We start from the raw sequence: 95,725 nt of genomic DNA on the forward strand, positions 1-95,725 counted from the left end.
GGTGATCATGGGCGCCAAGGGCAAGTGGATCCGCGGTGACGTCTCCTGGACCACCCTGAACTACCTGAACTTCCGGCGCGAGTGCAACCCGGCGCATGTGGAGTGGATGCAGGAGTTCCTGGCCAGCCATTCCGCCGCTGCCGGCCGGACGTACAACCCCTCCGGCTTCTGGCTCGGCCTGAACTCCTACGCCGGCAAGAACCTGTGGAGCCTGCTGGCAGACGCCCGCAAGATCGGCCTCACCTTGGTGCACTCGCGCGGCACTGAACCTGTGCGGCTCGCCGAAGCCCCTGCCGCCGTCGGCCTTAACCTGGGCCGCTACGGCTCCCCCGGCACCGGACCCTCCGCCGCCGGGGCAGGTTCCCAAGGCACAACAGCTGCCGACGGCGGGCTGGAACTGGCGCCCGCCATCACCGTGGAGGGGACTGAGGTTGATCCGGCGTCCGTGGGCACCATCGGCCGGCCCGCCCACGGGATCTTCTTCACCGCCGGAGAAGCGTCGTTGCCCGGCGTGCCCGACCCCGACGGGATCATCACCCTTGCACCGCTGGAAAGCGGCCTGAGCGAGGAGCTGCTCGCGTTCGTGACGGCCGGCAGCACCCTGCACATTCCGGCCAAGGACGAATCGCGCTTCCTGACCGGCTTCTATCCGAAGCTGAAGCAGACTGCCCGGGTCACTGCCAGGGACGAATCCGTCGAGCTGCCGGCGCTCGCAGTCCCCACCCTGTCCCTGCTGGCAAACTACGGCGCGGACCACCGCGTGCGGCTGCACTGGGAGTGGCACTACAAGAGCGGAAACCTCGTCACGGCCCAGCCCCTCTGGCGCCACCCCGGCGACCACGGCTACCGCGACGACACCGCCGAGGCCCGCATCCTGGAAGGCATCGGCCAGCCGTGGGACATGGTGCCGGCGCTGGGCGAGTCCGCCACCGGCGGCTGGGGCACCCCCCGGCTCGCGGCCTCCGCCGAACTGACGGGCCTGGACACCCTGGCCTTCACCGAGGAGGTCCTGCCGCGCCTGCGCGAAGCCCCGGACGTCGAGGTGGACACCGTGGGCGACATCGCCGACTACCGCGAGGCCGAGGAAGCTCCGGTGGTGTCCATCTCCACCAAGGCCACCGAGCAGCGCGACTGGTTCGACCTTGGCATCCAGATCTCGCTGGAAGGCCAGCCGGTGTCCTTCGCCGCGGTGTTCTCCGCCCTGGCCGCCGGACAGACCAAGATGCTGCTGCCCAGCGGCGCCTACTTCTCCCTGGACCTGCCCGAGCTGCACCAGCTTCGCGCGCTCATCGAGGAAGCCCGCTCGCTGCAGGACAACAAGGATGCGCCGCTGCAGATCAGCCGCTTCCAGGCCGGCCTGTGGGATGAACTGGCCCAGCTGGGTGTCGTGGACGAACAGGCGGCCGCGTGGCGGTCCGCGGTGGGGGGCCTGCTCGAAGGCGGCATGGACGGCCTCCCGCTCCCCGCCACCCTCAACGCGGAGCTGCGCCCGTACCAGCTGGAAGGCTTCAACTGGCTCACCTTCCTGTACCGGCACAGCCTGGGCGGCATCCTCGCGGATGACATGGGCCTCGGCAAGACCGTGCAGGCGCTGGCCCTGATGTGCGCCGCCAAGGAGCTGGCGCTGGCGGCGGCAGACACTCCAGCGCCCGACGCCGGCGCTCGCCCCAGCGGTGACAGCATCACCGGCGCCATCGCTTCAGCAGGCCAGTCCGACGCCGGTGCTTCCTTTTTGGTGGTTGCCCCCACCAGCGTGGTGGGCAACTGGGCCGCGGAGGCGGCGCGCTTTGCGCCCGGCCTGAAGGTGCATGCCGTCAGCGAGACGTTCGGAAAGAGCGGGCAGGACGCCGCGGAGGTCCTGGCCGGGGCGGACATCGTGATCACGTCCTACGCCCTGTTCCGGATCGATTACGAGTCCTATGCCTCCCGCACGTGGTCCGGCCTGGTGCTGGACGAGGCTCAGTTCGTGAAGAACCACCAGTCCAAGGCGTACCAGTGCGCCCGCAAACTGCCGGCGGCGTTCAAGCTGGCCATCACGGGCACGCCCCTGGAAAACAATCTCATGGAGTTCTGGGCCCTGACATCGATTGTTGCGCCGGGGCTCTTTTCCAGCCCCAAGCGCTTCGCGGAGTACTACCAGAAGCCGGTGGAAAAGAACGGTGACAAGGCGCAGCTGGACAAGCTCCGCCGCCGGGTCCGCCCGCTCATGATGCGCCGCACCAAGGACCAGGTGATCAAGGACCTGCCGCCCAAGCAGGAGCAGATCCTGGAAGTGGTGCTCAACCCGCGCCACCAGAAGGTGTACCAGACCCACCTGCAGCGCGAGCGGCAGAAGATCCTGGGGCTGATCGAGGACGTGAACAAGAACCGGTTCACCATCTTCCAGTCGCTGACCCTGCTGCGCCAGCTCAGCCTGGACGCCTCGCTGATCGACCCGTCGCTCTCGGGCGTGCGCTCCAGCAAGCTGGACGTGCTGTTCGAGCAGCTGGAGGACCTGGTGGCGGAAGGCCACCGCGCCCTCATTTTCAGCCAGTTCACCGGCTTCCTGGGCAAGGTGCGGGAGCGGCTGGACGAGGAAAAGATCGAGTATTGCTACCTCGACGGCAGCACCCGCAACCGCGCGGACGTGGTCAGCGAGTTCAAGAATGGCAGCGCTCCGGTGTTCCTGATTTCGCTGAAGGCCGGCGGGTTCGGGCTCAACCTCACGGAGGCGGACTATGTGTTCCTGCTGGACCCCTGGTGGAACCCGGCCTCGGAGGCGCAGGCCGTGGACCGTACCCACCGGATCGGGCAGGCCCGGAACGTGATGGTCTACCGGCTCGTGGCGAAGGACACCATCGAGGAAAAGGTCATGGCCCTGAAGGCCCGTAAGTCGCAGCTGTTTTCCGATGTCATGGAAGGCGACGCCCTTGCCGGCGGAGCGATCACTGCAGAAGACCTGGCCGGGCTGTTCAAGGAGTAGCGGCGAAGGCGGGGCTTTGTGCCCTACGTCCGCTTCGGGTAGGCGCCGTAACCTGAAACCGGCAGAGCGGCCGGGGCGCCTGCCGGCTTCATGGAGGCGAATAGTGAAATCGGCAAACGCAAGCATCATTACCGGCGTCATCCTGATAGCGGTCGGTGTGCTGTTGCTGCTGGACCTCCTCGACGTGATCGAGAGCGCGGCCTATGTGCCGATAGTGATCTTCGCCGCTGTTGGGGCTGTATTCGTGTCGCTCTTCATTCGCGGCCGGGAGTTCTGGTGGGCGGCGATCCCCGGATCGGTGTTCCTGGGCCTGGCCGCGGTTGTCGCCGCCACCCAGCTCACCGGCGGCGGCGCCGGAGCGGCCTTCCTGTTCCTGTTCATGGCAGCCGGATTTGCTGCGGTCTTCCTTCGCCAGCCGGACAACTGGTGGGCCGTTATCCCGGGCGGAGTGATGTTCACGCTGGCACTCGTCGTGGCACTCCCGCCGCAGGTGCAGGGCGTGCCCACCGCCGCCGTCCTGTTCCTGGGCCTGGCTGCCACCTTTGGCGTGCTGTCCCTCGTTCCGGTCCCGGCGGCCGGTCAGGCCGGGCGGATGAAGTGGCCGTTGATTCCCGCCGCCGTCCTTGCAGTGCTTGGGGTGATCTTCGCGCTGCAGTCCACGGTGCTGCTCCTCGCCGCGGACTTCGTGGTGGTTGCCGTCATGATCCTGGCGGGCACTGCCTTGCTGGTCTACGCCTTCCGGGCACGCCATGGCGGACAGGACAAGGCACACGGTTAACACCGGCCCGGGCATGACAAAGGGCCAGTCCTCGGAACTATAAGCCAGCTGCTGCTGGCACCGGTCCGGAGGTTGGCCCCCTGCCTGACTCGTGATCCGGATGGCATGCACCCGGACTTCCTGGGAATCCCTACACGCGCTGCGGAGAGCCCAGCTCCACCGGATCCTCATCCGTAAGGTATGCGAGCTCGGAGTGTGCTGCGAGGTCGATGCCGCGCATCTCGTCCTCGGGATTGATCCGCAGGCCAATCGTCTTGTCCAGGATCTTTGCGAGGATCCAGGTGATGCCGAACGAGTAAACGAGCACCGTGACAGTGGCGAGGGCCTGGACGCCGAGCAGTTCCACGCCGCCGCCGTAGAAGAGTCCGCTGACCCCGTTCGGGGCAGCATCGGTGGCGAAGAGGCCGATCAGGAGCGTGCCCAGGATGCCGCCCACAAGGTGGACGCCCACAACGTCGAGCGAGTCGTCGTAGCCGAGGCGGTACTTCAGTTCAATGGCCAGCGAGCATACGGCCCCGGCGATCGCCCCGATGGCCAGCGCGCCCAGCGGGCTTACCGCGCCACAGGCGGGGGTGATGGCCACGAGCGCCGAGATCAGGCCGGACGCTGCGCCCATGCTGGTGGCTGCCCCGCGGCGGAGCCGTTCCACCAGGGACCAGGCCAGGAGGCCGGCCGAGGCAGCTACGGCGGTGTTGAGGAGAACCACCGACGCCGACTGGCCGGCGGACAGCGCGGAGCCGGCGTTGAAGCCGAACCAGCCCACCCAGAGGAGGCCGGCGCCAACCAGTACCAGCGGGCGGCTGTGCGGCTTGGCGTGCTCCACTTTCGGCCAGCCGGAGCTCTTGCCGAGCACCAGGGCCAGGGCCAGTGCTGCCGCGCCGGCGTTCATGTGCACGGCGGTGCCGCCGGCGAAGTCGATGGCCTTGATCCCGCTGGCGATCCAGCCGCCGGTCACGCTGCCATCCGCCGAAGTGAAGGCGAAGACCCAGTGCGCGATGGGGAAATAGACGATCGTGGCCCAGATGCCGGCAAACAGCATCCAGGCGCCGAACTTCATGCGGCCCGCTGCGGCGCCTGCCACCAGCGCCGTGGTGACGCAGGCGAAGAACAGCTGGAAGGCAGCAAACAGGATGACCGGGATGGACGCCTCCTCATCCGCGGCCAGCAGCTGCCCCATGCCGGGGAATTCGGTGACGTCACCGATCAGCCCCAGCCCCCCAACCGAGTTGCCGAAAGCCATCGAGTACCCGAACAGTGCCCAGAGGACAGCCACCAGGCTGGCGCCGCCGAAACACATCATCATCATGTTGAGAATGCGGCGCGACCCCACCATGCCCCCGTAGAACAGGGCGAGGGCGGGGATCATCATGCAGACCAGCGCCGAGCTGGCCAGTATCCAAGCGACATTTCCCGAATCCATGGGAAACCCCTTTCAAGATGCGAAGAGAGAACGGTAAGTTGCCGTCAGAGCCGCTCCGTGGAGGCACTCCGGGGGAGGGACGCGGATGGAGAGACCACGTTCAGCGGAGGGGCGGCTGTTGCCGTCTGGTTCCAACTGTATGGCGGCTATTTCGGGGTGGGTTTCCGGCGTGTTAAATGATCGTTTCGGTCATCCGCCAGCGAGTTTCAGGCGTCCCTCTGAGCGCAGGGTCCTCCCCCAGGGCGCCGTGACGGTTTGCTGCGGCACGGGAGACGTGCGGTAGCGCCGCAACCGGGCGCGATCACTCGTGCGAGTGTTCCGGCGACCTCATTGCGGGCCTGGCCGCCCATGTCGGCCATCATAGGTGGCAGGCCGCGAGGGCTCTGCGGCTAAGCTGGGGAAAACCGCCACTGCACTGCATGCACGGGCACGGCAGCGAGGACCCCGGTGCAATGGTCGCGGAAGGAAGAGGGAATGGCGCGAGCGACAGTCCAGGACGTCGCCAAAACGGCAGGAGTGTCGGTCGGGACAGTTTCACGGGTCCTTAACGGCAGCCCGGCAGTCAGCGCTGCGAGCAAGGAAAAGGTCAAGGGTGCCATCCGCGAACTCAACTACCGGCCGCTGGCTTCTGCCCGCGACCTGCGCCGCGACCGCACCATGCGCCTGCTGGCCCTCGCCAAGAGCCTCGACTCCCCTGTCATCAGCGAAGCCTTCCGTGGCTTCGGGGACGCCGCGGCACTGTCCGGCTATGTCAGCCTCACCGCACCCACCTCGGGGGACCTCGAGCGGGAACAGCAGCTGGTGGACATGCTGCGCAACGGCTCGGTTGACGGCCTGATCCTCTTTTCGCCCACCATGCCGGACGCCGATGTTGAGGCACTGGCAGGGCAACTGAGCGTTGTCCAGGTCTGCGAGATCGTCGATTCCGAGGCGGCATTCGGTGTTTCCATCGACGACCGGCGGGCCGCCGTGGACATCACCCGGCACCTCCTGGCAACGGGCAGCCGGCGCCTGGCGATGATCGGCAACAGGGCGGCACGCTCCGGCCGGCTGCGGGAGGAAGGATTCCTTGCTGCCGTCCGGGAGGCAGGTCTGCAGCCGGAGCACCTGTTGTTCGCTGAGGGCGAGTTCGGTTTCCATGCCGGGCGCCGCCTCACCAAGGAACTCCTGCTGCTGGACCCGCTGCCCGATGCCGTCTTCTGCGGCAGCGATACTGTGGCCGCCGGATGCGTCCGCGAGATTACCGACGCCGGCCTGCGGGTTCCGGACGACATCGCCGTGGCAGGTTTCGACGATTCCGTCCAGGCGGAAATGTGTGTCCCTGAACTGACCACCATCAGGCAGCCCGCCTACGAGATGGGCCGGGTGGCCTTTGAAGCGCTGTTCGCACGCATGACTGAGCCAGGCGAACACCGCCGAGGCCGCACCTTCCTCCCCCACGAGCTCGTGGTCCGCGACTCCACGAAGGGCTAGCACCAGGGGTTGACAGTCCTCGACGGTGGCTGCAAGACTTTTGGAATCGATTCCAAACCTGCGGCAGCCTTCAGTGGCGCAACAGGTTGGAATCGATTCCAAACGGCTTCACAGAGCCCCCTCCGCCACCAACCAGTTAAGGAAGCACCCCTTTGATCAACGAGCAGCAGCCGTCAGTGCAGCCCGCCGCCCTTCCCGAAGAAGCACCGGCAGAAGCGTTGCGGGTGGGCGTAGTAGGCATCGGATGGGCCGGCCAGCAGCACCTGAAGGCCTACCACGCCCTTGACGGCGTCAGCATCGTTTCGCTTGCCGGCATGGAGCAGGAACTCCGCGACTCCCTGCAGGCCGAATACGCCATTCCGAACGCCTTCGCGGACTGGAAAGACATGCTGGACCACGGCGGACTGGACGCCGTCAGCGTGGCAGTGCCAACCTTCCTGCACGCCCCCATCACCATCGCCGCCCTGGAACGGGGAATCCACGTCCTGAGCGAGAAGCCCATCGCCCGCAACGCCGTCGAAGGCCAAGCCATGGTTGACGCTGCCCGCAAGGCCGGGCGCGTCCTGGACGTCGCCTTCAACCACCGCCGCCGCGGCGACATCCAGGCGCTGAAGGGCGTCATCGATGCGGGCGGGCTCGGCCGGCCGTACTACGCCAAGGCATCCTGGCTGCGCCGCTCCGGCATCCCCACCCTGGGCAGTTGGTTCACCAACCCGGAGCTTGCCGGCGGCGGACCGCTGGCGGACATCGGCGTCCACGCCCTGGATTACGCCCTGCACCTGCTGGGCGAACCGAAAGTGGTGGCCGTCTCGGCGGCCACCCATTCGGAACTGGGACCACAGGGGCGGGGCGGCGGCAGCGCCTACTCCGCCCTGGCATCCAGCCACGCCTTCGACGTGGAGGACTTCGCCTCGGCGTTCCTCCGGCTCGAGGGCGGCGGAACCCTGGTGATCGAGGCGAGCTGGGCCACGTACCGGGAGACGGACGACCTCCTGGACTTCACGATTTACGGAACGGACGGCGGCGCGGAGCTCAAGGTGCAGGGCGCGCCTTTCCCGCCCGTGGGCCAGCTGCGGGTGTTCACGGACAAGGACGGCGAAAGCGCCGATTACGTCCCGCCGGTACTGCCGGGCCGCGCCCATGATGCAGTGGTGGAGGACTTCGTCACGGCAGTCCGGGGCGGCGAGGCAGTCTGGGGCGGGCATGACGGCTCCCTGGCGCTCTACCGGGCACAGATCATCGACGCGTGCTACCAGTCAGCGCTGGAGCAGAGGGAGGTTCGGCTCTAATGAACGGCAAACTGAAGATCCGGGTATGGAACGAGGGCGTCCACGAGGCCATCAACGAGCCGCCCCACATCGGGGAGATCTACCCTGACGGCATCCACGGTGCCATCGCCGCCGGGCTCCGTTCCTTCTACCCGGAGGCAGAGATTACGACGGCGGTCCTCGCCACGGACGATGAGCACGGCCTCGACGAGGAGGTGCTCGCGGAGACGGACGTCCTGCTGTGGTGGGGACACATGGCCCATCATGAGGTGAGCGACGCCGTCGTCGAACGCGTCCACCGGCACGTCCTCGGCGGCATGGGCCTGATCGTGCTCCACTCGGGGCACTTCGCCAAGGTGTTCACCAGGCTGCTGGGCACCAGCTGCTCGCTCGCCTGGCGGAACGACGGCGAGCGCGAGCTCGTGTGGACCGTGAAGCCCTCGCACCCCATCGCTGAGGGCGTGGACAGCCCCATCGTCATCCCCGAACAGGAGATGTACGGCGAGCTGTTCGATATCCCGGAGCCGGACGACCTCATCTTCATCAGCTCCTTCGCGGGCGGCGAGGTGTTCCGTTCCGGCGTCACCTTCACCCGGGGCAAGGGCCGCATCTTCTATTTCAGCCCCGGCGACCAGGAATACCCGGTGTACCACCACCCGCAGGTCCAGCGGGTCCTGGCCAACGGCGTCAAGTGGGCGGCCCAGCCCGGCCTGCACCGCTCGGCCCCAGGGGTCACCAACCCCGCCCGGGACTGGTTCAGCTAGGGATGGCTGCAGCCGGCCTCCGGCATGGCAACCCTGGCGACAGCAGCTGCGGGTTTCCCATAGCCGGGGCCGGTTCCAGCGGGTACAACTGAGGGATGACTACCCCGGCACTCGTGTTAGGCCCCATGATGCGGTACGTGGACCAGACCTCGGCGAGCATCTGGGTGGAAACCCGGGACAACGCCAGCGTGACGGTCAGCGCCGGGGCCGGGGAGTGGAAAGCCCGGACCTTCGCCGTCCACGGCCACCACTACGCGCTGGTGGAAGTGGACGGCCTGGAGCCCGGATCCGTGACACCGTACACGGTGGCCGTCAACGGAGTGCCGGTGTGGCCCGAGCCCGGGACGGGGTTCCTGCCGCCGGTGATCGCCACCCTCAAACCCGGCAAGCCGCTGCGCCTGGCCTTCGGTTCCTGCCGCACCAGCGTCCCGCACGACGAGTCCGGCAACCGGAGCCACGGCGTGGACGCTTTGCGGGCCTACGCAGTGGCTATGAGTTCCGGCGGCGGCGGGGAGCCGTGGCCGGACCTGGTGGCATTCCTCGGGGACCAGGTCTACGCGGATTTAACCAGCGAACAGATGCAGGAATTCATCAAGGCCCGGCGTGATATTGAGGCGCCTCCCGGCGAAGAGCTCAAGGACTACGAGGAGTACGCGCACCTCTACCACCTGGCATGGTCCGACCCCGCGAACAGATGGCTGCTGTCCACCCTGCCCAGTGCCATGATTTTCGACGACCATGACATCCGGGACGACTGGAACTCGTCGAGGAGCTGGCGGGAGGCGATGCAGGCCACCGCCTGGTGGCAGGGGCGCATTGTGGCCGGGCTGGCCTCGTACTGGGTCTACCAGCATTTGGGAAACCTGTCCCCGCAGGAGCGCGCCGCGGATGTGATCTGGCAAAAGATCACATCCCGCCGCGGGGACGGCGAACCGGACATCAGCGCTGAGCTGGACAGTTTCGCCGAGCGGGCCGACCAGGATCCGGAAACCTACCGGTGGAGTTACTGCCGCGACTTCGGCGACACCCGGCTGCTTGTGGTTGATTCCCGTGCCGCCCGGAACCTGGACCCTGACCGCCGGGCCCTGCTGGACGACGCCGAAATGGACTGGCTGGACGCCCGGATGCGCGGCGGGTTCCGGCACCTGCTCGTGGCAACGTCCTTGCCGTTCCTCCTGCCGATGGGCCTGCACCACCTTGAAGCCTGGGACGAGGCAGTCTCCGAGGGCGCATGGGGCAGGCTCCCGGCGCGGGTCGGCGAGAAACTGCGCCAGGCGGTAGACCTGGAGCACTGGGGTGCCTTCCAGGACAGCTTCCGGCGGATGGCCGCCATGGCCGCGGAGGTGGCAGAGGGGACGCGCGGTCCGGCCCCGGAGACTGTCACCTTCCTGTCGGGCGACGTGCATTTTTCCTACGTCTCCGAAGTGGAGCGGCCCTCGGGAAGCCGCATCATCCAGGCGGTCTGCTCTCCCATCCGCAACCCGCTCCCGCGGCTGATGCGCTCCTTCGGCGCCGTGATGTCCTACGGCCTGGCCGCGCCGATCGGGGCGTTGGCGGCACGCTCCGCCAGGGTTCCGGATCCGCCCTTCCGCTGGTCCGGCATCAAAGGCCCATGGTTCGACAACAACCTGGCCTGCCTCGAAGTGGTGCCGGAGGGCTTGAAGCTGTGGTGGCAGCGGGGCGTGGTGGACGGCTGCGACAACCTCAACCCCCGCCTGGAACGCGTGGCCGAGATAACCGTCGCTCCACGCAGGACGGCGGGGAATGCTGCCGTCCTGCCGTCCTAGATCAGGCCCTGGGCCAGCATGGCGTCCGCTACCTTCACGAACCCGCCGATGTTGGCGCCGAGCACGTAGTTGCCCGGATCACCGTACTCGTCAGCCGTGGAGGCGCAGCGGTCGTGGATGCCCACCATGATGTCGGTGAGCCGCTCCTCGGTGTGTTCGAAGGACCAGGAATCCCGGCTGGCGTTCTGCTGCATCTCCAGCGCCGACGTGGCAACGCCGCCGGCATTGGCGGCCTTGCCCGGACCGAACAGCACGCCGGCCTGCTGGAACACGGCCGCCGCGTCGCGGGTTGAGGGCATGTTGGCGCCTTCGCCGACGGCAAGGAGCCCGTTGCGGACCAGCCGGGCGGCAGCACCGCCGTCGAGCTCGTTCTGGGTGGCACAGGGCAGCGCCACGGTGGCATCGACCTCCCAGACGGAGCCGCCGTCCACGTAGGACACGCCGCCACGGCGTTCGGCATAATCCTTCAGGCGGCCCCGTTGCACTTCCTTCACTTCGCGAAGAAGGGCGACGTCGATGCCCGCCTCATCCACCACGTAACCCGAGGAGTCGGAGCAGGCCACCACAGTGGCACCCAGCGCCTGCGCTTTGGCAATCGCATTGATGGCCACGTTTCCGGAGCCTGAGACCACCACGCGCTGGCCGTCGAAGGACGTGCCGCGGGTCTTCAGCATTTCCTGGGTGAAGATCACGGTTCCGAAGCCGGTGGCTTCCGGCCGGACCAGGGATCCGCCCCAGGAAATGCCTTTTCCGGTAAGGACCCCGGATTCGTAGCGGTTGGTGATGCGCTTGTACTGCCCGAACAGGTAGCCGATTTCGCGGCCGCCCACACCAATGTCGCCGGCCGGGACGTCGGTGTACTCACCAATGTGCCGGTACAGCTCGGTCATGAAGGACTGGCAGAACCGCATCACCTCGCCATCGCTGCGGCCGCGGGGGTCGAAGTCCGAGCCGCCCTTGCCGCCGCCGATGGGCATGCCGGTGAGGGCGTTTTTGAAGATCTGTTCAAAGCCCAGGAATTTGACGATGCCCAGGTAGACCGAGGGGTGGAACCGCAGGCCGCCTTTGTACGGGCCCAGCGCCGAGTTGAATTCCACCCGGAAGCCGCGGTTGATCTGCACCCGGCCCTGGTCATCAGTCCACGGCACGCGGAAGATGATCTGCCGCTCCGGTTCGCAGAGCCGTTCCAGGATTGCGGCTTCAAGGAGTTCGGGATGCCTGTCATGGACGGGCCCCAGGCTTTCAAAGACCTCAACTACTGCCTGATGGAACTCCGCTTCGCCGGGGTTCCTGGCCAGGACAGTGTCCCTGATGGCCTCCAGCCGTGCATCCATGAATCTTTCCTCACCGTGGGCGTAACACTGGGCAGCCACGCGGCGGGCGGCGTCGTCCCAAATAGTTTACGCTTCAACTTAACTGATTGCGACCGGCCACCGTTAGGCGGCCCCAATCACAATGCCCTAACCTCCGTATTGTGACAGAAAAATTCCACTTAGCGATAATTCCGTCGGCGCTTCCGGCGGGCGGCGGGGCGTCCTGATGCCGTACGTCTGCCTGCTCCTCTCCGGTGCGGCACTGCTGGTCAACGGACTCGCCACCCTGGGGCACCTGCCCCGCCGCGACGCAGCCGTCCTGAGCCTGGTGGTGGGGATCGTGCAGCTGGTTCTCGGCGTCGTCGTGCTGTCCCTGGGCGGTGCGGCCGGCACAGCGCCGACGGCAGCAGGGATCCTTCTGTTCGGGCTGACCTACGCCTATGCGGGCCTGGACATCCTGCTGGGCCTTGGGGCGAAGGGCCTGGGCTGGTTCTGCGGGATGGTTGCGTTCGTTGCCGTGCTGCTTGCCTTCTTCTGGCTTCCTGCCGATCCCCTGCTCGCCGTGCTGTGGCTGGCGTGGGCGGTGCTCTGGGGCCTGATGTTCGCCTCCCTGGCCTGCGGCCGGAGCGGGCTGGACCCCTACATGGGCTGGGCACTGGTCCTGGCCAGCCAGGTGACCGCCACGGTGCCGGCCTTCCTGGGAATGGCCGGGCTCTGGCCGCGCAGCGCCCACGTTGCCGCCGGCGCCGCCGGGCTGTTGGGACTTCTCTTCCTTGCCGCGGGGGTACTGGCGCGGCGGCAGCCTGCGGGCGAATGGCGCGCACCGGATAAGCCCGGCACCGTTGCCGCCCTGCCCCGGGAGCCGCGGCGCTAGCCGCCGTGGCATACTGCCGTAACCAGTTTCTGCCGGATCCGCCGGCTGGAGGTCGGAAGGGGTTCTTCAATGCAGGAGTTCGTCAGTGCGGACGAAACAGTGCGGCAGCACGTCGTCGATGCGCTCGCGCAGGCGGGGACCGCCCCGGATCGCGCCTTTCAGCAGCGGTTCGACGCACACTTCCCCGACCTGTGCCGCCTCTTCCGCACGCTGTACGGATCCCGGCCGGACTGGCAGGACCAGCTGGCCGCCCTGGTGGTCCAGGGTGCACGCTCCTGGGATGGGCGCCCGGCCGAGCTGAAGGCCCTGGACGCTGAACGGGAGGCCAACAGCGGCTGGTTCCTGTCCAACAACATGCTCGGCGGCGTCTGCTACGTGGACAGGTACGCCGAAAGCCTGGAAGGGCTGCGCTCCCACATTCCTTACTTCAAGGAACTGGGCCTCACTTACCTGCACCTCATGCCGCTGTTCCTCGCGCCCGAGCCGCACTCCGACGGCGGCTACGCCGTCTCCAGCTACCGCCAAGTCAACCCCAAGCTGGGCACCATGGAACAGCTCCGTGAGCTTGCCTCCGAGTTCCGGACCCACGGCATCAGTCTGGTGGTGGACTTCATCTTCAACCACACGAGTGACGAACACGAGTGGGCCCGCAAGGCGGCGTCGGGGGATCCGGAGTACAGCGACTACTACTGGATCTTCCCCGACCGCACCATGCCGGACGCCTTTGAGCGGAACGTGCGTGAAATCTTCCCCGAAAACCACCCCGGGTCCTTCATCCAGATGGAGGACGGCCGCTGGGTTTGGGCAACCTTCCACACCTACCAATGGGACCTGAACTACTCCAACCCGGACGTCTTCCGGGCCATGGCCGGGGAGATGCTGTTCCTGGCCAACCAGGGCGTTGACATCCTGCGCATGGATGCCGTGGCGTTCATCTGGAAGCAGCTGGGCACCCCCTGCGAAAACCTCCCCGAGGCCCACATCCTCCTCCAGGCCTTCAATGCCGTCTGCCGGCTGGCCGCGCCGTCGCTGCTGTTCAAGTCCGAGGCAATCGTGCATCCGGACGAGGTGGCCCTCTACATCGATCCGGCCGAATGCCAGCTCTCCTACAATCCGCTGCAGATGGCGCTGATCTGGGAATCCCTGGCCACCCGGGACGTCTCGCTGCTGGCGCAGGCGCTCGAACGAAGGCACAACATCCCGGACGGCACGTCCTGGGTCAATTACGTGCGCAGCCATGACGACATCGGCTGGACCTTCGCCGACGAGGACGCGGCAGAGCTTGGCATCAACGGCTTCGACCACCGCCGTTTCCTGAACTCCTTCTACGTCAACCGGTTCCCGGGCAGCTTCGCCCGCGGCGTCCCGTTCCAGGACAATCCCAAGACCGGGGACTGCCGGATTTCAGGTACCACGGCGTCCCTGTGCGGCATGGAGGTGGACCCGGCCGAGGCGGTGGAGCGGATCCTCCTTGCCCACTCGGTGGCCTTCGGCACCGGCGGCATCCCGCTCCTGTACCTGGGCGACGAGGTGGGGCAGGTCAACGACTACGGGTATGCAGAAGAGGAAGGGCACGACGCCGACAGCCGCTGGGTGCACCGGCCCCACTACCCGGCGGGCCAATTCGCGCTCCGCCACGACCCGTCCACCCCCGCGGGCGCGGTGTACGCCGGCCTGAAGCGGATGGTTGAGGTCCGGGCGGCCACGCCTGAACTGGCCGGTACCAGGCTGGTGGATTTTTCCACCAACAACCGTTCCGTCCTTGCCTACCAGCGGCCCGGCGCCGCGGCTGAAACACGGGTCCTGGCGCTCGCCAACTTCAGCGACCAGCCCCAGGCCCTGCCCGCCGAAACCTTCTCCGGGTACTCCCCTGCCGCCGTCGACCTTCTCTCCGAAGCAGCGCTGCAGCTGGACGAGGGGGTCACGCTCCTCCCCCGCCAGTACCTCTGGCTGCGCGTCACTCCCGTTTAGGCCCGTCTCATCCCAACTAGGTAGCGCTAAGTGTCGTTTTGGCCGCCCCAAAAGACACTTAGCGCTACCCAGTTGGGCGGGCGGGGGCGGGGCGTGAAACCATACGGATCATGGCCCAGAAGATTGCGTACCAGGGTGAGCCCGGCGCCAACTCCAATATCGCGTGCAAGCAGATGTTCCCCGACATGGAAAGCGTGCCCTGCGCGAGCTTCGAGGACGCGTTTGAACTCGTGTCCAGCGGCGAGGCCGAGCTGGCCATGATCCCGATCGAGAACTCCATCGCCGGCCGGGTGGCGGACATCCACATCCTGCTGCCGCAGTCCAACCTGCAGATCGTGGGGGAGTTCTTCCTGCCCATCCACTTCGACCTGCTTGGCATCCCGGGCAGCACCATCGAAGGTGCCACCGAGGTGCACAGCCACATCCACGCCCTGGGCCAGTGCCGGAAGCTCATCCGCGAGCACGGCCTCAAGCCCGTCATCGCCGGCGACACCGCGGGTTCCGCCCGGGAAGTCAGCGAGTGGAACGATCCCCGCAAGCTGTCCCTCGCTCCCCCGCTCGCGGCCCAGATCTATGGCCTGGAAGTGCTGGCCTCACGAGTTGAGGACGACCCCTCCAACACCACGCGCTTCGTGGTCCTGGCCCGGGAAAAGGAGCTGCCGGCGCGGGATGAGCTTCCCGGACCGGCAGTCACCAGCTTTGTGTTCCGCGTCCGCAACGTCCCCTCGGCCCTGTACAAGGCGCTGGGCGGCTTCGCCACCAACGGCGTGAACATGACCCGGCTGGAAAGCTACATGGTGGGCAACGAATTCGCCGCCACCATGTTCATGGCCGACGTCGAAGGCCACCCCGAGGACCTGCCGTTGAAGCTGGCCCTCGAGGAACTGGACTTCTTCACCACCGAGGTGCGGATCCTGGGCGTCTACTCCGCCGCGGACTACAGGACGGCTCAGACCGTCAGCGGCTGACCCGCTGCATGGCGCGGCTTCAGGAGACCGGCGAAGAACTCCGCCAGCTCCGCCGTCGCCGCGAGCGGCAGGACGTTGGCCACGTACTGGTCCGGACGGACCACCACCACCACGCCGCCGCGGTCCAGGCCCCGCAGCTCGAAGATGTCCGCGTTGGGATCGGTGGCGTACACCTTCTCGTAGTCGGTCAGCTTGAACGGGCCCACCTGCGGCCTGAACACCGCCGGTACCGCGTTGATGTCAACGGCGGTGTGGGGCTGCTGGTAGACCACTTTCACGTCGAACCAGGCATCCGGGTCAGCGTCCGACGGCGTCGCGGCCAGCGGTGACTGCGGCGAGTTCGCCAGCCACTCGGCGAAGTCCGCCACACCTGAGTGCCCGCCGGCCGGTGCCGCGTCGGCGAAAACGTAGATCCGCCAGCGGCCGTCAGCCGTAGCGTGGTGGCCCAGGTGCATCGGGTTGGTATCGCCCACCCGCACCACGGGCGCCGATTTGAAGCGCTTGCCCACGGGAAAACCCGTGGCCAGGTCCTGGTGGATGTCGCTGCCGGTCACCATCGACGGCGTGTACTGGGTCATGAAGCCGGCCGGGAATTCAGCGGTGCGCACGTAGAAGTCCTCAAGGTCAGAGGGGTGTTCGAACTCTTCGGGCTTCTTGGCCATCATGGTGGACCACTCCTTATCGAAATCGATAAGGTTCTTCGCCACCACCTGGCGCTCCTCGGAGTAGGTGGACAGCAGGCTCTCCGGGCTGCGGCCTTCCAGCACGTGCCCCAGCTTCCAGGCCAGGTTGAAGCCGTCCTGCATGGAGACATTCATGCCCTGGCCGGCCTTGGCACTGTGGGTGTGGCAGGCGTCGCCGGTGATGAACACCCGCGGTGTGCGGGTGCCGCGGTCCTCCGGCAGGACGTCGTCGAACCTGTCCGTCAGGCGGTGGCCCACCTCGTAGACGCTGTGCCATGCCACGTCGCGCACGTCCAGCGTGTAGGGGTGGAGGATCTCGTTGGCCTTGTGGATGATCTGCTCGATGGTGGTTTTGCGGATGGCGCCCTTGGTGTCCGGATCCACCTCGCCAAGGTCCACGTACATGCGGAAGAGGTAGCCGCCTTCCCGGGGGATCAGCAGGATGCTGCCTTTCTCACCCTGGATGGCGCACTTGGTGCGGATGTCCGGGAAGTCGGTAACGGCCAGGACATCCATAACGCCCCAGGCGTGGTTGGCGGCGTCGCCGGCGAGGTGGCAGCCAATGGCGTCCCGCACCTTGCTGCGGGCGCCGTCCGCACCAACAACGTACTTAGCGCGGACCACCCGCTCCTGGCCTTCGCTTGGGCCGGAGGTGCGGGCGAGGGTCACAGTGACGGGGTACTCCCCCTGGCCCGTGACTTCAAGGCCGCGGAATTCGTAGCCGTAGTCGGGCTTCATGCGGGTGGGCGAGTTGGCCATGACCTCGGCGAAGTAATCGAGGACGCGGGCCTGGTTCACGATGAGGTGCGGGAATTCACTGATCCCCATCTCGTCGTCCACGGCACGGGCGGCCCGGACGATGCGCGAGTGGTCCGCCGGGTCCGGCTTCCAGAACGCCATTTCGGTGATCCTGTATGCCTCGGCGATGATCCGCTCGGCAAAACCGAAGGCCTGGAACGTCTCCACGCTCCGGGCCTGGATGCCGTCCGCCTGGCCGATGGGAAGACGCCCTTCCCGGCGTTCAACAATGCGCGTTGTGACATTCGGGAACTGGGAAAGCTGCGCGGCTGCAAGCATGCCGGCAGGTCCGGTGCCCACAATCAGCACGTCGACTTCGTCCGGAAGGTCAGCAGGCCGGTTGATCCCGACGCCTGCCGCAGGCTTGACCCGGGGGTCGCCCGACACGTAACCGTGGTGGTGAAACTGCACGGGATTCCTCACTTCGTTGTGTGGCGCTTCAGCTGCACGAGCTGTTCGATAATAGAATTTCAGGTTCCATATAAGAAACCCTGCGATTGAGCACCACAGTACGCCACCTGTGACGGGGACTACAAGGGACCGGGATTCCCTTGGGAAAAGGGGTTGACGAACGCCGACGCGAGCGCGATAGTGATCGTATACGATTTTGTACTCGATGAGGAGACGCTTTGGAGCAGGTCAACGGGGACACCCTTGCAGCGGCACGCAAGGTCATCGCGGTGCACATCAACTACCCCAGCCGGGCCGCGCAGCGGGGACGCACGCCGGCCCAGCCGTCGTACTTCCTCAAGCCGTCGTCGTCGCTCTCGCTGAGCGGCAGCGCGGTGGAACGGCCTGCCGGCTGCGAGCTCCTCGGCTATGAGGGGGAGATTGCCCTGGTCATCGGCAAGGCCGCCCGCCGGGTCGGGCTCGAGGACGCGTGGAGCCACGTCGCCGCCGTTACCGCGAGCAACGACCTGGGCGTGTATGACCTGCGCTGGGCGGACAAAGGCTCGAACCTGCGTTCCAAGGGCGGCGACGGCTTCACTCCCGTGGGCCCCGCACTGATCCCGGCAGACGCCGTCGACCCCTCCCGCCTCCGCATCCGCACCTGGCACAACGGCCAGCTCGTCCAGGACGACACCACGGAGGACCTGCTTTTCCCGTTCGCCCGCCTGGTCGCCGACCTCTCCCAGCTGCTCACCCTCGAGGAAGGGGACATCATCCTCACCGGCACCCCCGCCGGCGCCTCCGTGGCCAGGCCCGGAGACGTGCTGGAGGTGGAAGTCTCCGCCGGAGACCTCACCACGGGCCGCCTGGTCACCAGGGTGGAGGAAGGCACGACGCCGTTCGCCGACTTTGGTGCCGGCCCCAAGGTTGACGATGTGCAGCGGGAGGAAGCGTGGGGTTCGCGCGAAGCTGCCGGACTTCCTGCCCCTGCCAGCGTCCTCACCCCGGAACTGAAAGCCAAACTCGAGAGCGTCGCCACGGCAACGCTGTCCTCGCAGCTGCGCAAGCGGGGCCTGAATAACGTCAGTATCGACGGGCTGCAGGCCACGCGCCCGGACCGCCGCGTCGTCGGGCTGGCCCGGACCCTGCGCTACGTCCCCAACCGGGAGGACCTGTTCAAGTCCCACGGCGGCGGCTTCAACGCCCAGAAGCGCGCCATCGATTCCGTGAACGAGGGCGAAATCCTGGTGATGGAGGCCCGCGGCGAGAAAGGCACCGGGACGGTGGGTGACATCCTGGCCCTGCGCGCCCAGGTCCGCGGCGCCGCGGCGATCATCACGGACGGCGGCGTCCGGGACTACGCCGCCGTGGCCGGACTGGAGATGCCCACCTATTTCGCCAACCCGCACCCCGCGGTGCTGGGACGCCGCCACGTTCCGTGGGACACGGACATCACCATCGCCTGCGGCGGTACGGCGGTGCAGCCCGGCGACATCATCGTGGCCGACTCCGACGGCATCCTGGTGATCCCGCCGGCCATCGCCGGGGAACTCGTCGAGGACTGCATTCGGCAGGAACAGGAGGAGGCGTTCATCTTCGAGATGGTGAAGCAGGGCAACAGCGTTGACGGCCTCTACCCCATGAACGCCGAGTGGCAGGCACGGTACGAGGACTGGAAAGCGGGCAAGAGCAATGACTGAGGCAGTATTGGCCGCGGGCAGCAAGTCGCAACAGGCCTACGACGCGGTAAAGGCCCGGATTGTGGAAGGAACCTACACCCCCGGGTACCGGCTGGTGCTCGGCAGCATCGCCAAGGACCTCGGGTTCAGCGTGGTCCCGGTCCGGGAAGCCATCCGCCGGCTCGAGGCCGAAGGACTGGTGAAGTTCGAACGCAACGTGGGCGCCACCGTGGCCGGGATCGACCCCACCGAGTACCTCTACACCATGCAGACCCTGAGCATCGTGGAAGGTGCCGCCACCGCGCTGTCTGCTCCGCTGGTCGATGCCGCGGCGATTGCCCGGGCCCGCGCCGTGAATGAGGAGATGCGCGAGTGCCTCCAGCATTTTGACCCCGTCCGCTTCACCCGGCTTAACCAGGACTTCCACAGCGTCCTGTTCGAGCGCTGCCCCAACCCGCACATCCTGGACCTGGTCCACCGCGGCTGGAACCGGCTGGCAGCTTTGCGGTCCTCCACGTTCCGCTTTGTCCCGGGCCGTGCCCGCGAATCGGTGGAGGAGCACGAAGGGCTGCTGCAGCTCATCGAATCCGGAGCAGACGCCGATTCCATCGAGAAGGCCGCCCGCCTGCACCGCTCCGCCACCCTGGACGCCTACCTCGCCCAGACCACCCCGCAACCAGCAACGCGGGGTCACTAAACGCCCAATAAACGGCCCCAATCGGCCCAGAAGTGACCCCGCGTTGAACTATCACGAAGGAAACAACAATGACGTTCACTGCAGAACAGTCCGCCACCCACTACGTGCCGCAGGACCTTCCCAACCACATCCAGCACTACATCAACGGCCAGTTCGTCGACTCCGTCTCCGGCAAGACCTTCGATGTCCTGGACCCGGTATCCAACACCAACTACGCCACCGCCGCCGCAGGCCAGAAGGAGGACATCGACCTCGCCGTCGCCGCCGCCCGGGAAGCGTTCACCAACGGCCCGTGGCCGAAGATGAAGCCCCGAGAACGCGCCCGCGTCCTGAACAAAATCGCGGACGCCGTCGAGGCTCAGGAAGCCCGGCTCGCCGAGCTCGAGACGTTTGATACCGGCCTGCCCATCACCCAGGCCAAGGGCCAGGCCCTCCGCGCGGCGGAGAACTTCCGCTTCTTCGCCGACCTGATCGTGGCACAGTTCGACGACGCCATGAAGGTCCCCGGCTCACAGATCAACTACGTGAACCGCAAGCCGATCGGCGTCGCGGGCCTCATCACCCCGTGGAACACCCCGTTCATGCTGGAGTCCTGGAAGCTCGCCCCGGCCCTGGCCACCGGCAACACCGTGGTCCTCAAGCCGGCCGAGTTCACCCCGCTCTCCGCCTCGCTGTGGGCCACCATCTTCAAGGACGCCGGCCTCCCTGACGGGGTGTTCAACCTGGTCAACGGCCTCGGCGAGGAAGCCGGCGACGCCCTGGTCAAGCACCCGGACGTCCCGCTGATCTCCTTCACCGGCGAGACCACTACCGGCCAGACGATCTTCCGCAACGCCGCAGCCAACCTCAAGGGCCTGTCCATGGAACTCGGCGGCAAGTCACCCTGCGTGGTCTTCGCCGACGCCGACCTGGACGCCGCCATCGACTCGGCCCTGTTCGGCGTCTTCTCCCTCAACGGCGAGCGCTGCACCGCCGGCTCCCGGATCCTCGTGGAACGCGCCATCTACGACGAGTTCTGCGAAAAGTACGCCGCCCGCGCAAAGAACATCGTCGTCGGCGACCCCCATGACCCCAAGACCGAGGTCGGCGCCCTGGTCCACCCCGAACACTACGAAAAGGTGGCCTCCTACGTGGAGATCGGCAAATCCGAAGGCCGGCTCCTGGCCGGCGGCGGGCGGCCCGAAGGACTCCCCGACGGCAACTACATCGCACCCACGGTGTTTGCCGACGTCTCCCCGGATGCGCGGATCTTCCAGGAGGAGATCTTCGGCCCCGTTGTGGCGATCACCCCGTTCGAGAACGACGACGAAGCCCTCGCCCTGGCGAACAACACCAAGTACGGCCTCGCCGCCTACATCTGGACGCAGAACCTCACCCGCGCCCACAACTTCTCGCAGAACGTCGAGGCCGGCATGGTCTGGCTGAACAGCCACAACGTCCGCGACCTGCGCACCCCGTTCGGCGGCGTCAAGGCCTCGGGGCTGGGCCACGAGGGCGGCTACCGCTCCATCGACTTCTACACCGACCAGCAGGCCGTCCACATCACCCTCGGCACCGTCCACACCCCCAAATTCGGCGCCTAGCCAACCCCTTTCAAAGAAGAGAGACCAACATGAGCAACCCGTTCACCGGCCCCATCCCCACCCCAACTGTCCCGGCTCCGGACATCGTCCGCTGCGCCTACATGGAAATCGTGGTCACCGACCTCGCCAAATCCCGCGCGTTCTACGTGGACATGCTCGGCCTGCACGTCACCGAAGAAGACGAGAACGCCATCTACCTGCGCACCCTGGAGGAGTTCATTCACCACAACCTGGTGCTGCGCAAGGGACCCGTCGCCGCCGTGGCGGCCTTCGCCTACCGGGTGAAGTCCCCCGCCGAAGTGGACGCCGCAGAGGCGTACTACCGCGAGTTGGGCTGCCGGGTTGAACGCCGCAAGGAAGGCTTCACCAAGGGCATCGGAGACTCCGTCCGCGTCGAAGACCCGCTGGGCTTCCCCTACGAGTTCTTCTACGACGTGGAGCACGTGGAGCGCCTCACCCAGCGCTACGACCTCTACTCCGCCGGTGAGCTGGTCCGCCTGGACCACTTCAACCAGGTCACCCCCGACGTCCCGCGCGGCCGCAAATACCTTGAGGACCTCGGCTTCCGCGTCTCGGAGGATATCCAGGATTCCGACGGCGTCACGTACGCCGCATGGATGCACCGCAAGCAGACCGTCCACGACACCGCCCTGACCGGCGGCAACGGGCCGCGGATGCACCACATTGCCTTTGCCACGCACGAGAAGCACAACATCATCCAGATCTGCGACAAGATGGGCGCCCTGCGCATCAGCGACCGGATCGAACGCGGCCCCGGCCGGCACGGCGTGTCCAACGCCTTCTACCTCTACATCCTGGACCCGGACGGCCACCGTGTGGAGATCTACACCCAGGACTACTACACCGGCGATCCGGACAACCCCACCATCACCTGGGACGTCCACGACAACCAGCGCCGCGACTGGTGGGGCAACCCCGTGGTCCCCTCCTGGTACACCGAAGCCTCCCTGGTCCTGGACCTGGACGGCAACCCGCAGCCGGTCATCGAGCGCGAGGAAAAGAGCGAAATGGCGGTCACCGTGGGCGCCGACGGCTTCTCCTACACCCGGAAAACAGAAGGAGAAGGCGCCGGTGCCACTGAACAGAAGACCGGCTTCAAGCTGGGGGCGCAGGTCTAGATCATGCTGGATGACAGGACGATCGAGGCCATCGCGGACGAACTGCTTGAGGCGGGCCGTAACCGGAAACCTGTGCCGCGCCTGACCGCACGCTACCCGGACATGACGGTGGAGGACTCCTACGCCGTGCAGCAGTTGTGGCGGCGGCGGAACGAGGAAGCCGGACGGACCCTGGTGGGGCGCAAAATCGGCCTCACATCCAAGGCCATGCAGGCCGCCACCGGCATCACCGAACCGGACTACGGCGCCATCTTCGATGACATGGTGCTGGAAACCGGCTGCTCCGTGGACTGGGACCAGTACACCCACCCGCGGGTGGAAGTGGAACTGGCCTTCGTCCTGAAAGACGGGCTGAAAGGCCCGGCCTGCACCATCTTCGACGTCCTGAAAGCCACCGACTACGTGGTCCCGGCCCTGGAGATCCTGGATTCCCGGATCGAGATGGAAGGCAGGACCATCGTGGACACCATCTCGGACAACGCGGCGATGGGCGCTATGGTGATCGGCGGCCGGCCCGTAAAGCCCGACGCCGTGGACCTCCGCTGGGTCTCCGCCATCCTCTACAAGAACCAGACCGTTGAAGAGACCGGAGTCGCCGCCGGGGTCCTGGACCACCCGGCCAACGGCGTCCACTGGCTGGCCAACAAGATCGCCGCCCACGGCGACTCACTGAAAGCCGGCGACATCATCCTCGCCGGCTCCTTCACCCGCCCGCTCTGGGTGTACAAGGGAGATACCGTCCACGCCGACTACGGACCCCTGGGGAGTGTCACATGCCGCTTCGAATAGAGGACACCTTCCGCGACGCCCTCGCGGGGGCGGACCGGCCGCTGGCCGGGATGTGGGTGTGCTCCGGCAGCCCGCTGATCGCCGAGTTGTGCGCCGGATCCGGGCTGGACTGGCTCCTGGTGGACGCAGAGCACAGCCCCAACGGCCTCGAATCCATCCTCGCCCAGCTCCAGGCCACCCACGGCTACCCCGCCCACACCATGGTCCGCCCGCCCGCCAACGACACCGTGCTCATTAAGCAGTACCTGGACCTGGGCGTGCAGAACCTGCTCATCCCCATGGTCAACTCAGCCGCTGAGGCGGAAGCCGCCGTGGCCGCAACCCGCTACCCGCCGCAGGGCGTCCGCGGGGTCGGCTCGGCCCTGGCCCGCGCGGCACGCTGGAACCGGGTCCCGGACTACCTCGCCCGGGCCAACGAGACCATCAGCGTCACCGTACAGATCGAATCCGAAGCCGCGGTAGCCGTCGTGGAAAACATCCTGGCGGTCGACGGCGTCGACGCCATCTTCGTGGGCCCGTCCGACCTCGCCGCCTCCATGGGCCTGCTGGGACAGCAGGAACACCCCGAGGTGCGCGCCGCCGTCGAACACTGCCTCGCCGCCGCCAAAGCCGCCGGGAAACCCGCGGGCGTCAACGCCTTCCACCCTGACACCGCCCGGCACTACCTCGACCAGGGTGCCAACTTCATCCTGGTGGGCGCCGACGTCGCCCTCCTGGCAAGGGGCTCCGAAGCCTTGGCAGCGCAGTACATCCAGGCGGCGGAGGCTGCCGATGGCGACAACACCGCCAGCTACTGACGTCGTCCCGCATTCACCTGCCTCGCGTGGCGCCTCGCAGAGGTGAAGACAGCCAGCAGACCATATGTTCAGCATATTAGCCACAAGCCAGTATAGTGAACGAATGACCTCCACAATCACCCTTGCGATTGCTGTACCGCTCGAAGCAGAGCTGGTGGAGCAGATCCGCGCCGTCGATCCGTCAGTTACCGTCCTCTACGAGCCCGAGCTCCTGCCACCCGAGCGTTACCCGGCCGACCACTCCGGCGACCCGGCCTTCAAGCGCACTCCCGCCCAGGAAGAGCGCTACTGGGCCATGCTCAACAGCGCACAGGTGCTTTACGGCTTCCCCAACGAAAGCCCCGCCGGCCTCGCCCGCATAGCCCGCGAGAATCCGCGCCTGCAATGGATCCACGCAATGGCCGCAGGGGCGGGCGGAGCCGCCAAGGCCTCCGGACTGGACCAGGACATCCTGCAAAAGTTCAAGATCACCACATCAGCCGGCGTCCACGCCCTGCCCCTCGCCGAGTTCGCGGCGCTCGGAATCCTCAACGGCTTCAAACGGAGCGCAGAACTGGCCCAGGACCAGGCCGCCAAAACATGGCCTGAACTGCGGATCCCCACCCGCCTGGTCAACGGCTCCACATTGGTGGTCACCGGGCTGGGCGAAATCGGGCTGGAGACCGCAAGGATCGCCAGGGCGTTGGGGATGAAGGTCAGCGGAACCAAGCGGTCGGTGGAACACATCGACGGCATCGAGCAGGTGGTGGACAACACCGGCCTTCCGGCCCTGCTGGCCACGGCCGATGCAGTGGTGAACACGCTGCCCGGCACCGCCTTCACAGAGAAGCTTTACAACCATGAAACGTTCGCCGCCATGAAGCCCGGGACGGTCTTCATCAACGTGGGCCGGGGCACCGTCGTCGACGAAGAGGCCCTGCTGGAAGCCCTCGACAACGGCCAGGTCGGCTACGCCTGCTTGGACGTCTTCGCCGTCGAACCCCTTCCGGAGGACAGCCCCCTCTGGGAGCACCCCAGGGTCATGGTCTCCCCGCACACATCCGCCCTCAGTGCCGCCGAGAACCGCCTCATCACCGAGCGCTTCTGCAGCAACCTGCGGACCTTCCTCGACGGCGGCGACCTCCCCCACCTCGTGGACACGGTCCACTTCTACTAAGCCCCCCGGCTCGAAGCACGGTCAGGAGAGATCCATGCGCATCGCAAGAATCAAGACGGCAGAGGGAGGCCGGCACGCCGTGGAGCGGAGCGGGATGTGGCACCACATTGTTGATCCGTTCGAGGAACCCTTCAGCTACACAGGGCACACCACCTCCGGCGCAGATGCTGTGCTCCTCGCCCCGGTCCGGCCCGCTGTTGTGCTCGGCATCGGACACAACCGGACGCTGAACGACCATCCGCTGCCCATCCAGGCCTGGCATAAGTCTGTGCACACCCTCGCCAATCCCGGCGATCCGGTGGTCGCCGTCCGGGACCGCGGCACGGTGAACGTGGAAGGCGAACTCGCGGTGGTCATCGGGAAACAAGCGAAGGAGCTGACGCCCGGCAACGCCTTGGAGCATGTCCTCGGCTATACGTGCGTCAATGACGTGACCAACGTGGACCAGGGCCTGGTGGATGAACGGAACTTCCAGGGCAAGGCCGGCGTGAACTACACGCCCCTTGGCCCGTGGATCGAAACCGACATCCCGGATCCGGACCTTGTGGGAATCGACGTCATCGTCAACGGAGTGGCCCAGGCGAACTCCGGGACATCCAACCTGCCCTCCTCAGTGGTGGAGTGCCTCGTCTACGTTACTTCCTGGCTGACGCTGGAACCCGGCGACGTGCTTATGACAGGGGCTCCCGGGACCGCCGTGGCAGTCCTGCCGGGCGATCAAGTGGACATCGTGATCGAGGGAATCGGCACCCTTACAAACAAGGTCGCCTGAGTTCCCCCGCCTTCCGGAGCACGCATGGCATGGGACGCGATGACGCGCGCCCCTATGATGGATGGTGTTCAGTCAAATGAACACCAGTTCGTCCTGCCGCGGCAACCCGAAGGAGAATCATGGCCGATTCCCGCAACTCCGGCCCTCAACCAGACAACCAGGGCAACGCCTCACCCGCCCCCGCCGTCACGCGGGCGGCAGCCGTCCTGGATGCACTGGCCTCCTCCGCCACAGGCCGCCTCACCCTCAGCGACCTCTCGCGGGAAGTAGGCATCCCCAAATCATCCACGTCGAACCTGCTGCTGGCGCTGGAGGAAGCCCGGCTTATCAACCGGCAGGGCAGTGAGTTCACCCTTGGCCGCAAGCTGGTTGAACTCGGCGCGGCATACCTTGGCCGGCTGGATGAGGTGCAGGAGTTCTACCGCTACTGCGAGCAGGCTCCCGTCCTGTCCGGCGAAACGGTTCGCATCGCCATGCTCGACGGCTTGAACGTCATCTACCTAGCCCGCTACGAGGGCCACCCCGCCGTACGACTGACGTCGAATATCGGCGACAAAATGCCAGTCTCGCTCTGCGCAGTGGGCAAGGCACTGATAGCGCGGCTGCATGACCATGACATCGAGGAACTCTTCCCTGATGACGCGGAACTGCCCGTGCTGACGCCGAAGTCGCTGCGCACGGGAGCCGAATTCAAGGCACAGCTGCAGACCATCCGCGAACAGGGCTACGCCTTTGAGGACGAGGAATCCACCACCGGCGTGGTCTGCCTGGCCGTTGCCGTGCCCACCCGCGGAGCCCACGGTCCCAGCCTCGGCCTGTCAGTGACAGCGCTCAAGGCGACGTACACGCCTGAGCAGGGTGCCCAGATGGTCAAGGAACTCCAGGAACTCGCCCATTCCCTGGGCAACCCCATGGGGTAACCGCCGCCGCTTCCTTCACAAACGCATTCACCCTTGCCGTCTGTTCAACTTGCTGTATTCTGTTCAGCATAGTGATCGACGCAACAGGTGTCGTTGCTATCCCACCAGGCCAACGAGGGTCTGGAGTGCGTTTAAGGGAGTTACTGTGACAACTCGTACTAAATCACCGCAGACCGACAGGAACGGCCATGTGGTCGAACCGGGGCAGCTGCGAAGGGCAACGCTTGCCAGCTCTGTAGGGTCAGCCCTCGAGTACTACGACTTTTACATTTATGGCCTCGCGTCAGCACTGATCTTTGGTCCACTGTTCTTTTCCCCCCTGGGTGAAAGCGGTGCAGTCATCGCCTCGTTTGCCACGTACGGCGTCGGCTTTGCCGCAAGGCCCTTCGGCGGGGTGGTCTTTGGCTACATCGGAGACCGCTTCGGCCGGAAGATGGTGCTGATCCTCACCATCGGCCTGATGGGAATGGCGAGCTTCGCCATCGGCCTCCTGCCCACCTTTGAACAGGCCGGAATGCTCGGCGCCGTTCTGCTGGTGGCACTCCGCATCCTCCAAGGCCTCGGCGCCGGCGCCGAACAGGCCGGGGCAACCACGCTGATTTCGGAGGTGGCCCCGCGAAGCCGCCGCGGATTCTTCGCCTCCCTGCCCTTCGTGGGCATCCAGCTGGGCACCCTGCTCGGAGCGGGCACGTTCGCCCTGATGGCCCTCGCGGACAGGGATGTCCTGCTGGGCTGGCTGTGGCGGGTACCCTTCCTGGCCAGCGTCATCCTCATTGTCATTGCCGTATTTATCCGGCTCCGGCTGAAGGAAACTCCGGTCTTCCAGGAGCTTGAGAAGCACAAAGCCGTGGTCAAGAACCCGGTTGGCCAAATTTGGAAGCACTCCAAGAAGAACGTGCTCGTCGGGATCGGCCTGCGCATGGGCGAGAACGGCAACTCGTCGGTTTACTCCGCGCTTCTGGTCTCATTTATCAGCCTTCCGGCCGGCGTATTTCCGGGCGACAAGTTCATTGGCCCAACAGGCCTGCTGATCGCCGCAGGCTGCGCAGCAGTCATGGTGGTCACCTTCGGCGCCCTCTCCGACCGGTTCGGCCGGGTTCCCGTGTACCGCTACGGGGCACTTTTCCAGGCCCTCATCGCGCTGCCCGCGTTCTACCTGGTCACGCTGGGCAACGTCACGCTGGTCTGGGCAGTGATGGCCGTGGGCATCGCCCTGGGCGTGCAGTCCATGCTGGGTCCGCAGTGCGCCCTGCTGCCCGAACTCTTCGGCTCGCAGCACCGGTTCACCGGTGTGGCCCTCAGCCGTGAACTCTCGGCAGTCCTCGCCGGCGGTTTCGCACCCATGATCGGCGTTGCCCTGCTCGCAGCAACCAACCATTCCTGGCTGGTTCCCGCGCTGTACTCACTGGTCCTGGCCGCAATCTCCTTTGTCACCACGTTCTTCACTCCCGAAACCAACGGCCGCGACCTGGTGCTCGTGGAGGACGCCAAATAGAAGTCCCTGATCCTTGGGGGCGGCCCCTTGCGGGGGCCGCCCCCCGGGTTCGTCAGCAGCCCAGCACCCCAAGCCCCTCCGGTCCCCCAAAGGTTGAACATGAACAACGCCACCACCTCCGCCGCTCCACCCTCCGGCGCCGAACAAACCCGTCCGCGGGCCGGGTTTGTCGGGCTGGGGCTGATGGGCGCACCCATGGCCGCCAACCTGCTGCGGGCGGGATGGTCCGTCACGGGATGGAACCGCTCCCCCGCCGCTGTTGAAGACCTGCTGCGGCTGGGCGGGAGCGGCGCCGCCACGGTGGCGGACCTGAGGGACGAGCCGGTCATCATTTTTATGCTCCCCGATCTTTCCTTCATTGAAGATACCGCGGCAGGGCTCCTCGACGCATGGCGGTCCTCGCCGCCTGAACCGGGAACGCTCGTTGTGGTCATGAGCAGCGTTTCACCCGTGGGCGTCCAAGACTTCGGCCGCGCGGTTATCGAGGCAAGCGGCGGGAACGCCACAGTGCTGGATGCGCCCGTCAGCGGCGGTACACAGGGCGCAAAGCAAGGAGACCTCGCCATCATGGCAGGCGGCTCGGAAGAGGACTTCGCGCGGGTCCGGCCGGCACTGCAGGCCATGGGCGCAACAGTCCGGCGGCTCGGCGGGCTCGGGGCGGGCTCCTTGGCCAAAGCATGCAACCAGCTGGTTGTCGGCACCACGACGGCGGCCCTCGCCGAAGCAGCCGAGCTTGCGGAACGCTCCGGCCTGGAGGTCACGGCTCTCTTCGAGGTGCTCTCCGGCGGGCTCGCTGCAGGCCGGGTGCTGGAACTCGTAGGTCCCCGCCTGGCAGCAAAGGACTACACGCCCACAGGACCGGCCAAGTTCATGCACAAGGACCTGTCTTTTGTCGTGGAGAGTGCACGAAGCGTCGGTGCAGCTGCGCCGATGGCGTCCGCCGGGACCGAACTCTACGCGCAGTTGCTCGCGCAAGGCCTGGGGGACCTCGACCTGGCCGTGGTGCGTAAGGCCATTGCGAACCTCAGCACCACAGACGCTTCCCACAGCGGGACCGAAGCGGCCAAGGAGACTGCACGATGACTTCACTTTTCGACCTGACCGGGCGTGCGGCGCTAATTACCGGCTCCAGCCGGGGAATAGGCAACGCCCTTGCCCGTGCCCTGGCGGATGCCGGTGCAACGGTGGTGTTGAACGGGATGGATGCGGACCGCCTCAAGGCTGCAGAAACCTCCATGTCCGCCGATTTCCCGCCAGGCCGTATCCACAGCTGCGCCTTCGACGTTACCAAGGACGCGGAAGTGGCCCGTGCCGTGGCGTGGGTAGAGGAGAATGTGGGTCCGCTGGAGATCCTGGTCAACAATGCCGGAATCCAACACCGCGTCGCCATGGTTGACCTGGACGTCGAAGACTGGGAAAGGGTCATCACCACTGACCTCACCAGCGCTTTCCTCGTGGGCCGGGCAGCCGCCCGCTTCATGATCCCCCGTGGCCGCGGCAAGATCATCAACATCTGCTCCGTCCAGGCCGACCTTGCACGGCCCACCATCGCCCCCTACATCGCTGCCAAGGGCGGCCTGCGAAACCTCACCCGCGCCATGACGGCGGAATGGGCGGCTTCCGGCCTGCAGATCAACGCCATCGCCCCTGGTTACATCCACACCGAAATGACCCGGAACCTGGTGGACGATGAGCAGTTCAACACCTGGATCCTTGGGCGGACCCCCGCGCACCGCTGGGGCACCGTCCAGGACCTCGCCGGACCGGCAGTCTGGCTGGCCTCCAGCGGTTCAGATTTCGTGAACGGACAAACAATCTTCATCGACGGCGGAATGACGGTGGTGGTCTGATGCGCACCGTTGCCGAACTGCCGGCGGCGGGTCCCGCCGTCGTCGCCCATGCTGCAGGCGACCTGCGCATTGAAAGCATTCCGCTCCCGGCACCCCTGCCCGACCAGGCCGTGGTGGAGATTGCCTACGGCGGAATCTGCGGCTCCGACCTGCACTACTGGCTGCACGGTGCCGCCGGGGAATCGGTCCTGAAGGCCCCCATGGTGCTTGGCCACGAGATCGTGGGGACTGTCATCCGCGCGGCAGCGGACGGGTCGGGACCGGCTGAGGGCGCACCGGTCGCCGTGCATCCGGCCACGCCCGGGCCGGGAGAGGGTCCGGACTATGCCAGGTATCCCGAAGACCGGCCCAACCTGTCCCCAGGCTGCACCTATCTTGGAAGTGCCGCACGGTTCCCGCATACGGACGGCGCCTTCAGCAGGTACGTCAACCTGCCGTCGCGGATGCTGCGGGTCCTGCCGCCTGGCCTGGACCTGAAGGCAGCGGCGCTGATCGAACCGGCCAGCGTGGCGTGGCATGCCGTGAGCCGCGCCGGTGATGTCAGGGGCAAGACGTTCCTGGTGGTGGGCTGCGGCCCTATCGGTACGCTGACCGTCGCCGTCCTCAAGCGTGCGGGCGCGGCCCGCATCGTGGCCACGGACCTGCACCGAAAACCGCTCGACATTGCACTGGCAGTTGGAGCGGACGAGGTGCTGGAAGCCAGCGAGGCCCAGGCCCTGGCAGCGGTCCAGGCAGACATTGTTATCGAGTCCTCCGGCTCCCACTATGGATTGGCGACGGCCATCAAAGGAGCGGTGCGTGGCGGCAAAGTGGTGATGGTCGGCTTGCTCCCGTCCGGACCCCAGCCTGTACTGATCTCACTGGCTATCACCCGGGAGCTGGAATTGCTGGGATCATTCAGGTTCAACGACGAGATCGATGAGGTCATCGCCGCGCTGGGCGACGGGTCCCTGTTCGTGGCCCCGGTGACCACGCACGTCTTCCCGCTGGAACGCGGTCTCGAAGCTTTTGAAACGGCCAAGGACTCGGCCGAGTCCGGCAAGGTCCTGCTGGACTTCGATCCTGATGCGTCGCTCTCCACCGGACCAGGAGCTGCAGAAGCAGCACGCCCGCGCTAAAGGGACCGCGCCGGGGGCAGTTTGGGGGACCTGCACCCGGCGCGGAGTCTCTAATACCGCCTGGTTAGGCGAGGGAAAGGAAGAGCTTCTCCAGCTCTTTCCTGTCCATGGTGGCGTCCTCGCGGACAATGCACTGCTCCAGGCCGCTGGCGATGATCGCGAAGCCGGCCCTGTCCAGCGCCTTCGAGACGGCGGCGAGCTGCGTGACGATGTCCTTGCAGTCCCTGCCTTCCTCCAGCATCCGCGTCACGGCGGCGAGCTGGCCCTGGGCGCGCTTGAGGCGGTTGACCACTGGGGCCAGTTCAGTCGAGTCGAGTTCCATGAGGTCTCCGTAGGTGGGGTTCTTGCCTCCAACTATATACCCCTCGGGGTGTTTTTGACTACCCCAGGGGGTATCTGTAATACTCGGTGGGGTATTCGACTTCCCCCGACGAGAGGCCAACAATGACTTCCCCTTCCACGGCACCGGCCGTCACCGCCCTTGCTCCCGAGACCCTGCGCACCTGGATGGAACAGCACCAGGACCTCGTCGTCATCGACGTGCGCTCCGCCGCAGAATTCGAGTCCATGCACATCCGCGGCTCCTACAACGTGCCCCTGCCGCTGCTGTCCGAGCACACCGATGAGCTCGCCGCCCGCCTGGGATCCCGCGTGGTCCTGGTCTGCCAGTCCGGAGCGCGGGCCGAGCAGGCACGGCAGCGGCTGGGCAAGTCCGGGATCGACGGCGCCTACGTCCTGACCGGCGGGGCGCCCGGCTTCGCCGCCGCCGGCGGGGACGTCGTCAACGGCAAGGACCGCTGGGACCTGGAGCGCCAGGTCCGCCTCGCCGCAGGCTCCCTGGTGGTCCTGGGCCTGGCCGGCGGCAGGTTCGTCTCGCCGAAGATCCGCATGCTCGCCGGCGCCATCGGCACCGGCCTCACGTTTTCGGCGGCCACCAACACCTGCGCCATGGGCCAGGCCCTCTCGGCGATGCCGTGGAACAAGGCCGCCAAGGAACCCACCCGCGAAAGCGCCATTCTGACCCTCCCCGTCAACACCGAGCAGACGCCGGCAGCATGATTACGGCCCTGTCGCTGGGCCTCTTCGTCGGGATCGTCCTCGGTGTAGTAGGCGGCGGGGGCTCTATCATTGCTGTTCCCGCCCTGGTCTATGGCGTGGGGATGACCCCCGCCGAGGCCATCCCCACTTCCCTCCTGGTGGTTGGCGCTTCATCCTTGGCAGCGCTGATCCCACGCCTGCGCGAGGGCATCAACTGGCCCGTAGTGCTGATTGTCGGCGCAGCCGGCGTCCCCGCCGCGTGGGGCGGGACAGCGGTGGGTCGGCTGCTGGATCCGAACATACTGATGCTCGCCTTCGCGGTCATCATGGTGGCAGCGGGGATGCGCATGCTAATGAAGGCCAAGGAATCCGGCGGCGGATCCTGCAGCACGGGACCAAGCCGCGCCTTCCGCTCCTGCGCACCCAAGGCGGTGGGGGTTGGCGTACTCGTCGGATTCCTCACGGGGCTGCTCGGGGTGGGCGGCGGGTTCCTGATTACACCTGCCCTCACCCTGCTCCTGGGCCTGCGTATGAAGCAAGCCGTGGGTTCATCCCTTGCCATCATCGTGATCAATTCAGCGGCCGGTTTTGGTGCCCACGCTGCAGGATTCAGCATTGACTGGCCAGGCCTGCTGAGCTTTGCGGTGCCGGCGGTCCTTGGCTCCCTCGTCGCTGCCCGCCTCGCCCGCCGGCTGAAGGACAAACACGTCCGCATCTCTTTCGCGGTGCTCATCTTCGCAGTCGCGGCATGGGTCACCGCAAGTACCGTCACCGCCTAGCAAACCACCCCCCAAGGAGAACCCCATGGGCCTCATCAGCTCCCTGAAAAAAGCCTTCAGCAAGCCCTACAAAACCGTCTCAGTAGCTGAGGCCAAGGACCTCCTGTCCTCGGGCGCCGCGCTGATCGACGTCCGCTCCGCCCAGGAATGGCGCTCCGGACGCGCACCCCAGGCGAAGCACATCCCGCTGGACCGGCTGCAGACCGGCACCCCCGGCATCAACAAGAACCGGGCAGTGATAGCCATGTGCCAGTCCGGTGTCCGCTCCGCTTCAGCGGCGCGGCTCCTCGCTTCCCAGGGTTACGAGGCCTACTCCCTGCGCGGCGGTATGGGCGCCTGGCGCTCGGCCGGCGAACCCGTCCGCTAACAACTGCCCGCACCATTTCGAAGGAGAATCCCATGGCTGAAATCACCGTCACCGACGCCGAACAGCGTCTATCCACCGCCCGAATCCTCGATGTCCGCGAGGACTTCGAGGTCGGGGAAGGCATGATCCCCGGAGCCCTGCACATCCCCATGGGCCAGCTGCAGGCACGCCTGTCCGAACTGGGCCCTGCCGTCCCCGTCATAGTGGTCTGCCGTAGCGGCAACCGTTCAGCCCGCGTCGCCGACGCCCTCAACGGCGCCGGCTTCACCGCCGACACCATGGCCGGCGGCATGGTCGCCTGGACCCGCGCCGGCCTGCCCACCACCTGACTCCTGCATCCCGCCAGGAACCGCCACAACAAAAAGCCCGAAAGGACACGAAATACCATGGCTACCATCGACGTCACGGAACAGAGCTTCGCTGAGACCCTGGAGAACAACGACATTGTCTTCGTTGACTTCTGGGCGGCATGGTGCGGCCCCTGCCGCATGTTCGCCCCCACTTACGGCGCCGCGGCTGACCGGCACCCGGACATCACCTTCGCCAAAGTGGACACCGAAGCCGAACGGTCCCTCGCCGCCGCAGCGAACATCACCTCCATCCCCACCCTGATGGCTTTCAAGGACAGGACACTCGTCTTCTCCCAGCCTGGAGCCCTCAACGCCACCGGCCTCGAAGAAGTCATCCAGGAAGTAAGGAAGCTGGACATGGACAAGCTCCGCGCGGATGCAGCCCGGCAGCTGGCCTGAAACGGGGACGGCGGCGCAACCGTGGCGCACCATCACGGCCGACGGCCTGGCCGGCGTCTGGCCCCGCGCCGCGGTAGTGGACGTCCGGAGCCGGGAGGAGTATTCCATCGCCCGCATCCCGGGCAGCCTGAATGTCCCGCTGGATGACCTGCCCGCCCGCCTCGCAGACTGCCCCCACGCCATTCCTGACAGGCAGCAGCAGGCTTGCTGTATACCCCCAGGGGTATTAGCATTGATACCAGAGCACGCCTTAGACCTTCCCCTCCACCGCTTTCACGAAGGAGAGCAACAGATGCTTATCGAGCGTATTTACGATGAAGACCTTGCCCAGGCCAGCTACCTGATCGGCTGCCAGGCAAAGGGCGAAGCCGTGGTTGTCGACGGCCGCCGCGACATCGCGGTGTACCAGGACCTCGCCAGGAAGAACGGCATGAAGATCGTGGCCGTCACCGAAACCCACATCCATGCGGACTACCTTTCCGGCACCCGTGAACTGGCCGCCGCCACCGGCGCAACCATTTATGTCTCCGGTGAGGGCGGCCCGGACTGGCAGTACGAATTCGACGGCGAGCGGCTGTTCGACGGCGACACGATCACCCTCGGGAACATCAGCATCAAGGCGCTGCACACCCCCGGCCACACTCCGGAGCACCTCTCCTTCCTGGTGACGGACGGCGCGTTCAGCGACCAGCCGGGCTACCTGCTCTCCGGGGATTTCGTCTTCTCCGGCGACCTGGGACGACCCGATCTGCTCGACGAGGCCGCGGGCGGCGTCGACACCCGCTTCATGGGGGCCAAGCAGCTCTTCACCAGCCTCCGGGACAAGTTCCTGACCCTGCCGGACTATGTCCAGGTCCACCCTGCCCACGGTGCCGGCAGCGCCTGCGGCAAGGCGCTGGGCGCCATCCCCTCCTCCACGGTGGGCTACGAACGCCTCTACGCCTGGTGGGGCCCCTACCTCGCCGCCAACGACGAGCAGGGCTTCATCGACGAGCTCCTCGACGGCCAGCCGGACGCCCACGCCTACTTCGGCCGCATGAAGCGCGAAAACCGTGAAGGCCCGGCCGTCATGGGAGAACGCGCACCGCTGCCCGAACTCGCACCCGGCATCGTCGCTGCAGGCCTGGCGGAGGACACCCTGACCTTCATTGACACCCGTCCCAACAGCGAAGTCCACGAAGGCACGGTGGCACGTTCCCTGAACGTCCCTGCCGGCAAATCAGTGGCCAGCTACGGCGCCTGGGTAGTCAACCCGGAAACCGACAAGAACCCGCTGGTGCTGCTGGCACCGGACCAGGACACCGCCCAGGACATGTGGGACCACCTGGTGCGCGTCGGCATCGACAACGTCGCCGGCTACGTCACAAGCCTTGAAGGCCTCCCCGCCGCCGTCCCGAAGCTCATCCAGCCCGAGGAACTCGAGGACTTCGACGCCGCCATGGTCCTGGACGTCCGCAACAGGACCGAGCACACCGCGGGACACATCCCCGGATCGCACCAGCTCAGCGGCGGCCGCGCTATGTGGCACCTGGATGAACTTCCCGCCAACGGCACCATCGTGACCTACTGCCAGAGCGGGGTGCGCAACTCGGTCGCAGCCAGCGCGCTGCGCCGCGCCGGGTACGACGTCGTCGAACTGGACGGCAGCTACGCCGGCTGGAGCGCCTGGAAGCAGGCACGGGAATCCGTGTCCAGCAACTAGGCAAAGCAGTAATGACAGCGATCGCTTTGGGACTGCGCCAGAACCTGGCGCAGTCCCTGCTGATGGTCTGCCCCACCCTGCTCGCGGCGATCGCCGCGAGCACCGCAGCGTCCGGCTTCGCGGTGGCCGTGCGGATGCGCCGTTCAGACCACCGGCGGTATTAGGGCGGCGGCGGTGACCTAGAGCGCCGCGAGCATTCCGGCGACGCCGTCCAGGGCCCCCGGGACCAGCGAGTAGTAGGCCCACGTCCCGCGCTTTTCCCGGTGCAGGATCCCGGCTTCCACCAGGATCTTCAAGTGGTGGGAGACGGTGGGCTGGCCGAGGTCCAGTGGCTCCGTGAGGTCGCAGACGCAGGACTCCCCCGATTCCTCCGCCTTGACGATCGACAGCAGGCGCAGGCGGTTGGGATCGGCCAGTGCCTTGAAAACCAGGGCTTTCTGCTGGGCATCTGCCGCGCCGAGCACCGGCCTCCCCGACGGGACGCAGCAGGAAGCGTCGACGGCGGGTTCACGAGTCTGCAACGGGTTCATGGCTTCCATTATGCAATAGATTGACATTCATCGATATAGCTGGGGATACTTCACATATCGATTTCCATCAATCTATCGCCGAGCAGCACAGGAGACCCGTGAGCACCCGGACCGAGACACCGCCCATCCAAGGGGAAGAGGCCGTCGCCGGCAAGCTCTCCACCCTGGACCGCTTCCTCCCCGTGTGGATCATCGCTGCCATGGTGCTGGGCCTCCTCCTTGGCAACCTGGTCCCCGGCCTGGACACCGCGCTGGAAGCCGTCAAAGTGGGCGAAGTGTCGCTGCCCATCGCCGTCGGCCTTCTGGTCATGATGTACCCGGTGCTTGCGAAGGTCCGCTACGACCAGACCCGCCGTGTGCTGGGCGACCGGAAACTCATGGTGTCGTCCCTGGTGATCAACTGGGTCCTGGCCCCCGCATTCATGTTCGTCCTGGCCTGGCTCTTCCTCGCAGACCTTCCCGAGTACCGGACCGGCCTGATCATCGTGGGCCTGGCCCGGTGCATTGCCATGGTGATGATCTGGAACGACCTCGCCTGCGGTGACCGGGAATCCGCTGCCGTCCTGGTTGCCATCAACTCCCTGTTCCAGGTGGTTGCGTTCGGCGCGCTGGGCTGGTTTTACCTGCAGCTCCTGCCGTCCTGGCTGGGCCTTCCCACCACCAGCGCCGATTTCTCCTTCTGGGCCATCACCCTTTCAGTGCTGATCTTCCTGGGCGTCCCGCTGCTGGCCGGCTTCCTCACCCGCACCCTCGGCGAAAAAGCCCGGGGCCGCGACTGGTACGAGGAAAAATTCCTCCCCAGGCTCGGCCCCTGGGCGCTCTACGGCCTGCTGTTCACCATCACCCTCCTCTTCGCCCTGCAGGGAGGCACCATCACCGCCCGCCCGCTGGATGTAGCCCGCATCGCGCTACCGCTGCTGGTCTACTTCGTGGTTGTCTTCGGCGCGGGCATGCTGCTCGGCAAGTGGCTGGGCCTTGGCTACGCCAAGACCACCACACTGGCCTTCACGGCGGCGGGCAACAACTTCGAACTGGCCATCGCTGTGGCGATTGGCACCTTCGGCGTGACGTCCGGCCAGGCCCTTGCCGGCGTCGTCGGCCCCTTGATAGAAGTGCCCGCACTTGTTGCACTGGTGTATGCGGCCCTCTGGGCCCGCAAGCGCTTCTTCAGCCCCGCCACCGCTATCCTCTGACCACCGTTACCACCGGAGAACACCATGAGCACCGAAACCGCCAAGAAACCGTCCGTCCTGTTCGTCTGCGTCCACAACGCCGGCCGTTCCCAGATGGCCGCCGCCTTCCTCACCAGCCTTTCCAAGGGCGCCATCGAGGTGCGCTCCGCCGGCTCCCAGCCCGCGGACAAGATCAACCCGTCCGCCGTGGAAGCCATGGCCGAGGTGGGCATCGACATGTCCGCCGAGGTTCCCAAGGTCCTGACCACGGAGGCCGTGAAGGAATCCGACGTCGTCATCACCATGGGCTGCGGCGACGAATGCCCGTACTTCCCCGGCAAGCGCTACGAGGACTGGGTCCTCGAGGACCCCGCAGGCAAGGGCGTTGAATCCGTCCGCCCCATCCGCGACCAGATCAAAACCCGCATCGAGGGCCTGATCGAATCCCTCATCCCGGCCGCCAAGTAGATCCACAAGATTCCGACCCCCAGGAGATTCCCGTGAGCGAGACCGTGAACGCCGTGAACACAGAACAGTTGATCATCATCGGGTCCGGCCCTGCCGGCTACACCGCCGCCATCTACGCCGCCCGGGCAGGGCTCAAGCCCCTGGTCCTGGCCGGCTCGGTCACCGCCGGCGGCGCCCTGATGAACACCACTGAAGTGGAGAACTTCCCCGGTTTCCCGGGCGGCATCCAGGGTCCGGAACTCATGGACGGGCTGCAGGAACAGGCGGAGAAGTTCGGCGCGCAGGTGGTGTTCGACGACGTCACGGAAGTCTCGCTGGCGGGCCACCTCAAGCGGGTGGTCACCGGCGGCGGCGACGTGCACGAGGCTCCCGCCGTCATCCTTGCCACCGGCTCCGCCTACAAGGAACTCGGGCTGCCGGAGGAGAAGAAGTTCAGCGGCCACGGCGTTTCCTGGTGCGCCACCTGCGACGGGTTCTTCTTCCGCGAGCAGGACATCATCGTGGTAGGCGGCGGCGACTCGGCCATGGAGGAGGCGATGTTCCTGACCCGGTTCGGCAAGTCCGTCACCGTCGTCGTGCGCAAGGGCGAACTGCGGGCCTCCCGCATCATGGCGCAGCGTGCCAAGGACAACCCCAAGATCAGCTTCGCCTGGAACTCCGCCGTCACCGCCATCCACGGCGATACCAAGGTCACCGGCGTCACGCTGACGGACACCCGCACCGGGGAAACCCGCCAGCAGGCCGCCACCGGAATCTTCGTCGCCATCGGCCACCTCCCGCGCACCGAACTCGTGGCCGGGCAGGTGGACCTGGACGACGAGGGCTACATCAAGGTGGACGCCCCCACCACGGTCACCAACCTCTCCGGCGTCTTCGCCTGCGGCGACGCCGTGGATCACCGCTACCGCCAGGCCATCACCGCGGCCGGCACCGGCTGCGCCGCCGCCCTGGATGCCGAACGCTACCTCGCGGCGCTCGAAGACGCGGACAGCATCGCCACCGCCCTGGTCGAGGAACCAACCCACGCCTGACCCGCCCCGCCCACCCAAGAGCAAAAGAGGACACATGGATTCGACGACGAACCTGCCGGTTGCCGTAATCGGCGCCGGGCCCGTGGGCCTGGCCGCCGCGGCGCACCTGCTGGAGCGCGGGCTTGAGCCGCTGATCTTTGAGGCAGGCACGACGGCGGGCGCGGCCATTGGTGATTGGCGGCACATCCGCCTGTTCTCGCCGTGGCGGTTCAACCTCGACGCCGCCGCGGTGCGCCTCCTGGAGTCCGCCGGCTGGGAAGCCCCCCGCCCCACCGCGCTGCCCTACGGCGGGGAACTCATCGACAACTACCTCGCACCGCTGGCTGGGACCCCCGCCATCAGCTCCCGCCTCCAGACCGGCGCGGGGGGGGCCGGGCGGGGGCGCCCCCCCCCGGGGCCCACCCCCACCCCCCGCCCCGGGCCCCCCCCCGCGCCCCGGGGGGGGGGCCCCCCCGAAAACAGCCCCCGCCCCCCGCCGGGGGGGGGGGACCGGGGGGTGCCCCGCGCCGGCCTGGACAAGACCCACTCCCGGGACCGGGACACCACGCCGTTCACCGTGCGGGTGCAGCACGGGAACGGCGAGACCCGCGACCACACCGTGGCAGCAGTGATCGATGCGTCCGGCACCTGGGGCACCCGGAACCCGCTGGGCACCTCAGGGCTGCCGGCCATCGGCGAAAACGCGGCAGCTGACAGGATCTCTTCGCCGCTCCCGGACGTTTCCGGCCGGGAGCGGAGCCGCTTCGCGGGACGGCGGGTGCTGGTGGTCGGTGCCGGGCACTCCGCCGCCAACACGCTGATCAGCCTCGCCGACCTCGCCAGGCAGGAGCCGGCAACCCGGATCCTGTGGGCGGTCCGTGGCGGGTCCGCAGAGAAGGTTTATGGCGGCGGGGACGCAGACGGCCTGCCGGCGCGCGGGCAACTGGGTTCACGGCTGCGGCGCCTGGTCCAGGCCGGCACCATCGAACTGCACACCCGCTTCGGCATCGCTTCGCTGAAAGCGCTGGACTCCGGCGTAACGGTGCAATCCGTCGACGGCCGAACCCTTGATGCCGACGTCGTCGTCCCCTGCACAGGTTTCCGCCCGGACCTGGCGATGCTGCGCGAGCTCCGGCTTGACCTCGACCCTGCCGTCGAGGCTCCCCGCCAGCTTGGGCCACTCATCGACCCCGAATTCCACTCGTGCGGGACGGTGCCGCCGCACGGAGCCAAGCTCCTCGCCCACCCGGACAAGGACTTCTACGTCGTGGGCATGAAGTCCTATGGCCGGGCCCCAACCTTCCTGCTGGCAACCGGGTACGAGCAGGTCCGCTCCGTCGCCGCCGCGCTGGCCGGCGACCAGGAAGCCTCCGACACCGTCCAGCTGGTACTCCCCGAGACCGGCGTCTGCTCCACGGACGCCGGCACCAGCTGCGAGGTCCCGGCCGCCACCCCGGCGGGTTCCGGAGCGGGTTGCTGCACCGCCCCCGAGCCGGTACTGGTGGGCTTTCCCACCGGGCTTTTGCATGGCAGGCAGTGATGGGTCCATCGAGGGAGGACATCACGGACGGGTATGCCCGTGCGGCCCGCGAGCTCAAGGTCCTGCTGGACGGCGCAACACCACAAGACCTGCGCCGCGGCAGCAACGGCACCCGATGGACCAATGAGCAGCTGCTCTTCCACATGGTCTTCGGGTACATGGTGGTGCGGGCCCTGGTTCCCCTGGTCCACGTTGTCAGCCGCCTGCCCAAGCCGGCCGGCGAGGCGTTCGCGGCGCTGCTCAACGCCGGAACCCGCCCGTTCGACGTGGTCAATTACTGGGGCTCGCGGGCGGCGTCGACCGTCTACGACAGGCGGAGAATGGGCCGGAAACTGGACAGGACCCTGGCTGCGCTCTCCCGCCGCCTGGAGCGCGAGAGCGAGGCGTCGCTGTCCCGCTCCATGGCGTTTCCGGACAGGTGGGACCCGTTCTTCGCTCCATCGATGACGCTTGCCGAGGTATACCGCTACCCCACGCTGCACTTCGACTTCCATGCCAAGCAACTGAGCCTTTAGCACCGGCGGCAGGAGACGCCTGTTACCCCATCGCCGGGGCGACGGCGGTCCGCCCGGAGAACTGCCGGCGCGCCCAGCGGGCAAGCTTCTTGCCCTTGCCCTTCCACCAGTTGTCCTCGTCCTTGTCGTGGTGCAGGCGGAAAATGATGGCCATCAGCACGAACATTCCCATCACCACATCGATCCAGGACGCCAGCACCAGGGCGATCAGGACAGTCAGCCCGTTGACGATGATGGACGGCACCGCCAGGGTCCGGAAGACAGTGCTTGCCAGGTAGCGCCGGTGGGACCTCGGGACGGACAGCGCGCGCACCATGTCGAAGCAGACGCACACCACCACAATCGTCTGACCGAAGGCGAGCAGCAGTTGGCCCGGAAGCGAGCCGCTGAACGCTGCCACCGACTCCATCCCCGGGCTCATCGGTGCGCCTCACGGGCAGGGCTGCTAAAAGCGGAACCACACATGGAAACCCCCAGAAACCTTAAAACCACTGCTGCTGATCCAGCATTGGTTCCATTGAAGTTTCCGGGGGCTCCGGGGTCACGAGTAGCGAGTACTCTAATTCCGGCCGGTGCCGGCGGTGCGGTACTTGGCTCCGGGCGCGTCAGCAGCTAAGTGCCGAGGGAGCGGGGCCGCCAGAGCACTACGGCCTGGGAGCGGGGGCGCGGGCGCTGGCCCCGTGCCAGGCTCACCACGTCACCGGCCGCTCCGGCCGCGAAGATCCGCGCGTCCAGGGGCTGCCGGCGCCGGCCGAGTTCCTCGGTCAGTTCCGCAATCCGGCCCTGCAGGGCGGCCACCTGGTTCTCGAGTTCCAAGATCCGCTTGATCCCTTCCAGCGAGACGCCTTCCTGGGACAGCCGCTGCACTTCACGCAGCATGGTCACGTCCCGCTGTGAGTAGCGGCGGGACTTTCCGGGAGCGCGGCTGGGCGAGACGATACCCAGCCGGTCGTACTGCCGCAGCGTCTGGGGGTGCATGTCCGCAAGCTCAGCCGCCACCGAAATCACGAAAATGGGCTGGTCAGCACTGACGTCCACTGCACACCTCCCTGCTACAACCGGGCCTTGGCGGCCAGGCCCTCACGGACATCGGCTCCCGCCGTGGCCTCGGCAAACGCCTTGACCGCGGTTTCGGCTTCCTTGTTCAGGTTCTTGGGAACGGCGACGTCGATGGTCACCAGCAGGTCGCCGGTTCCCTTGGACGTCTTCACGCCCTTGCCCTTGACCCGCAGGGTGCGGCCCGACGGCGTCCCGGCCGGCACGCGGACCCGCACCTTTTCGCCGTCGATAGTGGGCACCTCGATATCCGCTCCCAAAGCAGCCTCGGGGAAGGTGACGGGGACGTGGATACGGAGGTTGTCGCCGTCGCGCGTGTAGAAGGCGTGCGGCTGGACCGAGACGGACACCACCAGGTCCCCGTAACCGGCAGCGCCGGGCTGCCCCTTGCCCCGGACGCGGACCTTCTGGCCGTCCTTGATGCCGGCTGGCACCCGGACGTCGATGACTTCACCGCTCGGTTCCCGCAGGCCAATGGTGGTGCCGCGTATGGAGCCGGCGAAGGAAATGCTCGTGGAGGCCGTGCGGTCTGCACCCTTCTGGGGCGTCCGCTGGAACCCGGTCTGGCCAAAGCCGCCGCCGAACAGGTCGGCGAACTCCGGCGGAATGCCGCCGGCGGAAGGATTGAAGCCGCCGGCATGCCGGCCGGTGTTGCCGGTGAAGAGGCCGCCGAACATGTCCTCGAAGCCGCCGTTGCCCGCCCCGGCACCGCCGGGCGCAAACCGTGCGCCGCCGCCCATGGCCCGGATGGCGTCGTACTGCTGGCGCTCCTCGGGATCCGAAAGCACCGAGTAAGCCTCGGAGATGTCCTTGAATTTCTTCTCGGAAGCCGTGTTCCCCGCATTGGTATCAGGGTGGTGCTGCCGGGCCAGCTTCCGATAAGCCTTCTTGATATCGGCGTCGGAAGCGTCCTTGGCGACACCAAGGATCTTGTAAAAGTCCTTGTCCACCCAATCCTGGCTAGCCAATGGCGTTTCCTTTCAAAGTCTTCTAACTAACAGCTCTCCGCGGTACAGGGGCCCCCGCCCCTTCGCGTGGCGGCTGGGTCCTCGCGGACCCCAGCCGCCACGCTCCGGCAGGCCCGATGCCACTCCCGGGGCCCCTGTACCGCTGCGAGCTTTGTGGTTACCTCACCTTAGGCGAGATGACCGCCGGCGCGGAGGCCGGATAGGGGGCGGCGGTGTGGAGGGCACCGCGAAGCGGGCACCGCCCCCTATCCGGCGTAGCGCCGAAGTACCCCCGACTAAGCCGGAACTGCGACTATGACCTGCGCTGCCCGGAGGACGCGCTCGCCTGACTTGTAGCCGGAGCGGAGCACCTGGCTGACGGTGTCAACCTCGATGTCCTCGCCGGGCTGCTGGATCAGGGCCTCGTGGATCGTGGGATCGAACTCCACGCCGGTCTCGTCGATCCGGACCAGGCCGTACGTCTTCAGCGCGTTCTCCAGCTTGGCGGCGATCGCGGCGAACGGACCGTCAACGAGGTCGCCGTGCTGGCGGGCTGCATCGACGTCGTCCAGGACCGGCAGCAGGGAGTTCAGGACGCCGATGACGGCCATTTCCCCTGCCACCGCGCGGTCGCGTTCAACGCGCTTGCGGTAGTTGACGTACTCGGCCTGCAGGCGGAGGAGGTCGTTCCTCAGCTCGGCGGCCTCTGCGGTTGTCCCTGCCGAACCAGCGCCCTGGGCCACGGACTCCGCAGCCGGCACCTCCACCCCGTTAAGGATCTCCTCTGCCTGGGCGAGCGCATCGCCGTCGGAATCCTTGGCAGCGGCGGCGTGGCCGCCCTCGGGGTGGCGGGCCTGCCCGGTCACCGGGTCAACCTTGCGGTTGTCCCGGATGACCGGCTCATGGCTGTCGCCCTGCTGGTCCGTGTTCTCCTGGCCTGCGGAAGTGTGCTCTTCCTCGTTACCGTGATGGGGCATGGCTGCTACTTCTTCGCTTCGTCTTCGTCGATGATCTCGGCGTCGACAATGTCCTCATCGGAAGCAGAGCCTGCCTTGGCCCCTGCGGAAGCACCTTCAGCACCGGCAGCACCGGTGGCGCCGTCCGGGGAACCGGACTGGGCGTAGATGGCCTCGCCCAGCTTGCCCTGGGAAGCCTGCAGCTTCTCGAAGGCGGCCTTCACGGCAGCGTCGTCGGTACCTTCGAGTGCCTTCTTGAGGCTGTCGACGTCGGCCTGGACCTCGGTCTTGACCTCTTCAGGCAGCTTGTCGGCGTTGTCCGCGATGAGCTTGTCCACCGAGTATGCCAGCTGCTCGGCAGTGTTGCGGGTGTCGGTTGCCTCGCGGCGGGCCTTGTCCTCGGCTGCGTGCTCCTCGGCGTCACGGACCATGCGGTCGATGTCTTCCTTGGAGAGCGCGGTGCCGCCGGTGATGGTCATGGACTGTTCCTTGCCGGTGCCCTTGTCCTTCGCGGAGACGTGGACAATACCGTTGGCGTCGATGTCGAAGGTGACCTCGATCTGCGGGATGCCACGCGGTGCCGGGGCGATGCCGGTCAGCTCGAACGTGCCCAGCGGCTTGTTGTCGCGGGTGAATTCGCGCTCGCCCTGGAAGACCTGGATGGCCACCGAGGGCTGGTTGTCGTCAGCGGTGGTGAAGGTCTCGGACCGCTTGGTGGGAATGGCGGTGTTGCGCTCGATCAGGTGCGTCATCACGCCACCCTTGGTTTCGATGCCGAGGGACAGCGGGGTGACGTCGATCAGCAGGACGTCCTTGCGTTCACCCTTCAGGACACCTGCCTGGAGGGCTGCGCCAACGGCCACAACCTCATCCGGGTTCACGCCCTTGTTCGGCTCCTTGCCGCCGGCGAGTTCCTTGACGAGCTCGTACACGGCGGGCATACGGGTGGAACCGCCCACCAGGACGATGTGGTCGATGTCGGAGAGCTTGATGCCGGCTTCCTTGATGACGTCGTGGAACGGCTTCTTGGTGCGCTCCAGCAGGTCCTTGGTGAGGTCCTGGAACTTGGCGCGGGTCAGCTGCTCGTCCAAGTGGACCGGGCCGTCGGGGGTGACGGACAGGTACTGGAGGGAGACGTTGGTGCTGGTGGAGGAGGAGAGTTCCTTCTTGGCCTGCTCAGCGGCTTCGCGGAGGCGCTGGAGGGCGATCTTGTCCTTGGACAGGTCGATGCCCTTGACCTTGAGCTGGTTCAGCAGGTAGTCAACGACGCGCTGGTCCCAGTCGTCGCCGCCGAGGCGGTTGTCACCGGCAGTGGCGCGGACCTGGATGGTGGAGAAGTTGTCTTCGTCCTTGCCGACTTCCAGCAGGGAGACGTCGAAGGTGCCGCCGCCGAGGTCGAAGACCAGGATGAGTTCGTCTTCCTTGCCCTTGTCCAGGCCGTAGGCCAGCGCTGCCGCGGTGGGCTCGTTGACGATGCGCAGGACGTTCAGGCCTGCAATCTCGCCGGCTTCCTTGGTTGCCTGGCGCTCGGCGTCGTTGAAGTACGCCGGGACGGTGATCACAGCGTCGGTGACCTTTTCACCCAGGTAGGACTCGGCGTCGTTCTTCAGCTTCATGAGGATACGCGCGGAAATTTCCTGCGGGGTGTACTTCTTGTCATCGATGGACTTGGTCCAGTCGGTGCCCATGTGGCGCTTGACCGAGGCGATGGTGCGCTCGATGTTGTTGACGGCCTGGCGCTTGGCGATCTCGCCCACCAGGACCTCGCCGGACTTGGAGAACGCAACGACGGACGGCGTGGTGCGGCCACCCTCGGCGTTGGCAATGACGGTGGGCTCGCCACCTTCGAGAACGGAGACGACGGAGTTGGTGGTTCCGAGGTCAATACCTACTGCACGTGACATGAGTTGCTTCCTTCTTTCCTTGGAAACTGGTTGGCGCCCACTGATTGAGCGTTCTGCACTCAACTTTACTCAGCGCACAGATGATGTCAATACGAAGTTGAGCGTACTACACTCAACTTGTGATCTGGGGCGGTCCGCACATGCCGCGACTCCCGCGCAATGGCGCGGTTCCCGGGTTTTAAACGCGGACGACGGCGGTTCCCCGTTTCGCTGCTGGAGAACCTGCCGCCGCGCTGCTTCTTGCTGCCGTGTTACCTGTCGCCGTCCGGGCGGCGCTCCTCGGCAGTGGTATTCACCTGTTCGTCGGTGAGCTCCTCACCGATCACATCCGCTTCACGGGCACGGCCGGCCGTGCCGGCGGCGCCGTAATCGCCGTCCTCATATTCGCCGTCTTCACGGTTCGCGGCGACGTCCCCCACAGTGCCGGCATCCCCGTAGTCGCCGTCCACATACTGTCCGCCTTCGCCTTCCAGTCCCGGCGCTGTACTGCCCTTGCGGGGCTGCTCATCGGCGTGATGTTCCGTCATGATGACTTCTCTCCCTTGAGGTTCCGCGTCCATACGGGCGCATTTGCAGTCTATCGAGCGGGTCTTTTAGCCAACAGGGCCGCGGCGCAGCGGCCTTCAGGGGGCACGTGCAATCCGGGGCACGGCACTGGCCGGGTCCGGGGTTTAGCGGTGGCCTGCACCCTCCACCACGCGCTCGGGGCTGCCGCCGGTTTCCCGCTGGATGGCCGCATCCAGTTCCGGCCGCCCCAGCTTGCCCGGCCACCAGATGCGGGGCCCGATGTCGTAGGCGAGCGCCGGAACCAGCAGCGACCGGACCAGGACGGTGTCCAGCAGCACCCCGAAGGCCACGATGAAGGCCAGCTGCACCAGGAACATGATCGGAATGACGCCCAGCGCGGCGAACGTGGCCGCAAGAACCACGCCGGCGGAGGTGATGACGCCGCCGGTGACGCCCAGCCCGCGAAGGATGCCGGGCCGGGTGCCGTGCTTGAGGGACTCCTCGCGGACCCTGCTCATCAGGAAGATGTTGTAGTCCACGCCCAGGGCAACCAGGAACACAAAACCGAACAGCGGGACTGTGGCATCCGCCCCCGGGAAGCCCAGGATGTTGTTGAAAACAAAGGCGGAGACGCCCATGGCCGCGGCGTAGGACAGCACCACCGAGAGCACCAGCAGCACCGGCGCCAGGATGGAGCGGAGCAGCAGCATCAGGATGAAGAGGATCACCACCAGGACCACCGGGATGATGATCACCAGGTCCCGCTGTGCGGTGGTATTGGTATCCAGCGCCGTCGCGGTTACGCCGCCCACCAGCGCTTCCGGGTCCACTGACTTGACGTCGGCGCGCAGCGCCTTGACCGCTTCCTCGGCTTCAAGGGAGTCCGCGGCGGAGTTGAGGGTGGCGTTGATGAGCACCTTCCCGTCGCGGACGTCAGGTGCGCCGGGAGCACCGGGGGCTCCGGTGATGGGCACGGAACCCCGGGCAAGGAGATAAGCCTCGCCCACGCCGTCGGCCGCTTTCACGGTGTCCAGTACTTCCTTTGCCTTGCCTTGGTCCGCAACCACGACGGCGGGGCTGCCGCTGCCGGCGTCGAAATGCCGCGCCAAGGCATCCTGGCCGTCAACGGCGTTGGATGCGGTGAGGATGACGTCGGTTTGTGGAACGCCGTTGGCCTTGAGCTGCAGGACGCCGGCCGAGGCAACCAGCAGCAGCAGGACGGAAGCGATCCACACCACGCGGGGCCGCCGGGAAACCAGGGACCCGGTGGCACGCCACAGGCCCTTCTGGCCTTCCAGACCGGTGACCAGCTCGGGTTCGCGCTGGTCCGCGGGGAGCAGCTTGGGACGGAAGGGCCAGAAGGCAGCCCGGCCCAGCAGTGCCATCAGGGCCGGGAGCAGCGTCAGCGCGGCAAACAGTGAACAGAGGATGCCGGCCGCTGCCACGGGACCCAGCGCCTTGTTGGAGTTGAGGTCGGAGAAGAGCAGGCACAGCAGGGCGATGATCACCGTTGCGCCGGAGGCCAGGATGGGCTCGAAGGACGCTTTCCACGCCGTCAGGACCGCGGCGGTTCGGTTGGTGGTGTGGGTCAGGGCTTCGCGGAACCGCGCCACGTACAGCAGGGCATAATCCGTGGCGGCGCCGATGACCAGGATGGACAGGATGCCCTGGCTCTGGCCGTTCAGCTGGATCCATCCGGCCTTTGCCATGCCGAACACCAGCAGGATGGCCGCACACAGCGCGAAGACGGACGTCAGGAGCACCATGACGGGCAGCAGGAGGGAGCGGTACACCACCAGCAGGATCACGAACACTGCGGCCAGGGCCACCAGCAGGAGGATTCCGTCGATCCCGGCGAAGGCGGCAGTGAGGTCCGCCGCGAGCCCGGCCGGGCCGGTCACGAAGGTCCGCATGCCCTCCGGGGCCGCGCCGGCAACGGTGTCCCGCAACTCCTGCACGGCTTCCTTGACCTCGGCCGAGGAATCGATCGGCGCGATGAACTGGACGGCTTTGCCGTCTTCGGAGGGGATGGGTCCAATGACCGCGCTGCCGAGTTGCAGTTCCTCGAGCTCCGCCCGCAGTCCTGCAACCTCCCCCAGCTGGGCCGGCGTGAAGGCCTCACTGCTTTCGATCACGATGACTCCCGGAACCTCATCCGAGTCACGGAACTTGGCCTGCCAGTCCTGCGCCTCGGTTGCTTCTGCACCTGCCGGAAGGAAGGAGGCCTGGTCGTTGGAGGAGACCTCTTCGAGCCGCCCGAATGTTGGCCCTCCGACGCCCGCCAGCGCCAACCAGGTCAGCACCAGGATGACGGGAAGCAGCCAGCGCAACCAGAACGGGACACGTTCCGAACCTTTGGATGTGGTTCTCATTTTTTTGCCTTCCAGGGGAGGGACGCGGGTAGGATTGATTCCATACTAGAGTATCTCCATCATAGAGATAAGTGCCTGGCTAACTTTTCTTGCTCCGGCCGGTACCTCCAGGCCGGCCGGGCTGGCGTAATATCCGTCAGGACGGCCAACGGCCAAGCACCGGTGCCGTGCACTGGTGCCCCGAATTCAGGAGGTGGACATGGCAGGCAATATCGGCCCGGCCTTGCAGGGGCCTCCTTCCGGTCCGCCCGCGGGGCCGCACCCGCTGGTCCTGCTCCTGCAGGAGTTCACACTGGAGGCCAACCGGTATGTGGATACAGCAGGCGGGCGGAAGGACATGCACCGCACGGACCTCAATGCCCTGGCCGCGATCATGCGCCACACGGCGAAGGGAAACGTGGTCACGCCCGGGCTCCTGCGCAAGGAACTGCACCTGAGCTCCCCCGCGACAACCGCCCTGATCGACCGGCTGGACCATTCGGGGCACGTGACCCGCGAGCGGCACGGCTCGGACCGCCGGCAGGTCCAGCTGAAGATGACGCCCAAGGCCTACCAGGACGGCGGCGCCATCTTCGCCCCGCTGGCGCGCCACATGGGAGCTGCCATGGCCGATTTCACTCCGGCGGAACTGGAGACTGTCAGCAGGTTCATGGCCGCCATGGTGGAAGCCACGGTGGCTGCGCGGGAAGATTCGTCCGCAGGCCAGCCGGACACAGCCGCCCCACCCAACTAGGTAGCGCTAAGTGTCGTTTTGAGGGGCCAAAACGACACTTAGCGCTACCTAGTTGGGGGTAGCGTTTGGTTATGAGCGCGCAGCAGCCTGAAGACGACGTTTATACACACGGCCACCACGAATCGGTGGTCCGCGCCCATGCCGCCAGGACAGCCCAGAATTCGGCAGCGTTCGTCCTGCCGCACCTCACGCCGGGCTGCAACGTGCTCGACGTCGGCTGCGGCCCGGGCACCATCACATGCGACTTTGCCGTCCTGGTGGCTCCGGGAAAGGTGACTGGCCTGGACCGGTCACCGGACATCATCGCCCAGGCCAAGGCCCTCGCCATGGAGCGGGAGGTGCCGAACGTCGAGTTCGTGGCCGGCAATATCTACGACCTGGACTTCGAGGACGAGACGTTCGACGTCGTCCATGCCCACCAGGTCCTTCAGCACCTCACGGACCCAGTGGAGGCCCTGCGTGAGATGCGGCGGGTGGCCAAGCCCGGCGGGATCGTTGCCGTGCGCGACGCCGACTTCCACGGCATGAGCTGGTACCCCGCCATTCCGGAGCTCGACGAATGGATGGAGCTGTACCAGCGCATCGCCCGCAGGAACGGGGCCGAACCCGACGCCGGGCGGCGGCTTGTCAGCTGGGCGCAGGCTGCAGGCTTCACCGACGTCGCGCCCTCCAGCAGCAACTGGCTCTATGCCACCGGCCAGCAGCGCCGGTGGCAGGCCCGCGTCTGGGGCGAACGCGTGCTGCACTCGGCCTTCGCGGAGCAGGCACTGGAGTATGGCTTCGCCAACCCGGCGGACCTGGCAAGGATTTCCGCGGGCTGGCACCGCTGGGGATCCACCGACGACGGCTGGTTCCTGATCCCCAATGGCGAGGTGATCGCCCGGGCGTAGGGCCCGCCCCTCCGCCACGCCGCGGCGGGCACACGTAGGATTGACTGGTGCAATTCTCCCTTTGGCTCGCGCTGGCGGGCGCCGGCGTCCTGATCAGCTTCACCCCCGGCGCCGGAGCCATCAACACCATGAGCAACTCGCTGAATGCCGGGTTCCGGCGCTCCATGTGGGGAATCCTTGGCCAGCAGGCAGCACTGGTGATCCACGTGGTGATCGTTGCCCTCGGCGTGGGGGTGCTCGTTGCCAGCTCGCCCATCGCCTTCAACGTGATCCGCTATTCGGGCGCGGCCTACCTGGTGTACCTGGGCATCCGGCAGTTCCTCAGCAAGCCGGACCTTGGGCAGGAGAAGATTGCCGGCCTTCGGAACGAGCCCGCCTGGTCCATCTTCCGGCGCGGATTCTGGGTAAATCTCCTGAACCCGAAGGCCATCATCTTCTTCCTCGCCTTCATGCCCCAGTTCATCCGGCCGGAGCAGCCCCTCCTGGCGCAGTACGCAGTACTGACGGCAACCATCGTTGCCATTGACATCCTGGTGATGTGGTTCTTCTTCGCCGCCGCGGCCAGGTCCTTTGAGCGTTTCACCCACAGCGCCCGCGGCCAACTTGTCCTCAACCGGGCCTTCGGGGTGCTGTTTGTGGCCGTGGGCATCCTGCTGGCCTTCCTCCACTGACGACGCAGCGCGCTCCGGCCGCCCCACGGAAGAGCATGTGACCGAAAGTCCAGAATCTTTACAAACCAGTCAAGCATTGTGAATCACGCGCTAGCCAACAGGGGCAAATAGCGCGCATGCTTAGCATCATGAACTCACCGTCGAGCCCATACCGCGTGATCGCCGTCTGCACCGGGAACATCTGCCGGTCCCCCATGGCCGAGCTGATGCTCGCCGCGGCGCTGGAACACACAGGGCTGGGCGGTTTGGTTACGGTGGACTCCGCGGGCACAACGGGATACGAGGCCGGACGGCCCATCGACCCGAGGGCGGCCAGGCGGCTGGCAGCGGCACAACTTACCTCCAGCCGGCACATTGCCCGCCAGTGGCAGCCGGAATGGTTCCGCGAACGGGACCTGATCCTGGCGCTGGACATCGACCACCACGCCTGGTTGAGCGAGTCCGCCCCGGACCAGGAGTCCCGGGACAAGATCCGGATGCTGCGCAGCTTCGATCCGCAGCTGGCAGAAAAAGACCTTCTCGACCAGGGAATCGAAGACCCCTGGTACGGCGGCCACGCCGACTTCGACACCGTCTGGCATCAGGTACACGCCGCACTTCCCGGACTGCTGGATTACATCAAAGTGGCCGCGGTCCGGAACGCCGAGCTCCAGCGCCAGGCTTAGGCAGGCAGCAGAACGGGACAGCCAGGCGGAGCGAAGGCACGACGGCAGCAGGCGGCCGTCAAGGCTAACCGCCCATTTGTAGTTGCGAACGATTCTCAACTACATTGATGGCATGAACCTCACCGTCATCAGTTCCCTTGATGCACTCTGCCGGCAGCAGGCGTGCGAAGACCTTGCGGCAGCCCATCCGGGCAGCCTGGTGGTCCTTCATGACCTCATGGAGGACGGACTCGTGGTCCGGCGAATATTCAGTGGCCGGATCCTCCTGGAACGCGAGGAGACAATGCTGGAACACGGTTGCCTCAGCTGCGCCGTCCGGCTGGACCTTGTCCCGAGCATCGACCGGCTGCTCGAAAACACGAAGGGGGCCATCATCATTGGCCTGCCGCCTGCCGTCCCTGCATCAGCCGCGGTGTCCGCACTGCGGCGCGGCCTCACCCGCGCAGCACCCGTGGGTACGGTAATCCTCGCGTGTTCCCCGGATGCCCTGGAGGACCACATCTGGGATTCCCACACCTTGTTTGAATCCGGCTTCACTCCCGCACCGGAAGACGAGCGGACGCCGGGCGAATTCCTGGTGGGCGAACTCGCCTTCGCGGACACCGTGTTGCTCACCGAGCCGGACATTGTGCCGCCCGACCCGCCGGGCCGCGAGCGCGGGCTGCACCTGCTCCGTGAACTCGCTCCGCACGCGGAGGTAGCCCGTGATGCGGCAGCAGTCAGGCAGGGACTGCACCGCTACGCCGACGCGGTGGCCAGGACAGCACCCGGAAACGCCCAACCGCCCGGTCCCCCGGCCCGCAGCATGGAGTCGCCGTTTGCCACAGTGTTCCACCGCATCGAGCGGCCGCTGCACCCCGGACGGTTCCGGGACGCACTGGCAACCCTGGCAGAAGGATGCTGCCTCCTGCGCGGCCAGCTGTGGATAGCGTCCGCACCGGCCTGCCGGATAGCGATCCAGGGCATCGGCCCCCGCGTGTGGCTGGAGAACCTCGGCGCCTGGCCGGAGGGCCACGCCGCACCCGGGGCGGGAAGCCAGCCGGCCGGCCACGGCGCCCCGGCCGCCTCCGTCATAGCAGCGACGGGCGAGGACCTTGATGCCGCGGAACTCGGGAACCTGCTGATGTCCTGCCAGCTCACCGATGAAGAACTGGCATTGCACCACCACCAAACAAGGAGCACAGCATGAAGGTACGGAATTCACTCCGCGCACTGAAAAAGATCCCCGGCGCGCAGGTTGTCCGGCGGCGCGGGAGGACCTTCGTCATCAACAGGAAGAACCCCCGGATGAAAGCGCGGCAGGGATGACGGTACGCTCTAATTCATGAGCCCAGCCCCCGTCATCATTGCCATCGACGGGCGCTCGGGCGCTGGAAAGACCACCCTCGCCGTTGAACTGGCGGCGCGGCTGCGGGCCCACCACAGGGTGTCGCTGTTCCACCTCGAGGACATTTATCCCGGCTGGAACGGCCTCATGGTCGGCATTGACCGCTACGTCGCCACGGTTCTGGAGCCCCTGAGCCGTGGCGACGCCGCCACCTGGACCAGCTGGGACTGGCAGAACCATTACGACGGCGACTCCCGGGTCACGCTGCCGGCCGAGATTGTCATCGTTGAGGGAGTGGGCGCCGCCGCGGCCGCGGCCCGGCGCCTGCTCAGCGCCGTCATCTGGGCGGACTCACCGGAGGAGGTCCGCCGCACCCGGGCGCTGGACCGCGACGGCGGCACCTACGAACCCTACTGGGACCAGTGGGCTGCGCAGGAGGAGGAATGGCTGCGCACCGACGACGTGCCGCAGCACGCCGACGTCCGGGTACTGAACCGCGCCGACGGATCCGCCCCGGCGGACGTCCTGCAGCTCCTGCCGTATCTCCCCGCCCTGGCCCCGGCGCTGTCCCCCGAGCTTTCGGCGCGCCGTGGCCTCAGCATCCGCACCGAACAGCTGGACACCAGGCCGGATCCAGCAGCACTGTTCAATTCCCTCTACGGCACCTCGGCCAACGCCGTCTGGCTCGACTCATCGAATGCGGGCCAGGCCGGTGACCAGGCAGGGTCCGAGGCCGCCGGGCGGAGCCGCTTCAGCATCATGGCGGACGACGCCGGCACACACGGCCAGTCCATGACGCACCGTTCCGGACAAAGCGAGCTAAGGGCAGGCTGCGCCACCGCCACGGTGGTGCGCCCCTTCTTCCGCTGGCTGGACACCGTCTGGGGCAACCCGGCAGTCAGCACCCCCGACGGCTACCCCGGTGAGTTCACCCTTGGCTGGCTGGGATGCCTGGGCTACGAACTCAAGCGGGAAACCGGCGGATCCGATCATTCCGCGCCCACGCCTGATGCTTCGCTGATCTTCGCAGGCAGGGCGGTTGTCCTGGACCATGCGGAAGGCACGGCCTGGCTCCTGGCTCTCGACGCCTCGGATGCCGACGAGTGGCTGGAAGGCGCGCGCGCCGCCGTCGAAGCAGCGTCCGGCCCCGCCGCGCAGGCGGCCGTGGCAGCCCGGGCCGGCGGCAGCAACGGCGTCGTACTTCCGGAAGCGCCCACATTCCAAAGCCGTGATACAGCCAAGCAGTACCGGGAGAAGATCGCTGCCGCCCAGCACGAAATCGCCGAGGGAAACACCTACGAGGTCTGCCTGACCACCACTCTGTCAGCGAAAGTTCCGGCGGCCACGCTGGACCCGTGGCAGGCATACCTGGCCCTGCGCCGGAGGAATCCGGCCCCGTTCGCCAGTTACCTGATGTTCGGCGGACTCACGGTGGCCAGCACCTCGCCCGAGCGGTTCCTGAAGATCGCCTCCAACGGCGGCATGCGCGCCGAGCCCATCAAGGGCACCCGCCGCCGGGCTGCCGACCCGCAGGAGGACGCGCAGCTTCGCGCGGACCTGGCGTCGTCGCTGAAGGACCGCGCCGAGAACATCATGATCGTGGACCTGCTGCGTAACGACCTGAGCCATTTCGCGGTCCCGGGCTCCGTCACGGTCAGCAGGCTCTGCGCCATCGAGAGCTACGCCACGGTGCACCAGATGGTGAGCACGATCGATGCGCAGCTGCAGCGGGGATCCTCCCGGGCCGAAGCCGTGGCCGCCTGCTTCCCGGCGGGCTCGATGACCGGCGCCCCCAAGATCAGCACCATGGCCATCCTGGACCGGCTCGAAGGTGGCGGGCGCGGGCTCTACTCCGGCGCCATCGGCTACTTCTCGCTGAACGGCGCCACGGACCTCGCCGTCGCCATCCGGACCCTGGTGATCGACGCCGCCGGCGACGGAACGGCGGAACTGACGCTCGGCGTCGGGGGCGCCATCACCGCCGACTCGGTCCCGGAGGACGAATACGAGGAAATCCGCACCAAGGCGTTCGGCGTCCTCTCCACCCTGGGAGCGGACTTCCCGGACGCCTGACCCCCGGAGTTTTTACTGGACGGTGGCGGTCAGCCTCGCCACGTTGTCCACGTAGCGGGCCGCCAGGGGCCGGTTGATCCAGTCCGCCAGTTTCAGCTCGTGGGAGATGTCCCGGTAGGTGTCCTCCACCGCACGCATCTTGGTGACGATGTCCTCGCCCAGCAGCATCACGGACACCTCAAGGTTCAGGGAGAAGGAACGCATGTCCATGTTGCTGGAGCCCAGCACCGCCACCTCGTCGTCGATGGTGAAGTGCTTGGCGTGGAGCACGAACGGGGCCTTGTACAAGTAGATCCGGACGCCGGCTTCCAGCAGGGCCTCGTAATAGGACCGCTGGGCGTGGTGGACTAGGAACTGGTCGCCCTTCTCGGAGACGAACAGCTCCACGTCCACACCGCGCTGGGCAGCGGTGGTGATGGCGTAGAGCAGGGAATCATCCGGAACGAAGTACGGGCTGCAGATCGAGATCCGGTGCTGGGCGGAGTAGATGAGCGTGTTGAAAAGCCGCAGGTTGTTCTCGGTGATGAACCCCGGGCCGCTCGGCACCACCTGCGCCGTCACGTTCCCGGGGTGCGGGTTGGACGGGAGCTGCAGTTGGTGCTCCAGGGATTCGTCGGTTTCGCTGAGCCAGTCGGTGGCAAAGACGACATTCAATGTGGTCACAATGGGCCCGTGCAGGCGCGCCATGAGCTCCACCCATTCGCGGCCCGCCTTGCGGTGCCGGGGGTTGTTGTAGGAGGGCTCGATCAGGTTCTGCGAGCCGGTGAAGGCAACCTCGCCGTCGATCACCATGATTTTGCGGTGGTTCCGCAGGTCAGGCCTGCGCCACTGGCCGTGGATGGGCAGGAGCGGAAGCATGCGCTTCCACTGGATCTTGCCCGCGCGGAGCCGCTTCAGGAGCTTCCGGTAGCCCTGGACCCGCAGGGTCCCGATGTGGTCGAACAGCACGCGGACTTCGACGCCGCGCTCGGCTGCCTCCTCCAGCGCGGTGAGGAGGTCGTCGGTGATGTGGTCCGTGCTCATGATGTAGAACTCGGCGTTGATAAACTTTTTCGCCTTGCGCACGGCCTCCGTCATCTGCAGGATCGAGTCCGGATAGCCGGGAATCAGCTCAACGGAGTTGCCGTCCACCATGGGCAGGGACCCGAGCCGGCGGTTCAGTTCCGCGGCGGACTTCACCCATTCCGGTCCGGGGTAGTCGCTTTCGACGTCGGAAAGCGAGGAGATCCCGGCCCGCACGCGTTCGTTGACCCGCTGCTGCTGCGCCCGCCGGCGGCTGGACAGCTTGAAGTTGCCGAAGAGCAGGAACAGCAGGATGCCCACGAACGGCACAAAGAAAATGCCCAGCAGCCACGCCATCGCCGTGGTGGGACGCCTGTTGCCCGGAATGATGCCCACAGCCAGCACCCTGATCAGGAGGTCGGCGACGCCCAGCAGCACCACCACCCACATTGGCGCGGTGCCGGCAAGCGAGAATGGCCACAACACGAAATAAACCCCCGGAGGATGGGCTCCCGGCGGACCGTTTCCAGCCAGGGCACTCTGCCCAGCTTATCCGTGCCGCGCCGCACTAAGCTGGAGCCATGACCTCTCCAGCTTCCGTGGTTCTCGTTTTCCTCGACCCCGCGTTCCCGGACGGCCGGCTCGCCGATGCCTCCAAGCCCCAGCTCCTGGTCACGGACCAGGGCGCCACCCGCGGGGACGGGATCTTCGAAACCATGCTGGCTGTAGGCGGCAACGTGCGGAAGGTCCAGGCCCACCTGAACCGCCTGGCCCGCTCCGCGGACGCCCTTGACCTGGTTATCCCGCCGGAGGACGAGTGGCGCAGGGCCATCGGGACTGCACTGAGCGAGTACCGGTCCGAGTATCCGCCTGCCTCCGCCGCCGAGGACGAACTCGTGGTCAAACTGGTGGTGACCCGCGGTGTGGAGGGCGCCGCCGCGCCCACCGCCTGGGTCCAGGTGTCCCCCACGGGGGCGTTGGCGCGCCGCCAGCGGGAGACGGGAATCGACGTCATCCTCCTTGACCGGGGCTACGACAGCGACGCCGCCGAGCGCGCCCCTTGGCTGCTGCTCGGTGCGAAGACGCTGTCCTACGCCGTCAACATGGCCGCTTTGCGCCATGCCCATAAACAGGGCGCGGACGACGTCATCTTCATCTCCTCCGACGGCCGGGTACTGGAGGGGCCCACCTCCACCGTGCTGCTGGCCCACGCAGGAACGTCCGACGACGGCACTTCCGTCAAGCGCCTCATCACGCCCCAGCTGGACAGCGGCATCCTGCCGGGCACGTCGCAGGGCGCGCTGTTCACCGCGGCGAAGGCTGCGGGCTGGGAACTGGGCTACGGCCCGCTTGAGCCGCAGGACCTGCTGGATGCCGACGCGGTGTGGCTGATCTCCAGCGTCCGTTTGCTGGCGCCGGTCAACCGGATCGACGGCAAGGAAATCGGCACGCCCTCCGTCCAGAAGGAGCTGACCGCCGAACTGAACGAGTTGTTCGCGGGCATCCAGTAAACGGTCCTGTGATTCCGGCCTTTGCACTCTAGGTTCGGCGGGGGCAGTGGCCGTAAGGTTTGGTTCATGGACTCGCAGACGCAGCCGAATGACAACCTGACCTTTGACGAATGCTGGGAACTCCTGGCCAATGACACTGTCGGCCGCCTTGCACTGGTGGTTGACGGCCACCCCGAGATCTTTCCAATCAACTACGTGGTGCACCGCCGCAGCATCGCGTTCCGTACCGCCGGCGTCACCAAGCTGTGGAGTGCCCTGACAGAGAGGCCTGCCGCCCTGGAGATCGACGGCTACGATCCCCATACCGAAGAGGCCTGGAGCGTGGTGCTGCGCGGCGATACGGCGATCATCGAGGACCAGGCGGACAAGGACGCCGTGGACAGCCTGGGGCTGGAGCCATGGCAGCCGGGAGAAAAGGCAAACTACATCCGGCTGACAGCCCGTGCTTTGACCGGCCGCCGTTTCAAGGTGAACCGGCCGGACGTCTGGGCCACGCGGCAGCAGGACAAGCGGCGGGCCTCTTTCGAATAACCCCGCCGGAATGCCTGTCCGGCCAGGCTAGCCGGTTGGCTCTGCGTCCTGAAGGGACAGTTGGGCTTCAAGGCCGGAGAGCAGGATGCTTAGCCCCTGGTCAAGTTCCGCGGATCCTTCGTAGTCCGCCAGGGCGGGGGCCAGTGCACGCAGCCGCGGGAACTCCTTGGCAGGCAACCGGTGCAGTCCCAGCCGCAGCAGCACTTCGTTTTCCTCCGGGTCCACAACGAATTCCTGCAGCTCGTTCAGGATGTGGCCGTAGAGGAAGCCGTAGTAGGCGCGGTAGACGTGGAGGGCGTCCGACGGGCTGAACCCTGCCCCAATCAGCAGGGACAGGATCTGCTCGAGGGGACGCAGCGTGCCCAGCGGCCGCAGCCCCAGCGGGGTGGAGAGCGGCCTGGTCACAAGCAGCGGCACCACATTGGGGTGCTGGAGCGCAAGGCTCCGAAGGTCGTGTGCGATGCGGCGCAGCTGGGCTTTCCAATCGGGATCGTCGGGGTGGATGGTGAGTTCGTTAAGCACCAGTTCGGTGACGCCGTCCAGCAGCGCGGCGCGGTTCTCCGCATAGCGGTAGAGGCTCATCGGGTCCCGGCCCAGTTCCTGGCCAAGGCGGCGCATGGTCAGCGCCTCCAAGCCTTCCGCGTCAACAACTTCGAGCGCCTTGGTCAGCACCAGCTCCCTGCTCAGCTTTTGCTTTTGGGCCGGCCCGGTGGGGGACTGGACTTTCGGGGAAGCCATGATTTCCGTCCTTGAAGGCGGCAAGCCCTTTACCCGAATAGGTAATCCATTCGCTTGCCGAATCCGTTGTCTACGAGTAAAGTCTACATTGTAGATGCGGCAGTGACACCGCCCTGTAGCCCCTGGTTTCAACTAGTAGCCCCCGGTTTCAACTAGTTCTTGATTTCCGCGGGCTTCATCAACACTCCATGCCCCGTGCACGGCATTGAGGTTCGCTGCTGTAGCCGAACGGCGGCACCACCGCACTTAGCGAAGGGAAGCCGTCATGGCGCATTCGCAGTTCGATCTCTTTCTAAAAGAAGCCACCTACATTGACCAGGCCTCGGACGCCACCCTCGACCGTGACCGCCTTTACGGCCTGTACACCAGCTGGTGCTTCATCAACCAGCAGAAGCCCGGCCTGGAGTCCAATTTCTGGATAGCCATGAATTGCCGCATCAGGCACGGCCGCAAGGGGCTGCGCATGAAAGGCCCCGCCGCTGCCGACTACATCCTGGCAAGCTACCCGGGCCTCGTCTAAGCAACGGCACAACGAGTACGGCGTGGACCACGTGCCTGGGGCACAGGGTCCACGCCGTTCCTTCTTAAGCGCGCTTAGGCGCGCTCCCTGCTGCTGCATCAGCCTGATCCTGCCGCTCCCCCGGGCCCACCCCCGGACACCCAAGGAGGAGCCGCCGTCGTACTTTAGGTGAAGGTGCCGGACGGCACTGGGCTCCACTGCGGCGCCCGGCCTACTTCAGTTACGCAACATGACGACGACGGCGGTGCGGCCGCGGGCGGCAAGTGTTACGTTTTTGGGGAGTAATGAGTACCGGCGCCAAGCCCTGACTGGCCGGTCGGCAACCCTCCTTTCGCGGCGGGGTGCCTCAGGTGAACACTCGGCATATCGACCCATTCGAGCTGCAAGCGTGAGAGAAGGAGATCGTCGTGTCTGACGCACCTGCCCCTGAAGAGAAACTGTCGTACCGCCTCATCAGCGGGCCGGATGACCGCGCCTTTTGCGAGCGGATCTCCGCCGCGCTGGCGGAAGGCTATGTCCTCCATGGCAGCCCGGCGGCAACCTTCAACGGCAGCAGTGTGATCGTGGCGCAGGCGGTAGTCCTGCCGGCAGCCATCGCTTCCGCGGACGCTGCCGTGGCAGATGCCGTTGACGACCTCGAGTCCTCCGGCGATGACCTTGACTTCGGCGGCGAGGGCCACGCATGAGCTACGCCGGAGACCTGACCCCGCAGGAGGCCTGGGAAAAACTTGAGCAGGGCGCCATCCTGGTGGATGTGCGCACGGAGGGCGAATGGGCCCACATCGGCATTCCCGACACCAAGGCCACCGAGAACGATCCGCTGTTCATCCAGTGGACCTTCCCGGGCGGAATCCCCAACCCCGACTTCATCACCGACCTTAGCCAACAGGCGCCCGAGGACAAGTCAACCGAACTGGTGTTCCTGTGCCGTTCCGGCCAGCGTTCCATCGCGGCCGCTATCGCCGCCACGCAGGCCGGCTTCACCTCCTACAACGTCCTGGAGGGCTTTGAGGGTGAACCGGACCGTTATGGAGAACGTACCGTCAACGGCTGGAAGAACCGCGGCCTGCCGACCAACCTGGGAAAGAACTAAGTGACCTTCAACGAAGACGCCGCCGGCTGGAGCCCCGACACCCAGGCCGTCCGCGGCGGGCTGGACCGCACCAACTTCCAGGAGACCAGCGAGGCTGTCTTCCTGAACTCCGGTTTCGTGTACGAATCCGCCGCTGCTGCTGAGCGGGCCTTTACGGGCGAGGACGAACGCTTTGTCTACTCGCGCTACGGCAACCCGTCCGTGGCCACGTTCCAGGAACGGCTCCGCCTGCTTGAGGGGACCGAGGCGTGCTTCGCGACGGCGTCCGGCATGTCCGCGGTTTTCACCGCCCTGGGTGCGCTGCTGGCGGCCGGGGACCGGGTGGTTGCCGCCCGCTCACTCTTCGGCTCGTGCTTTGTGATCCTGAACGAAATCCTGCCGCGCTGGGGCGTGGAGACCGTCTTCGTGGACGGCCCTGACCTGGAGCAGTGGCGTGAAGCGCTCTCCGAGCCCACCACCGCCGTCTTCTTCGAATCGCCGTCCAATCCCATGCAGGAGATCGTGGACATTGCTGCGGTCAGCGACCTGGCGCATGCGGCCGGGGCCACCGTCGTCGTCGACAACGTTTTTGCCACCCCCCTGCTGCAGCGGTGCGGGAAGTTCGGCGCCGACGTGATTGTCTACTCGGGCACCAAGCACATCGACGGCCAGGGCCGGGTGCTTGGTGGCGCCATCCTGGGTACCAAGGAGTTCATTGACGGGCCGGTGAAGCAGCTGATGCGCCACACCGGACCAGCACTGTCCGCGTTCAACGCCTGGGTCCTGACCAAGGGCCTCGAGACCATGGCGCTGCGCGTCAACCACTCCTCGGCGTCAGCCCTGCGCCTCGCGGAATGGCTGGAGGAACAGCCTGCCGTCAGCTGGGTGAAGTACCCGCTCCTGAAATCGCACCCGCAGTACGAGCTGGCCGTAAAGCAGATGAGCGCCGGCGGCACTGTCCTCACCTTGGAACTCGCCCCCTCCGGCGGCCGCTCGGGCAAGGACGCGGCGTTTGCGCTGCTGGACGGCCTGCGGATCATCGACATCTCCAACAACCTTGGCGATGCCAAGTCGCTCATCACCCACCCGGCCACCACCACGCACCGCGCGATGGGACCCGAGGGCCGGGCCGCCATTGGGCTGAGCGACGGCGTGGTGCGGCTTTCGGTTGGGCTGGAGGACGTGGACGACCTGATTGGCGACCTGGAGCAGGCACTTAAGCAGATCTAGCGCTCCGGCCGCGGCACCCGGGGCCATGGCCTCAAGGATTCTGCAGGGAAAGGCGGACGGCCACTTCGTCGCCGTCGCTAATCTCGGCCTTGGCCCTGATGTCCTTCTTGACGGGCAAGAGGTATGTGCCGGTCCCGGTATCCGCGAAGAGCGAGGTTTGCCACGCGTGGCCGGCAATCTCCGCCGCCACTTTGACCGAACCGAAAGCTTTGCTGTGGCCGGAACTGCGCGCGCGGATATCGTCCGCGACGTCCGCCGGCAGGGTCAGGAAATGCCAACCGGCTTCCCCGGGATAGCGCCACAGGCCTGCTTTGAAGGAATACGACGCCGCCACGCGCTGAGTATGGCACGGGACGTTGGCAGGACGCCACAGCTTGCCGCACCTGCGGCCGGCGTCTCTTGTCCCGGAAGGCGAGGGCATCGCTTCCTCGAATAGGTGGCACAAAAAACTTCAAAAGTACTTTCCGGAAGGCCATCGTAGGGCCTAATAATGTCGGACCCCCTCGGGATGATGGGGGTATGGAATCGAACGCGGCGGTGGTGCAGGGGGAGGAAGCGGTTGACGCTTCTGTTGCTGCGTTTATGGCTGCGCTGGCTGGCGGAGGCCTTGCCGCTGGCGGGCCTGCCGTTTCCGGTGGCCGTGGCGCTGGTGGGGGCGCTGGCGGGGGCGTTGATGATCCGTTGCAGCGGGTTGCTGATGCGGCGTTGGATGTCCTGGGTGGGGTGGCCCGGTCCGAGGCGAAGTTGGCGGCGGTGAAGGCAGTGGCCGCGGCGGCCCTTGCCGGGGCGACGAAGGCGATGAATCCTCCGCCCGGGTCCCCTTACGAGGCCACGGCGCAGGACCGGAGCCTGGTGGCGGAGGTCGGGTGTGCGCTGGCCATCGGTGACCGGGCCGCCGGTGCTTTGCTGGCTGAGGCCCATGCCTTGACCGCGTCGCTGCCCCGGACCCTGGCCGCCCTGCAGGGCGGGACGATTTCCTGGGCGCATGCCCGGACCATGGTGGACCAGACCGTCGGGCTTGGCCCGGCCGCGGCGGCGGCCCTGGAGGCCCATTTCCTGGACCCGGACGCCCCGGGGGCGGTCCGCGGGTGCCCGGTGGGGGAGATGCCGGCGTACCGGTTCAGGGCCAAGGCGCGGGGGTGGCGGGAGCGGCACCATCCGGAGAGCCTGGCGAAGCGGCACGCCAAGTCCCTGGCGGACCGGCGGGTGGAGTACTGGCCGGATAATGACGCGATGGCCTGGGTGGCCGCCTACCTGCCCGCGGACCAGGCGTCCGCGGTCTGGAACCGGCTGACCGCCATTTCCCGGGGGCTGCAGGGCCCGGACGAGGCCCGCACCCTGACCCAGCTCAGGGCCGACAATTTCGCCGAGGCGCTCCTGGGCGGCGGGAACATCTCCCGGTTTACCGGACACAGCGAGGCAACCAGGGCCGGGCACGGTGAGGCGGGCAGGTCCTGCGGCGGGGAGGTGGCAGGTCCCGGCCCGTCGTCGTCGATTCGGGCTGAGTCAATCCGTGCCGAGGTGCTGGTCACCGTGCCCGTGTTTTCCCTGATGGGCTTGACGGACGAGCCGGCGGTGCTGGACGGGGCCGGCCCCATCCCCGCCTCGATGGCCCGGGACCTCGTCGCCGACGGTGCCAGCTCCTTCTACCGGGTGCTGGTGGACCCGCGGGACGGGGCGCCGCTGGAAATCGGCCGCACCAGCTACCGGGTGACCAAGGCGATGCGGAACTGGCTCAGGCTGCGGGACGGAAAATGCCCCTTCCCCGGCTGCAGCAACCCCTCCCTCGACAACGAAGCCGACCACCTCCTCGCCTGGCACAACGGCGGCACCACAGGAGTCTCGAACCTGGGACAGCCGTGCCCGAAACACCACAAACTCCGNCCTCGCCTGGCACAACGGCGGCACCACAGGAGTCTCGAACCTGGGACAGCCGTGCCCGAAACACCACAAACTCCGGCACACCAGCGGCTGGAAACCCACCCCCGCCACCAAAACCGCACCACCCGGCTGGACCTCACCCACCGGCCGCCACTACACAAGCGAACACCAAGACTGGGAACCACCCAAGTGGCCGGACCGGAATGCGGGACTACGGAACGCATCTTCAGCGGCTAGGCCGAAGGGTCAGGACTTGTACGTGCCCGAGTACTTCAGCATGCCCGACGACTTTGAGGTACCTGCGTGCTTTGCACTGCCGGAAGAGTTTGACCTGGTGAAGGACCTGGACCTCCCGGATTTCGATGTGCCCGAAGACCCTGGCCCTTCCGAAGACGAACTGCCGAAGGACCCATTTCCGGAATGGCATCTGTGGCTCAGCGAATTCGTCTCGGTCCCCTAACCTACGCCTTTCTGCCCCCAAACCACTGCCCGCTAGGACTGCCTGACGCGCAGCAGTTCGGGGGCCTCGTCCACCTGTGAAAGATCCAGTCCGCCGCGCATGGTCACGTCGACTGCATGCTTTACCACTGCATCGAAGCCGAGGTCCCCGCCTTGCGACGAGGACAGGACCTTGTCCCGGACCCGCCGCTGTTCGGCAGCTCCTGTTCCGCGCGCAATGATGTCTTCCACCCCTTGCCGGGCCAGGGCAAGTTCACCCTGTTCCTGCAGTACCGGGGCAAGGTAGTCCACCAGTGAGCGCACCACGTCAGCGGCCCTCGCCGGGCGGAATGTGCCAAAGTCGAGCAGCTCCCCGCTGAGGCCCGCACTGCTCGCCTGCCAGGACGCCATGCGCAAAAGCACCGTGGGCACGGGGGCAGGATCGACGCCGTCCTGCCACTCGCGGCTCGCCGTCTCCACCAACGCGCGGACCAGGACAGCTATAAGTGCGGCGTCCTCAGCACGGAGGCAGACATCGGCTACGCGGACCTCCACCGTGGGATGGTTGCGGGAGAGCCGGGCGTCAAAATACAACATGCCCTCATCCAGCATGACCCCGCTGTCCAGGAGCCGCGTGACCACCCGCCGGTACGCGGAGTACGTGCCATAGATGCCCGTGGGCCCGGCCGTCGGCCAACGGTTCCAGGCCTGGGTCCGGTAGCTCTCAAAGCCGGTCTGGATGCCGTTCCAGAAGGGGGAATTGGCACTCAAGGCGGTAAGGACGGCGAGCTTGTCCCGGATGCGGTCCAGGACGGCCACGCCTTCGTCGTGCGACTCAATGTATGTGTGGACATGGAAGCCGCACGTCAGCTGCTCCTGGGCAGTCAGGCCGAAGCGCTCAAGCATCCGCGCGTAGCGGGGATCCGGAGTGGTGTGGCTGGCCAAGCCCAGTGGCGAGGTGGCCAGGGCGGCCACCCGTGCGTGGTTTTTCTTGGCAGCCTTATCTGCCAGTGCCCGCCCGGCCCGGATCTGTTCCAGGAGCTCACGGTACTCCAGGCAGGGCCGCGTCTGGGTTTCGATCTGTTCCAGCTTGAGCTCGGCACTCAGGCCCATCTCGTCGTCGTAAACGGTTTTGTCTTCGGTCTCCAGGAGGCGGGGGGCATCCGGCGAGTCGTCGGCGGCCATTCGGCGGCCGGACAGCAGCGCATCCGCCAGGGCAAGCGGCTCCCCGCTCTCCGGATCAACGATCAGGAGCTCTTCCTCGACGCCGAAAGTTCGCATACCGACATTCTCCGACAACAGGGACGAAATTGAGGGTCAACAACACTTCATGACGAAGCGTGAATGGTTAGTCCTGGAAGTACTCCACTTTCGCCCCGATGGTATTAAGCCGTTCCGCCAGGTCTTCGTAGCCACGCTCAATGACATAGATGTTCCGCAGCTCGGACACTCCCCGCGCGGCTAGCATTGCCAACAGCAGGCACGCTGCCGGGCGGAGCGCGGGCGGACAGCCAACCTCCGCGGCGCGCCACTTGGTGGGGCCGTTGACGTAGATCCGGTGCGGATCAAGGAGCTGCACCTGGGCGCCCAACCGGTTCAGCTCGGTCAGGTAGATGGCCCGGTTTTCGTACACCCAGTCGTGGATCATGGTCTGGCCATGGGCGTTCGCTGCGATGACCGCAAAGAAGGGCAGGTTGTCGATGTTCAGCCCGGGGAATGGCATTGGGTGGATCTTGTCCTCCGGAGCGCGCAACTCGGAAGGCTTGGTGGTGACGTCCACCAGCCGTGTCCGGCCGTTCCGGGCCATGTATTCGCCCGAGATCTCCAACTGCTGGCCCATTTGCCCCAAGGTTGCCAGCTCGATTTCCATGAACTCGATGGGCACGCGCCGGATGGTCACCTCCGAGTTGGTGACAATGCCCGCGGTAATCAGGCTCATGGCCTCGATGGGATCCTCCGAAGGGTAGTACTCAATGTCGGCATCGATTGACCGGCGTCCGGTGATCTTCAGGGTGGTGGTTCCCACCCCCTCGATAACCACTCCCAGCATCTCCAGGTAGAAGCAGAGGTCCTGCACCATGTAGTTGGGGCTGGCATTCCGGATAACGGTGGTGCCCTCACGGTGGGCCGCGGCCATGATGGCGTTTTCCGTGACAGTGTCGCCGCGCTCAGTCAGGACAAAGGAGCGGTCCCGGGTGTCTGCGGACGGGGCCTGCACGTCGTAGAAGCCTGCTGTCGCTTCCACCGAGAGTCCGAACTGGCGCAGTGCCTGCATGTGCGGCTCAACCGTCCGGGTACCAAGGTCACAGCCGCCCGCATAGGGAAGCTTGTACCTGGCTGACTCATCGAGCAGGGGTCCCAGCAACATGATGACGCTCCGGGTGCGGCGCGCGGCGTCCACGTCCATCGCGCCCAGGTCCAGGACCGCCGGGCGGCGGAGCAGCAGGTCGGTGTCGTTGAGCCAGGTGCACTCCACACCGATGCTGGTCAGGACTTCAACGATCCGGTTCACTTCTTCGATGCGTGCGAGGCGGCGAAGAATGGTGGTCCCCCGGTTAATGAGGCTGGCGCACAGCAAAGCCACTCCGGCGTTCTTGCTGCTGTTGACGTCCACGGACCCCGAAAGGGTGCGCCCGCCTTCAACGCGCAGGTGGGTCATCTGTGGCCTGCCCACGTTCACGATGCTCCGGTCGAAGATCACTTCGAGGCGCTGGATCATTTTCAGGCTCAGGTTCTGCTTGCCCTGTTCCATGCGGGCAACGGCGCTCTGGCTCGTTCCCAGCTCGGCAGCCAACTGGCCTTGGGTCCAGCCTTTCTCAGCCCGGGCATCCCTCAGCATGGCGGCAACGTGTTCAGCGGTTTCCTGCGTCATACACAAGTTTATATCATAAATGAGTTAGAGGTCCCGTCACGGCAGCCTGAAACGCGGCCGCTGGAGAGCGTTTACCCGAACGATGCGATCGAAGGGGGACGGACTCCTTGACCGCACCTTCCAAGGGCGGGAGACTGAAGGCACCCGTTCGTCCAGCGGCAACGGAGGCAGTATGCGCCGGACACCAGCCACGCCGATGCCAGTCAGCCGGGCATCGGCCCGCAGCACACGGAGCGTGCCGGGAATGGCGGCACCGTTACTCGCGGCCCTGCTCCTCATCTGCGGCTCGCCTGCCTACGCGGTGCCCTCCCCGGGAGAGGGAGTGCAGTCGCTCCTGGGGAACGACATCTCCTGGCCGCAATGCAACACGGCTTTCCCCACGGGACAGGCTTTTGCCATTGTGGGCGTCAACAACGGTTTGGCCAACACCACCAATCCCTGCCTGGCCGAGCAGCTTGACTGGGCGGAAGGTTCCGCGGGCCACCCTGGCCGGCCCACGGTGTCCCTGTACGTCAATACTGCCAACCCGGGCGCCGCGGGATCGTGGTGGCCGGCGGAGGACGAGTACCCGGCAGGCCGGGCGGTGCACAACCCGTACGGCCCCTGCAAGGACGGGGATTACGGCAAGGCGTGCGCCTACATGTACGGCTTCGCCAAGGCATACGACGACGCCCACCACCGCGGCATCAGCAACCCGGGCTCGTACGTCTGGTGGCTGGATGTGGAGACCGAAAACAGCTGGTCCTACACCGACAAGGATGCCAACCGGACAGTCCTGGAAGGCATGACCGATTTCTTCCACAGCATTGGCGCGCAGGTGGGGATTTACTCCTCGGACCGGCAGTGGGACCAGATTGTTGGAACTGTCAGCGGGTCGAGCAACCTTTACTCACTCCCGAGCTGGCTGGCAGGATCCCGGAACGCGTCAGGAGCAGCGATGGCCTGTTCGCATGCGCCCCTCACCGGCGGCGGCGAGGTGGAGTTGACCCAGTTCGTATCGCGGGGTTTCGACTACAACTATTCGTGCCCGTAAGCCTGGCCCGCTTTCAGGTCCCCAGCCACACCATGTTCCAGGTGCCCAACGAGACTGCGGCAAAAACCGCTGTTGCCGCCATCACCGCACCGCCGGCAAGCACCCACGCATCCAACACACTGTAGGTCGATTCGCGGGCCCACGTCCGGCGGCCGCCGCCAAAGCCGCGGGCTTCCATCGTCACCGCGAGCCGCGATGCCCGGCGGATCGCCTGGACCAGCAGCCCGAAACTCTGCCCCAGCGTCGCCTTCACGCGCTGCAGGGCGCTGCCGCGGGCACCCACCCCGCGCGCGCGGCGGGCCATCCCGATGGTCTGCCACTCTTCTGCCATCAGGCCCACCAGCCGCATGGCAGCGAGGGTTCCCAGCACGAACCGGTGCGGGAGGCGCGCCTTCTGCGCCAGCGCATCAGCGAGGTCTGTGGGGTCGGTGCAGCTCATCAGCAGAACTGCCGGCAGGGCAATCGCCAGCCCCCGCAGCATGAAGCCCACGCCCAGCTCCAGTGAGCCTTCGCTCATGGTCCAGATGCCGACGTCGATCAGCGTCTTTCCGCTGTCCGGCGCCAGGATGGAGGTGCTCCAGCCTCCCACTGCGGCGGCGAGGATCAGCGGCCAGCCGCGCTGCCACAGCAGTGCGAGCGTCAGGCCGGCCAGCGGAAACAGCAGGACCTCAAAGACCAGCGCCACCGATGCGGACACCCAGTCTATGGAGAGCGCAAGCACGGCCGTGATGAGGAAGACGGCGGCGAACTTGCTGAGGGGGTTCGCCCGGGTCAGCAGCGCGTTGTTGCCGCGAAGGTTCAGCTCCTGCCTCATGGTGCCGCCGGTTCCGCCGCGGCCATCCGCAGTTCCGTTCCACCCAGCGCCGCCGTGAATTCGGCGTCATGGGTCACGGAGACCACGGCGGTGCCGGCATCCAGCAGCTCGGACAGGAACGATGCCAGCTCCGCCCACGTGTTGGCGTCCTGGCCGAACGTAGGCTCGTCCAGGACCAGCACCTGGGGATGCGCGGCCAGGACCGTTGCCACGGACAGCCGCCGCTTCTCCCCGCCCGAAAGCGTGTAGGGGTTGGCATCCACAAGATGGGTAAGCCGCAGGCGCTCCAGCAGTTCGTCCACGCGCTCCTCACCATGGCCCAGGTGCCGGGGGCCAAACAGCAGTTCGTCCAGCACCTTCCCTGTGACGAACTGGTGTTCGGGTTCCTGGAACACGGTGCCGATCCGTTCGATGAGCTGATCGGCCTTCCACTTGTACGGGTCTATTCCGGCGCCGCGGCTCAGGTCCAGCGTGGCCGAAACCTTGCCGGCCACGGGCTCCAGGAGCCCGGCAAGCGTCAGGGCAAACGTGGACTTCCCGGCCCCGTTCGGCCCCGTGACGGCCAAGGCGTGCCCGGCCCGGACCTGCGCGGAAATACCTGCCTGCACGGGTACCGGCGGAACCTTCCGGAAGCCGCTGCGCCGCGCCCGTTCACGGGACACCGCCAGTTCCTCGGCAGCGAGCAGGAGGCCACCCGTCCCGCTGGCTGGATCCGCCGCACGCAGCCGGGTGTCCGGAACATAGCCGGGCACCCACACCCCGGCAGCAATCAGCATGCTCCGGGCCTCCCTGAGCACCTGGTCCGGCGGACCGTCCAGCAGCACGGCGTCCTTCGCGTCGGTGCCGGGCTGCAGCACCACGATCCGGTCCACCAGGTCCTTCCACACGGACACCCTGTGCTCCACCACCACCAGGGTGGCGCCGGTCTTGTCCAGGCACCGCGCCACGGCGTCGCGGACCTCCAGCACGCCGGCCGGGTCCAGGTTGGCCGTCGGCTCGTCCAGCAGGATCAGGCCGGGACGCATGGCAAGGATGCCTGCGAGCGCCAGCCGCTGTTTCTGCCCGCCGGAGAGTACCGAGGTCGGATGGTCCAGCGGGAGGTGGGAAAGTCCGACGTCGTCCAGCGCCTCGTGCACGCGGCTCCAGATGGCGTGGCGGGGCACGGCGAGGTTCTCGGCGCCGAAGGCGGCGTCGTCACCCACGCGCGACAGGACCACCTGCGTCTCGGGATCCTGCTGCATAAGGCCGGCGCGCCCGCGCTGCTCGCGGGGGGAGGCTCCGTCAACCAGCAGCGAACCCGACTCGTCGGAATCGCCGGCCGCGCCGCCGTCGTCGTTCACATCCCCCAGGACCCCCGCCAAAGCATGGAGGAGGGTGGACTTGCCGGCGCCGGAAGGCCCCAAAAGCAGCACCCGCTCTCCCGGACGGATGTCCAGGTCGAGGGCATGGACCGCCGGCCTGGTGCGCCCGGCATGCCGCCAGCCCCAGCCGCGGGCCGTGACGGCGGCGGGACGCACTGCGGTGGGCGCGCCCTGGCGGGAAGGTGCGGACATCAGGAGAAAACAGGCTCCGTAGCTGCCTTCCGCGACGCGAACGAGCTCAGGACCCCGGTCCTGGCCAGCCCCCGGGTGGCGATCCAGGACAGGGCGCCGGCGATGATCGCGCCGGAGATGGCGGTGAAGACGATGTACACCAGCTTGTCCCCGCCGGGGTAGGCGATGTTCCAGCCCCACGGAGCGAAGGAGTCGTTGAGGCCGCAGAAGAGACCGGCGGCGGCACCGGCCAGCAGTGCCACGGGCAGGTTGAACTTCCGGTACACGAAGATGGCGAAGATGATCTCGGCGCCGAGGCCCTGGACGAAGCCGGAGAACAGCACGGAAGCCCCGTACTGGGACCCCATGAGCAGCTCACCGGTGGCGGCTACCGTCTCGCAGAACAGCGCGGCGCCGGGCTTGCGAATGATGAGCATGCCCAGCACGGCCGGGATCATCCAGCCGCCGGCGATCAGGCCGGTCAGTGGCGGGTAGGTGGCGTTCATGGGGCCGGACACTGCGGCCGCGCCCTGGGACCAGGCCCAGAAAATGACGCCGCCGGCGATGGCAATGAGGGCCGCCACCACGATGTCCACGACGCGCCAGGACTTGCTGCTGGTCTTCTTGACTGCTGTTGTTGCCATGTGATCCTCCTGAGGAACAGGAGGGGAAAGTGGACGCGGCTGCCGGCACTGCTGCCGCTGCGCGCACTTCGAGAACTCGACTCCCTTGCGCCGGTACTAACCGGATCAGGTTCGAGGGTCTGCGGCTGCCCGCACTCTCAGCGCCCACCTGCGGATCCTGGCATTGCCAGTGATGGCCGACGGCGGCGCTCCCCTGTCGTTGAATGTTGCTTTTGCTTGAAATGATTCGTTGCAGAAATACCCTGTTGGGCGTTGTCCAGTTTACACCGCGGCGGGGGTAGATTGTGGGCCATGGCTGCCAATTCCCCGCATGTGACCGACTTCGACCCGGATTCCGATGCCATCCAGCCGGAGGGATCGCTGGCGGCACTGATCGCCCGGATTGAAGGCGAAGTCCGGGAACTGCAGTTTCCAGGCTTCTCCCTCGACGACTCCCTGAACCTGGGACTGCTCCTCGTGGAGCTGGGCAAGGAGCGCGGGCTGCCCATCGCGATTGACATCACGAAGGGCGGGCAGGTGCTGTTCCATGCGGCACTGCCCGGTGCGACGCCGGATAACGATCACTGGATCCGGGCGAAGCAGCGCACGGCGGCACGGTATGAGGTCCCCTCACTGCTGGTGGGATTGCGCGGCCGGCTTCGCGGCGGCCGGATCGAGGACCAGGGATGGTTCGACCAGGGCCGGTACGCGGCGCACGGCGGCTCCTTCCCGCTGTACGTCACCGGAGTGGGCGCCGTGGCCACCGTCACGGTTTCAGGGCTTCCCCAAGTGCAGGATCACGACCTGGTGGTCGAGGCCCTGCGCGAAATGCTCCACTCCGCGGGGGCGGACTGATGCCAAGGCTGGCGGACTGACCCACACTGCACGCACGTCCACCGGCAGCAGAAATACAAAGGCTGCTTAGCATTTATTAGTAATCATGCTTACTATGTTGTCTCCCGGGTTTTGAGGAGAACAGGACATGGCAGCAAGCACCCGCCTGGCGGGCCCACGAACACGCCTGCAAAAGGCCGCCCTCGGAACGGGAATAGTCTTCGTCCTTTTCGGCGTCCTGGGCTTCATCCCGGGCGTTACCTCCAACTATGGCTCGCTGGGCCTTGCCGGACCTGGTTCAGGGGCGCTGCTACTGAGCGTCTTCCAAGTGTCCATTCTCCTTAACGCGCTCCACCTGCTCTTCGGGATTGCAGGGGTCCTGATGGCGCGGACGCATCCCCAGGCCAGGAACTTCCTCATCTACGGGGGCGTAACCTACCTGCTCCTGTGGTTGTACGGCTTCCTTGCGGGCGACACCACGCCTGCCAACTTCCTCCCTGCGAACAACGCAGACGACTGGCTGCACCTGGCACTCGGCCTGGCCATGATTGCGCTGGCCATCATCCTGGCCGCCCGAGGCCCCGCCGTTCCCGCAGGCGTTGCCGGCAGCGACAGCAGCAACAGCGGCGACAACAGCAACCGGTCAGGAAGCCTCAGCGACGACGTCACGGAACCGGCACCAACGCCGCACCTGAAGGAGCACTATGAAAATCCCTGAAGCGCGCGGTCCTGCCAGCACCGCCTTGTTCGCCCTTCTCACGGAGGCGCCCGGCAGCCTTGGCACCCGCCCCTGCGGCCGCACCGCCGATGACCGAACCCTGGACGACGGAACAGCGGCGCTGCACCGGGCGGTCACCGGCCAGTTGGCTGCCACCCCGGACATCATTGGCGACGACGATCTCCAGCTGACGCTCTTCTGCCTCTACGAGCTCCACTACAGCGGACTCGAAGGCGTCAGCGATGAGTGGGAATGGGCGCCGGGACTGATCCAGGTCCGCCACCTGCTGGAAAAACCGTTCGAGTCAGCGCTCAGGCTGGCCGCCCGGGAAGCAGCCGGCGAACTGGAGCTTCCCGCGGCCTCGCGTCCCACCAGCGACGCCGTGGCCGATGTCCTGTTCAGCCTCGCAGCCCGCGACACCGGCCCCAGCCTCTCACGGTACGTGGCAAAGAAGGCCAGCCTGGACCAGCTCAAGGAATTCCTGATCCATAAGTCCATCTACCAGCTGAAGGAGGCGGATCCCCATACCTTTGCCATTCCCCGGCTGGCCGGGCGCCCCAAGGCCGCGCTGGTGGAAATCCAGGCGGATGAGTACGGCGGCGGACGTCCCGAACGGATGCACAGCGCACTTTTCGCCCGCACCCTGCGAGGCCTGGGAATGGCGGACGAATACGGCGCCTACGCCGATTCCGTCCCGGCCGTCTCCCTCGCCGCAGTGAACCTGATGTCCCTGTTCGCGCTGAACCGCCGGCTGCGGGGTGCCATCACCGGGCACCTTGCCATCTATGAGATGACCTCCTCCCAGCCCAACCGCTTATACGGGAGCGGTTTCCGGCGGCATGGCTTCGATGCCGCCGTCACCCACTATTTCGATGAACACGTGGAAGCAGACGCCGTCCACGAGCAGATCGCCGGCCGCGACCTGGCCGGCGGCCTGGTCGAGGCCGAACCAGGACTTCTTGGAGACGTAGTGTTTGGTGCCACGGCAGCCATGGCGGTGGACGGCAGGCTGTCTGCCCATCTCCTGCAGTCCTGGGAGAACGGCGGGACGTCACTAAGGGCGGCAGTCCCGGCGGCAGCATGAGCGGCGCCAGTCCCCCGCCGTCGTCCGTCACCCCGGCTACCTAAGCAGGAGCAAAAAATGAACCAGGAACCCGCCGATAGCTCCATCGTGGTGTGCCCCGACGGTCCGCTGATCGTGCGCGGCGACTTCGAGATCGTCACGCCCTCCGGCGAACCGTTGCCCCGTGAACGGAAAACCGTGGCACTGTGCCGCTGCGGGGCGTCAGCCATCAAGCCCTATTGCGATGGGACGCACAAGATGATCAAGTTCCGGACGGAACCTCCGGCAACCTGAGCAAGGCCTGCACCGGCCGGCCGCTATCGCCGGTTAGGCTAGGGACAGCCCGTTTTCCGCCCGCAAGGAGTACAAGGAATGAACCTCTTCATCAAGCTGCTCGGCACTGGCGTGAGCCTCGGCGCAGGCTTTGTCGGCACGAAGCTCGTCAATGCCATCTGGGAAAAGACCACCGGCCGGAAGCCCCCCACCGGCAAGCACGAGGACGTCCCCACGAGCCTTCACTCGGCGCTGACGTTCGCCCTGATCTCTGCCTCGGTGAGCACCATCATCCAGGTCTTGGCCAACCGTGGCACCCAGCGCGCCATCACCCGGTTCGCCAAGAGCCAGGACATCGTCTAGCAGCACGCCGAACGGTGTTCAGCCGTCGCCGGAACCGTCCTCACGGGCGGCTTTGGCGGCGGCTTTCTGCACCACAGCCTCGAGCTCATCGGAGGTGAGGAGCTCGCGGTGCAGGTGCTTGGTGCGGTAGCCGGCCCGGCCCACCATGTGTGCCGAAACGGGCACGGTGAGCAGCTGGAAAATCCACGCCACCAACAGCACAGGCCACACCCACCAGGTGCGCAGCTGCAGGCCGATGGACGCCAGGAGCAGGAACAGCCCCAGCACCTGCGGCTTGGTGGCGGCATGCATGCGGCTGAGCAGGTCGGGGAACCGCAGCAAGCCGATGGCCGCGCCGAGGGACATGATGGCCCCGACGATCATGAACACGGCGGACAGCACATCCACCCAGGCGTCCAGGCCAGTGGAATCAGGACTCATTGGGCTGCTCCCTCCGGTCCGCCACGAACCTTGCCACCGTCACGGACCCGATAAAGCCGATGATGGAAATGGCCACCACCAGCATCAGGTTGTTCAGGTGCCTGTTGACGGCCATGTCCACGCACAGGGCACCGCCCAGGATGGCCAACAGGACGTCCGTGGCCAGCACCCGGTCCAGCAGTGAAGGCCCCCGGGAGATCCTGATGATGGCACCGGCGGCGGCCACCGAGAAAATTACGGCAGTAATAGCCAGGACGGTCTGCATCATGCGCCGGCCTCCATTCGCACGGTTTCGAGTTCTTCCTTGGTGCCCATGATCCTGATCAGCCCCGCCTCGATGGACCGCACCTCGTTTTTCAGGTTTTCGACTTCCTGCGGGGAACTGATGTTGAGCGCATGCAGGTAGAGGGTGGACGTGGAGCGGTCCACCTCCACCACCAGCGAGCCCGGAATCAGGGAAATCACGTGCCCCGTGGCCGTGACCATCAGGTCCTGGCGGCTGCGGAGCGGGACGGCGACGACGGCGTTGGTCACCTTCGGCCCCTTGGCGATGGCGAGGTACAGGAGCTGCGCGCTGGCAGCCGCCACCTTGGCCAGGAAGACGAGCGCGAAGGGAACGGCGTACAGGATGTTGAACCGGCCGCTGAGTTCCACCGGCGGAAGGTAGAACAGACGCGCAACCGCCACGGCCAGCAACGCCCCGAACAGGAGGTTGCCGGGGCTGAAGTCCTGCCACAGGGCACCCCACACAATGACCAGCCAGACCAGGAGCGGCAGCTCCTGGCGGAGGGAAATACGGCGGCGGCTCATTTTCCCCCTCCCGGCGTGGCAACCATCGGAACGTCGATGTTTCCGCCCAGGACAGCGTGGATGTAGGAGGTCCGGTCCAGCATGTCGCGCGCAGCCTGGTCCGAGACCGTGAACAGCGGCCCCGCGAAAACCGTCAGGGCAAGGCCGAGGACCACCAGCCCCACTGTCGAGCCCACCATGGTGCGCGGAAGCAGGGTGACGGTGTTCCGTTTGGCGCCAGGACCGTCGGCCCGCCCGGCGGCCGGGGCAAGCAGCACCGGATCCGGGTGCTCGGCGTCCGAGGGCCGGCGCCAGAACGCACGGTTCCACACCCTGGCTACGGCAAGCAGGGTCAGCAGGCTGGTAAGCACCCCGCCGATCACCAGCACGTACGCGAGCGGCGTCCCCAGTTCAATCCCGGCCTGCATGAGCCCCACCTTCCCCAGGAAGCCGGAGAACGGCGGAATTCCGGCCAGGTTCATTGCGGGAATGAAGAACAGCAGTGCCAGCAGCGGGGACAGCTTGGCGAGGCCGCCCAGCCGGTCCACCGAGGAGCTCCCGCCGCGGCGTTCGATCAGCCCCGTCACCAGGAAGAGGCTGGTCTGGATGGTGATGTGGTGCGCCACATAGAAGACTGCGGCTCCCAGCCCTGCCGCGGAGGACATCGCCAAGCCAAACACCATGTACCCGATGTGGCTCACCAGGGTGAAGGAAAGCAGACGTTTGATGTCGCTCTGCGCCAGGGCACCCAGGATCCCCACCACCATGGTCAGCAGGGCGGCCACCATGAGGGGAGTATTCAGGGAATCCCCGGGAAAGAGGAGCGTCTCGGTCCGCACCATGGCATAGACGCCAACCTTGGTGAGCAGGCCGGCGAACACGGCCGTGACCGGCGCCGGGGCGGTGGGGTAGGAGTCGGGCAGCCAGAACGACAGCGGGAACACGGCCGCCTTGATGCCGAACGCCACCAGCAGCATCACGTGCAGGAGGGTCCTGGTGCCCTGGTCCAGCTCACCGAGCTTCATGGCAAGATCGGCCATGTTGACCGTTCCGGTGGCCCCGTAGACCATGGCGATCGAGATCAGGAACAGCACCGACGACACCACGGACACCACCACATAGGTGACGCCCGCCCGGATGCGGGGCCCCGTGCCGCCCAGCGTCATCAGCACGTAGCTTGCCGTCAGCAGGATCTCGAAACCGACGTAAAGGTTGAAGAGGTCGCCGGAAAGGAACGCATTGGACACCCCGGCCACCAGGATCAGGTACGTGGGGTGGAAGATCGAGACGGGCGCGTCCTGGTCGCCGTCGGCCATGCCCTGCCCGGTGGCGTAGACCAGCACGGCCAGGCTCACCGCCGAGGAGACCACCAGCATCAGGGACGAGAACTGGTCCACCACCATCACAATGCCCCACGGCGGCAGCCAGCCGCCGATGCTCACCGCCGCCGTGCCGCCGTCCCACACGGAGGCCAGCAGGAGGCATTCGAGCAGGAGCGTGAGGGACAGCAGGAGGATGCTGACCACCCGCTGGGCCCGTGAGTGGCGGATCAGCAGGAAGGTCAGGGCGGCGCCCACGATGGGCAGTACGACGGCGAGCGGCGCGAGGCTTGCGAGGTTCACTTTCCGCCTTCTTCCGGGCCGGGGGTGATGTTTTCCGAGCCGGGCTTTTCTTCCGCTGCTGCCTGCTCCGCGGGTATTTCGCGGCCGCCGGCCAGGACCGTGGCCATCGGGAACTCGGATGTCTCTGCGGGGACCTCGGCGTCGTCCTCGGCGTCGAAGCTTGGTGTTTCCGCAACCCGGAGGTCCTCGATGTCGGCCTGGATCTCATCCCGGCGGGCCAGGACCCAGGTGCGGTAGATGATGCCGAGCATAAAGGCGGTGACGGCAAAGGAAATGACGATGGAGGTGAGGATCAGCGCCTGCGGAAGTGGATCGCTGTAGTCCCCGGCCGCAATGTCCTTTGAGTACAGCGGCGCGAGCCCCGCGTACCCTCCCGTCGCCAGGATCAGGAGGTTGGTTGCATTGGCCAGGAGCATCAGCCCCAGCAGGACACGCGTCAGGCTGCGTTCCAGGATCAGGTAGATGCCGCAGGCGTACAGGGCTCCCATGATGATCAGGAGGGTCAGGTTCACACTCATGCTTGGCCCCTTGCGGTGGTTTCGGGAGCCATGCCTTCGGGCTCGTGCTCCCAGTCGGGAGCTGGTGCCGGCGCCTCCAAGGTGGAGTCCTGTCCTTCGGCCGGCGTTCCGCCTGCAGCCGCGGAGCGCTCTTCAAAGTGTTCGTCGATCTCGGCCCCGAGGCTGCGCAGGACGTCCAGGACCAGGCCCACCACCACGATGTAGACGCCGATGTCAAAGATGGTGGAGGTGACGAACTTGATGTCGCCGAACACCGGCAGCCACAGTTCGATGATGGCCGTCTGGAAGACCTGGCCGCCCAGCAGCAGCGGCACCACGCCCGAAGCCGCAGCCACGGCGAGCCCGATCCCCAGCAGGGCGCCGGCACTCACCGGTGTGGCTTCGCGGAGCTCGAACCGTCCCCCGGCCAGGTACCGGATGGTCAGGGCGAGGCCCGCCGTGAGGCCGCCTGCGAATCCGCCGCCGGGCAGGTTGTGGCCGGCCAGCAGGAGGTAGAGCGAGAAGATGACCATGGAGTGGAAGATCAGCCGGGTGACCACCTCGAAGATGATGGACCGGCGCTCCGGCGCCAGGGTCCGGCCGGCAACGATCCACGCGTCCCGCGCGGACGCGGCGAACTTCCGGCTGACGGCCAGGGCTGCCGCGTCCCGGGTGCCGGGGTCGACGCCGCGGTGGCGGCCCACCGTGCCCTCGGCAACCGTGGCGGACTTCAGGATCCGGTCGCCGCGGCCGCGGACGAAGATGAGGCTCGCCACGCCGGTGGCCGCCAGCGCAAGGACCGTGATTTCACCGAACGTGTCCCAGGCACGGATATCCACGAGGGTGACGTTGACGATATTGAGTCCGCCGCCGCCCTCGTAGGCCAGGCGCGGGAACTCCAGGGAGACGGGGGTGGCGATCCGTGCGCCCATGGCGTAGATCGCGGCGAACACCATGGTGGCGCCAAAGCCCAGGCCGATGATTACGCGCACCACCCTGTACTTGCCGCCGGTGCGGTCCCGGAGCTCGGCCGGCAGGCTGCGCATCGCCAGGACGAAGGCCACCAGGATGATGGTTTCCACGAGCATCTGCGTCAGGGCCAGGTCCGGGGCGCCCTGCAGCGCGAACATCAGGGCAATGCCGTACCCGGTCACGGACACCATCAGGACCGCCAGGAACCGTTTGTTGGCTTTCACTGCGGCCAGGGCGCCGATCGCGATGCCCGCGCCCACCACCAGCTGGAGCGGGGAACCGGGGTCCACAAGGTAGATTCCGTCCGGCAACGGCTTGCCGGCCAGCAGGATGGCGGACAAGGGCAGCACGAACGCGACGCTGAGAATGACGGCCAGGTAGTAGTACAGCGAACCGCGCTGCGTGCGGCCGGTGATCCACACCGCCACGTCATCCAGCGCACCGATGGTGTTCTGGTAGGCCTTGTCCCCGTCCACCCACGGCGGTACCAGGGCCTGCGCCCGCGAGACCGCGTTGCGGCCAAAGTACATCGCCAGGCCGAGTGCGAACGTGAGGGCCGTCAGGCCCAGCGCAGGAGTGAAGCCGTGCCACAGCGCCAGGTGGCCGGCCTGCCCGGCGGCTGATCCGGCGTCGGCCGCGGTGGACGCAAAGAGGGCCGCGTACGGCTGGATCCACGCATCTACGGGGGCCGGCCACAGTCCATAGGCGACGGTCAGGAGGCTGAGGATGGCCGGTGCGGCCAGGAACGACGGCCTGATGGCCTTGAAGGGCGTGGGCTCCACCCCTGGCTTGACGGCGAAAGCCCCCCACATGAAGCGCGCACTGTAGGCGAAAGTGAGGATGGAGCCCAGGACCAGGCCGGCAAGGACCACCATGCCCCACGGCCCGGCAGCCGGGTCGCTGGCATGGTGGACAAAAGCCTCGAGCACCGACTCCTTGGCCACGAAGCCGGCCAGCAGCGGGAGCCCCGCCATGGACGCGGCTCCAATGGCGGCGACTACCCCGAGCGCGCGGGAACTCCGGAACACCCCGGACAGCTTCCGGACATCGCGTGTCCCCGACTGGTGGTCGATGATGCCCACCACAAGGAACAGGGTGGCCTTGAACAGGCCGTGCGCAAGGAGCATCGCCAGGCCCGCCAGGGCGGCATCCGGCGTGCCAAGGCCCACCACCACGGTGAGGAAACCCAGCTGGCTGACGGTGCCGTGGGCAAGGATGAGCTTGATATCGCTCTGCCGCAGCGCCCGGTAGCCGCCCACCAGCATGGTGGCCAGGCCAAGTCCCAGCACCACGGGCTGCCAGTAGGCCGTCTCGGAAAAGCCGGGAGCGAGCCGGGCCACCAGGTAGACGCCGGCTTTGACCATCGCCGCGGCGTGCAGGTAGGCGCTGACAGGGGTTGGCGCCGCCATGGCGCCGGGAAGCCAGAAGTGGAAGGGGACCAGCGCGGATTTGGTGATGGCGCCCACCAGGATGAGCACGACGGCGGCGGTCACCAGGGAGCCGGAGTCTCCGCCGGCGAGGGCGGGCGCCTGGTCCAAGATGCCGGAGATGCGGTAGGTTCCGGCCGCGTGGCCCAGCATGATGAGGCCCACCAGCATGGCAAGCCCGCCGGCCGTGGTGACGATCAGCGCCTGCAGGGCGGACCGCCGTGCGGCCAGCCTGGTCCGCGCGAATCCGATCAGGAGGTAGGACAGGATGGTGGTGAGTTCCCAGAAGATGAACAGCAGCAGCAGGTCATCGGCAACCACCAGCCCGAACATGGCGCCGGCAAAGGCCAGGAGCTGCGCACCGAAAGCGCCAAGGTCCTGGTCCTTTTTCTTGAAGTACCGGGCGCAATAGACCAGGACAAGGGAACCCACACCCAGCACCAGCAGCGACATGACCCAGGCCAGTGCGTCCATCCGGAAGGCAAGCTCAAGCTTGAGTCCGGGGATCCAGGGGACTGCTTCGCTGACGGATCCTGTTCCGGAATAGATAGGACCGTGCTGCAGCAGCAGCCAACCGAAGGAGGCCGCGGGAGCGGCGGCCAGTGCGTAGAACGCGTTGCGGCCCCAGGCCCTGAACAGGAGTGGCGCGAGGACAGCCACCGAAAAGTGCACGGCAAGGACTGTGATCACTGGTATCTCCGCAACGTCAGGGATTCGATTGTCAAAAGTTGGAGCAGGCGGTTCATTCGTTGGGTCCGGGAAGGTTCAGTTTATCAAGGCCGCGGTGCCGCTTTCCCCGTCTTTGCCGGCAGGCCGCCCGCCGACACCGGCGTCCCGGGGTTCGCTCCGCGTCCTGTTCGCCGCAGGCGGATACGATGCATCCTATGAACAGCGCCAGCGCTCCCGGGGCAACGCAGTCGTCCTCGGAACTTGAATCCGGGACCCAGGCCACCAGCAAGGGCCGCATCCTGGCGTGGGCGTCCTGGGACTGGGGATCGGCGGCCTTCAACGCGGTGATGACCACATTCGTCTTCACCGTCTATCTCACCTCCAACGCCTTCGGCGGCGAAGACCGGGCCTCGGCGGTCCTTGGAGCTGCACTGGCAGTCGCAGGCCTGGCCATTGCCCTGCTGGCACCGGTCACCGGCCAGCGCTCTGACGCCGGCGGCCGGCGCAAGCTGTGGCTGGGGGTCAACACGGCCGCCGTCGCCATCCTCACGGCGCTGTGTTTCTTCGTGTTCCCGCAGCCGGAATTCCTGCTGTTGGGCGTGACCCTCATTGCGCTGGGCAACGTGTTCTTCGAGTTCGCGGGCGTCAACTACAACGCCATGCTCGCGCAGATCTCCACGCCGCGGAACATCGGCAAGGTCAGCGGCCTCGGCTGGGGCGCGGGCTACCTTGGCGGCATCGTGGCCCTGCTGATCGTGCTCCAGCTGTTCGTCCAGCCCCGCTTTGACTGGTTCGGGGCGTCCACGCAGGACAGCCTGAACATCCGCCTGGTGGCCGTCTTTTCGGCGCTCTGGTTCTTCATCTTCGCCCTTCCCGTGCTCTTCGCCGTTCCCGAACTCCCCCGCGCTGCCCAGGCACGGCGGCTCGGCTTCCTGGCCAGCTATGGGCTGCTGGTCCGGCGGATCAAGGCGATCTACGCCACCAGCCCGCACACCATCTACTTCCTGCTGGCCAGCGCCGTGTTCCGCGACGGGCTGGCCGCCGTCTTCACCTTCGGCGGGATCATCGCCGCGGGCACCTTCGGCTTTGAGCTGTCCCAGGTGATTTTCTTCGCCATCTTCGGGAATGTGGTGGCGGCTGTGGGCGCGGTCATCGGCGGGTTCCTGGACGACCGGATCGGCCCGAAGCTGGTGATCATCGGATCGCTGGCGGGCCTCCTGGTTGCCGGCACCGTCATCCTGGTGCTCGGCAACGGCGACTACGTGTTCCTGGGCATGGCCTGGGCCGGCAGCACCACCTTCTGGGTGTTCGGGCTCTTCCTTTGCCTGTTCGTGGGGCCCGCCCAGTCCTCATCACGGGCCTACCTTGCCCGGCTTGCCCCGCATGGGGAATCCGGCGAGCTCTTTGGCCTCTACGCCACCACCGGCCGCGCCGTCAGCTTCCTGGCGCCGGCGCTCTTCACCCTGAGCATCGCCCTGGCCACTCCCTTCGTGGCCCCGGGCGAGGCGCAGCGCTGGGGCATCCTGGGCATCATGGTGGTGCTCCTGGCCGGGCTGCTGGTCCTGCTGCCGGTGAAGTCTCCGGACAAGGCCCCCATCGCGGTGGTTCCGGCCGCCTAGGCGCGGCGGATTCAGGGGACGCCGGCTGGTCCTGCGCTACCTCCCGGACCCGGGGCCGTCCCCACGCCAACAGGGGCTTGGCAGACTAGGCTGGAGGCATGAACGTGGACGAAACGAACCTTCCCGGCCTGGGCCGGCGCAAGGATTTCATGACGGCCTCCGGCCGCCGGATCGGCGTGGTGGAGCTGCGTGAGGGCCAGACGGAACTGATTGTTTCCACCTGGGATGATCCCGATACCTGCCAGGCATCCATACCCCTTACCAGCGAGGAGGCCGCAACCCTGGGCAATCTCCTCGGCGGGCAGCACCTGGCCATGAAACTGACGGAAGAGCACAAGGACGTTCCGGGAATTGTGACCCGCCAGTTCTCCATCGCCCCGGACTCCCCGTTCCAGAACCAGCCCATGGGCAAGGCCTGCATCCGCACCAGGTGCGGCGTCTCCATCGTGGCCATCATGCGCGAAGGCGAGGTGCTCCCCTCGCCGGGACCCGACGTCGTCCTTCACACAGGCGACCTGCTGGTGGCGGTGGGCACCCAGGAAGGCCTCGACGCGGCAGCCGATATCCTGCGTCACGGATAAACGCCGTGGATCCGCTGGCCCTGACCCTCGTTGAACTGGGGGCCGTTGTGTTCTGCCTCGGCCTCCTGGCCAGGCTGGCCGGACGGATCGGAATGTCACCCATCCCGCTCTACCTCCTGGGCGGGCTGGCCTTCGGCGCCGGCGGCATCGTCAAGCTGGAGGGGATGCAGGAGTTCGCGCATCTCTCCGGGGAAATCGGCGTGATCCTGCTGCTTCTTATGCTCGGACTGGAATATACGGCAGCGGAGCTGTTTACCGGCCTGCGGCGGTCCTGGCAGGCCGGCGTCCTGGACCTGGTCCTGAACTTTCTGCCCGGCGCGGCCCTTGCCTACCTGCTGGGCTGGGGCGGCGTCGGCGCCATGGTGATGGGCGGGGTCACCTACATCTCCTCATCGGGGATCGCGGCCAAGGTCATCACGGACCTGGGCCGACTGGGCAACCGGGAAACGCCGGTGGTCCTGTCCATCCTGGTGTTCGAGGACCTGGCCATGGCCATCTATCTTCCGGTCCTCACCACCATCCTTGCCGGGGTCAGCTTCCTCGGCGGCCTCACCACCGTGGGCATTGCCCTTGCCGTGGTGAGCGTGGTGCTGATGGTGGCCCTGCGCCACGGGCATCACGTGTCCAAGGCCGTCCACAGCGAGAACTCGGAAGTGTTCCTCCTGAACGTGCTGGGCGCCGCCCTGCTGGTGGCCGGCCTGGCCTCCGCCATGCAGGTTTCCGCGGCGGTGGGTGCCTTCATGCTCGGCATCGCCATCTCAGGGGCAACGGCCCACAACGCCACCCGCATCCTGGAACCGCTCCGGGACCTCTTCGCCGCCATCTTCTTCGTGGCTTTCGGGCTCAACACCGATCCTTCATCCATCCCGCCGGTGCTCGGCTGGGCACTGGTGCTGGCTGTCATCACAGCGGCCACCAAGATGGCCACCGGGATCTGGGCGGCCAAGCGCGCAGGGATCGCCAGGCCCGGACGGTTTCGCGCCGGCGCCACGCTCGTTGCGCGCGGCGAGTTCTCCATCGTCATCGCCGGCCTGGCAGTGGCGTCAGGAGCGGTTTCGGATGAACTGGCAGCCCTTGCCACTGCGTACGTCCTGCTCATGGCCGTCATCGGTCCGCTGGCTGCCCGCTATGTTGAGCCGCTGGTGAGGCCATTGCTGCGGCCCCGGAACGTGGCCGCCAAAGCCTAGGAACGCGGGCCTGATGCCAACCGCGCGCGCCTAGATCGACGTGCGGTGGAAGTTCAGGTGGCTGCGGCTCGCCGTGGGGCCGCGCTGGCCCTGGTAGCGGTTGCCGTACTCGCCCGAGCCGTACGGGTGCTCCGCCGCGGAGGACAGCCGGAAAAAGCACAGCTGGCCGATCTTCATGCCGGGCCACAGCTTGATGGGAAGCGTGGCCATGTTGGAAAGCTCCAGGGTGACGTGGCCCGAAAAACCGGGGTCGATGAAGCCCGCGGTGGAGTGCGTCAGCAGCCCCAGCCGGCCCAGGGAGGACTTGCCCTCCAGCCGGGCGGCGATGTCGTCCGGCAGCGTGACCGTTTCATAGGTGGAACCCAGCACGAACTCGCCCGGATGCAGGATGAACGGCTCGTTCTGTTCCACCTCCACCAGGCGGGTGAGCTCCGGCTGTTCCTCCGCCGGGTCGATGTGTGCGTACTTGTGGTTATCGAACAGGCGGAAGAATTTGTCGATCCTCACGTCCACGGAGGACGGCTGGACCATCGCCGGTTCGTACGGCTCAAGCACGATCCGCTGGGAGTCTATTTCGGCACGAATGTCGCGGTCAGAGATCAGCACCGTCCCAAATTACCGCATGGCCTATCAGTACCTGTTATCCACAACCGCATTCTTTCGTTGTTGCTGGCGTCTGCTGGGGCTAATGTTGCCTCAGTGATTCAGGCGCCGGATGGTCTCCCGGATGGCCCAACAGAGCTGGGGTTGTTGTGAATAAATTGGTGGCGCCCGCCTTCATTGGCGCGCTCTGCGCTTTGGTGCTGGTCTCCTCGTCGGCCGGCACGCCTCCCCTGCCGCTGTCGCCTGGGGTGACAACGGGAGCGGCGGGTCCGTCCAGCGTCGTCCTGGCCACGGCCACCGTGAACGACGACGGCGGCGCCTCCGCGGGTGAGGGCTCGGCCGCGTCGGGGCTCACCCCCGCCGTGGAACCTGGCATCCGTCCGGCGTCGCCCGCGGGCGCTGCCGTCGCAGTGGCACCGGAGCCTGCACCCGCTGCGCCGTCACCTGGCGTGCAGGCGGCACCGGCGCCGAGTACGGCCACTGCGGAACCGGCCCCCGAGGTCCCCTGGATTCCGCCGCTCTGGGCCCCGGATGAAGAACTGGCCTCACCGGCGCCCTCCCGCTTGGCGGCTCCCGAGTCGGCCACCGCACTGCCTTCGACGGAGGCCCTGGTTCCGGACAGCAATGCCGCAGCGATTCTCACAGTCTTCACCAAAATCAATGAGTACCGGGCGTCCAAGGGCCTTAATCCGGTGAAATACCACCCAACGGTGGCCGGGCTGGCGCAGGAGTGGTCGGACAGCATCGCGTCCCGCGAGGTAATTGAGCACCGCGCCAGTTTCTGGACCGATCCGCGTGCCCTCAGTCCGACCAACGGCGCCGGCGAGGTCATCGCTATCCGAACTGACCGCGATGCCGCGCTGCTCGTGGAATGGTGGAAGAGCTCCGCCGGCCATAACGCCATGCTGCTCGATCCGCGCTTCAACGTCATGGGCGCCGGCATCTCGTACACGGACCGCACGTACCAGATCTGGGGAGTGGTGAACTTCTTCGGCTATACCACTCTTCCAGCCGGCACCCTCGATGCTCCCGGCGGTGCCGGGTCCGGCAATGCCTTCCCACCGGCGGCAGCCAGCGTGTGCGACGCACCCGTCAAACATATGCCGCCCACGCTGGACCTCTCAGCCGCAGCGGTCAAGGGGCCGGGTGACCTCGTGACCGTGGATTCCGCCGGACAGCTCCTTGCCCGCGCTGCCACCGGCGCGCGCACCTATGCCGCCGCCAGGGTCATCGGTTCAGGCTTCACGGGCGCCAAGGAGGTGTTCGTTACCGACTGGGACCGGGATGGTGCCTACGATCTCCTGACCCAGTGGACCGACGGCACCCTGACCCTGCACCGGGGCATCGCCACAGGGGGGTTCCAGGCCGCTGCCACCCTCGGGAGAGGGGGATGGGAGCCCCTCACCCTTGCCGTGGGTGGCTGGTGCGCCAACAACCGGATGCCGCAGCTGCTTGCGCTGGACGGAGCCGGGAGTCTCTTCCTGTACCCGAACAAGGGCTTGGGCGACCTTTCAGAGCGTGCGTTCGTAGGCTCTGTCGGCGCTGCCCGGAAGCTGTCCATGGTGGACTACGACGCCGACGGGTTCCAGGATGTCCTCGCGCTGCGGGCCGACGGATCGGTCCAGCTCCACCGCGGCTGGGGCACCCCCGCGCTGCGCGCCGAAACAAGGCCTACGGTCGCCACCGGCTGGGGAGACGTAACAGGCATCAGGGCTCTGAGGGACGTCACCGGACTGAACTCCACGGGGTTGGCGCTGCGGCGGGCAACCGATGTTGTCCAGTACTGGGACCTGACCTCGGGAAGCCTGGCGGCGCCGTCGAACATTCCAGGACCTTGGACCGGGCAGCGGCTGGCGCAGTAGGCACTAGATGGCCGGCTGGAGCTCCAGGACGTCCTTGAGGCGTTCCAGCTGGGCCACTTCGGAACGGAGGTTCCGTTGGAACATCCTGCTGGTAAAGCCGAGCTTGTTCAGGAAACCGGGCCGGTTCAGGAACCCGATGGCCTCCTTCGCCCGGGCTTCCAGGGCAAACCGGACACGCGTTCCCCCGGATTCCGTACTAAGGTAATACCCGCCCGAACGGTGCGCAGGTCCGGAGACGACCTGGAACTCGATCTCCGCGCCGGGCCGGGCCGTGGTAATTTCCAGTTCCGCTGGAATGCTCAGTCCGGACCGCCCGGCCACCATCTTCCGGTAGACCGCGCCCTTGGCGGCGGAAGCGCCCTGCAGCAGCGTGACGCTGCGGACCGAGTCGCACCAGAGCGGAAGATTGGTGGCATCCAGCAGGTACAGGTATACGGCCATGGCGTCACGACTGATCAGGACCTCATGCTCCGCAAATGCCATGGGGATCTTTCTGTGTGGACGTCGGCTGGCCGCAGCAGCTGCGCCCCCCCCCGGCACCGCAGCTACCCGGTTCAGGTTAGCCAGCGCTCCGCGTGCCCACCTAGCCACGGCCGGGGACGTTATTCAAGAGTTACTGGATGACGCGCGGGCCGGCCGGGACACGGCGCCCGGCGCCTCGAATGGGCAGGGCAGGCACACATCTGCGCTAAGCTATGTTCTGCCCCTCCTCGGCGGGGCACTGCGGCTGTAGCTCAATGGTAGAGCGCTAGCTTCCCAAGCTTGATACGCGGGTTCGATTCCCGTCAGCCGCTCCATGTTTTCAGCGGGGCCGCCAGCACCCGCCGGGCCATTAGGTACCGCCCTGTATCGTCAGTAGTCAGGAACCTATTCGGTTCCACTACAGGAGCGATCATGGCTGACAAGTCCCCCCGTCAAGCAGCATCCAAGAAATCCGGCAAGTCCATCAAGGAAAAGCGCGCAGATAAGCGGGCCGCCGCAGCGCCGGCGAGTTCCCTGGATATCACCTCGAGCAAGGCCGCCAAAAAGAAGTGACCGGCCAACAGAGCCAACTCACCCTTGGCGTGCTGGCGTCCACAAGGAAACCGGACGAACGCCGCCTCCCCATCCACCCCCTGCACTTTGAGCGCATTGCGCCGGAGATCCGCCAGCACATCATCCTTGAGCGCGGCTACGGGGAACGCTTCGGCGTTTCGGACGCGCACCTCTCCACCCTGGTGGGCAGGATGGCCGGCAGGGAGGCCCTCATGGCGGAGGCCGACGTCGTCCTCCTGCCGAAGCCGCAAGCGGAGGATTTGTCCGACCTGCGGGACGGCCAGGTCCTCTGGGGCTGGCCGCACTGTGTCCAGGACCGCGCCATTACGCAGCTGGCCATTGACAAGAAGCTCACGCTGATCGCTTTCGAGGCCATGAACCACTGGGCCAGCGATGGCGGCTTCGGGCTGCACGTCTTCCACAAGAACAACGAGCTCGCAGGGTACTGCTCAGTGCTCCACGCACTGGCACTGACCGGCTCAACCGGCGACTACGGACGCCGGCTCAGCGCCACAGTCATCGGTTTCGGCGCTACGGCACGCGGCGCCGTTACGGCCTTGAACGCCCATGGCATCCACGACGTCCAGGTGCTCACCAACCGCGGGGTGGCCGCCGTCGGCGCCCCCATCCACTCGGTCAACATCGTCCAGTTCGATCACGACGCCGAAGCACCCTTCCTCAGCCAGGTCATCACCGAACGGGGCAGGGTGCCGCTGGCGCCGTTCCTGGCCGAGAGCGACATCGTGGTCAACTGCACCCTGCAGGATCCCAACAACCCGCTGACCTATCTGCGCACGGAGGACCTCGCCGCGTTCAACCCGGGCAGCCTCATCGTGGACGTGTCATGCGACGAGGGAATGGGCTTCAGCTGGGCACGGTCCACCACCTTCGCGGACCCCATGTTCACGGTGGGCGACCACATCAACTACTACGCCGTAGACCACAGCCCGTCCTACCTCTGGAACTCCGCCAGCTGGGAAATCAGCCAGGCCCTGCTGCCGTTCCTGGAAACTGTGGTCAGCGGCCCCGAGGCATGGGACGGCAACGAAACAATTTCCCGCGCCATCGAGATCCGCGACGGCGTGGTCCGCAACAAGGACGTGCTTGAATTCCAGAAGCGGGAAGAGGCTTACCCGCACCGGGCGCTTTAGCCGCAGGCTACGCCGCCGCCCGCCGGACAATCCTCACCGGCTGCCGACGGTCCTTAAGGTCCACCCGCAGCAGCAGCGAACCCTTGCGCGCCAGGATCAGGGCGACGGTCACGGCCGCGAGGGCCGGCACCCCGCCGGACACCAGCAGGGCCACATGCGGATCGGCATGTTCAGCGACCCAGCCGAGCATGGGGCCACCAATGGCCTGGCCGCCGATCAGCACCATGATGTACAGGCTCATCACCCTGCCCCTGATGCCCATGTTGGAGCTGACCTGGACCAGCTGGTTGGACCCGGTCAGGAACATGAGGCACCAGAACCCGGACAGCACCATCACTGCGCCGAACACCGGCATGGACGGGGCCAGGGCGGCCAGGCAGAGCATGGCGCCGTACATTCCCGCGCAGAACACCACGGACCGCAGCCGGAGGTGGCGGCGCCGGGTGGAAGCCACAGCCCCGGCCAGCGCGCCGAGCGCCACCAGGGCGTTCAGGAGGCCGTAGCCGCCGGCACCAACGTTGAAGACGTGGTCCGCGTAGGCAGCGAGCACCACCGGCAGCCCCATGGCGAAGACTGCAATAAAGCCGGCCATCAGCCACGGCCAGTAGATGGTGGGCTTGCCTAACGCGTACCGCAGCCCCTCGCGCAGCATGCCCTTGCTCTTCGGGGTGGGCGCACTGACGAACAGCTCGTCCTTGCGCAGGATGAGCAGCATGGCCACCGTAGTGCAGCAGGCGAAGGCGTTGCCGGCGAAGGCCCAGCCCGCCCCCACGGCGGTCAGCAGCCATCCTGCCAGGGCGGGACCAATCAGGCCGCCCAGCTGGAAGGTGGTGGAGTTGACGCTGATGGCGTTGCGCAGGTAGTTGGGCCCCACCAGTTCGTTGACGAAGACCTGGCGGGCCGGCTGGTCGAGGACGGTCACCAGGCCAAGCACCAGTGCGATGAGGTAGACGTGCCACACCTCAATGGCGCCGCTGAGTGCAAGGGCTGCCAGAGCGGCGGCCAGGACCGCGGCCATGCCCTGGCACAGGACCAGGATCTTCCGCTTGGCGAACCGGTCCGCAATCATCCCTCCCCAAGGCCCGAGGAGCAGGGACGGCAGGAACTGCAGCGCCACGGTGATGCCAACCGCAGTCACGGAGCCGGAGAGTTCCAGCACCAGCCAGTCCTGGGCGATCCGCTGCATCCAGATGGCGACGACGGCGATGAAGTGGCCGATCGCGAAGATGCGGAAGTTGGGAACCCTGAGGGAGATGAACGTGTGCTTCCATGGCAGGCGTTCGCTGACGACGGCGATGGGCTGGGTTTGGTTGGGCTGGGTTTGGTTGCGCCGGCTTTGGCTATCTGGCGGGGCGGAGTGTGCGGTGTCGATGACGGGCTGGGTGACGGTTGCCGATGAAGGCGGTGGGGGTGCCACAGGTGTGTCCTCACAGTGCGTGCGGTCCGGGATGTCCTTAACGCTAGGCTGGAGGCACCGGATTATGGAGACGTATCGTCCCTATAACTCCTATTGCAGACTGCAATACAGTAACGTCCACCCCGACGCCCCCGGAGTCCATCGTGTTCGAACCAGCCCAGCTGCGCTCTTTCCTGGCCGTGGCGGAAACACTCAGTTTCACAAAGGCCGCCGAGCGGCTCGGACTGGCCCAGCCCACGGTCAGCCAGCATGTCCGCAAGCTGGAGGCGGCCGCCAAGCGGGTACTGGTCAGCAGGGACACGCGGGACGTCCGGCTCACGGACAACGGGGACGCGATGGCGGGGTTCGCCCGGAACATCCTCGCTGCGCACGACTCCGCTTCACGGTACTTTTCCGGTTCCGCGATGCGCGGACGGCTGCGGTTCGGTACTGCTGACGACCTTGCCATTACAGGCCTGCCGCGGATCCTGCGGGAGTTCCGGCAGATCTACCCGCAAATCAACCTTGAACTCACGGTGGGCCAAAGCGACCAGCTGTACCGGAAGCTCAACGCGGGGCAACTGGACCTTGTGTTCGTGAAATGGGTGGCCGGAGCCAAGGACGGAACGGTGGTGCAGCACGATTCCTTTTCCTGGGTGGGCCTGGAGCAGACCACGCTGGACCCGTCAGCCCCCGTTCCGCTCATCGCCTACCCGTCCCCCAGCCTGAGCCGCAAACTGGCCATCGACGCCCTCGAGTCCCATGGCAGGACCTGGCGGATCACCTGCACGACACGGCAAATCAGCGGTGTGCTGGCGGCGGTACGGGCGGGGATCGGCGTCGCCGTCATGCCGTCGTCGCTCGTCCCGGAGGACCTGAAGATCATTACCCGGCGCTTCGACCTGCCCGCGGTGGGCGACGTGGACTTCACCCTGATCCGCAACCCGCTGGCCAACGCCGAAGTCATTGACGCCCTGACGCAGTCAATTGTGGGCCGGACCATTAACCGACCAGCATAACGCCCCAAGGTGTCCCGCAGGCGAAGCCAAGCCGGTGTTTCCATTGATTGCCGAAGGCCGCATCCCTTATGCTGAATTTTCCAGGGTCAAGCAGCCGGCCGTCATCCAACACGACGCCGCTCCTGCATGCCAGGATTCCGGCTCGGGACAGGCAGCCAATGACGACAGCCAAGAACACCCACTACAGCCCGGCCCATGCCCGTGCGCACACCCCTGCGCGGCCGCTTGGAACCCGCAATTCCAGACTCGGTGCAGGCATTGCCACCACCGACTCCGGATACGTCGGCAAACCTACCTGTGACAGATGCCGCACTGACGAGTTTGTCTACCTAGAGTCTTACATTCCGCCCACCTACCGCCGTGACGGTTCGGTAGGCACCCTGGGCGAAGTCGCCTACACCTGCACCCGGTGCGAGGATTTCTCGGCCCACAGCGTTCCAGTCACGTGGACGCCGCCCGGGTGGTACCTGGGCTAGTATCCGCAGGCCGAAGAGGGCCGGACGGCCACCGCAAGGTGAGCGTCCGGCCCTCTTCGTGCCGGCATGCTTGTGCCGGCAGACTCCTCGATCAGGGCTCTAGATCAGGGCGTCCGAGAGGTGATTGGGCGTTCCGAACCGGTGGGCGGTGATGCTGACGGCCTGTTCGTGCAGGAAGGGCAGCAGTTCCACGCGGCCGGCTTCGGTGACCGGGTGGGCATAGATTGCCAGGTCGGGACGGCCGCCCGTGGCCTTGGCAAGGCCTGCCGCATCGCCGCCGATGAGGCGGACCCGTGCGCCGGAAAGCTTCCCCGCCGCGGCGAGCCGGCCCGCGGAAGCCAGCCATTCGGCGTCGGACTCCACCATCACTTCGATGTCCAGCGCGGTGAGCACCGGGCGCAGCTGGACGGGAAGTTCGACGGCGGAGGACACCGTGAGCGCAGAACCCGCCAGCACACCGGCTGCCACAGTCCGTACCAGGTGGCCCAGCGGCGCGCCTTCGGACAGGCGGACCGTCACGGGCAGGCTGCGGTAGCGGAAGATGTTGCGCTCCGCGCTGAGGCCGGAGACGTCCTTCGCTGTGCCGAACTCCTCCGTCCACGCCTGGGCGTCGGACGCCAGGGCCCGCTGCACGGACTCGAGCTCGGCGGACTGCAGGGCAGCGCCGGCAGCGTTGAGGATGCGCCGCACGCCGGGGTTGGTGACAGCGGCATTCGCCGAGGCCGTGGCGGGCGCCCAATCGCCGAGCCCTGCCAGGTAGTTTGGCCCGCCGGCCTTGGTGCCTGCGCCAACGGCGGACTTCTTCCACCCGCCGAACGGCTGGCGCTGCACGATGGCGCCGGTGATGCCTCGGTTCACGTACAGGTTTCCGGCCTGGATGCTGTCCAGCCAGACGCCCAGTTCCTCGGAGTTCAGGGAGTGCAGGCCTGCGGTGAGGCCGTACTCGATCTGGTTCTGGATGGCGATGGCTTCCTCAAGGGTGTCGGCGGTCATTACGCCCAGGACCGGTCCGAAGAATTCGGTCAGGTGGAAGTAGGAGCCGCGCTTGACGCCGTAGCGCACACCCGGGCTCCAGAGCCGGCCGGTGTTGTCCAGCTTTTTCGGTTCCACGGCCCAGTTCTCGCCCTCGCCCAGGGTGGTGAGGGCGTTGAGGAGCTTGCCCTTGGCGGGTTCGATGATCGGGCCCATCTGGCTGGTGGGGTCCTCGGGGTAGCCCACCTTGAGGGAGGTCACGGCGTCGATGAGCTGGTTGTGGAACCGCTTGGACTTGGCGACCGATCCCACCAGGATCACCAGCGACGCGGCCGAGCACTTCTGGCCGGCGTGCCCGAACGCGGAGTACGCCACGTCCTTGGCTGCCAGATCCAGGTCCGCGCTGGGGGTGACGATGATGGCGTTCTTGCCGCTGGTTTCGGCCAGCAGCGGCAGGTCCTGGCGGAAGGACCGGAACAGTTCGGCGGTCTCGTAGCCGCCGGTGAGGATCACGCGGTCCACGGCCGGGTGGCTGATGAGCTGCTTGCCCAGTTCCCGCTCGCCCAGCTGCACCATGGTCAGGACGTCCTTCGGGACGCCTGCCTCCCAGAGGGCTTCGACCATGACGGCGCCGCTGCGGGCGGCCTGCTTGGCAGGCTTGATCACGACGGCGGAGCCGGCGGCGAGTGCCGCGAGGGTGGACCCGGCGGGGATGGCAACCGGGAAGTTCCATGGCGGGGTTACGACGGTGAGCTTCGCCGGGACGAACGTGGCGCCGTCGACCGCGTCCAGCTTGCGTGCGGACTCGGCGTAGTAGTGGGCAAAGTCCACGGCTTCGCTGACCTCGGGGTCGCCCTGGTCAATGGTCTTGCCGGTTTCGCTGGCCATGACCTCAAGCAGGTCGGCGCGGCGCGCCTCCAGGACGTCGCCGGCGCGGTGCAGGATTTCGGCGCGCTCGGCGCCGGACAGGGCACCCCAGGCCTTGCCCTTCTCCACGGCGGCCTGGATGGCGCCGTTCAAGGTTGCTTCGTCATTGATGAAGGCGGCTTTCACGGAGGCGTTGCCCAGGGTGGAGGACGGGACGCGGTCCAGGATGGCCCGGCCCCAGTCGCGGTTGGCGGGCAGGGACGGGTCCGTGTCCGGGGTGTTCTCGAAGTGGTCGTGCGGCCTGGGGACGGGCGGCAGGCTCCGGTTCTGCTTTCGGTTGGGCGCCGGGACACGGTTGTCCAGTTCGGCGAGGGAGGCGAGGAAGCGCTGCTTCTCGCGCTCGAACAGGACTTCATTCTTGTCCAGCTCGAACACGGCGGACATGAAGTTGTCCTGGCTGGCGCCCTCTTCGAGGCGGCGGATCAGGTAGGCAATGGCGACGTCGAACTCGGCCGGGTGCACCACCGGCGTGTAGAGCAGCAGGGAGCCGACGTCCTTCTTGACGGCTTCGGCCTGGCCCTGGGCCATGCCCAGGAGCATCTCGAACTCGATACTCTGCTGTGCGCTATCCGCGATGCCGCGCTGCTTGGCAAGGAGCCAGGCGAAGGCGATGTCGAACAGGTTGTGGCCGGCCACGCCGATCCGGATGTTCTTGATCCGCTCGGGGTGCAGGGAGTAGTTGATGACACGCTTGTAGCTGGTGTCCGAGTCCTGCTTGCTGCCCCAGGTTGCCAGTGGCCAGTCGTGCAGGGAAGATTCCACCTGCTCCATGGGCAGGTTTGCGCCCTTGACCACACGCACCTTGATGGCGGCGCCGCCGTTGGCACGCCGTTCAGCCGCCCAGTCCTGCAGCCGGATCATCGCGGACAGGGCATCCGGGAGGTAGGCCTGGAGCACAATGCCCGCTTCCAGGTCCTTGAATTCGGGCTTGTCCAGGATCCTGGTGAAGACCGCGATGGTCATGTCCAGGTCCTTGTACTCCTCCATGTCCAGGTTGATGAACTTGGCTTTGGGAAACGAAGCTGCGCGGGTGAACAGCGGGGTGAGCTTTTCCACCACGTGCTCCACGGCTTCGTCGAAGGCCCAGGCGGAGTGCGGGGCAACGGTGGAGGAGACCTTGATGGAGACGTAGTCGACGTCGGGGCGCGCCAGCAGGGCGTGCGTTCCTTCGAGCCGGCGGGAGGCCTCGTGCTCGCCAAGGACAGCCTCGCCGAGGAGGTTGACGTTGAGCTTGATGCCGTCCTTGCGGATCTTGGCAATCGCGGGCCCGAGCTTGGCGTCGGTCGCGTCAACGATCAGGTGGCCCACCATTTCGCGCAGGACCTTGCGGGCAATGGGGATGACCACCTGCGGCATGACCGGAGCCATGGTTCCGCCCAGCGCTACGGCGCTGCGCATGTACCAGGGCAGGAACGCGGGGACCTTGGGCGCCAGTGCCGCGAGGTTGCGGGCGGCAACGTTCAGGTCCTCGGGGCGGACCACGCCGTCCACGAAGCCAACGGTGAATTCCAGGCCGTTGGGGTCCTTCAGGACGCCGGCGAGCTGCTGGGCGGAAGCGTCCACGGGCACCTTCGAGGCCTCGGTCAGCCAGTGGCGGACCAGCGCCACGGCGTCGGCTGCCAGGGCCTTGGCCTGGGGCACGTCGACGTCGACGGTCCGGGGCGCAGTTCCGGCGGCAGCTGCGGGTTCCATTGCAATGTGGGTCATTGTTTTCCCGATCTTTCTGGGGCTCAAGGAGGTCTTATCAACCAGTATGAGCTTCCAGTCACATAAGATAAAGCGATCTTTTCTAAGCAATACCGGTTAGAAAAAATGAACCATTGAACCCGGCAGGATTGCCCTTCCCCCACCGGCCCGTCCCTCACGCGGCGAACCGTACTTGCCACCCTCTCTCACTTAATGCGGGAAAAACCGAAACGCTCTATCACCCTGAACTGGTCCCCGGAAGTTGGACTGGCCAAATAGGATCCTAAACTGCGAGGGCCTGGGCACGGTATTGGACCGGGCTCAGGCCCTTGAGCTTTGTTGAGATTCTTTT

General features: G+C 66.6%; 93 protein-coding genes, 1 tRNA gene, 2 pseudogenes and 2 riboswitches (1 of these 98 cut by a window edge). Of the genes and pseudogenes, 65 read left to right on the forward strand and 31 right to left on the reverse strand.

All coding sequences use genetic code 11. The annotated features are described in order from the left end of the window. Together U7114_RS12380 and U7114_RS12385 are read left to right on the forward strand one after the other, a co-directional pair. Nucleotides 1-2,962, forward strand: the 3' portion of a protein-coding gene (locus U7114_RS12380; protein ID WP_323057570.1) for a DEAD/DEAH box helicase. 542 nt of this gene lie to the left of the window's left edge; the window shows 2,962 of its 3,504 coding nt (coding positions 543-3,504); its start codon lies beyond the left edge, outside the window; the stop codon is at nt 2,960-2,962. Nucleotides 2,963-3,065: 103 nt separating this feature from the next. Then, nucleotides 3,066-3,740, forward strand: coding sequence for a hypothetical protein (locus U7114_RS12385; RefSeq protein WP_323057518.1), 675 nt, complete (start codon nt 3,066-3,068; stop codon nt 3,738-3,740). 130 nt (nt 3,741-3,870) lie between these two features. Here the strand turns inward: U7114_RS12385 and U7114_RS12390 are convergent, their stop codons facing one another. Continuing rightward, nucleotides 3,871-5,160, reverse strand: coding sequence for an ammonium transporter (locus tag U7114_RS12390; protein WP_157240579.1), 1,290 nt, complete (start codon nt 5,158-5,160; stop codon nt 3,871-3,873). 474 nt (nt 5,161-5,634) lie between these two features. On the opposite strand from U7114_RS12390, the gene U7114_RS12395 reads away from it, so the two are divergent. The 4 genes from U7114_RS12395 (at nt 5,635) to U7114_RS12410 (ending at nt 10,452) form a co-directional block, all read left to right on the forward strand. After that, nucleotides 5,635-6,633: a LacI family DNA-binding transcriptional regulator gene (locus U7114_RS12395; RefSeq protein ID WP_323057519.1), complete on the forward strand. Its 999-nt coding sequence runs from the start codon at nt 5,635-5,637 to the stop codon at nt 6,631-6,633. Between the two features lie 152 nt (nt 6,634-6,785). Then, nucleotides 6,786-7,922: a Gfo/Idh/MocA family oxidoreductase gene (locus tag U7114_RS12400; protein ID WP_323057520.1), complete on the forward strand. Its 1,137-nt coding sequence runs from the start codon at nt 6,786-6,788 to the stop codon at nt 7,920-7,922. After that, nucleotides 7,922-8,665, forward strand: a complete 744-nt coding sequence (locus U7114_RS12405; RefSeq protein WP_157240573.1) for a ThuA domain-containing protein — start codon at nt 7,922-7,924, stop codon at nt 8,663-8,665. The genes U7114_RS12400 and U7114_RS12405 overlap by 1 nt, the downstream gene beginning before the upstream one ends. A gap of 95 nt (nt 8,666-8,760) precedes the next feature. Continuing rightward, nucleotides 8,761-10,452, forward strand: coding sequence for an alkaline phosphatase D family protein (locus U7114_RS12410; RefSeq protein WP_323057521.1), 1,692 nt, complete (start codon nt 8,761-8,763; stop codon nt 10,450-10,452). On the opposite strand, the gene gdhA is transcribed toward U7114_RS12410, so the two are convergent. Further along, on the reverse strand, nt 10,449-11,786 hold the full coding sequence (gene gdhA / locus U7114_RS12415) for an NADP-specific glutamate dehydrogenase (protein WP_321214634.1): 1,338 nt from the start codon (nt 11,784-11,786) through the stop codon (nt 10,449-10,451). The two genes, U7114_RS12410 and gdhA, sit on opposite strands and share 4 nt — an antisense overlap. A 205-nt stretch (nt 11,787-11,991) precedes the next feature. On the opposite strand from gdhA, the gene U7114_RS12420 reads away from it, so the two are divergent. The 3 genes from U7114_RS12420 (at nt 11,992) to U7114_RS12430 (ending at nt 15,578) form a co-directional block, all read left to right on the forward strand. After that, a complete protein-coding gene (locus U7114_RS12420) occupies nt 11,992-12,639 on the forward strand; it encodes an AmiS/UreI family transporter (protein WP_323057522.1) in 648 nt (215 codons plus the stop codon). Between the two features lie 69 nt (nt 12,640-12,708). After that, nucleotides 12,709-14,610: an alpha-amylase family glycosyl hydrolase gene (locus tag U7114_RS12425; RefSeq protein ID WP_323057523.1), complete on the forward strand. Its 1,902-nt coding sequence runs from the start codon at nt 12,709-12,711 to the stop codon at nt 14,608-14,610. 110 nt (nt 14,611-14,720) lie between these two features. Beyond that, a complete protein-coding gene (locus tag U7114_RS12430) occupies nt 14,721-15,578 on the forward strand; it encodes a prephenate dehydratase (protein ID WP_157240564.1) in 858 nt (285 codons plus the stop codon). Here U7114_RS12430 and U7114_RS12435 read toward each other — a convergent pair. After that, on the reverse strand, nt 15,560-17,470 hold the full coding sequence (locus U7114_RS12435; protein WP_323057524.1) for an FAD-binding monooxygenase: 1,911 nt from the start codon (nt 17,468-17,470) through the stop codon (nt 15,560-15,562). The genes U7114_RS12430 and U7114_RS12435 overlap by 19 nt on opposite strands. Before the next feature lie 218 nt (nt 17,471-17,688). Between U7114_RS12435 and U7114_RS12440 the strand changes: the two genes are divergently transcribed. The 13 genes from U7114_RS12440 to U7114_RS12500 all read left to right on the forward strand — a co-directional run bounded on the left by U7114_RS12440 (nt 17,689) and on the right by U7114_RS12500 (nt 31,444). Then, a complete protein-coding gene (locus tag U7114_RS12440) occupies nt 17,689-19,149 on the forward strand; it encodes a fumarylacetoacetate hydrolase family protein (RefSeq protein WP_323057525.1) in 1,461 nt (486 codons plus the stop codon). Beyond that, nucleotides 19,142-19,825, forward strand: coding sequence for a GntR family transcriptional regulator (locus U7114_RS12445; RefSeq protein ID WP_323057526.1), 684 nt, complete (start codon nt 19,142-19,144; stop codon nt 19,823-19,825). Before U7114_RS12440 ends, U7114_RS12445 begins: the two co-directional genes overlap by 8 nt. A gap of 68 nt (nt 19,826-19,893) precedes the next feature. Next, nucleotides 19,894-21,408: a 5-carboxymethyl-2-hydroxymuconate semialdehyde dehydrogenase gene (gene hpaE / locus U7114_RS12450; RefSeq protein WP_323057527.1), complete on the forward strand. Its 1,515-nt coding sequence runs from the start codon at nt 19,894-19,896 to the stop codon at nt 21,406-21,408. 29 nt (nt 21,409-21,437) lie between these two features. Beyond that, a complete protein-coding gene (gene hpaD, locus U7114_RS12455; RefSeq protein WP_157240556.1) occupies nt 21,438-22,547 on the forward strand; it encodes a 3,4-dihydroxyphenylacetate 2,3-dioxygenase in 1,110 nt (369 codons plus the stop codon). 3 nt (nt 22,548-22,550) lie between these two features. Further along, on the forward strand, nt 22,551-23,336 hold the full coding sequence (gene hpaH / locus U7114_RS12460; protein WP_323057528.1) for a 2-oxo-hept-4-ene-1,7-dioate hydratase: 786 nt from the start codon (nt 22,551-22,553) through the stop codon (nt 23,334-23,336). Beyond that, nucleotides 23,321-24,133, forward strand: a complete 813-nt coding sequence (locus tag U7114_RS12465; protein WP_323057529.1) for an HpcH/HpaI aldolase/citrate lyase family protein — start codon at nt 23,321-23,323, stop codon at nt 24,131-24,133. The genes hpaH and U7114_RS12465 overlap by 16 nt, the downstream gene beginning before the upstream one ends. A 103-nt stretch (nt 24,134-24,236) precedes the next feature. Beyond that, nucleotides 24,237-25,289, forward strand: coding sequence for a D-2-hydroxyacid dehydrogenase (locus U7114_RS12470; protein WP_323057530.1), 1,053 nt, complete (start codon nt 24,237-24,239; stop codon nt 25,287-25,289). A 34-nt stretch (nt 25,290-25,323) separates the two neighbouring features. Beyond that, the gene (locus tag U7114_RS12475) at nt 25,324-26,061 is read left to right on the forward strand and encodes a fumarylacetoacetate hydrolase family protein (protein WP_323057531.1); all 738 of its coding nucleotides are present in this window, start codon (nt 25,324-25,326) and stop codon (nt 26,059-26,061) included. Nucleotides 26,062-26,180: 119 nt separating this feature from the next. Next, nucleotides 26,181-26,981, forward strand: a complete 801-nt coding sequence (locus U7114_RS12480; RefSeq protein WP_066279747.1) for an IclR family transcriptional regulator — start codon at nt 26,181-26,183, stop codon at nt 26,979-26,981. Nucleotides 26,982-27,126: 145 nt separating this feature from the next. Next, nucleotides 27,127-28,476, forward strand: coding sequence for an MFS transporter (locus U7114_RS12485; protein WP_323057532.1), 1,350 nt, complete (start codon nt 27,127-27,129; stop codon nt 28,474-28,476). A gap of 99 nt (nt 28,477-28,575) precedes the next feature. Further along, a complete protein-coding gene (locus tag U7114_RS12490; protein WP_323057533.1) occupies nt 28,576-29,559 on the forward strand; it encodes an NAD(P)-dependent oxidoreductase in 984 nt (327 codons plus the stop codon). Further along, the gene (locus tag U7114_RS12495) at nt 29,556-30,326 is read left to right on the forward strand and encodes an SDR family oxidoreductase (RefSeq protein WP_321214647.1); all 771 of its coding nucleotides are present in this window, start codon (nt 29,556-29,558) and stop codon (nt 30,324-30,326) included. The genes U7114_RS12490 and U7114_RS12495 overlap by 4 nt, the downstream gene beginning before the upstream one ends. Then, the gene (locus U7114_RS12500; RefSeq protein WP_323057534.1) at nt 30,326-31,444 is read left to right on the forward strand and encodes an L-idonate 5-dehydrogenase; all 1,119 of its coding nucleotides are present in this window, start codon (nt 30,326-30,328) and stop codon (nt 31,442-31,444) included. The genes U7114_RS12495 and U7114_RS12500 overlap by 1 nt, the downstream gene beginning before the upstream one ends. A 64-nt stretch (nt 31,445-31,508) precedes the next feature. Here U7114_RS12500 and U7114_RS12505 read toward each other — a convergent pair whose 3' ends face one another. Then, nucleotides 31,509-31,766: a metal-sensitive transcriptional regulator gene (locus tag U7114_RS12505; protein ID WP_104999301.1), complete on the reverse strand. Its 258-nt coding sequence runs from the start codon at nt 31,764-31,766 to the stop codon at nt 31,509-31,511. A gap of 122 nt (nt 31,767-31,888) precedes the next feature. Here U7114_RS12505 and U7114_RS12510 point away from each other — a divergent pair, with 122 nt between their 5' ends. From U7114_RS12510 to U7114_RS12540, 8 genes and pseudogenes are all read left to right on the forward strand, one after another. After that, nucleotides 31,889-32,503: a rhodanese-like domain-containing protein gene (locus U7114_RS12510; protein ID WP_323057535.1), complete on the forward strand. Its 615-nt coding sequence runs from the start codon at nt 31,889-31,891 to the stop codon at nt 32,501-32,503. After that, complete coding sequence (locus U7114_RS12515; RefSeq protein WP_323057536.1) at nt 32,500-33,261, forward strand: sulfite exporter TauE/SafE family protein; 762 nt, start codon at nt 32,500-32,502, stop codon at nt 33,259-33,261. The genes U7114_RS12510 and U7114_RS12515 overlap by 4 nt, the downstream gene beginning before the upstream one ends. Before the next feature lie 25 nt (nt 33,262-33,286). Beyond that, the gene (locus U7114_RS12520; RefSeq protein ID WP_323057537.1) at nt 33,287-33,628 is read left to right on the forward strand and encodes a rhodanese-like domain-containing protein; all 342 of its coding nucleotides are present in this window, start codon (nt 33,287-33,289) and stop codon (nt 33,626-33,628) included. A 32-nt stretch (nt 33,629-33,660) separates the two neighbouring features. Then, complete coding sequence (locus U7114_RS12525) at nt 33,661-33,957, forward strand: rhodanese-like domain-containing protein (RefSeq protein WP_323057538.1); 297 nt, start codon at nt 33,661-33,663, stop codon at nt 33,955-33,957. 57 nt (nt 33,958-34,014) lie between these two features. Further along, nucleotides 34,015-34,377, forward strand: a complete 363-nt coding sequence (gene trxA / locus U7114_RS12530) for a thioredoxin (protein ID WP_323057539.1) — start codon at nt 34,015-34,017, stop codon at nt 34,375-34,377. After that, nucleotides 34,355-34,555, forward strand: a pseudogene (locus U7114_RS19395) (rhodanese-like domain-containing protein); the annotation flags it as partial. The gene trxA and the pseudogene U7114_RS19395, both read left to right, overlap by 23 nt. A 114-nt stretch (nt 34,556-34,669) precedes the next feature. Then, the gene (locus tag U7114_RS12535) at nt 34,670-36,079 is read left to right on the forward strand and encodes an MBL fold metallo-hydrolase (protein ID WP_321214653.1); all 1,410 of its coding nucleotides are present in this window, start codon (nt 34,670-34,672) and stop codon (nt 36,077-36,079) included. 11 nt (nt 36,080-36,090) lie between these two features. Next, a complete protein-coding gene (locus U7114_RS12540; protein ID WP_323057540.1) occupies nt 36,091-36,243 on the forward strand; it encodes a hypothetical protein in 153 nt (50 codons plus the stop codon). Nucleotides 36,244-36,258: 15 nt separating this feature from the next. On the opposite strand, the gene U7114_RS12545 is transcribed toward U7114_RS12540, so the two are convergent. After that, complete coding sequence (locus tag U7114_RS12545) at nt 36,259-36,609, reverse strand: metalloregulator ArsR/SmtB family transcription factor (RefSeq protein ID WP_323057541.1); 351 nt, start codon at nt 36,607-36,609, stop codon at nt 36,259-36,261. Nucleotides 36,610-36,707: 98 nt separating this feature from the next. Between U7114_RS12545 and arsB the strand changes: the two genes are divergently transcribed. From arsB to U7114_RS12570, 5 genes are read left to right on the forward strand one after another with little or no spacing between them, the layout of a single operon-like run. After that, nucleotides 36,708-37,802 carry an ACR3 family arsenite efflux transporter gene (gene arsB, locus U7114_RS12550; RefSeq protein WP_323057542.1) on the forward strand — a complete coding sequence of 365 codons (1,095 nt, stop codon included), beginning with the start codon at nt 36,708-36,710 and terminating at the stop codon, nt 37,800-37,802. Nucleotides 37,803-37,826: 24 nt separating this feature from the next. Beyond that, complete coding sequence (locus tag U7114_RS12555) at nt 37,827-38,249, forward strand: arsenate reductase ArsC (protein ID WP_104999201.1); 423 nt, start codon at nt 37,827-37,829, stop codon at nt 38,247-38,249. 53 nt (nt 38,250-38,302) lie between these two features. Next, the gene (gene trxB, locus U7114_RS12560) at nt 38,303-39,280 is read left to right on the forward strand and encodes a thioredoxin-disulfide reductase (RefSeq protein WP_321216309.1); all 978 of its coding nucleotides are present in this window, start codon (nt 38,303-38,305) and stop codon (nt 39,278-39,280) included. Between the two features lie 34 nt (nt 39,281-39,314). Further along, entirely contained in the window at nt 39,315-40,799 is a 1,485-nt protein-coding gene (locus U7114_RS12565) for an NAD(P)-binding protein (RefSeq protein ID WP_323057543.1), read from the forward strand. Next, a complete protein-coding gene (locus U7114_RS12570; RefSeq protein ID WP_323057544.1) occupies nt 40,799-41,314 on the forward strand; it encodes a DinB family protein in 516 nt (171 codons plus the stop codon). The genes U7114_RS12565 and U7114_RS12570 overlap by 1 nt, the downstream gene beginning before the upstream one ends. Before the next feature lie 22 nt (nt 41,315-41,336). Here U7114_RS12570 and U7114_RS12575 read toward each other — a convergent pair whose 3' ends face one another. The 7 genes from U7114_RS12575 to U7114_RS12605 form a co-directional block, all read right to left on the reverse strand. Further along, a complete protein-coding gene (locus U7114_RS12575) occupies nt 41,337-41,723 on the reverse strand; it encodes a hypothetical protein (RefSeq protein ID WP_157242877.1) in 387 nt (128 codons plus the stop codon). A gap of 203 nt (nt 41,724-41,926) precedes the next feature. Then, nucleotides 41,927-42,352, reverse strand: coding sequence for a heat shock protein transcriptional repressor HspR (locus U7114_RS12580; protein ID WP_104999308.1), 426 nt, complete (start codon nt 42,350-42,352; stop codon nt 41,927-41,929). Between the two features lie 14 nt (nt 42,353-42,366). Continuing rightward, on the reverse strand, nt 42,367-43,338 hold the full coding sequence (locus U7114_RS12585) for a DnaJ C-terminal domain-containing protein (RefSeq protein ID WP_157240524.1): 972 nt from the start codon (nt 43,336-43,338) through the stop codon (nt 42,367-42,369). Between the two features lie 275 nt (nt 43,339-43,613). After that, the gene (locus U7114_RS12590; RefSeq protein WP_323057545.1) at nt 43,614-44,294 is read right to left on the reverse strand and encodes a nucleotide exchange factor GrpE; all 681 of its coding nucleotides are present in this window, start codon (nt 44,292-44,294) and stop codon (nt 43,614-43,616) included. A gap of 5 nt (nt 44,295-44,299) precedes the next feature. After that, nucleotides 44,300-46,177, reverse strand: coding sequence for a molecular chaperone DnaK (dnaK, locus tag U7114_RS12595; protein WP_323057546.1), 1,878 nt, complete (start codon nt 46,175-46,177; stop codon nt 44,300-44,302). Nucleotides 46,178-46,428: 251 nt separating this feature from the next. Continuing rightward, nucleotides 46,429-46,704 carry a hypothetical protein gene (locus tag U7114_RS12600; RefSeq protein WP_157240518.1) on the reverse strand — a complete coding sequence of 92 codons (276 nt, stop codon included), beginning with the start codon at nt 46,702-46,704 and terminating at the stop codon, nt 46,429-46,431. A 144-nt stretch (nt 46,705-46,848) separates the two neighbouring features. After that, nucleotides 46,849-49,056 (reverse strand): MMPL family transporter, encoded by a 2,208-nt coding sequence (locus tag U7114_RS12605; protein WP_321214656.1) that lies wholly within the window; start codon nt 49,054-49,056, stop codon nt 46,849-46,851. Between the two features lie 199 nt (nt 49,057-49,255). On the opposite strand from U7114_RS12605, the gene U7114_RS12610 reads away from it, so the two are divergent. From U7114_RS12610 to pabB, 7 genes are all read left to right on the forward strand, one after another. After that, nucleotides 49,256-49,789, forward strand: coding sequence for a MarR family winged helix-turn-helix transcriptional regulator (locus tag U7114_RS12610; RefSeq protein WP_321214657.1), 534 nt, complete (start codon nt 49,256-49,258; stop codon nt 49,787-49,789). A 71-nt stretch (nt 49,790-49,860) separates the two neighbouring features. Then, entirely contained in the window at nt 49,861-50,679 is an 819-nt protein-coding gene (locus U7114_RS12615) for a methyltransferase domain-containing protein (protein ID WP_157240512.1), read from the forward strand. Nucleotides 50,680-50,726: 47 nt separating this feature from the next. Continuing rightward, nucleotides 50,727-51,350 carry a LysE family transporter gene (locus U7114_RS12620; protein ID WP_321214658.1) on the forward strand — a complete coding sequence of 208 codons (624 nt, stop codon included), beginning with the start codon at nt 50,727-50,729 and terminating at the stop codon, nt 51,348-51,350. Between the two features lie 128 nt (nt 51,351-51,478). Next, nucleotides 51,479-52,015 carry a low molecular weight protein-tyrosine-phosphatase gene (locus U7114_RS12625; RefSeq protein ID WP_321214659.1) on the forward strand — a complete coding sequence of 179 codons (537 nt, stop codon included), beginning with the start codon at nt 51,479-51,481 and terminating at the stop codon, nt 52,013-52,015. A gap of 112 nt (nt 52,016-52,127) precedes the next feature. Further along, nucleotides 52,128-53,204: a GTP-binding protein gene (locus tag U7114_RS12630; protein WP_157240506.1), complete on the forward strand. Its 1,077-nt coding sequence runs from the start codon at nt 52,128-52,130 to the stop codon at nt 53,202-53,204. Beyond that, on the forward strand, nt 53,201-53,323 hold the full coding sequence (ykgO, locus tag U7114_RS12635; RefSeq protein ID WP_157240505.1) for a type B 50S ribosomal protein L36: 123 nt from the start codon (nt 53,201-53,203) through the stop codon (nt 53,321-53,323). The genes U7114_RS12630 and ykgO overlap by 4 nt, the downstream gene beginning before the upstream one ends. Nucleotides 53,324-53,339: 16 nt before the next feature. Beyond that, complete coding sequence (pabB, locus tag U7114_RS12640; protein ID WP_323057547.1) at nt 53,340-55,415, forward strand: aminodeoxychorismate synthase component I; 2,076 nt, start codon at nt 53,340-53,342, stop codon at nt 55,413-55,415. A gap of 12 nt (nt 55,416-55,427) precedes the next feature. Here the strand turns inward: pabB and cls are convergent, their stop codons facing one another. After that, nucleotides 55,428-56,867 (reverse strand): cardiolipin synthase, encoded by a 1,440-nt coding sequence (gene cls, locus U7114_RS12645; RefSeq protein ID WP_323057571.1) that lies wholly within the window; start codon nt 56,865-56,867, stop codon nt 55,428-55,430. 131 nt (nt 56,868-56,998) lie between these two features. Between cls and U7114_RS12650 the strand changes: the two genes are divergently transcribed. Together U7114_RS12650 and U7114_RS12655 are read left to right on the forward strand one after the other, a co-directional pair. After that, complete coding sequence (locus tag U7114_RS12650; protein ID WP_323057548.1) at nt 56,999-57,928, forward strand: aminodeoxychorismate lyase; 930 nt, start codon at nt 56,999-57,001, stop codon at nt 57,926-57,928. Nucleotides 57,929-57,994: 66 nt separating this feature from the next. After that, nucleotides 57,995-58,459, forward strand: a complete 465-nt coding sequence (locus tag U7114_RS12655) for a pyridoxamine 5'-phosphate oxidase family protein (RefSeq protein WP_157240499.1) — start codon at nt 57,995-57,997, stop codon at nt 58,457-58,459. Between the two features lie 27 nt (nt 58,460-58,486). Here the strand turns inward: U7114_RS12655 and U7114_RS12660 are convergent, their stop codons facing one another. After that, entirely contained in the window at nt 58,487-59,197 is a 711-nt protein-coding gene (locus U7114_RS12660; RefSeq protein WP_157240498.1) for a TetR/AcrR family transcriptional regulator C-terminal domain-containing protein, read from the reverse strand. A 265-nt stretch (nt 59,198-59,462) separates the two neighbouring features. Between U7114_RS12660 and U7114_RS12665 the strand changes: the two genes are divergently transcribed. The 4 genes from U7114_RS12665 to U7114_RS12680 all read left to right on the forward strand — a co-directional run bounded on the left by U7114_RS12665 (nt 59,463) and on the right by U7114_RS12680 (nt 62,019). Next, nucleotides 59,463-59,717, forward strand: a complete 255-nt coding sequence (locus U7114_RS12665) for a hypothetical protein (RefSeq protein ID WP_157240496.1) — start codon at nt 59,463-59,465, stop codon at nt 59,715-59,717. Between the two features lie 280 nt (nt 59,718-59,997). Continuing rightward, a riboswitch (SAM riboswitch) is annotated at nt 59,998-60,112 on the forward strand. Between the two features lie 12 nt (nt 60,113-60,124). Beyond that, complete coding sequence (locus U7114_RS12670) at nt 60,125-60,403, forward strand: DUF1737 domain-containing protein (protein WP_321214661.1); 279 nt, start codon at nt 60,125-60,127, stop codon at nt 60,401-60,403. After that, nucleotides 60,400-60,810, forward strand: a complete 411-nt coding sequence (locus U7114_RS12675) for a rhodanese-like domain-containing protein (protein ID WP_157240494.1) — start codon at nt 60,400-60,402, stop codon at nt 60,808-60,810. Before U7114_RS12670 ends, U7114_RS12675 begins: the two co-directional genes overlap by 4 nt. Further along, nucleotides 60,811-62,019, forward strand: a complete 1,209-nt coding sequence (locus U7114_RS12680) for an O-succinylhomoserine sulfhydrylase (protein WP_323057549.1) — start codon at nt 60,811-60,813, stop codon at nt 62,017-62,019. Nucleotides 62,020-62,050: 31 nt separating this feature from the next. Here U7114_RS12680 and U7114_RS12685 read toward each other — a convergent pair whose 3' ends face one another. Beyond that, complete coding sequence (locus U7114_RS12685; RefSeq protein ID WP_323057550.1) at nt 62,051-62,353, reverse strand: DUF1905 domain-containing protein; 303 nt, start codon at nt 62,351-62,353, stop codon at nt 62,051-62,053. Nucleotides 62,354-62,538: 185 nt separating this feature from the next. Here U7114_RS12685 and U7114_RS12690 point away from each other — a divergent pair. Together U7114_RS12690 and U7114_RS12695 are read left to right on the forward strand one after the other, a co-directional pair. Beyond that, a pseudogene (locus tag U7114_RS12690) lies at nt 62,539-64,096 on the forward strand (DUF222 domain-containing protein); the annotation flags it as partial. 63 nt (nt 64,097-64,159) lie between these two features. Continuing rightward, nucleotides 64,160-64,360, forward strand: coding sequence for a hypothetical protein (locus U7114_RS12695; protein ID WP_323057572.1), 201 nt, complete (start codon nt 64,160-64,162; stop codon nt 64,358-64,360). Nucleotides 64,361-64,392: 32 nt separating this feature from the next. Here U7114_RS12695 and U7114_RS12700 read toward each other — a convergent pair whose 3' ends face one another. Together U7114_RS12700 and U7114_RS12705 are read right to left on the reverse strand one after the other, a co-directional pair. After that, nucleotides 64,393-65,619 (reverse strand): glutamate--cysteine ligase, encoded by a 1,227-nt coding sequence (locus tag U7114_RS12700; protein WP_323057551.1) that lies wholly within the window; start codon nt 65,617-65,619, stop codon nt 64,393-64,395. Between the two features lie 67 nt (nt 65,620-65,686). Next, the gene (locus U7114_RS12705) at nt 65,687-67,210 is read right to left on the reverse strand and encodes a UDP-N-acetylglucosamine 1-carboxyvinyltransferase (RefSeq protein WP_157240489.1); all 1,524 of its coding nucleotides are present in this window, start codon (nt 67,208-67,210) and stop codon (nt 65,687-65,689) included. A gap of 244 nt (nt 67,211-67,454) precedes the next feature. On the opposite strand from U7114_RS12705, the gene U7114_RS12710 reads away from it, so the two are divergent. After that, nucleotides 67,455-68,243, forward strand: a complete 789-nt coding sequence (locus U7114_RS12710; protein WP_323057552.1) for a hypothetical protein — start codon at nt 67,455-67,457, stop codon at nt 68,241-68,243. Nucleotides 68,244-68,256: 13 nt separating this feature from the next. Here the strand turns inward: U7114_RS12710 and U7114_RS12715 are convergent, their stop codons facing one another. From U7114_RS12715 to U7114_RS12725, 3 genes are read right to left on the reverse strand one after another with little or no spacing between them, the layout of a single operon-like run. Next, on the reverse strand, nt 68,257-69,057 hold the full coding sequence (locus U7114_RS12715) for an energy-coupling factor transporter transmembrane component T (protein ID WP_323057553.1): 801 nt from the start codon (nt 69,055-69,057) through the stop codon (nt 68,257-68,259). Then, nucleotides 69,054-70,610, reverse strand: a complete 1,557-nt coding sequence (locus U7114_RS12720; protein ID WP_323057554.1) for an ABC transporter ATP-binding protein — start codon at nt 70,608-70,610, stop codon at nt 69,054-69,056. The genes U7114_RS12715 and U7114_RS12720 overlap by 4 nt, the downstream gene beginning before the upstream one ends. Continuing rightward, complete coding sequence (locus tag U7114_RS12725; protein WP_323057555.1) at nt 70,610-71,233, reverse strand: ECF transporter S component; 624 nt, start codon at nt 71,231-71,233, stop codon at nt 70,610-70,612. The genes U7114_RS12720 and U7114_RS12725 overlap by 1 nt, the downstream gene beginning before the upstream one ends. A gap of 64 nt (nt 71,234-71,297) precedes the next feature. Beyond that, nucleotides 71,298-71,438, reverse strand: a riboswitch (TPP riboswitch). 86 nt (nt 71,439-71,524) lie between these two features. Between U7114_RS12725 and U7114_RS12730 the strand changes: the two genes are divergently transcribed. The 5 genes from U7114_RS12730 (at nt 71,525) to U7114_RS12750 (ending at nt 74,463) form a co-directional block, all read left to right on the forward strand. After that, complete coding sequence (locus U7114_RS12730; protein ID WP_157240482.1) at nt 71,525-72,067, forward strand: heme-degrading domain-containing protein; 543 nt, start codon at nt 71,525-71,527, stop codon at nt 72,065-72,067. 127 nt (nt 72,068-72,194) lie between these two features. Then, nucleotides 72,195-72,764, forward strand: coding sequence for a DUF4383 domain-containing protein (locus U7114_RS12735; RefSeq protein WP_323057556.1), 570 nt, complete (start codon nt 72,195-72,197; stop codon nt 72,762-72,764). After that, nucleotides 72,751-73,848 (forward strand): iron-containing redox enzyme family protein, encoded by a 1,098-nt coding sequence (locus U7114_RS12740; protein WP_323057557.1) that lies wholly within the window; start codon nt 72,751-72,753, stop codon nt 73,846-73,848. Before U7114_RS12735 ends, U7114_RS12740 begins: the two co-directional genes overlap by 14 nt. Nucleotides 73,849-73,905: 57 nt before the next feature. Further along, entirely contained in the window at nt 73,906-74,121 is a 216-nt protein-coding gene (locus U7114_RS12745; RefSeq protein WP_157240476.1) for a CDGSH iron-sulfur domain-containing protein, read from the forward strand. A 78-nt stretch (nt 74,122-74,199) separates the two neighbouring features. Continuing rightward, nucleotides 74,200-74,463 carry a DUF4235 domain-containing protein gene (locus tag U7114_RS12750; RefSeq protein WP_104999338.1) on the forward strand — a complete coding sequence of 88 codons (264 nt, stop codon included), beginning with the start codon at nt 74,200-74,202 and terminating at the stop codon, nt 74,461-74,463. An 18-nt stretch (nt 74,464-74,481) separates the two neighbouring features. On the opposite strand, the gene mnhG is transcribed toward U7114_RS12750, so the two are convergent. Genes mnhG through U7114_RS12780 form a run of 6 tightly spaced genes read right to left on the reverse strand, consistent with a single transcriptional unit; the run spans nt 74,482 to nt 80,880 of the window. Then, nucleotides 74,482-74,883 carry a monovalent cation/H(+) antiporter subunit G gene (gene mnhG, locus U7114_RS12755; protein ID WP_321214667.1) on the reverse strand — a complete coding sequence of 134 codons (402 nt, stop codon included), beginning with the start codon at nt 74,881-74,883 and terminating at the stop codon, nt 74,482-74,484. Beyond that, nucleotides 74,873-75,151 (reverse strand): monovalent cation/H+ antiporter complex subunit F, encoded by a 279-nt coding sequence (locus U7114_RS12760; RefSeq protein WP_157240472.1) that lies wholly within the window; start codon nt 75,149-75,151, stop codon nt 74,873-74,875. Before U7114_RS12760 ends, mnhG begins: the two co-directional genes overlap by 11 nt. Further along, the gene (locus U7114_RS12765; RefSeq protein ID WP_157240470.1) at nt 75,148-75,693 is read right to left on the reverse strand and encodes a Na+/H+ antiporter subunit E; all 546 of its coding nucleotides are present in this window, start codon (nt 75,691-75,693) and stop codon (nt 75,148-75,150) included. Before U7114_RS12765 ends, U7114_RS12760 begins: the two co-directional genes overlap by 4 nt. Then, nucleotides 75,690-77,294, reverse strand: coding sequence for a Na+/H+ antiporter subunit D (locus tag U7114_RS12770; protein ID WP_323057558.1), 1,605 nt, complete (start codon nt 77,292-77,294; stop codon nt 75,690-75,692). Before U7114_RS12770 ends, U7114_RS12765 begins: the two co-directional genes overlap by 4 nt. Next, nucleotides 77,291-77,812 carry a Na(+)/H(+) antiporter subunit C gene (locus tag U7114_RS12775; protein WP_157240469.1) on the reverse strand — a complete coding sequence of 174 codons (522 nt, stop codon included), beginning with the start codon at nt 77,810-77,812 and terminating at the stop codon, nt 77,291-77,293. Before U7114_RS12775 ends, U7114_RS12770 begins: the two co-directional genes overlap by 4 nt. After that, the gene (locus U7114_RS12780) at nt 77,809-80,880 is read right to left on the reverse strand and encodes a Na+/H+ antiporter subunit A (RefSeq protein ID WP_323057559.1); all 3,072 of its coding nucleotides are present in this window, start codon (nt 80,878-80,880) and stop codon (nt 77,809-77,811) included. Before U7114_RS12780 ends, U7114_RS12775 begins: the two co-directional genes overlap by 4 nt. A gap of 194 nt (nt 80,881-81,074) precedes the next feature. On the opposite strand from U7114_RS12780, the gene U7114_RS12785 reads away from it, so the two are divergent. From U7114_RS12785 to U7114_RS12795, 3 genes are all read left to right on the forward strand, one after another. Further along, entirely contained in the window at nt 81,075-82,478 is a 1,404-nt protein-coding gene (locus tag U7114_RS12785) for an MFS transporter (RefSeq protein WP_323057560.1), read from the forward strand. 98 nt (nt 82,479-82,576) lie between these two features. Then, entirely contained in the window at nt 82,577-83,059 is a 483-nt protein-coding gene (locus U7114_RS12790; RefSeq protein ID WP_157240465.1) for a cation:proton antiporter regulatory subunit, read from the forward strand. A 5-nt stretch (nt 83,060-83,064) separates the two neighbouring features. Beyond that, nucleotides 83,065-84,246: a cation:proton antiporter gene (locus U7114_RS12795; protein ID WP_323057561.1), complete on the forward strand. Its 1,182-nt coding sequence runs from the start codon at nt 83,065-83,067 to the stop codon at nt 84,244-84,246. A gap of 30 nt (nt 84,247-84,276) precedes the next feature. Here U7114_RS12795 and dcd read toward each other — a convergent pair whose 3' ends face one another. Continuing rightward, on the reverse strand, nt 84,277-84,852 hold the full coding sequence (gene dcd / locus U7114_RS12800; protein ID WP_321214672.1) for a dCTP deaminase: 576 nt from the start codon (nt 84,850-84,852) through the stop codon (nt 84,277-84,279). 158 nt (nt 84,853-85,010) lie between these two features. Here dcd and U7114_RS12805 point away from each other — a divergent pair, with 158 nt between their 5' ends. Further along, on the forward strand, nt 85,011-86,711 hold the full coding sequence (locus U7114_RS12805) for a CAP domain-containing protein (RefSeq protein ID WP_323057562.1): 1,701 nt from the start codon (nt 85,011-85,013) through the stop codon (nt 86,709-86,711). A gap of 3 nt (nt 86,712-86,714) precedes the next feature. Here U7114_RS12805 and U7114_RS12810 read toward each other — a convergent pair whose 3' ends face one another. After that, nucleotides 86,715-87,194 carry an SRPBCC family protein gene (locus U7114_RS12810; RefSeq protein ID WP_157240464.1) on the reverse strand — a complete coding sequence of 160 codons (480 nt, stop codon included), beginning with the start codon at nt 87,192-87,194 and terminating at the stop codon, nt 86,715-86,717. A 240-nt stretch (nt 87,195-87,434) separates the two neighbouring features. Here U7114_RS12810 and U7114_RS12815 point away from each other — a divergent pair. From U7114_RS12815 to U7114_RS12825, 3 genes are all read left to right on the forward strand, one after another. Further along, nucleotides 87,435-87,508 (forward strand) — tRNA-Gly (locus tag U7114_RS12815). Nucleotides 87,509-87,605: 97 nt separating this feature from the next. Beyond that, entirely contained in the window at nt 87,606-87,746 is a 141-nt protein-coding gene (locus tag U7114_RS12820; RefSeq protein WP_197432449.1) for a hypothetical protein, read from the forward strand. Continuing rightward, complete coding sequence (locus tag U7114_RS12825; protein ID WP_323057563.1) at nt 87,743-88,897, forward strand: N(5)-(carboxyethyl)ornithine synthase; 1,155 nt, start codon at nt 87,743-87,745, stop codon at nt 88,895-88,897. Before U7114_RS12820 ends, U7114_RS12825 begins: the two co-directional genes overlap by 4 nt. A gap of 7 nt (nt 88,898-88,904) precedes the next feature. Here U7114_RS12825 and U7114_RS12830 read toward each other — a convergent pair whose 3' ends face one another. Next, nucleotides 88,905-90,314, reverse strand: coding sequence for an MFS transporter (locus U7114_RS12830; RefSeq protein ID WP_323057564.1), 1,410 nt, complete (start codon nt 90,312-90,314; stop codon nt 88,905-88,907). A 143-nt stretch (nt 90,315-90,457) separates the two neighbouring features. Here U7114_RS12830 and U7114_RS12835 point away from each other — a divergent pair, with 143 nt between their 5' ends. Together U7114_RS12835 and U7114_RS12840 are read left to right on the forward strand one after the other, a co-directional pair. Then, nucleotides 90,458-91,312, forward strand: a complete 855-nt coding sequence (locus U7114_RS12835) for a LysR family transcriptional regulator (protein ID WP_321214677.1) — start codon at nt 90,458-90,460, stop codon at nt 91,310-91,312. A gap of 158 nt (nt 91,313-91,470) precedes the next feature. Then, complete coding sequence (locus U7114_RS12840; protein WP_321214678.1) at nt 91,471-91,788, forward strand: hypothetical protein; 318 nt, start codon at nt 91,471-91,473, stop codon at nt 91,786-91,788. 99 nt (nt 91,789-91,887) lie between these two features. On the opposite strand, the gene U7114_RS12845 is transcribed toward U7114_RS12840, so the two are convergent. Next, on the reverse strand, nt 91,888-95,394 hold the full coding sequence (locus U7114_RS12845) for a bifunctional proline dehydrogenase/L-glutamate gamma-semialdehyde dehydrogenase (RefSeq protein ID WP_323057565.1): 3,507 nt from the start codon (nt 95,392-95,394) through the stop codon (nt 91,888-91,890). 262 nt (nt 95,395-95,656) lie between these two features. Then, nucleotides 95,657-95,725 (reverse strand): IS3 family transposase (locus tag U7114_RS19400; RefSeq protein WP_416235544.1); only part of this gene is annotated, 69 nt, incomplete at its 5' end.

Source organism: Pseudarthrobacter sp. C1 (assembly GCF_034720455.1).
Taxonomy (GTDB): Bacteria; Actinomycetota; Actinomycetes; order Actinomycetales; family Micrococcaceae; genus Arthrobacter.

Excerpts from the sequence above, each read along its gene's own strand:
- U7114_RS12390 (WP_157240579.1), bottom strand. The coding sequence starts at position 5,160 with ATGGATTCGGGAAATGTCGCTTGGATACTGGCCAGCTCGGCGCTGGTC.
- U7114_RS12395 (WP_323057519.1), top strand. The coding sequence starts at position 5,635 with ATGGCGCGAGCGACAGTCCAGGACGTCGCCAAAACGGCAGGAGTGTCG.
- U7114_RS12405 (WP_157240573.1), top strand. The coding sequence starts at position 7,922 with ATGAACGGCAAACTGAAGATCCGGGTATGGAACGAGGGCGTCCACGAG.
- U7114_RS12410 (WP_323057521.1), top strand. The coding sequence starts at position 8,761 with ATGACTACCCCGGCACTCGTGTTAGGCCCCATGATGCGGTACGTGGAC.
- gdhA (WP_321214634.1), bottom strand. The coding sequence starts at position 11,786 with ATGGATGCACGGCTGGAGGCCATCAGGGACACTGTCCTGGCCAGGAAC.
- U7114_RS12420 (WP_323057522.1), top strand. The coding sequence starts at position 11,992 with ATGCCGTACGTCTGCCTGCTCCTCTCCGGTGCGGCACTGCTGGTCAAC.
- U7114_RS12425 (WP_323057523.1), top strand. The coding sequence starts at position 12,709 with ATGCAGGAGTTCGTCAGTGCGGACGAAACAGTGCGGCAGCACGTCGTC.
- U7114_RS12430 (WP_157240564.1), top strand. The coding sequence starts at position 14,721 with ATGGCCCAGAAGATTGCGTACCAGGGTGAGCCCGGCGCCAACTCCAAT.
- U7114_RS12445 (WP_323057526.1), top strand. The coding sequence starts at position 19,142 with ATGACTGAGGCAGTATTGGCCGCGGGCAGCAAGTCGCAACAGGCCTAC.
- hpaE (WP_323057527.1), top strand. The coding sequence starts at position 19,894 with ATGACGTTCACTGCAGAACAGTCCGCCACCCACTACGTGCCGCAGGAC.
- hpaD (WP_157240556.1), top strand. The coding sequence starts at position 21,438 with ATGAGCAACCCGTTCACCGGCCCCATCCCCACCCCAACTGTCCCGGCT.
- hpaH (WP_323057528.1), top strand. The coding sequence starts at position 22,551 with ATGCTGGATGACAGGACGATCGAGGCCATCGCGGACGAACTGCTTGAG.
- U7114_RS12465 (WP_323057529.1), top strand. The coding sequence starts at position 23,321 with ATGCCGCTTCGAATAGAGGACACCTTCCGCGACGCCCTCGCGGGGGCG.
- U7114_RS12470 (WP_323057530.1), top strand. The coding sequence starts at position 24,237 with ATGACCTCCACAATCACCCTTGCGATTGCTGTACCGCTCGAAGCAGAG.
- U7114_RS12475 (WP_323057531.1), top strand. The coding sequence starts at position 25,324 with ATGCGCATCGCAAGAATCAAGACGGCAGAGGGAGGCCGGCACGCCGTG.
- U7114_RS12480 (WP_066279747.1), top strand. The coding sequence starts at position 26,181 with ATGGCCGATTCCCGCAACTCCGGCCCTCAACCAGACAACCAGGGCAAC.
- U7114_RS12490 (WP_323057533.1), top strand. The coding sequence starts at position 28,576 with ATGAACAACGCCACCACCTCCGCCGCTCCACCCTCCGGCGCCGAACAA.
- U7114_RS12495 (WP_321214647.1), top strand. The coding sequence starts at position 29,556 with ATGACTTCACTTTTCGACCTGACCGGGCGTGCGGCGCTAATTACCGGC.
- U7114_RS12500 (WP_323057534.1), top strand. The coding sequence starts at position 30,326 with ATGCGCACCGTTGCCGAACTGCCGGCGGCGGGTCCCGCCGTCGTCGCC.
- U7114_RS12505 (WP_104999301.1), bottom strand. The coding sequence starts at position 31,766 with ATGGAACTCGACTCGACTGAACTGGCCCCAGTGGTCAACCGCCTCAAG.
- U7114_RS12510 (WP_323057535.1), top strand. The coding sequence starts at position 31,889 with ATGACTTCCCCTTCCACGGCACCGGCCGTCACCGCCCTTGCTCCCGAG.
- U7114_RS12515 (WP_323057536.1), top strand. The coding sequence starts at position 32,500 with ATGATTACGGCCCTGTCGCTGGGCCTCTTCGTCGGGATCGTCCTCGGT.
- U7114_RS12520 (WP_323057537.1), top strand. The coding sequence starts at position 33,287 with ATGGGCCTCATCAGCTCCCTGAAAAAAGCCTTCAGCAAGCCCTACAAA.
- U7114_RS12525 (WP_323057538.1), top strand. The coding sequence starts at position 33,661 with ATGGCTGAAATCACCGTCACCGACGCCGAACAGCGTCTATCCACCGCC.
- trxA (WP_323057539.1), top strand. The coding sequence starts at position 34,015 with ATGGCTACCATCGACGTCACGGAACAGAGCTTCGCTGAGACCCTGGAG.
- U7114_RS12535 (WP_321214653.1), top strand. The coding sequence starts at position 34,670 with ATGCTTATCGAGCGTATTTACGATGAAGACCTTGCCCAGGCCAGCTAC.
- U7114_RS12540 (WP_323057540.1), top strand. The coding sequence starts at position 36,091 with ATGACAGCGATCGCTTTGGGACTGCGCCAGAACCTGGCGCAGTCCCTG.
- U7114_RS12545 (WP_323057541.1), bottom strand. The coding sequence starts at position 36,609 with ATGAACCCGTTGCAGACTCGTGAACCCGCCGTCGACGCTTCCTGCTGC.
- U7114_RS12555 (WP_104999201.1), top strand. The coding sequence starts at position 37,827 with ATGAGCACCGAAACCGCCAAGAAACCGTCCGTCCTGTTCGTCTGCGTC.
- U7114_RS12565 (WP_323057543.1), top strand. The coding sequence starts at position 39,315 with ATGGATTCGACGACGAACCTGCCGGTTGCCGTAATCGGCGCCGGGCCC.
- U7114_RS12570 (WP_323057544.1), top strand. The coding sequence starts at position 40,799 with ATGGGTCCATCGAGGGAGGACATCACGGACGGGTATGCCCGTGCGGCC.
- U7114_RS12575 (WP_157242877.1), bottom strand. The coding sequence starts at position 41,723 with ATGGAGTCGGTGGCAGCGTTCAGCGGCTCGCTTCCGGGCCAACTGCTG.
- U7114_RS12590 (WP_323057545.1), bottom strand. The coding sequence starts at position 44,294 with ATGCCCCATCACGGTAACGAGGAAGAGCACACTTCCGCAGGCCAGGAG.
- dnaK (WP_323057546.1), bottom strand. The coding sequence starts at position 46,177 with ATGTCACGTGCAGTAGGTATTGACCTCGGAACCACCAACTCCGTCGTC.
- U7114_RS12600 (WP_157240518.1), bottom strand. The coding sequence starts at position 46,704 with ATGACGGAACATCACGCCGATGAGCAGCCCCGCAAGGGCAGTACAGCG.
- U7114_RS12605 (WP_321214656.1), bottom strand. The coding sequence starts at position 49,056 with ATGAGAACCACATCCAAAGGTTCGGAACGTGTCCCGTTCTGGTTGCGC.
- U7114_RS12610 (WP_321214657.1), top strand. The coding sequence starts at position 49,256 with ATGGCAGGCAATATCGGCCCGGCCTTGCAGGGGCCTCCTTCCGGTCCG.
- U7114_RS12615 (WP_157240512.1), top strand. The coding sequence starts at position 49,861 with ATGAGCGCGCAGCAGCCTGAAGACGACGTTTATACACACGGCCACCAC.
- U7114_RS12625 (WP_321214659.1), top strand. The coding sequence starts at position 51,479 with ATGAACTCACCGTCGAGCCCATACCGCGTGATCGCCGTCTGCACCGGG.
- U7114_RS12630 (WP_157240506.1), top strand. The coding sequence starts at position 52,128 with ATGAACCTCACCGTCATCAGTTCCCTTGATGCACTCTGCCGGCAGCAG.
- ykgO (WP_157240505.1), top strand. The coding sequence starts at position 53,201 with ATGAAGGTACGGAATTCACTCCGCGCACTGAAAAAGATCCCCGGCGCG.
- pabB (WP_323057547.1), top strand. The coding sequence starts at position 53,340 with ATGAGCCCAGCCCCCGTCATCATTGCCATCGACGGGCGCTCGGGCGCT.
- cls (WP_323057571.1), bottom strand. The coding sequence starts at position 56,867 with ATGTGGGTGGTGGTGCTGCTGGGCGTCGCCGACCTCCTGATCAGGGTG.
- U7114_RS12650 (WP_323057548.1), top strand. The coding sequence starts at position 56,999 with ATGACCTCTCCAGCTTCCGTGGTTCTCGTTTTCCTCGACCCCGCGTTC.
- U7114_RS12655 (WP_157240499.1), top strand. The coding sequence starts at position 57,995 with ATGGACTCGCAGACGCAGCCGAATGACAACCTGACCTTTGACGAATGC.
- U7114_RS12660 (WP_157240498.1), bottom strand. The coding sequence starts at position 59,197 with ATGGCTTCCCCGAAAGTCCAGTCCCCCACCGGGCCGGCCCAAAAGCAA.
- U7114_RS12665 (WP_157240496.1), top strand. The coding sequence starts at position 59,463 with ATGGCGCATTCGCAGTTCGATCTCTTTCTAAAAGAAGCCACCTACATT.
- U7114_RS12675 (WP_157240494.1), top strand. The coding sequence starts at position 60,400 with ATGAGCTACGCCGGAGACCTGACCCCGCAGGAGGCCTGGGAAAAACTT.
- U7114_RS12700 (WP_323057551.1), bottom strand. The coding sequence starts at position 65,619 with ATGCGAACTTTCGGCGTCGAGGAAGAGCTCCTGATCGTTGATCCGGAG.
- U7114_RS12705 (WP_157240489.1), bottom strand. The coding sequence starts at position 67,210 with ATGACGCAGGAAACCGCTGAACACGTTGCCGCCATGCTGAGGGATGCC.
- U7114_RS12710 (WP_323057552.1), top strand. The coding sequence starts at position 67,455 with ATGGCGGCACCGTTACTCGCGGCCCTGCTCCTCATCTGCGGCTCGCCT.
- U7114_RS12715 (WP_323057553.1), bottom strand. The coding sequence starts at position 69,057 with ATGAGGCAGGAGCTGAACCTTCGCGGCAACAACGCGCTGCTGACCCGG.
- U7114_RS12720 (WP_323057554.1), bottom strand. The coding sequence starts at position 70,610 with ATGTCCGCACCTTCCCGCCAGGGCGCGCCCACCGCAGTGCGTCCCGCC.
- U7114_RS12725 (WP_323057555.1), bottom strand. The coding sequence starts at position 71,233 with ATGGCAACAACAGCAGTCAAGAAGACCAGCAGCAAGTCCTGGCGCGTC.
- U7114_RS12730 (WP_157240482.1), top strand. The coding sequence starts at position 71,525 with ATGGCTGCCAATTCCCCGCATGTGACCGACTTCGACCCGGATTCCGAT.
- U7114_RS12735 (WP_323057556.1), top strand. The coding sequence starts at position 72,195 with ATGGCAGCAAGCACCCGCCTGGCGGGCCCACGAACACGCCTGCAAAAG.
- U7114_RS12740 (WP_323057557.1), top strand. The coding sequence starts at position 72,751 with ATGAAAATCCCTGAAGCGCGCGGTCCTGCCAGCACCGCCTTGTTCGCC.
- U7114_RS12745 (WP_157240476.1), top strand. The coding sequence starts at position 73,906 with ATGAACCAGGAACCCGCCGATAGCTCCATCGTGGTGTGCCCCGACGGT.
- U7114_RS12750 (WP_104999338.1), top strand. The coding sequence starts at position 74,200 with ATGAACCTCTTCATCAAGCTGCTCGGCACTGGCGTGAGCCTCGGCGCA.
- mnhG (WP_321214667.1), bottom strand. The coding sequence starts at position 74,883 with ATGAGTCCTGATTCCACTGGCCTGGACGCCTGGGTGGATGTGCTGTCC.
- U7114_RS12760 (WP_157240472.1), bottom strand. The coding sequence starts at position 75,151 with ATGATGCAGACCGTCCTGGCTATTACTGCCGTAATTTTCTCGGTGGCC.
- U7114_RS12765 (WP_157240470.1), bottom strand. The coding sequence starts at position 75,693 with ATGAGCCGCCGCCGTATTTCCCTCCGCCAGGAGCTGCCGCTCCTGGTC.
- U7114_RS12775 (WP_157240469.1), bottom strand. The coding sequence starts at position 77,812 with ATGAGTGTGAACCTGACCCTCCTGATCATCATGGGAGCCCTGTACGCC.
- U7114_RS12785 (WP_323057560.1), top strand. The coding sequence starts at position 81,075 with ATGAACAGCGCCAGCGCTCCCGGGGCAACGCAGTCGTCCTCGGAACTT.
- U7114_RS12790 (WP_157240465.1), top strand. The coding sequence starts at position 82,577 with ATGAACGTGGACGAAACGAACCTTCCCGGCCTGGGCCGGCGCAAGGAT.
- U7114_RS12810 (WP_157240464.1), bottom strand. The coding sequence starts at position 87,194 with ATGGCATTTGCGGAGCATGAGGTCCTGATCAGTCGTGACGCCATGGCC.
- U7114_RS12820 (WP_197432449.1), top strand. The coding sequence starts at position 87,606 with ATGGCTGACAAGTCCCCCCGTCAAGCAGCATCCAAGAAATCCGGCAAG.
- U7114_RS12840 (WP_321214678.1), top strand. The coding sequence starts at position 91,471 with ATGACGACAGCCAAGAACACCCACTACAGCCCGGCCCATGCCCGTGCG.
- U7114_RS12845 (WP_323057565.1), bottom strand. The coding sequence starts at position 95,394 with ATGACCCACATTGCAATGGAACCCGCAGCTGCCGCCGGAACTGCGCCC.